The 113,981-nt window shown below is 72.5% G+C and carries 99 protein-coding genes, 7 tRNA genes and 4 pseudogenes (1 of these 110 running past the window's edge); 48 read left to right on the top strand and 62 right to left on the bottom strand.

The features are described 5' to 3' along the window. The 3 genes from EBO35_RS00540 to EBO35_RS19270 all read right to left on the bottom strand — a co-directional run. A protein-coding gene (locus EBO35_RS00540) for an ABC transporter permease (protein WP_206422624.1) crosses the window boundary here: on the bottom strand, positions 1–919 show its 5' portion. Its footprint begins 221 nt before the window's first position; only the first 919 of its 1,140 coding nucleotides appear in the window; it begins with the start codon at positions 917–919; its stop codon lies beyond the left edge, outside the window. Between the two features lie 184 nt (positions 920–1,103). Further along, a complete protein-coding gene (locus EBO35_RS00535; protein WP_164477732.1) occupies positions 1,104–1,883 on the bottom strand; it encodes an Ig-like domain repeat protein in 780 nt (259 codons plus the stop codon). A gap of 175 nt (positions 1,884–2,058) precedes the next feature. Then, positions 2,059–2,157, bottom strand: a tRNA-OTHER gene (locus EBO35_RS19270). 348 nt (positions 2,158–2,505) lie between these two features. Here EBO35_RS19270 and EBO35_RS20330 point away from each other — a divergent pair. From EBO35_RS20330 to EBO35_RS00505, 8 genes and pseudogenes are all read left to right on the top strand, one after another. Then, positions 2,506–2,775, top strand: a pseudogene (locus tag EBO35_RS20330) (DUF6228 family protein); the annotation flags it as partial. 145 nt (positions 2,776–2,920) lie between these two features. Beyond that, complete coding sequence (locus EBO35_RS00530; RefSeq protein WP_122815996.1) at positions 2,921–3,496, top strand: TetR/AcrR family transcriptional regulator; 576 nt, start codon at positions 2,921–2,923, stop codon at positions 3,494–3,496. A 108-nt stretch (positions 3,497–3,604) separates the two neighbouring features. Continuing rightward, positions 3,605–5,194: a DHA2 family efflux MFS transporter permease subunit gene (locus EBO35_RS00525; RefSeq protein WP_122815995.1), complete on the top strand. Its 1,590-nt coding sequence runs from the start codon at positions 3,605–3,607 to the stop codon at positions 5,192–5,194. Further along, positions 5,154–5,504, top strand: a pseudogene (locus tag EBO35_RS20325) (NAD(P)-binding domain-containing protein); the annotation flags it as partial. The gene EBO35_RS00525 and the pseudogene EBO35_RS20325, both read left to right, overlap by 41 nt. Beyond that, positions 5,425–6,339 carry a flavin reductase gene (locus EBO35_RS20320; RefSeq protein ID WP_396954400.1) on the top strand — a complete coding sequence of 305 codons (915 nt, stop codon included), beginning with the start codon at positions 5,425–5,427 and terminating at the stop codon, positions 6,337–6,339. The pseudogene EBO35_RS20325 and the gene EBO35_RS20320, both read left to right, overlap by 80 nt. A 169-nt stretch (positions 6,340–6,508) precedes the next feature. Then, on the top strand, positions 6,509–7,840 hold the full coding sequence (locus tag EBO35_RS00510) for an NtaA/DmoA family FMN-dependent monooxygenase (RefSeq protein WP_122815992.1): 1,332 nt from the start codon (positions 6,509–6,511) through the stop codon (positions 7,838–7,840). A 138-nt stretch (positions 7,841–7,978) separates the two neighbouring features. Beyond that, a pseudogene (locus EBO35_RS20125) lies at positions 7,979–8,125 on the top strand (cold shock domain-containing protein); the annotation flags it as partial. Between the two features lie 351 nt (positions 8,126–8,476). Further along, positions 8,477–9,463 (top strand): hypothetical protein, encoded by a 987-nt coding sequence (locus EBO35_RS00505; RefSeq protein ID WP_241154010.1) that lies wholly within the window; start codon positions 8,477–8,479, stop codon positions 9,461–9,463. 842 nt (positions 9,464–10,305) lie between these two features. On the opposite strand, the gene EBO35_RS00495 is transcribed toward EBO35_RS00505, so the two are convergent. Beyond that, positions 10,306–10,378 (bottom strand) — tRNA-Arg (locus EBO35_RS00495). Positions 10,379–10,643: 265 nt separating this feature from the next. Between EBO35_RS00495 and EBO35_RS00490 the strand changes: the two genes are divergently transcribed. Both EBO35_RS00490 and EBO35_RS00485 read left to right on the top strand, forming a co-directional pair. After that, on the top strand, positions 10,644–12,485 hold the full coding sequence (locus tag EBO35_RS00490; protein ID WP_122815990.1) for a phosphoenolpyruvate carboxykinase (GTP): 1,842 nt from the start codon (positions 10,644–10,646) through the stop codon (positions 12,483–12,485). Between the two features lie 107 nt (positions 12,486–12,592). Further along, on the top strand, positions 12,593–13,624 hold the full coding sequence (locus tag EBO35_RS00485; protein WP_122815989.1) for a LuxR family transcriptional regulator: 1,032 nt from the start codon (positions 12,593–12,595) through the stop codon (positions 13,622–13,624). 19 nt (positions 13,625–13,643) lie between these two features. On the opposite strand, the gene EBO35_RS20120 is transcribed toward EBO35_RS00485, so the two are convergent. The 3 genes from EBO35_RS20120 to EBO35_RS00475 form a co-directional block, all read right to left on the bottom strand. Further along, positions 13,644–13,772 carry a hypothetical protein gene (locus EBO35_RS20120; RefSeq protein WP_263457641.1) on the bottom strand — a complete coding sequence of 43 codons (129 nt, stop codon included), beginning with the start codon at positions 13,770–13,772 and terminating at the stop codon, positions 13,644–13,646. Between the two features lie 166 nt (positions 13,773–13,938). Beyond that, positions 13,939–14,032 (bottom strand) — tRNA-Ser (locus tag EBO35_RS00480). Between the two features lie 90 nt (positions 14,033–14,122). Further along, positions 14,123–14,620: a hypothetical protein gene (locus EBO35_RS00475; RefSeq protein WP_122815988.1), complete on the bottom strand. Its 498-nt coding sequence runs from the start codon at positions 14,618–14,620 to the stop codon at positions 14,123–14,125. Positions 14,621–14,700: 80 nt separating this feature from the next. Between EBO35_RS00475 and EBO35_RS00470 the strand changes: the two genes are divergently transcribed. Continuing rightward, positions 14,701–14,789 (top strand) — tRNA-Ser (locus EBO35_RS00470). Positions 14,790–14,800: 11 nt separating this feature from the next. Here the strand turns inward: EBO35_RS00470 and EBO35_RS00465 are convergent. From EBO35_RS00465 to EBO35_RS00455, 3 genes are all read right to left on the bottom strand, one after another. After that, entirely contained in the window at positions 14,801–15,028 is a 228-nt protein-coding gene (locus EBO35_RS00465; RefSeq protein WP_122815987.1) for a biotin/lipoyl-binding carrier protein, read from the bottom strand. A 52-nt stretch (positions 15,029–15,080) separates the two neighbouring features. Then, positions 15,081–16,088, bottom strand: coding sequence for a hypothetical protein (locus tag EBO35_RS00460; protein ID WP_241153793.1), 1,008 nt, complete (start codon positions 16,086–16,088; stop codon positions 15,081–15,083). A 170-nt stretch (positions 16,089–16,258) separates the two neighbouring features. Continuing rightward, a complete protein-coding gene (locus tag EBO35_RS00455; RefSeq protein ID WP_122815985.1) occupies positions 16,259–17,038 on the bottom strand; it encodes a carbon-nitrogen hydrolase family protein in 780 nt (259 codons plus the stop codon). A gap of 39 nt (positions 17,039–17,077) precedes the next feature. On the opposite strand from EBO35_RS00455, the gene mobA reads away from it, so the two are divergent. The 4 genes from mobA (at position 17,078) to EBO35_RS00435 (ending at position 19,739) form a co-directional block, all read left to right on the top strand. Then, positions 17,078–17,644, top strand: a complete 567-nt coding sequence (gene mobA, locus EBO35_RS00450) for a molybdenum cofactor guanylyltransferase (protein WP_122815984.1) — start codon at positions 17,078–17,080, stop codon at positions 17,642–17,644. A gap of 67 nt (positions 17,645–17,711) precedes the next feature. Further along, positions 17,712–18,041, top strand: a complete 330-nt coding sequence (locus EBO35_RS00445; RefSeq protein ID WP_122815983.1) for a DUF6457 domain-containing protein — start codon at positions 17,712–17,714, stop codon at positions 18,039–18,041. A 36-nt stretch (positions 18,042–18,077) separates the two neighbouring features. Continuing rightward, the gene (locus tag EBO35_RS00440) at positions 18,078–19,055 is read left to right on the top strand and encodes an NAD(P)H-quinone oxidoreductase (RefSeq protein ID WP_122815982.1); all 978 of its coding nucleotides are present in this window, start codon (positions 18,078–18,080) and stop codon (positions 19,053–19,055) included. 39 nt (positions 19,056–19,094) lie between these two features. Continuing rightward, on the top strand, positions 19,095–19,739 hold the full coding sequence (locus tag EBO35_RS00435) for a bacterial proteasome activator family protein (protein ID WP_122815981.1): 645 nt from the start codon (positions 19,095–19,097) through the stop codon (positions 19,737–19,739). A 60-nt stretch (positions 19,740–19,799) separates the two neighbouring features. On the opposite strand, the gene EBO35_RS00430 is transcribed toward EBO35_RS00435, so the two are convergent. The 5 genes from EBO35_RS00430 to serS form a co-directional block, all read right to left on the bottom strand. Next, the gene (locus EBO35_RS00430; protein ID WP_122815980.1) at positions 19,800–20,450 is read right to left on the bottom strand and encodes a hypothetical protein; all 651 of its coding nucleotides are present in this window, start codon (positions 20,448–20,450) and stop codon (positions 19,800–19,802) included. A 17-nt stretch (positions 20,451–20,467) separates the two neighbouring features. Beyond that, positions 20,468–21,289 (bottom strand): HAD family hydrolase, encoded by an 822-nt coding sequence (locus EBO35_RS00425; protein WP_122815979.1) that lies wholly within the window; start codon positions 21,287–21,289, stop codon positions 20,468–20,470. Further along, positions 21,286–21,777: a GNAT family N-acetyltransferase gene (locus EBO35_RS00420; RefSeq protein ID WP_241153792.1), complete on the bottom strand. Its 492-nt coding sequence runs from the start codon at positions 21,775–21,777 to the stop codon at positions 21,286–21,288. Before EBO35_RS00420 ends, EBO35_RS00425 begins: the two co-directional genes overlap by 4 nt. Before the next feature lie 188 nt (positions 21,778–21,965). Further along, entirely contained in the window at positions 21,966–22,829 is an 864-nt protein-coding gene (locus tag EBO35_RS00415) for an HAD family hydrolase (protein WP_122815978.1), read from the bottom strand. Next, positions 22,822–24,096: a serine--tRNA ligase gene (gene serS, locus EBO35_RS00410; protein ID WP_122815977.1), complete on the bottom strand. Its 1,275-nt coding sequence runs from the start codon at positions 24,094–24,096 to the stop codon at positions 22,822–22,824. The genes EBO35_RS00415 and serS overlap by 8 nt, the downstream gene beginning before the upstream one ends. A gap of 39 nt (positions 24,097–24,135) precedes the next feature. Here serS and EBO35_RS00405 point away from each other — a divergent pair, with 39 nt between their 5' ends. Beyond that, the gene (locus EBO35_RS00405; RefSeq protein ID WP_122815976.1) at positions 24,136–25,713 is read left to right on the top strand and encodes a diacylglycerol kinase family protein; all 1,578 of its coding nucleotides are present in this window, start codon (positions 24,136–24,138) and stop codon (positions 25,711–25,713) included. 24 nt (positions 25,714–25,737) lie between these two features. On the opposite strand, the gene EBO35_RS00400 is transcribed toward EBO35_RS00405, so the two are convergent. Next, positions 25,738–26,139, bottom strand: a complete 402-nt coding sequence (locus EBO35_RS00400; protein ID WP_241153791.1) for a DUF4446 family protein — start codon at positions 26,137–26,139, stop codon at positions 25,738–25,740. Positions 26,140–26,162: 23 nt separating this feature from the next. On the opposite strand from EBO35_RS00400, the gene EBO35_RS00395 reads away from it, so the two are divergent. From EBO35_RS00395 to EBO35_RS00365, 7 genes are all read left to right on the top strand, one after another. Then, complete coding sequence (locus EBO35_RS00395; protein WP_122815975.1) at positions 26,163–27,002, top strand: prephenate dehydratase; 840 nt, start codon at positions 26,163–26,165, stop codon at positions 27,000–27,002. Positions 27,003–27,010: 8 nt separating this feature from the next. Beyond that, a complete protein-coding gene (larB, locus tag EBO35_RS00390; protein ID WP_122815974.1) occupies positions 27,011–27,694 on the top strand; it encodes a nickel pincer cofactor biosynthesis protein LarB in 684 nt (227 codons plus the stop codon). Continuing rightward, on the top strand, positions 27,691–28,881 hold the full coding sequence (gene larC / locus EBO35_RS00385; protein WP_122815973.1) for a nickel pincer cofactor biosynthesis protein LarC: 1,191 nt from the start codon (positions 27,691–27,693) through the stop codon (positions 28,879–28,881). Before larB ends, larC begins: the two co-directional genes overlap by 4 nt. A gap of 12 nt (positions 28,882–28,893) precedes the next feature. Then, on the top strand, positions 28,894–29,496 hold the full coding sequence (locus EBO35_RS00380) for a TMEM165/GDT1 family protein (protein ID WP_122815972.1): 603 nt from the start codon (positions 28,894–28,896) through the stop codon (positions 29,494–29,496). A gap of 19 nt (positions 29,497–29,515) precedes the next feature. After that, positions 29,516–30,781: an arginine deiminase gene (locus EBO35_RS00375; RefSeq protein WP_122815971.1), complete on the top strand. Its 1,266-nt coding sequence runs from the start codon at positions 29,516–29,518 to the stop codon at positions 30,779–30,781. A gap of 205 nt (positions 30,782–30,986) precedes the next feature. Next, the gene (locus EBO35_RS00370) at positions 30,987–31,355 is read left to right on the top strand and encodes a Crp/Fnr family transcriptional regulator (RefSeq protein WP_122815970.1); all 369 of its coding nucleotides are present in this window, start codon (positions 30,987–30,989) and stop codon (positions 31,353–31,355) included. Next, a complete protein-coding gene (locus EBO35_RS00365; protein ID WP_241153790.1) occupies positions 31,352–32,449 on the top strand; it encodes an adenylate/guanylate cyclase domain-containing protein in 1,098 nt (365 codons plus the stop codon). Before EBO35_RS00370 ends, EBO35_RS00365 begins: the two co-directional genes overlap by 4 nt. Here the strand turns inward: EBO35_RS00365 and EBO35_RS00360 are convergent. From EBO35_RS00360 to EBO35_RS00340, 5 genes are all read right to left on the bottom strand, one after another. Beyond that, entirely contained in the window at positions 32,436–33,380 is a 945-nt protein-coding gene (locus EBO35_RS00360) for a DUF5926 family protein (protein WP_122815969.1), read from the bottom strand. The genes EBO35_RS00365 and EBO35_RS00360 overlap by 14 nt on opposite strands. A gap of 10 nt (positions 33,381–33,390) precedes the next feature. Then, positions 33,391–34,167, bottom strand: a complete 777-nt coding sequence (locus EBO35_RS00355) for a glycerophosphodiester phosphodiesterase (RefSeq protein ID WP_122815968.1) — start codon at positions 34,165–34,167, stop codon at positions 33,391–33,393. Positions 34,168–34,183: 16 nt separating this feature from the next. Then, positions 34,184–35,110, bottom strand: a complete 927-nt coding sequence (locus tag EBO35_RS00350; RefSeq protein WP_122815967.1) for a hypothetical protein — start codon at positions 35,108–35,110, stop codon at positions 34,184–34,186. A 98-nt stretch (positions 35,111–35,208) separates the two neighbouring features. Then, complete coding sequence (locus EBO35_RS00345) at positions 35,209–36,402, bottom strand: ATP-binding protein (RefSeq protein ID WP_122815966.1); 1,194 nt, start codon at positions 36,400–36,402, stop codon at positions 35,209–35,211. Positions 36,403–36,441: 39 nt separating this feature from the next. Continuing rightward, positions 36,442–36,723, bottom strand: a complete 282-nt coding sequence (locus EBO35_RS00340; RefSeq protein ID WP_122815965.1) for a hypothetical protein — start codon at positions 36,721–36,723, stop codon at positions 36,442–36,444. Between the two features lie 99 nt (positions 36,724–36,822). Between EBO35_RS00340 and EBO35_RS00335 the strand changes: the two genes are divergently transcribed. Continuing rightward, positions 36,823–37,689, top strand: a complete 867-nt coding sequence (locus EBO35_RS00335) for an Fpg/Nei family DNA glycosylase (protein ID WP_122815964.1) — start codon at positions 36,823–36,825, stop codon at positions 37,687–37,689. Between the two features lie 150 nt (positions 37,690–37,839). Then, entirely contained in the window at positions 37,840–38,169 is a 330-nt protein-coding gene (locus EBO35_RS00330; protein ID WP_122815963.1) for a rhodanese-like domain-containing protein, read from the top strand. A gap of 86 nt (positions 38,170–38,255) precedes the next feature. Here the strand turns inward: EBO35_RS00330 and EBO35_RS19665 are convergent, their stop codons facing one another. Both EBO35_RS19665 and aat read right to left on the bottom strand, forming a co-directional pair. Continuing rightward, positions 38,256–39,047 carry a hypothetical protein gene (locus tag EBO35_RS19665; protein ID WP_206422623.1) on the bottom strand — a complete coding sequence of 264 codons (792 nt, stop codon included), beginning with the start codon at positions 39,045–39,047 and terminating at the stop codon, positions 38,256–38,258. 444 nt (positions 39,048–39,491) lie between these two features. Further along, on the bottom strand, positions 39,492–40,172 hold the full coding sequence (aat, locus tag EBO35_RS00320) for a leucyl/phenylalanyl-tRNA--protein transferase (protein WP_122815962.1): 681 nt from the start codon (positions 40,170–40,172) through the stop codon (positions 39,492–39,494). A 44-nt stretch (positions 40,173–40,216) separates the two neighbouring features. Here aat and EBO35_RS00315 point away from each other — a divergent pair, with 44 nt between their 5' ends. Then, entirely contained in the window at positions 40,217–40,909 is a 693-nt protein-coding gene (locus EBO35_RS00315) for an EcsC family protein (RefSeq protein ID WP_122815961.1), read from the top strand. Here the strand turns inward: EBO35_RS00315 and EBO35_RS00310 are convergent. From EBO35_RS00310 to EBO35_RS00285, 6 genes are all read right to left on the bottom strand, one after another. Then, the gene (locus tag EBO35_RS00310) at positions 40,870–42,084 is read right to left on the bottom strand and encodes a hypothetical protein (protein ID WP_122815960.1); all 1,215 of its coding nucleotides are present in this window, start codon (positions 42,082–42,084) and stop codon (positions 40,870–40,872) included. The two genes, EBO35_RS00315 and EBO35_RS00310, sit on opposite strands and share 40 nt — an antisense overlap. Then, entirely contained in the window at positions 42,081–43,253 is a 1,173-nt protein-coding gene (locus EBO35_RS00305; RefSeq protein WP_122815959.1) for a hypothetical protein, read from the bottom strand. Before EBO35_RS00305 ends, EBO35_RS00310 begins: the two co-directional genes overlap by 4 nt. Next, positions 43,250–44,341 (bottom strand): hypothetical protein, encoded by a 1,092-nt coding sequence (locus tag EBO35_RS00300; protein ID WP_122815958.1) that lies wholly within the window; start codon positions 44,339–44,341, stop codon positions 43,250–43,252. Before EBO35_RS00300 ends, EBO35_RS00305 begins: the two co-directional genes overlap by 4 nt. 83 nt (positions 44,342–44,424) lie before the next feature. After that, a complete protein-coding gene (locus EBO35_RS00295; RefSeq protein ID WP_122815957.1) occupies positions 44,425–45,360 on the bottom strand; it encodes a hydroxymethylglutaryl-CoA lyase in 936 nt (311 codons plus the stop codon). Beyond that, on the bottom strand, positions 45,357–47,294 hold the full coding sequence (locus tag EBO35_RS00290; protein WP_122819173.1) for an acetyl/propionyl/methylcrotonyl-CoA carboxylase subunit alpha: 1,938 nt from the start codon (positions 47,292–47,294) through the stop codon (positions 45,357–45,359). The genes EBO35_RS00295 and EBO35_RS00290 overlap by 4 nt, the downstream gene beginning before the upstream one ends. An 8-nt stretch (positions 47,295–47,302) precedes the next feature. After that, positions 47,303–48,874 carry a carboxyl transferase domain-containing protein gene (locus tag EBO35_RS00285; protein WP_206422622.1) on the bottom strand — a complete coding sequence of 524 codons (1,572 nt, stop codon included), beginning with the start codon at positions 48,872–48,874 and terminating at the stop codon, positions 47,303–47,305. A gap of 60 nt (positions 48,875–48,934) precedes the next feature. Between EBO35_RS00285 and EBO35_RS00280 the strand changes: the two genes are divergently transcribed. The 5 genes from EBO35_RS00280 to EBO35_RS00260 all read left to right on the top strand — a co-directional run bounded on the left by EBO35_RS00280 (position 48,935) and on the right by EBO35_RS00260 (position 56,799). Further along, positions 48,935–49,864 (top strand): MBL fold metallo-hydrolase, encoded by a 930-nt coding sequence (locus EBO35_RS00280; protein ID WP_122815956.1) that lies wholly within the window; start codon positions 48,935–48,937, stop codon positions 49,862–49,864. A gap of 163 nt (positions 49,865–50,027) precedes the next feature. After that, entirely contained in the window at positions 50,028–51,314 is a 1,287-nt protein-coding gene (locus tag EBO35_RS00275) for an O-acetylhomoserine aminocarboxypropyltransferase/cysteine synthase family protein (protein ID WP_122815955.1), read from the top strand. 4 nt (positions 51,315–51,318) lie between these two features. Then, positions 51,319–52,461, top strand: a complete 1,143-nt coding sequence (metX, locus tag EBO35_RS00270) for a homoserine O-acetyltransferase MetX (RefSeq protein WP_122815954.1) — start codon at positions 51,319–51,321, stop codon at positions 52,459–52,461. A gap of 20 nt (positions 52,462–52,481) precedes the next feature. Beyond that, a complete protein-coding gene (locus tag EBO35_RS00265; RefSeq protein ID WP_122815953.1) occupies positions 52,482–53,057 on the top strand; it encodes an SACE_7040 family transcriptional regulator in 576 nt (191 codons plus the stop codon). A 154-nt stretch (positions 53,058–53,211) separates the two neighbouring features. Continuing rightward, positions 53,212–56,799, top strand: coding sequence for a M14 family metallopeptidase (locus EBO35_RS00260; protein WP_122815952.1), 3,588 nt, complete (start codon positions 53,212–53,214; stop codon positions 56,797–56,799). Positions 56,800–56,882: 83 nt separating this feature from the next. Here the strand turns inward: EBO35_RS00260 and EBO35_RS00255 are convergent, their stop codons facing one another. Beyond that, positions 56,883–57,578: an SWIM zinc finger family protein gene (locus EBO35_RS00255; protein ID WP_241153789.1), complete on the bottom strand. Its 696-nt coding sequence runs from the start codon at positions 57,576–57,578 to the stop codon at positions 56,883–56,885. Then, on the bottom strand, positions 57,578–60,484 hold the full coding sequence (locus tag EBO35_RS00250; RefSeq protein WP_122815951.1) for a DEAD/DEAH box helicase: 2,907 nt from the start codon (positions 60,482–60,484) through the stop codon (positions 57,578–57,580). The genes EBO35_RS00255 and EBO35_RS00250 overlap by 1 nt, the downstream gene beginning before the upstream one ends. 62 nt (positions 60,485–60,546) lie before the next feature. Between EBO35_RS00250 and EBO35_RS00245 the strand changes: the two genes are divergently transcribed. After that, positions 60,547–61,035 carry a glutathione peroxidase gene (locus tag EBO35_RS00245; RefSeq protein WP_122815950.1) on the top strand — a complete coding sequence of 163 codons (489 nt, stop codon included), beginning with the start codon at positions 60,547–60,549 and terminating at the stop codon, positions 61,033–61,035. A 133-nt stretch (positions 61,036–61,168) separates the two neighbouring features. Next, positions 61,169–62,644, top strand: a complete 1,476-nt coding sequence (locus EBO35_RS00240) for a DHA2 family efflux MFS transporter permease subunit (protein ID WP_122815949.1) — start codon at positions 61,169–61,171, stop codon at positions 62,642–62,644. Between the two features lie 69 nt (positions 62,645–62,713). On the opposite strand, the gene EBO35_RS00235 is transcribed toward EBO35_RS00240, so the two are convergent. From EBO35_RS00235 to EBO35_RS00190, 9 genes are all read right to left on the bottom strand, one after another. Continuing rightward, the gene (locus EBO35_RS00235) at positions 62,714–63,601 is read right to left on the bottom strand and encodes an LLM class flavin-dependent oxidoreductase (RefSeq protein WP_122815948.1); all 888 of its coding nucleotides are present in this window, start codon (positions 63,599–63,601) and stop codon (positions 62,714–62,716) included. 31 nt (positions 63,602–63,632) lie between these two features. Next, positions 63,633–64,661, bottom strand: coding sequence for a hypothetical protein (locus tag EBO35_RS00230; protein ID WP_122815947.1), 1,029 nt, complete (start codon positions 64,659–64,661; stop codon positions 63,633–63,635). 67 nt (positions 64,662–64,728) lie between these two features. Then, entirely contained in the window at positions 64,729–66,834 is a 2,106-nt protein-coding gene (locus EBO35_RS00225; protein WP_122815946.1) for a RecQ family ATP-dependent DNA helicase, read from the bottom strand. 38 nt (positions 66,835–66,872) lie between these two features. Further along, positions 66,873–67,406: a hypothetical protein gene (locus tag EBO35_RS00220; protein WP_164477730.1), complete on the bottom strand. Its 534-nt coding sequence runs from the start codon at positions 67,404–67,406 to the stop codon at positions 66,873–66,875. Between the two features lie 33 nt (positions 67,407–67,439). After that, positions 67,440–67,742 carry a DUF2470 domain-containing protein gene (locus EBO35_RS00215; RefSeq protein WP_122815945.1) on the bottom strand — a complete coding sequence of 101 codons (303 nt, stop codon included), beginning with the start codon at positions 67,740–67,742 and terminating at the stop codon, positions 67,440–67,442. A 241-nt stretch (positions 67,743–67,983) separates the two neighbouring features. Continuing rightward, positions 67,984–69,942 carry a M13 family metallopeptidase gene (locus EBO35_RS00205; protein ID WP_122815944.1) on the bottom strand — a complete coding sequence of 653 codons (1,959 nt, stop codon included), beginning with the start codon at positions 69,940–69,942 and terminating at the stop codon, positions 67,984–67,986. Positions 69,943–70,103: 161 nt separating this feature from the next. Beyond that, complete coding sequence (locus tag EBO35_RS00200) at positions 70,104–70,427, bottom strand: hypothetical protein (protein ID WP_122815943.1); 324 nt, start codon at positions 70,425–70,427, stop codon at positions 70,104–70,106. A 56-nt stretch (positions 70,428–70,483) separates the two neighbouring features. Next, positions 70,484–71,452, bottom strand: a complete 969-nt coding sequence (locus tag EBO35_RS00195) for an NADPH:quinone oxidoreductase family protein (RefSeq protein WP_122815942.1) — start codon at positions 71,450–71,452, stop codon at positions 70,484–70,486. A gap of 22 nt (positions 71,453–71,474) precedes the next feature. Next, on the bottom strand, positions 71,475–72,719 hold the full coding sequence (locus EBO35_RS00190) for a M15 family metallopeptidase (protein WP_122815941.1): 1,245 nt from the start codon (positions 72,717–72,719) through the stop codon (positions 71,475–71,477). A 109-nt stretch (positions 72,720–72,828) separates the two neighbouring features. Here EBO35_RS00190 and ppgK point away from each other — a divergent pair, with 109 nt between their 5' ends. Continuing rightward, complete coding sequence (gene ppgK / locus EBO35_RS00185) at positions 72,829–73,575, top strand: polyphosphate--glucose phosphotransferase (RefSeq protein WP_122815940.1); 747 nt, start codon at positions 72,829–72,831, stop codon at positions 73,573–73,575. Between the two features lie 24 nt (positions 73,576–73,599). Here ppgK and EBO35_RS00180 read toward each other — a convergent pair whose 3' ends face one another. Then, on the bottom strand, positions 73,600–74,943 hold the full coding sequence (locus tag EBO35_RS00180; RefSeq protein ID WP_122819169.1) for an NAD-dependent malic enzyme: 1,344 nt from the start codon (positions 74,941–74,943) through the stop codon (positions 73,600–73,602). A gap of 215 nt (positions 74,944–75,158) precedes the next feature. Between EBO35_RS00180 and EBO35_RS00175 the strand changes: the two genes are divergently transcribed. Together EBO35_RS00175 and EBO35_RS00170 are read left to right on the top strand one after the other, a co-directional pair. Then, complete coding sequence (locus EBO35_RS00175) at positions 75,159–75,746, top strand: TetR/AcrR family transcriptional regulator (protein WP_122815939.1); 588 nt, start codon at positions 75,159–75,161, stop codon at positions 75,744–75,746. Positions 75,747–75,783: 37 nt separating this feature from the next. Further along, entirely contained in the window at positions 75,784–78,096 is a 2,313-nt protein-coding gene (locus EBO35_RS00170) for an MMPL family transporter (RefSeq protein ID WP_122815938.1), read from the top strand. A 223-nt stretch (positions 78,097–78,319) separates the two neighbouring features. On the opposite strand, the gene EBO35_RS00160 is transcribed toward EBO35_RS00170, so the two are convergent. Together EBO35_RS00160 and EBO35_RS00155 are read right to left on the bottom strand one after the other, a co-directional pair. Beyond that, positions 78,320–79,006: a DUF3592 domain-containing protein gene (locus tag EBO35_RS00160; protein ID WP_122815937.1), complete on the bottom strand. Its 687-nt coding sequence runs from the start codon at positions 79,004–79,006 to the stop codon at positions 78,320–78,322. A gap of 107 nt (positions 79,007–79,113) precedes the next feature. Then, positions 79,114–79,200: transfer RNA gene (locus EBO35_RS00155), tRNA-Leu, on the bottom strand. A 232-nt stretch (positions 79,201–79,432) separates the two neighbouring features. On the opposite strand from EBO35_RS00155, the gene EBO35_RS00150 reads away from it, so the two are divergent. From EBO35_RS00150 to pknB, 7 genes are read left to right on the top strand one after another with little or no spacing between them, the layout of a single operon-like run. Then, positions 79,433–80,158, top strand: a complete 726-nt coding sequence (locus EBO35_RS00150; RefSeq protein WP_122815936.1) for a DUF3662 and FHA domain-containing protein — start codon at positions 79,433–79,435, stop codon at positions 80,156–80,158. Then, on the top strand, positions 80,151–80,627 hold the full coding sequence (locus EBO35_RS00145; RefSeq protein ID WP_122815935.1) for an FHA domain-containing protein FhaB/FipA: 477 nt from the start codon (positions 80,151–80,153) through the stop codon (positions 80,625–80,627). The genes EBO35_RS00150 and EBO35_RS00145 overlap by 8 nt, the downstream gene beginning before the upstream one ends. 13 nt (positions 80,628–80,640) lie before the next feature. Continuing rightward, on the top strand, positions 80,641–81,990 hold the full coding sequence (locus EBO35_RS00140; RefSeq protein WP_122815934.1) for a PP2C family protein-serine/threonine phosphatase: 1,350 nt from the start codon (positions 80,641–80,643) through the stop codon (positions 81,988–81,990). Positions 81,991–81,998: 8 nt separating this feature from the next. Continuing rightward, positions 81,999–83,396: an FtsW/RodA/SpoVE family cell cycle protein gene (locus tag EBO35_RS00135; RefSeq protein WP_122815933.1), complete on the top strand. Its 1,398-nt coding sequence runs from the start codon at positions 81,999–82,001 to the stop codon at positions 83,394–83,396. Continuing rightward, complete coding sequence (locus tag EBO35_RS00130) at positions 83,393–84,865, top strand: peptidoglycan D,D-transpeptidase FtsI family protein (RefSeq protein WP_122815932.1); 1,473 nt, start codon at positions 83,393–83,395, stop codon at positions 84,863–84,865. Before EBO35_RS00135 ends, EBO35_RS00130 begins: the two co-directional genes overlap by 4 nt. Continuing rightward, positions 84,862–86,394: a serine/threonine-protein kinase gene (locus EBO35_RS00125; RefSeq protein WP_122815931.1), complete on the top strand. Its 1,533-nt coding sequence runs from the start codon at positions 84,862–84,864 to the stop codon at positions 86,392–86,394. The genes EBO35_RS00130 and EBO35_RS00125 overlap by 4 nt, the downstream gene beginning before the upstream one ends. Then, a complete protein-coding gene (gene pknB, locus EBO35_RS00120) occupies positions 86,391–88,247 on the top strand; it encodes a Stk1 family PASTA domain-containing Ser/Thr kinase (protein ID WP_122815930.1) in 1,857 nt (618 codons plus the stop codon). The genes EBO35_RS00125 and pknB overlap by 4 nt, the downstream gene beginning before the upstream one ends. Here the strand turns inward: pknB and EBO35_RS00115 are convergent. Then, positions 88,189–89,001 (bottom strand): DUF881 domain-containing protein, encoded by an 813-nt coding sequence (locus EBO35_RS00115; RefSeq protein WP_241153788.1) that lies wholly within the window; start codon positions 88,999–89,001, stop codon positions 88,189–88,191. The genes pknB and EBO35_RS00115 overlap by 59 nt on opposite strands. A 65-nt stretch (positions 89,002–89,066) precedes the next feature. Between EBO35_RS00115 and EBO35_RS00110 the strand changes: the two genes are divergently transcribed. After that, positions 89,067–89,528, top strand: coding sequence for a cell division protein CrgA (locus tag EBO35_RS00110; protein ID WP_241153787.1), 462 nt, complete (start codon positions 89,067–89,069; stop codon positions 89,526–89,528). Positions 89,529–90,034: 506 nt separating this feature from the next. On the opposite strand, the gene EBO35_RS00105 is transcribed toward EBO35_RS00110, so the two are convergent. Together EBO35_RS00105 and EBO35_RS00100 are read right to left on the bottom strand one after the other, a co-directional pair. Next, the gene (locus EBO35_RS00105) at positions 90,035–90,850 is read right to left on the bottom strand and encodes a rhomboid family intramembrane serine protease (RefSeq protein WP_241153786.1); all 816 of its coding nucleotides are present in this window, start codon (positions 90,848–90,850) and stop codon (positions 90,035–90,037) included. Positions 90,851–90,976: 126 nt separating this feature from the next. Next, positions 90,977–91,489, bottom strand: a complete 513-nt coding sequence (locus tag EBO35_RS00100; RefSeq protein WP_122815928.1) for a peptidylprolyl isomerase — start codon at positions 91,487–91,489, stop codon at positions 90,977–90,979. Between the two features lie 223 nt (positions 91,490–91,712). Between EBO35_RS00100 and EBO35_RS00095 the strand changes: the two genes are divergently transcribed. Next, positions 91,713–92,348, top strand: a complete 636-nt coding sequence (locus EBO35_RS00095; RefSeq protein ID WP_122815927.1) for a hypothetical protein — start codon at positions 91,713–91,715, stop codon at positions 92,346–92,348. A gap of 75 nt (positions 92,349–92,423) precedes the next feature. On the opposite strand, the gene EBO35_RS00090 is transcribed toward EBO35_RS00095, so the two are convergent. Next, positions 92,424–93,680 (bottom strand): SURF1 family cytochrome oxidase biogenesis protein, encoded by a 1,257-nt coding sequence (locus tag EBO35_RS00090; protein ID WP_164477729.1) that lies wholly within the window; start codon positions 93,678–93,680, stop codon positions 92,424–92,426. Between the two features lie 328 nt (positions 93,681–94,008). Beyond that, positions 94,009–94,467: a very short patch repair endonuclease gene (locus EBO35_RS00085; RefSeq protein WP_241153785.1), complete on the bottom strand. Its 459-nt coding sequence runs from the start codon at positions 94,465–94,467 to the stop codon at positions 94,009–94,011. A 97-nt stretch (positions 94,468–94,564) separates the two neighbouring features. Here EBO35_RS00085 and EBO35_RS00080 point away from each other — a divergent pair, with 97 nt between their 5' ends. Continuing rightward, positions 94,565–95,950 carry a DNA cytosine methyltransferase gene (locus tag EBO35_RS00080; RefSeq protein WP_122815925.1) on the top strand — a complete coding sequence of 462 codons (1,386 nt, stop codon included), beginning with the start codon at positions 94,565–94,567 and terminating at the stop codon, positions 95,948–95,950. Here the strand turns inward: EBO35_RS00080 and EBO35_RS00075 are convergent. Both EBO35_RS00075 and EBO35_RS20315 read right to left on the bottom strand, forming a co-directional pair. Further along, on the bottom strand, positions 95,940–96,704 hold the full coding sequence (locus tag EBO35_RS00075; RefSeq protein WP_122815924.1) for a hypothetical protein: 765 nt from the start codon (positions 96,702–96,704) through the stop codon (positions 95,940–95,942). The genes EBO35_RS00080 and EBO35_RS00075 overlap by 11 nt on opposite strands. Before the next feature lie 209 nt (positions 96,705–96,913). Further along, complete coding sequence (locus EBO35_RS20315) at positions 96,914–97,144, bottom strand: HNH endonuclease (RefSeq protein WP_396954399.1); 231 nt, start codon at positions 97,142–97,144, stop codon at positions 96,914–96,916. A gap of 673 nt (positions 97,145–97,817) precedes the next feature. On the opposite strand from EBO35_RS20315, the gene EBO35_RS00065 reads away from it, so the two are divergent. Both EBO35_RS00065 and EBO35_RS00060 read left to right on the top strand, forming a co-directional pair. After that, entirely contained in the window at positions 97,818–99,719 is a 1,902-nt protein-coding gene (locus EBO35_RS00065) for a DUF262 domain-containing protein (RefSeq protein WP_122815922.1), read from the top strand. 244 nt (positions 99,720–99,963) lie between these two features. Beyond that, positions 99,964–101,212: pseudogene (locus EBO35_RS00060) on the top strand (IS3 family transposase). Between the two features lie 64 nt (positions 101,213–101,276). On the opposite strand, the gene EBO35_RS00055 reads toward EBO35_RS00060, so the two are convergent. The 12 genes from EBO35_RS00055 to dnaA all read right to left on the bottom strand — a co-directional run bounded on the left by EBO35_RS00055 (position 101,277) and on the right by dnaA (position 113,895). Continuing rightward, positions 101,277–101,349: transfer RNA gene (locus tag EBO35_RS00055), tRNA-Ala, on the bottom strand. 16 nt (positions 101,350–101,365) lie between these two features. Further along, positions 101,366–101,509, bottom strand: a complete 144-nt coding sequence (locus EBO35_RS19265) for a DLW-39 family protein (protein ID WP_164477727.1) — start codon at positions 101,507–101,509, stop codon at positions 101,366–101,368. Between the two features lie 41 nt (positions 101,510–101,550). Next, positions 101,551–101,627, bottom strand: a tRNA-Ile gene (locus EBO35_RS00050). Positions 101,628–101,732: 105 nt separating this feature from the next. Continuing rightward, positions 101,733–102,272: a DUF3566 domain-containing protein gene (locus EBO35_RS00045; protein WP_122815921.1), complete on the bottom strand. Its 540-nt coding sequence runs from the start codon at positions 102,270–102,272 to the stop codon at positions 101,733–101,735. Continuing rightward, a complete protein-coding gene (gene gyrA, locus EBO35_RS00040; protein WP_122815920.1) occupies positions 102,272–105,022 on the bottom strand; it encodes a DNA gyrase subunit A in 2,751 nt (916 codons plus the stop codon). Before gyrA ends, EBO35_RS00045 begins: the two co-directional genes overlap by 1 nt. Before the next feature lie 91 nt (positions 105,023–105,113). Continuing rightward, a complete protein-coding gene (gene gyrB, locus EBO35_RS00035) occupies positions 105,114–107,231 on the bottom strand; it encodes a DNA topoisomerase (ATP-hydrolyzing) subunit B (RefSeq protein ID WP_122815919.1) in 2,118 nt (705 codons plus the stop codon). A gap of 268 nt (positions 107,232–107,499) precedes the next feature. Continuing rightward, on the bottom strand, positions 107,500–108,048 hold the full coding sequence (locus EBO35_RS00030) for a DUF721 domain-containing protein (RefSeq protein ID WP_241153783.1): 549 nt from the start codon (positions 108,046–108,048) through the stop codon (positions 107,500–107,502). Positions 108,049–108,100: 52 nt separating this feature from the next. Continuing rightward, entirely contained in the window at positions 108,101–109,252 is a 1,152-nt protein-coding gene (recF, locus tag EBO35_RS00025) for a DNA replication/repair protein RecF (RefSeq protein WP_122815918.1), read from the bottom strand. A 6-nt stretch (positions 109,253–109,258) separates the two neighbouring features. Beyond that, positions 109,259–110,266: a phosphogluconate dehydrogenase (NAD(+)-dependent, decarboxylating) gene (gene gnd / locus EBO35_RS00020; protein ID WP_263457664.1), complete on the bottom strand. Its 1,008-nt coding sequence runs from the start codon at positions 110,264–110,266 to the stop codon at positions 109,259–109,261. A gap of 45 nt (positions 110,267–110,311) precedes the next feature. Then, complete coding sequence (gene dnaN, locus EBO35_RS00015) at positions 110,312–111,451, bottom strand: DNA polymerase III subunit beta (RefSeq protein ID WP_122815916.1); 1,140 nt, start codon at positions 111,449–111,451, stop codon at positions 110,312–110,314. A gap of 452 nt (positions 111,452–111,903) precedes the next feature. Beyond that, positions 111,904–112,320, bottom strand: a complete 417-nt coding sequence (locus EBO35_RS00010; RefSeq protein ID WP_122815915.1) for an organic hydroperoxide resistance protein — start codon at positions 112,318–112,320, stop codon at positions 111,904–111,906. 63 nt (positions 112,321–112,383) lie between these two features. Then, positions 112,384–113,895, bottom strand: a complete 1,512-nt coding sequence (gene dnaA / locus EBO35_RS00005; protein WP_122815914.1) for a chromosomal replication initiator protein DnaA — start codon at positions 113,893–113,895, stop codon at positions 112,384–112,386. Positions 113,896–113,981: the final 86 nt, after the last annotated feature.

Genomic DNA, 113,981 nt, shown 5'->3' with positions numbered 1-113,981 from the left:
GCAGCAGGCTCTCGCGCAGGAGGTAGCCGGTGCTGGCGCCGAGCGCCCGGAGCACCGCGATCTCCCCCTTGCGCTGCACGGTGAGAACTGTGAAGAACGCGCCGACGACCAGCGCGGAGATGACGTAGAGGAACCCCTGGATGAGCTGGAGGGTGGAGGTCTCCGCCGAGTAGCCCGGCGAGGCGTCGAAGGAGTCCTCGAGGGTCAGCGACGTCGTGCCCGCGGCCTCGTCGCCTGCGGCCAGGTCGACCTCGGCCCCGTCGGCAGCCCGGACGGCCACCGCGGTCGCCTCCTCGTAGACCCGGTCGGCGACCGCGTCGCCCGGCCGGACGCCGGCCTTCGCCTCCTGCCAGCTGCGCAGCGAGAGGTAGCCGATGTCCACGTGGCCGTAGGTGTGCTGGTCGGCCAGGATCCCCACGACCTTCAGCTCCATGCCGCTCGGCTCCAGGACCACTGTGTGCCCGAGCTCGACGCCCTCGTCGGCCGCCGAGGCGGAGATGACGACCTCGTTGTCTGCGCGCAGGCGCTCGCCCTCGGCGACGCCGGGATCCACGAAGGAGCCCAGCTCGACACCGAACAGCGCGAGGTCGATCTCGACCCCCTCGGTGGTGCGTCCGTTCGCCAGGGTGTTGCCGAAGGGCGCGGCCTCCGCGACGTCGGGCCGCTGCGCCCAGGCGTCCGCCGCCTCGGTGCTCACCACGCTGCGCGAGTACGCCGAGCTCTTCTCGACGTCTTCCTGGAACGCCAGGGACGTGACGGGCAGGCGCTGCAGGCCTGAGACACCGTCATTGACCAGGCCGACCGACAGTCCGCTGAGCAGCACCATCAGCACGGCGATGAGAGCCACCACGACGCCCATCAGCGCGAACCGGCCACGCGCGAAGGACAGCTCGCGGATCGCGAGGAAGGACGGCCTCATGGGAACAACCGGATTACCGACACCATGTCGACAACGATACCGACGCCGCGTCGGCTACATCCACGGGGTGTCCGATCCCTACGGCCGCAGTGGCGTCGATCTCACGTCGCGGGCCGGGACCAGGACCGCACACACGACGACGGCCCGCCAGCATCGCTGGCGGGCCGTCCTCAGGATCGAGACGTCAGGGCGTGACGGTCACGGTGATCGGGGTGGAGTAGATGTAGTCGGCGAACGCCGGGCCGTCGGTGTAGAAGGCCTGGTAGGTGTAGGTGCCGGGCTGCTTCTTCTCCTGCACCTCGCCGAGGAAGGTGTAGGAGGAGAACTGGAAGGTGCCGTTGCTGGCGACCGAGGCCATGCAGCAGTAGTACGGCGAGCTGCTGCCCGCCTTGTTGCGGCCGTCCTGGTAGATGTCGACGTAGCCCTTCTTCGCCGGCGTGCCCTTGAAGACGACCGAGCCGGTGAGGGCCGGCAGGTCGTAGCTGTCGGCGGACTTGGAGATCGTGAAGGACGTCGCGGACAGCTGGATCGCGGAGTTGTAGACGCGGACCTTGGTGGCCTTCTTCGCGCCCTTGTACTTCGCGGTCACCTTGTAGGTCCCGGGGGCATTGCCGCTCGGCAGCCGGAAGGAGGCCTTGCCCTTCTTGAGCTTGACCTTCCGGGCCTTCGCGCCGTTGACGCTGAACGTGACCTTGCCCTTGGCCCGCTTCTTCTTCACCACCGCGGTGACCTTCACGCCGGGCTGGCCGACGTGGGAGTAGGCGGCGGACCGCTTGAGCGAGAGCTTGCCCTTCTTGCCCTTCTTGCCCTTCTTGGGCTTCTGCCGCTCAGAGTCCTGCCCGTTCGCGGCGGCGGTGACCGAGTCGCCCGGCGCGGCCTGGGCGCTCGCGACGAAGGTACCGGTGGGGATGGCGAGCGCCAGAGCCGTGACAGCGGCGGCGGCGGTGCGACTGAACAGGTTCACGTGGTGGCTTCCTTCTCGACGCCCGAGCGGGTGGGTCGGGACCGGGGGTCCCTCGTCCCATTGCTCCCCGGGGTGCGCCCCTGCGAAACAGCGGTCCAGTCCACTCGGGTCGCCCCCGGAGCGAAATAGAGAAAGCCCCGGGCCAGCGTGCTGGCCCGGGGCTTCGGTCGATCTGTGCGCCTGTAGGGATTCGAACCCCAAACCTTCTGATCCGTAGTCAGGATCCGGACGATTAGAGGCCGCTGGTGCCGACCCGACGGCCGACGACAGACACCATTGTTTACACAAACTAGCAGGTCAGCATGGGTCCTCGCCGATCTGGCGGTCCTAGGCGCCTGCTGGCACGCCAGGTCACAGCCAGTGGTCGCAACCCCTGTTAATGAGCCGTCTTTGAGCCGATGGCAGGTCCGCTTTGCTGCGTCCGCATTCGCTCATGACGATATGCGGTCAGCCGCGATGATGTGGTCATGGAGTCGGTGATCATCGGAGACGCAGGTAAGGCGCTGACCTTCTCGGACCCCCAGTTCGCAGGGACTCCTCCCGGCTGACTACCTGTCGGTCACCGTGACCGGACCTGAGATGAGCGCCAGCCGTCAGGTGTGCAGGCTGGGACGGCGGCTTCACCGCGTTGGCAGCCTTCGTCGCTGATCTCGTTGAGCAGTGGCGTGGCTGGCCAGGTGAGCGAGTTTTCGAGTCTCTCGAGGGGGACCTCCGTATCCGAGCCACCCACGACGGGCACGTGAACCTGCGAGTCCTGCTCTGGGAGTCCACCGTTCCGGCCGGTTGGCGAGTGGAGACGGCTGATTGGTCGCTCTTCTGCCGAGGGTCGGGCGTACGTTTCGGCTCTGCTATCGGCACTTGGTCATTGCGCAGGAAGACGACGATTGCGTGAAGTTCGCAGCGACGGAGAAGGGGCCATTTTCCGTTCAGCCGCTATCGTGTGTTCCGGGGGGTTCCCCCGTTTCGCATCTCGTCGCGTCGAGTTTGGGGGCCGAGCGGTGGCCAACGGCTGACGCTGCACGAACAGGAGAGTAGCCATGCCGGCAGCCAACGGCCGCGCGCGTCGCACTCGAGCAGACTTCGAGCGCAACCGCGCCGAGATCGTCTCCCAGGCGGATCGTCATTTCACCGAGCTCGGCGTCAACGCTTCCCTCGAGGCGGTCGCGCGGGACGCAGGGCTCGGCTCAGCGACCCTGTACCGGCACTTCCCCACCCGGGAGGCGTTGCTGGCCGAGGTGCTGCAACGCCGCGTCGTGACCTTCGAGGCAGCCCGGGAACGCATCGAGCAGCTCGACGACCCTGATGCCGCCCTCGAGGCGTGGCTGGGTGCGCTCGAGGAGTTCTTCGGCGCCTTCGACGGACTACCCGGACCACTGCGCAGCGCCCTGGTCGAGGAGCACAACCCCCTGGCGCTCACCTGCGTCGGCTTCATCGACGGCACCAACCACTTCCTCGAGGCGGCGCAGCGCAACGGCACTGCTCGCAAGGACGTGCGCGGACGCGACCTGTTCCTGGCGGCGCTGGCCACGAGCTGGGTGCGCGGGTCGTCCCTCGCGGACGAGGGATCTGCGGATCGACTCCGGACCCTGGTGCGCGACGGGTACCTCCGCTGACCTCGCGCCAGCCTCGACCGCTGCTACGACATCTTGGAAAACGGGGGCGGCCCCTGTTTACTGACTCGGGGGGACCCCCCGTTTAGTGAGCCGAGAGAGAGCAGCGCCGTGCCCGACCAGCCACACCTCACCCAGGACCCCGACCGGATCGAGCGACCTGACCAGGTGGGCCCGGACTCCGCCGGCCAGACGGCGGCCGTGCGAGGTGTCGGCGATGGGCGGACCGACGCCGGTGTCGAGCGGTCGGCCAAGAGCGAGCGCCTCGCGCCGGGCGACGGCCTAGCCATCGGGCTGTTGATGACCTCGACCTTCGTGGTCCTGCTCAACGAGATGCTGCTCGGGGTGGCGCTGCCCACCCTGATCGAGGACCTGCGCATCACAGCCGCGACCGGGCAGTGGCTGACCACCGGCTACCTGCTCACGCTGGCTGTCCTCATCCCGGCCACCGGGTTCGTGATGCGCAAGTTCCACGTGCGCACGATCTTCACCACCTCGATGGGCCTGTTTGCCGCTGGCACCGCGCTCGCCGCCGTCGCTCCCGGGTTCGGGGTCCTCTTCGCGGGCCGCCTCGTCCAGGCCGCAGGCACGGCGGTGTTCTTGCCGCTGCTGATGACCACCGTGATGCGGCTGGTCCCCGAAGGCCGACGCGGCCAGATCATGGCCTTCGTCGTCGTCGTCACGGCCGCAGCCCCGGCCATGGGTCCGGCGATCTCAGGGCTTGTGCTGTCCCAGCTGAGCTGGCGCTGGCTGTTCATCGGGATGCTCCCGATCGCACTCGCCGCGCTGGCCCTCGGCGCCGCAAAGCTGCGCAACATCACCACCCCCGAGCCCGTGCGGCTCGACGCACTGTCCCTGCTTCTCTCCGCGGTCGGGTTCGGCGCCCTCGTCTACGGCCTGGCCAGCATCGGCGAGTCGCTGTCTGGACACACCCCCGTGCCGCCGTACCTGCCGATGGTCCTCGGCGTGATCGGCATTGCGGCCTTCGGGTGGCGTCAGGCCGCGCTGCAGCGCGGCGGCACACAGCTGTTGGACGTACGCATCTTCGCCGTCCGCTCCTTCACGGTGCCGCTGCTCGTGATGCTGCTCCTCACGATGACCGCGTTCGGTACCGGGGTCGTCTTCCCGCTCGTGCTGACGAACGTCAACGAGCTCAGCTCACTGCAGGTCGGCCTCTTTCTCGTCCCGGGCGGGGTGGCGATCTCGGTGGTCTCAGCCATCGGCGGGCGCATCTACGACCACGTCGGTCCGCGACCCCTCGCCATCCCCGGCGCACTGATTGTCGCGGGATCCCTGTGGTTCCTTACCCAGATCAGCGCGACCACGTCGGTGTGGACGCTGCTGACCGCCTACGTCGTGATGATCATCGGCCAGGCGCTGATGTGGAGCCCGATGACCACCGCCGCCCTCTCGGCGCTTCCCAGCGATCTGTACCCGCACGGCAGCGCCGCCTTCAGCGCCATCCAGCAGCTCGGCGGAGCCGCCGGGACCGCCATCCTGGTCTCGGCCTACACCTTCGGCGCCGACGCAGACACCTCCAAGGCCCTCGACCTCGCCCCGTCGGTCGACGCAGCGCAGGCCGCCTTCACCGCCGGCGCCCTCATCGCCTGCGTCTCGGTCGTCGTCACCCTCCTGGTGCGCCGAGCCCCGGCCGCAGCGCCTGCCGACCAGCCGGACCGCCCCCAGGTCGCCGCGCACTGAACGCGTTGCGACACCGGACGAACAGCACACGAGAACGAAGGAGAAGCTCATGACGAAGGTCGCAATCATCGGCAGCGGAGCGATCGGCGCCGCCATCGCCCGTCTCGCGGTCGCCGCAGGCCACGACGTGGTGGTGTCGAACTCACGCGGGCCCGAGTCACTGCGCGAGCTCATCGGCGAGCTGGGGGACCGCGCGCGGGCCGCCGAGACCCACGAGGCCGCAGGATTCGGTGACATCGTCGTCCTCGCGGTCCCACTGGCGGCCTACACAGCGATTCCCGCCGAGGCACTGGCCGGCAAGACGGTCCTCTCCACCGGCAACTACTACCCCTCCCGCGACGGACGGATCCCAGACCTGGACACCGGCACGCTCAACACCGCCCAGTACGAGCAGACCTTCCTCCCCGGAGTCGAGATCGCCAAGGCGTTCAACAACATCGTCGCCCACCACATCCCGTCGCTCGCGCGTCCCCACTGCGCACCGGACCGCTCCGGACTCGCCGTCGCTGCAGACGACGACGGCGCCAAGGCGGCGGTATCCGCGCTCGTCGACAGCCTCGGCTTCGACCCCGTCGACGCCGGTACCCTGGCCGAGTCGTGGCGCTTCGAACCTGAGTCCGGCGCCTACACCACCATCTACGCCGCCGACCTCGCGACCTTCGCCACCGACTACCTCGCCGACCCGGGGGCGCCGCTGCCCGCCGACCGACTCCGCGACCTCCTGGCGGCCGCCCACCGGCCCGACGTCGCCGGCCGCGAGTTCTGACCACCGCGCGGGATGTTGGAGGTGGCGTAGGGACCGCGGTGACTCCCATCGCACACGAGATGCGGAACGCCCTGGCGGGCTACCCCGCCGGGTGGTGCTCGTGGCTGCCACGCACGCCGACGAAGCCGTTGGCATGCTCGTCAACTCCTTCACCTCGGTCTCCCTCGACCTGCCGCTGGTGTCGGTGGCCTTCGCGCGGACCTCGACCACCTGGCCCCTGCTGCGAGGCGTCGAGCAATGGGGCATCAGCGTGTCCTGGCCGAGAACCAGGCCGGCTACGTCCCCTGCTGTCGCGACCTGCCGGCGTCCGCTTCGACGGCGTCGTGACTCAGGAGACGGAGGACCGGCACGGCGGCCTCGTCCTGGCCGGCTCGTCTGACCCCTCGCCGTCACCCGGCACGCGGTGGTCGAGGCCGGCGACCACGACGTCGTACTGCACCGTGGGCTGGACCTGCACCGTGACCCGGTTACACCAGCGCTGGTCATCCACGACCGCACCCCACACCGCATCGCGCACCTGCGCCCACCGACCTAGGAGACAGAAGCTGATGACTGACCGCACGATGATCCTCGGGATGCACCTGGGGACGGGCTACGGCTCCCAGGCCCTGTCCTGGCGCGCGCCCGGCGTCGATCCGGGGAACTACACCGACTTCGACGCCCAGGTGCGCTACGCCCAAGCCGCCGAACGCGGCAAGTTCGCGTTCCTCTTCCTCCCCGACTCGCTCGCGGTGACCCGCGGCATCGACCACGAGGTGCCCCAGGCGACCCTGGAACCGATGCTCACCCTCGCCGCGATTGCGCGCGCCACCGAACGCATCGGGCTGGTCGCCACCGGCTCCACGACGTTCAACGAGCCCTACAACATCGCCCGCCAGTTCAAGACGCTCGACGTCATGAGCCGCGGCCGCGCCGGCTGGAACGCCGTCACCACCAGCGATCCCGCGGCAGCTGCGAACTTCGGCCAGAGCATCGCCGATCGACCCGAGCGATACGGACGCGCCCACGAGGTCATCCAGGTCGTCCAAGCCCTCTGGGGCAGCTGGCAGGAAGACGCCTGGGTCAAGGACCCCGCCACCGGGATGTTCGTCGACACCGACAAGCTGGTGCCCGTCAACCTGCAGGGCGACCACGTCGCCTCCCGCGGGCCACTACCCATCCCGCCGTCCGAACAGGGCCAGCCCGTCATCTTCTCCGCCGGCGGCGGCGCCTACGGACTGACGATTGCCGGGCGGTACGCCAGCGGAGTCATCGGAGCCGCCTTTACCATCGACGACGCCCGCGCCCAGCGCGACGCCGTCCGCGAGGCCGCCCGCCAAGCGGGCCGGGACCCCGACGAGATCAAGTACTTCGCCGGCGTCATGCCAGCGCTCGGCAGCACCGTCGAAGACGCCCTCGAACGCCGCATCACCCTGAACGCAGACCTCTTCCCAGGTCGCGTGCCCTACCTGGGACACATGCTCGGCCTCCCGCTGACCGCCGGGGAACTCGACCAGCCCCTCACCCCCGCACAGCTCAACTCAGCGCACGCCAGCCCCGCGGACCCGCGGTCCGCCAACGCCCTGCGCGTGGCACGGGAGGGATGGACGATCCGCGAGATCCTCGCCCACGGCGTCATCGACTACCACCCCACACCCGTCGGACCGCCCTCTGCGATCGCCGACCACCTCCAGGAGTGGTTCGACGCGGACGCCGTCGACGGCTTCTGGGTCCAACCCGACGTCAACGAGACCGACATCGACACCTTCGTCAACGAAGTCGTACCCATCCTGCAACACCGCGGGCTCTACCACCACGACTACGACGGACCGACCCTGCGCGACCACCTCGGCGTCCCGCACCAGTACGGCCCCGTTGCACGCAACCGCGCGGCCGACTGACCCGCCTGGAGGAACAACCGACGCGCCGCACCGAAACGCCCGGTCATGCCGCCTTGAGGGCGGCTCCGCTCCCCCGGACCTGCCGCGACCCGCTCGCATCCCCTGCGAGCCGCCTAACCTCACGATGCGGGCGACGACTTGGGCGCGCGTCGCCCGGAGTTGCTGGGCGTCGAGCGAAGTGGCACGGTCCGCTGGTTCAAAGAAGACAAGGGCTACGGCCGCATCACTGCCGACGATGGTGAAGTGCTCTTCGTGCACTTCTCGAGCATCGTTGCTGACGGTTACCGATCACTCGCTCTCAGGCGACGTCGTCCCTCTGTCCGCCTCTGGCGCCGAGTGCGCCGTCCTGCCAAGTTCCACCACGACTTGTTGGCGCAGGTCCGCGGGATGGCCATAACCCTCCGGGATGCTCGACGCGTTGACCAGGCAAGTGCCCGTCAAGCAGAGGAGGACAAGGTGTCGAAGTCGATGCGCGGCTTAGCGTCGCTCGTCGGTGTCTTGGTCGGACTCTCGGGTTGCACGGGTGGAACTCGCCTAGACGAATCGCGTCCCTCGGACCACGAGCCAGCCGGTCATAGCGAGGAACCGACCCCTCCGGCGGCACCCACGCTCCGCCCGATACCCGACTCACTCCGCGTGAGTCTTCCACCGTCCTCCAAGCTGATTGCGGACGGCATTATCGTCGACCTGGACGACGCTCAGAGCGCGCCCAGCCTCGACGAAGCACCCGTCAGTACGGGCCTGCTGCTGGCGCAACTGAGCCTCGAGGCGGCGAACGGCCACAACGAGACGCGGGTCCCTCCCGGGCAGCCCTACCTACTGACACAACGCGGGCAGTGGCGGACGTTCGACCTTGCAGGCTACGGCTTCGCATCGCCGGTGTACGGCGAACTTTCCATGGCGATCTCATCGGATGGCTCGCATGTGGCCTTCGCCGATCCCTCCGCCCTCGTCACTGTCGACCTCGCGGACAACACCTTCAAACGGTTCGAGCTGGCAGCCCGCGAAGCCATCATGGTGACCTGGTCACCCGACGAGGCCTCTCTCCTGCTCAAGGACCGCCATGACGACCGCCGACCATGCGGACCGACGGGCTGCAGGCTCGACCTCGAGACCGGCCGACTCACCCCCGTGCCCTTCAACATGTTCCACTCCGCCTATAACGACAACGGTGCCGTGATCGAGATCCAAACCCCGAGCAGGGGACGTGTCGGGCACGTTGTCACCCACCACGCCGATGGCTCGCGGGAAGCAGTTCCGATGCCCGCCTCGACGGTTGCGTACACCGCGGGCGGCCCGGCCGCGGCACGTCACGTGGCGTACGCCCAATGCGGGGGACGGGCTGGCCGGCGCGACACCGGCGTTGCGGTTCTCAGCACAACCTCCGGAAGCGCCCTGTCGATGCTCACCGCCCCCCACCTCCGTGGATGCCGCCTCGGGGCACGGACATGGCTCGACGACCACCACCTTGTCGTGGACGACTGGATGAGCGGCGACATGTGGCTGTGGGACGCGAAGGGCAAGACCACGCACCAGCTAGTCGAGAGTCGAACACCCTCGGTGAACTACGACGTGGCAGGAACGATCATGACGAAACGTTTCCGACATCTGCTTACCCCGTAGGCGTTTCCTGCATCCGTTCGCGTCCCCGTGCAGCTCGGTCTGTCGCCCGCCCGGATCCGCCGCGATCCGCGTGCAGCTGCCGAGCGGCACACGGACTCCGACAACCCAGCGCCCCCAGATCCCATCCAACATTCCAAGTCCCACACACCTCTTGCATTCCCGGCGCGAACCCGCCTGACCCAGGGTGACGTCGTCCTGGGTCCAGACGTGGGTGCCGGCGTCGCGACGGCGCGGACCACGTCACGCGGTTCTGCTTTCGTCCCGCGCTGCACGTGCTTGCGCTCGGTGCTGCCGTCGGGGCGGCGGCCCATCGTGACCCGCGTGCCAGTGCCCGTCGGCGCCGCGGTAGAGCGTGGAGGTGGTCTGCTCGGCGGGCTTGCGTGGCCTGCTCATCGTGGACCTTTGCGTGCTGGTCTCGCATCTGGACGATGAACCGCTCGAGCTCGCGGCGCTCCACGCGCACGGAGCGCCCGAGGTGGACGACGCGCAGCCGGCGGCGGGCGACGTGGCGCTCGACGCTGCGCCGGGCGCAGCACAGCTGGCGGGCGCCCTCGTCGAGGGTGAGCAGCAGCGTGTCGGCTGCGGTCGTGGACAGGGGGCTGGGGGCTGGGGTGGGTGCTGGTCTCCTTGTGCCACCCAGGTGCGGAGACCGGCACCCGGCGATTACGAAGCCGGGGGGACGCGGGGGGACGCTGCGGGGGACGCGCCCTGAGCCGTCCCGGCGCGACGCGCGGTCTGCGAAGAGTTCTTGAGCCGGTTTCTGAGACGGAGAAGGCCCACCTCCCTGTCCGGGAAGTGGGCCTCTCAACCTGTTGCGCAGGTCATGCTGTGGATCCGATCTGTGCGCCTGTAGGGATTCGAACCCCAAACCTTCTGATCCGTAGTCAGATGCTCTATCCGTTGAGCTACAGGCGCCCTCCGCCCGGCGTGCCGAGCGACTGGACGAGGATAGCCGAACGCCTCCGCGATGCCGAATCCGGCCACCCCGAGGGCGGAACCGGGCCCGGTGGAACGATCCAATGTGCCCCGCGGCACAACGCCGATAGCCTCCGCGGCATCCGTCGCCGGCAACGATGCCGCGCAATCCATCAGCTTCACGACGACTCCGTCGACACGCTCGACGGCCGGTGGCGTCCTCGCTCGTCGCGGGCGACCGCCGCGAACGCGCGAGAGGGAACCCATGACCACCACGTCGACTCCGGAGTCCCGGACCGGCCAGCCCACGACCCACCAGGGGATCCTCGACTTCGTCGCCGAGGTCGCCGCCCTGACCCAGCCGGACCGGGTGCACTGGTGCACCGGCTCCGACGAGGAGTGGACCGAGCTCACCGACGCGCTGGTCGGCACCGGGACCTTCACGCGGCTGGACCCGGCGATCAAGCCCAACTCCTTCCACGCCGCCTCCGACCCGATCGACGTCGCGCGCGTCGAGGACCGGACCTACATCTGCTCGGTCGACGAGAAGGACTGCGGGCCCACCAACAACTGGATGGACCCCGAGCAGATGAAGGAGGTCATGCGCGGGCTCTACGCGGGCTGCATGCGGGGCCGGACGATGTACGTCATCCCGTTCGTCATGGGCCACCTCGAGGCGGAGCGCCCGATGTTCGGCGTCGAGGTCACCGACTCGGCGTACGTCACGGTCTCGATGCGGGTGATGGCCCGCATGGGCAGCAACGTGCTCGCCCGGATGGAGGAGCTCGACGCGCCGTTCGTCCGGGCCATCCACTCGGTGGGCCACCCGCTGGCCGCGGGCCAGGCCGACGTCGCGTGGCCCTGCAACGACACCAAGTACATCGTGCAGTTCCCCGAGGAGCGCGCGATCTGGTCCTTCGGCTCCGGCTACGGCGGCAACGCGCTGCTGGGCAAGAAGTGCTACGCGCTGCGGATCGCCTCGGTGATGGCGCGTGACGAGGGCTGGCTCGCCGAGCACATGCTGATCCTGAAGCTGACCAGCCCCGAGGGCACCGTCAAGTACGTCGCGGCCGCGTTCCCCAGCGCCTGCGGCAAGACCAACCTGGCGATGCTCGAGCCGACCATCCCCGGCTGGCAGGTCGAGACCCTCGGCGACGACATCGCCTGGATGCGGATCGGGGAGGACGGCCGGCTCTGGGCCGTCAACCCGGAGTACGGGTTCTTCGGCGTCGCGCCCGGCACCAACCACCACACGAACCCGAACGCGATGCGGACCATCGACAAGGGCAACTCGGTGTTCACCAACGTGGCGCTCACCGAGGACGGCGACGTGTGGTGGGAGGGCCTGGAGAACCCGCCGGCGCGGGCGACGTCCTGGAAGGGCGAGCCGTGGACCCCGGAGTCCGGCGAGCTCTCCAGCCACCCGAACAGCCGCTACTGCACCCCGATCACCCAGTGCGACATCCTCGCCCCGGAGTACGACGACCCGCGGGGCGTCCCGATCGACGCGATCCTCTTCGGCGGCCGGCGACGTACGACGGTGCCGCTGGTCTTCGAGGCCCGCGACTGGGTGCACGGCACGTTCCTGGGCGCCACCCTGTCCAGCGAGACCACTGCCGCCGCGACCGGCGCAGTCGGGGTCGTGCGCCGCGACCCGATGGCGATGCTGCCGTTCATCGGCTACAACGCCGGCGACTACTTCAGCCACTGGATCAACGTGGGCAAGGAGAACGACGCCGCCCGGCTGCCGCGGATCTTCTACGTCAACTGGTTCCGCCGCGAGCGGCTCGAGGACGGCAGCGAGGGCGGGTTCCTGTGGCCCGGCTTCGGCGAGAACAGCCGGGTGCTGAAGTGGGTCGTGGACCGCATCGAGGGCCGCGCCGCGGCGGTCGAGACCCCCATCGGCAGCGTCCCGACGCCGGAGTCGCTCGACACCGACGGCCTGGAGCTGAGCGATGAGGCGCTGCGCGCGGCGCTCGCGGTCGACCCCGAGGAGTGGCGCGCCGAGCTTCCCCAGATCCAGGAGTGGTTCGAGAAGTTCGGGGACGACCTGCCCACCGTGCTCTGGACCGAGCTCGACGCGCTCCGCGCCCGCCTGGAGGGCTGAGCGCCCGAGCGCGGCGTACCGCACGGCTCGCGGGCCCCGTCCGAACCGGGCGGGGCCGGCGTCCTTCTGTGGCAGCATCGAGCCCACACCTGGGGGAGGACGGCGCTGTGCCTGGACACGAAGCAGACGAGCGCGGACTGTTCGAGACCGAGGCGGTCCGGTTCTACGAGGACGTCCTGGCGGCCGGGCGGTTGGACCCCGACGACCCGCGGATCGCCCCCGGAGCACCGGACCGGGCGGCGTTCGACCTGCTGGTCGACCTGGGCCTGCTCCAGCCCGAGCCCGACGCCGCCGGCTGGGCCCCCGAGGACCCCGGCACCGTGCAGGCCCGCGTGGTGATCCCGCTGAGCGTGGAGGGCGCCCGCCTGCTGGAGGAGTCCTCCCGGTGGTCGCGCGCCTTCGGGCTGCTCAACCAGGCCTGGCGCCGCTCGCCGCAGTCGGCGGAGCGCCGACCGGTCACCCATGTGCGGGGCAGCGCGATCGGCACCCTGCTGACCGGGATCGTGGCCGAGGCCGAGTCCGAGATCCTCACCGCCCAGCCGCAGACCGGCCGCAGCGCGGCGGCGCTCGCCTCCGCGGCGCTGCGCGACACCGCCGCGCTGGAGCGGGGCGTCGCGCTGCGCACCCTCTACCAGCACAGCGCGCGGCGCAGCACCGTCACCCGCAAGTACGTCGCCGCGGTGACCAGCCGGGGGGCCGAGGTCCGCACCCTCGACGAGTTCTTCAACCGGCTCATCGTCGTGGACCGCCGGGTCGCGGTGATCCCGGCCGCCGACGACGCGCTGGCGGCGGTCGCCGTCCGCGAGCCCGCCGTCGTGACCTACCTCGTCGACATCTTCGAGCGTGCCTGGGAGCGCGCCCGGCCGTTCTCCAACAGCGAGCCGTCGATGCTGCGCGGCATCGCCGAGGAGCAGCGGTCGATGACGATCCGGATGCTGGTGGAGGGCCACTCGGACCCGGTGAGCGCCAAACGGCTCGGGGTCAGCCCGCGCACCTACGCCGCCTACGTCGCCGACCTGAAGGCGGAGTTCTTCGCGACCACCCGGTTCCAGCTCGGCTACACCATGGGCCGGCGCGGCGTCACCGGCAGCGAGGCGACCGACGACGAGTGCCTTCCCAGCGGCGACGAGGCGTACTGAGCGCCTGCGGCTTCTCCTGCTACTTCGAGATGCCGACGGCGCCCGGCCAGCTCGTGTCCCTGCTCTCCGGAGCGGCGACGCCCCCCACCAGGCCGACGGCGAGGGATGCTGCACCGAGCGTGAGGGCGATCTTGCGAAGGAAGCTCATGTCGTGTCCTTTGGTCCCCGGAGGGGCCCACCGATAGGCCCCTGGCCCCAGAGTGTGAGTCCTCCGGCCCGCCTCGCCCACGGTCGTGCTGCCTCAGGAACGTGCAGTGCACAAGGTTGCAACCGACGGGTCTCGGCCCCTTCCGCGAGGCGGAAGGGGCCGAGGCTGGCGGAGGCGGAGGGATTTGAACCCTCGATGGGGTTGTAGCCCCAAACCCGCTTAGCAGGCGGGCGCCATAGACCGGACTAGGCGACGCCTCCCCGACAGCGCCCACAGGCTACAAGCACCCTCGGGTTTCCGACCAATCAGGTGGGGGCGAACCGGAGAACCGGGGAGACCGGAGCCGATCCTCAGAGCGGCCGGAGGCCCTGGCCGCGCTGGAGGTGGCGCTGGAGCTCACGCACGAACTGCTCGCGGTCCAGGGCCAGGACGCCGACCGGGATCGTGGTGCTGCGGCCGTCGCGCAGCCGCAGGACGACGCAGGGCGCGCCGGCCCGGGTCGTGGTGACCGCGTCCTGGACCTCGGTCCAGCGCGCCTGGGTCGCGCCGGCGCCGCGGACCATCCGGACCCGGTAGCCGTCCTCGTCGCAGCGCACGACGTACGCCCGGGAGCGCAGCACCCAGCCGAGGCCGAAGACCGCGACGATCCCCACCACCAGCAGGAGCACCAGCAGGTCGGGGGTGAGGTTGGCGAACGCGACCACCATGGTGCCGGCGAACATCACCACCGCCAGCAGGACCAGGGCGGCGCCGACGAACCGGGCGACCACCGCGGGGTGCAGGCGGTAGACGGCCGGCAGGTCGGCCGGCTCGTCGCCCGGCTGGGGGGCGGGAGGGCTCGAGGACATGCCTCGATTGTCCCAGCGCCGCCCGAGGACGCCGGGGGTGGCCCTCCTACACTGCTGCCGTGCCTCCTCCGGGAGGGCACGGAGGGGTGCCGGAGTGGCCGATCGGAACCGCCTTGAAAGCGGTCGCTGGCAGAGATGTCAGCCGCGGGTTCGAATCCCGCCCCCTCTGCCGAATCCGCGTCAGCGCAGCTGCACCAGCACGTCGCCCTCCTGGACGACGTCGCCGGGGGCGATCTTGACCGCGATGACGGTGCCGGGGACCTCCGCGATCACCGGGATCTCCATCTTCATCGACTCCAGGAGCACGACGGCGTCTCCGGCGGCGACCCGGTCGCCCGGTCCGACACCCACGCTCATCACGTTGCCCACCATCTCGGCGAGGATCTCGATGAGCTGTTCACGGGCCATGTCCGCGAACCTAGCCGTTACCCCCGGGTACGCCGGAACCGGCGCGGCCGGCTCACAGCAGTGGGCTGGTCCGGGCCGGCTCGGGCCGCAGCGCGGAGGCCTCCTCGGCCCGGCGGGCGCGGCTGCCGCGCGGACCGGTGAACGCCAGGTCGATGCGGATCACGGCGTACCCGATCACCAGCCCGACCACGAGCCCGTAGAGCACCGAGAGCCCGGCCTCCAGGACCGTGATGGAGGGGTTCATCAGCGAGCTCGCCACCGGGGTGGTCGCGGCCACGCCGAAGGCGCAAACCCACCAGCCCTGGCGTCGCCGGGCCCGCATGTGGCAGCCCCAGGCCAGGGCGGGCACGCCGAGCAATGTCTCGATGGGGCGCGGGAACGCGCCGAGGTTGTCCCGGCTCCAGCGCACCCCGTCCAGGAGCTGCTCGACCAGCCCGGGCGTCCCGTAGCGGCGCAGCAGCTCCGCGTAGGCCAGCACCAGCGCAAGCACGCCGCAGCCGATCAGGACCGCGGCCGCGCCCCGCCGGCCGAGCCCGTGCAGACCCGCGCCGAGGCGGTAGACGACCCCGAAGCACCCGAGGAACGCCAGGACCAGCGTCACGTACTCGAAGCGCAGCAGCGTGATCGAGGGCTCGAAGCCCAGCGTCGCGACGGCGCCGACGGCGGCGACCAGGATCGCGTAGCAGCACTCCCGGGCCGCGGCCACGAACCGGACCGCCGGCACCGTCAGCATCACGCCGAGCACCGCCGCGACCGCACAGGTGACCACCGCGGCCCCGGTGCGCAGCCAGGGCTCGTCGGTGACCAGCACCGCCACCCCCACGGCGACCGCCAGCGCGGCGTAGAAGAGCGACCGGCCGCCGGTGCGCGCCGAGAGCGCCCACGTGTACGCCGCGGCGATGGCTATCGAGCCGGCGGTCCCGAGCTGGTCGGGACCGACCGGCACCAGCGCGGCCGCGAGGCAGCCCAGCCCGGCGAGCACCACCACCACGGCGAGCAGCACCGGGAGCCGTGTCGTCCCGAGGGCGGCGCGCAGCCGCCCGGGTGACCGGGCCGGCACGTCCGCTCCGAGTGGCACCCGGGGCGTGGCCGTCCGCCGGCGGACGGGTGCCGTCCGCTCCACCCGGGCCGACCGCTCCACCCGCTCCGGGCGGGGCCGCTCGGCCCGCGCACGTCGTCGCGGCCGTTCGGCGCGGCGACGGGGGGCGGCTCGGGACACGGACCGGAAGGTTACAGCCGGCGGTTGGCCAGCGACGGGTTGGTGCGGCGAGCCTCGACCAGCACGGCGTGGTCGATCTCGGCGGTCAGCACCTGGGCGTCCGGGCCGGCCTCGGCCAGGACGTCGCCGAGCGGGTCGACGACCATCGAGTGCCCGCTGTAGCGGGGGGCCGGCTGGGCCGCCGCGACCACGTGCACGGTGTTCTCGATGGCCCGCGCCCGCAGCAGCGTGCGCCAGTGGTCGACCTTCCGGGGCCCGGCGACCCAGGCGGCGGGCACCACCAGGATCTCGGCGCCGGCGTCGACCAGGGCCCGGGCCAACTCGGGGAAGCGCAGGTCGTAGCAGGTCATCAGGCCCACGGCGTGCCCGCCGACGTCGACCACGGTGGCGCCCGGCTCCCCGGCCGTGAGCCGGTCGGACTCCCGGTAGCCGAAGGAGTCGTAGAGATGCACCTTGCGGTACGCCGCGCTCGCGGCCCCCCGGACCAGCAGCGTGTTGTACGGCCGGGCCGGGTCGGGGCCGGTCTCGAACATGCCCGCCATCACCGTGGTCCGCCGCTGCGCGGCGACCTCGGCCAGCGTGGTCCCGAACGGCCCGTCCACCGGCTCGGCGAAGGCGCTGACGTCGGACCCGGCCGGACCGAAGTCGCGCGCGAAGGCCTCCGGGAAGACGACGAGGTCGGCGCCCTCGGGAGTCAGCTCGCGCAGCCGGGCGCGACCCGCCTCGGGATCGAGCCCGGCGGGCTCCTGGACCAGGGCGACACGCAGCGGGGCGGGGGTGCTGGGGCTCACGGGCACCAGCGTGCCATCCGCGGTGCCAGACTCGGTCCCGTGGACCCCGCCGGCACCCCCGAGCTGAGCGCCGTGCTGCTCGCCGGCGGCCGCGGCTCCCGGCTCGGCGGCGTCGACAAGGGTGGCCTCGAGGTCGAGGGCCGCAGCCTGCTGGAGCGCTCGCTGGCGGCGCTGGCGGACGCCGCCGAGGTGGTCGTGGTGGGCGACCCGGTCCCGACCGGCCGGCCGGTGACGTTCTGCCGCGAGTCCCCGGCGTACGGCGGGCCGGTGGCGGCGCTGCTCACCGGCGTCGACCGGCTGGCGCGGCCACCCGCGCTGCTCGCGGTGCTGGCCGTCGACATGCCCTACGTCTCGGCCGCGACCGTGGCCCGGCTGCGGTCCACGGCCGCGGGCCGTGACGGCGCCCGGCTGGTGGGCCCGGACGGGCGGGCCCAGCTGGCCCTGGTGCTCGACGCCGCGCGGCTGGCGCAGGTCCGGCCGACCCCGGCTGCCCAGGACGGGATGGCGATGCGCCGGCTGCTGGCTCCCCTGGACCTCGCGGCGGTGCCGGCCGTGGGGCCGGAGCACCGCGACGTCGACACCTGGGCGGACCTGGCCGAGCCCTGACCCGGTCGGGCGCGGACTTGGCCGAGAGGTCTTGCGGCGCGGGACCGGGTTGGCGAAGGTGGGAGTCGTGAACCTCCACGACTGGATCGACGAGCTGTGCGACGTGCTCGACCTGGACGAGGAGATCGACGAGGGGCTGGTGCTCGACCTGGCCCGCGTGGTCGCCCACAGCGTCGAACGCCCCGCCGCGCCCGTGACGGCGTACCTCCTGGGCCTGGCGGCCGGCTCGCGCGGCGCGGACCCGGAGGCCATCGAGGCGCTCGCAGCGCGGGCGCAGCTGCTGGCCGAGAACTGGCAGCGCCCGGCGGGCGCACCCGACCCGGTGGAGCTCGACGCGGTCGTCGTCGTGCCCGACGACACCGCCGTGGACCACAGCGGCGAGCGCTACGAGGCCTGAGCCGGCGACTCCCCGCCCACGCCCTAGGGTGGGCGCATGCGTGCTGTGGTGGCGAGCGGGACCGGTGGTCCCGAGGTCCTGTCCGTCGGCGAGGTCCCGGACGTCGAGCCCGGCCCCGGGGAGGTCCTGCTGACGGTGGCGGCCACGGCCGTGAACCGCGCCGACACCCTGCAGCGCCAGGGGTTCTACCCTCCGCCGCCCGGCGCCTCCGAGGTGATCGGGCTGGAGTGCAGCGGCACGGTCGCGGCCCTCGGCGCGAACGTCGAGGGCTGGCAGGTCGGCGACCAGGCCTGCGCGCTGCTCGCCGGCGGCGGGTACGCCGAGCAGGTGGTCGTCCCGGCGGGCCAGCTGATGCCGGTGCCGGCGGGGATCGACCTGGTGACCGCGGCGGCGCTGCCCGAGGTCGCCTGCACTGTGTGGTCGAACGTGTTCATGGTCGCCGGCCTCAAGCCCGGCGACTCGTTCCTGGTGCACGGCGGTGCCGGCGGCATCGGCACGTTCGCGATCCAGCTCGCCTCCCAGCTCGGCGCCCGGGTGTTCACGACCGCGGGCACCGCCGAGAAGGCCGCGCTCTGCACCTCGCTGGGCGCGGACGTGGCGATCAACTACCGCGACCAGGACTTCGTCGCGGTCGTCAAGGACGAGACGGCCGGCCGCGGCGTCGACGTCATCCTCGACAACATGGGCGCCAAGTACCTCGGACGCAACGTCGACGCCCTGGCCACCGAGGGCCGCCTGGTCGTGATCGGGATGCAGGGCGGCACCCGCGGTGAGCTCGACCTCGGCAAGCTGCTGGCCAAGCGCGGCGCCGTGGTCGCGACCTCGCTGCGCACCCGCCCTGCCCCGGACAAGGCAGCGATCTGCGCGGCGGTCGTCGAGCACGTGTGGCCGCTGGTCGCCGACGGGCTGGTCCGGCCGATCGTGCACGAGACGATGCCGTTGACCGAGGTCGCGGCCGCCCACCGGCTCATGGGCGAGGGCGGGCACACCGGCAAGATCGTGCTGGCGCTCTGAGCGGAGCGCGGCCCACCACGCAGTCGCTAGCGTGGTCCCATGAGCGAGCAGCAGGGTGCCCCGGGCGGGCAGGAGCAGCGGGTCGTGATCATCGGGCCCGACGGCCAGCCGATGGCGGCGGTGCCCGCCTCGACGTTCGACCTGGCGCAGGCCGGCGCAGCCGGCGGTCCCGGTGGTCCCGGCGGCCCGGAGGGTGAGAGCACCCCGGCCGAGCGGCCGGTCACCGACCTCGTCGAGCAGCCGGCGAAGGTGATGCGGATCGGCACGATGATCCGCCAGCTGCTGGAGGAGGTGAAGGCCGCCCCGCTCGACGAGGCCAGCCGCAACCGGCTCAAGGACATCCACCGCGCCTCGATCACCGAGCTCGAGGAGGGCCTGGCCCCCGAGCTCGTGGAGGAGCTGGACCGGCTGACGCTCCCGTTCACCGAGGAGGACACCCCGACCGAGGGGGAGCTGCGGATCGCCCAGGCGCAGCTGGTGGGCTGGCTCGAGGGCCTCTTCCACGGCATCCAGACCGCGATCTACGCCCAGCAGATGGCCGCCCGGGCCCAGTTCGAGCAGGTACGCCGCAGCCTGCCGCCCGGCGCGCTGGGCCAGCAGCCCGGCGGTCCGGGCCCGATCCCCGGCCAGCCCACCGGCGACGCCGGGGCGCGCCCGGGCGACTCCGGGGGCATGTACCTCTAGGTCCGACCCTGGGGGACGTCGGCGAGGATCGCTCGACTGACCAGTCCTGGCCAGGGCTGACTAGCGCTGGCGGCCCAGTCGACGCACCAGCGCCAGCCCGAGCAGCCCGACCAGCACCAGCGCGGCGCCCGGCGCCAGGGCACGGGTGACCGGGGTCGGCGCGCCGAGGTCCCCGACCCGCTCGAAGTCCGCCTCGACCGGCTCCTGCTCGGGGCGCGGCGGGGCGGCGTTCGGGTAGAGCCGGTCCAGCGCGGCGACCAGCCGGGCCGTGGCCGGCGCAGTGCCGCTGCAGCCGCCGGCGGTCAGGGCGCCCTCGACCTCGCGCACCATGAACACCGCCTCGGCGCCGGTGGCGAGCCGTCCCAGCCCGCAGGTGTTCGGCGTCGCCGACTCGGTGACGACCTGCACGACCTGCTGGCTCAGCCCGCCCTTGTAGACCAGCTCCACGGTGACGTCGTGGGTGATCACGGCCGGCTGCCCGGCGCCGGCGCGCTGGACGTCGACGGCGGTCACGGTGCCGGTGAAGACGTCCTGCGCCCGGCGGGCCTGGGCCTCGGTGTCGGTGCGCTGGCAGGTGCAGGCCGCCGCGGCCGGAGCCGCGGTGCCGAGCACGCCGGCGACGCTCACGGCCAGGGTCGCGACCACCAGCAGCGCGAGCACCAGGAGGGTGCCGGCCAGCCGGGCGGGTCGGGTCGGGGAGGGCGCTGGCACGCGCTCATGCAAGCAGATCACAGCCGGAACACACCAGCCAGCACCCGTGCCACCCCGTCCTCGTCGTGGCCGGGGGCGACCTGCCCGGCCGCCGCGGTGACACTCGGGTGGGCGTCGGCCATCGCGTAGGAGGTGCCGGCCCAGGTGAGCATCGGCAGGTCGTTGGGCATGTCCCCGAACGCGATCACCTCGGCGGCCGCGATCCCGAGCCGGTCGCACAGCAGCTCCAGGGTGGTGGCCTTGGTGACCCCGGGCCCGCTGATCTCCAGCAACGAGGTCGAGGAGGACCAGGTGATCACCAGCCGGCCGGTCAGCGCGTTCTCGGCGACGTCCCAGAACTCCTGGGGCGCCAGCTCCTCGTGGCGCGCCAGCAGCTTGAGCGCGGGCCGCTCGAAGAGCTCCTCCAGCGGCGCCCGCCGGGCTCCGTCCGGGACCGGGTGGCGCTCGAGGAAGGCCGGCTCCAGCGTGATGCCGGCCAGGTCCTCCACGGCGTACGTCGTGCCGGGGACCGCTGCCCGCAGCAGCCGGGCCGACTCCAGCCCCAGGGCGGGCTCGATCGGCCGCTCCAGGTGGACGGCCTTGCGGGCGACGTCCCACACCAAGGCGCCGTTGGAGACGATCGCCAGGCCGTGGCGCCCGACGTAGGAGAAGACCTCCTCGGCCCACCGCAGCGGGCGGCCGGTCACGAAGACCACCGGCACGTCGCGCCGGTCGAGCTCCGCGAGCACCTCGCGGGTGTAGTCCGAGACGGTGCCGTCGGAGCGCACCAGCGTGCCGTCGAGATCGGTCGCCACTAGGCGGGGCATTTGCGGCGCCGCGGGGCGGGGCTCCTCGCTCATCGCAGCGGCCGCACCATGACCAGCTCGCCGTCCTCGGTGCTCCCCCGCAGATCGGTGAAGCCGCTCTTGGCGAGCACCCGGATGCTGGGCCGGTTCTCCGGGTCGACGCTGGCCCGCACCCGGACCCCGACGGCGTCGGTGCCGGCGAGCAGGGCACCCAGGGCCTCGGTGGCGAACCCCCAGCCGCGCGCCTCGGCGACCAGCCCGTAGCCGACCTCGACCTCGGCCATCCCGTCGCCGGCCTCCTCGGGCGCCCCGAAGAAGCCGATCGAGCCGAGCACCGTGCGCCCGCGCACGATGCTGCGCGGTCCCCACGGGTCGCCCGCGCGCCACAGCGTCGCGGCGTCGCGGTCGTCGGGTCGCGGGAAGTCGGGGTGCCACTCCGGCCGGCGCCGGCCCGCGTGGATGTCGGCCACCTCGTCGGCCGACCACAGCGGCAGCCGCAGACGCCCGCTGGTCACCACGTCGGGGATCACGGTCACGCTCACGGCGCCAACCCTAGGCGCGGGGCGGGATCGGCCGGGTGCCACCTCCACAGCGGCGCGGTCCGGGAGCGGGGGTCGCGCCGCTTGTAACGCGCTGTTCGACGTACTGGGCGCCCACTGCAACGGGCGCCTAGTGGTGCGAACAGCGCGTTACAAGCCGGGGTACGCCGCCGCGCGGGACCGGGCGGGACTCAGGGGGAGTCCGGGAACCACCGGTTGATCTCGATCGCGGCGCCTTCGTCGTACACGCTCGCGGTGACGTCGTCGGCGACGTCGATGACCTCCTGCACCGCCTGGCCCATCGCGACGCCGCGGCCGGCCCACTGGAGCATCTCGATGTCGTTGCGGCCGTCGCCGATCGCGAGGACGTCGGCCGCGTCCACGTCGAGCGCGCGCCCGACGTGCTCGAGCCCGGAGGCCTTGGAGACTCCCACCGGCGCCAGGTCGAGCCAGGCGGTCCAGCCGACCACGTAGTTGGTCCCGTGCAGGCCAAGGTCCGCGGCGAGCGTCACGAACTCCTCGGCCGTGGCCTCGGGGTCGCGGATGATGACCCGGCTGACCGGTCCGGCCACGAGCTCGTCGAGCTCGGTGATGATCATGTCGCCGGAGAGCTCGCCCTCCGGGAAGTGTGAGGTCACCCGGTAGCCGATGCCCCGCTCCTCGACCGCCACCAGGGCCTCGGGGTGCCGCTGGAGGACCGCCTTGACGGCCGGCCCGGCGTCGAAGGTCTCCTCGTGGACGACCTCCAGGGGCGGGTAGCGGAAGACGACGGCGCCGTTGGACGCCACGATCCACAGCCGGTCGCGCTCCTCGGCGTACAGCTCGAGCAGGTCGGCGATCGCGGTCATGCCGTGCGGGGACCGGCCGCTGGCCAGGACGACGTGGGCCCCGGCGTCCAGCGCCCGGTGCACGGCCGCGAAGACCTCGGGGCTGATCTCCTCGTGGGTCATCCCGGCACCCTCGACCCACTTCAGCAGGGTGCCGTCGATGTCGAGGGCGACCAGGCGCGGCTGCCAGCCCTCCGCCGGTGGCGGGGTGGGGTGCGACTCAGGCACCGACCGGCTCCAGGACCTCGCGGCCCAGCCACGGCTGCAGGGCCTTCGGCACCCGGACCGACCCGTCCGGCTGCTGGTGGTTCTCCAGGATCGCCACGATGGCCCGCGGGATCGCGGTCAGCGTGCCGTTCAGGGTCGCCACCGGGACGGTCTGGCCCTCGACGCGGGTGCGGATGTCGAGGCGCCGGGCCTGGAAGTCGGTGCAGTTCGAGGTCGAGGTCAGCTCGCGGTACTTGCCCTGGGTCGGGATCCACGCCTCGCAGTCGAACTTGCGGATCGCGCTCAGGCCGAGGTCGCCCGCCGCGGTGTCGATGACCTGGTAGGCCAGCTCGAGCTTGTCGAGGAAGTCCTTCTCCCACTGCAGCAGCCGCTGGTGCTCGGCGGCGGCCTGGTCCAGCGTGGTGTGCACGAACATCTCGACCTTGTCGAACCAGTGCACCCGGATGATGCCCTTGGTGTCCTTGCCGTGCGAGCCGGCCTCCTTGCGGAAGCACGGGCTGAACGCCGCGTAGCGCCGCGGCAGCGTGGCCGCGTCCAGGATCTCCTCGGAGTGGTAGGCCGCCATCGCGACCTCCGAGGTGCCGACGAGGTACATCTCCTCGCCCTCGATCCGGTACACGTCGTCGGCGGCCTGGCCGAGGAAGCCGGTGCCCTCCATCGCGCGCGGCTTGACCAGGGAGGGGGCGATCACCTGGGTGAAGCCGTTGTTGCGGGCCTGCTCCATGGCGAGGTTGACCAGCGCGAACTCCAGCTCGGCCCCGACCCCGGTCAGGAAGTAGAACCGCGACCCGCTCACCTTGGCTCCGCGCTCCAGGTCGATCGCGCCGAGCATCCGGCCGAGCTCGATGTGGTCGCGGGGCTCGAAGCCCTCGGCCGCGAAGTCCCGCGGGGTGCCGATGGTCTCGAGCACCACGAAGTCGTCCTCGCCGCCGGCCGGCGCCTCGTCCGCGGCGAGGTTGGGGATGCTGCGCACCGCCTCCTGCCAGGCGGCCTCGGCGGCCACCTGCGCGGCCTCGGCCTCCTTGACCTGCGCGGACAGGGAGCGGGTCTGGGCGAGCAGCGACTGCTTCTCCTCGCCCTGCGCCTGCGGGATCAGCTTGCCGAGCTGCTTCTGCTCGGCCCGCTTCGCCTCGAAGGTCGCGATCGCCGTACGGCGCTCGGCGTCGGCGGCCAGGGCGACGTCCACGATCTCCGCGGACAGCCCGCGCTTGGCCTGGGCGGCGCGCACACGGTCAGGGTCGTCTCGCAGGGTGCGGGGGTCGATCATGGTGAGAGGTTATCCGCACCTGCCCGGCATACTGACCCGGTGCTCGATCGACCCCGCCGCGTGCTCCTGACCTGGTCCGGGCTGGTCCTCCTCCTCTTCGCGCTCGTGGCGGTCGCTGCCGTCCAGGGCTGGGGGCCGGTGGCCTCCCTGGACCACCGCGGCGACCCCGCCCAGGCCTGGGCGGTCGACACCGGCTGGCTGTGGCACCCGCTGCGCTGGGTGGAGGTCGCCTTCGGCACCGTGGGCATGGCCGTGCTCACCGTGCTGCTGGCGTTCGTGATGTTCCTCAAGGGTCACCGCCGGGCGGCGGCGTTCGTCATCGGCGTGATGGTCGCGACGTCGCTGGCCACCACCGCGCTCAAGCTGACGCTGGGCCGGGACCGGCCGGAGTGGCAGTCCACCGAGCACCTCCTGACCACCAACGCCTTCCCGTCCGGCCACGCGTCGTCGGTGGCCGCCTTCGTCGCGGTCGTGGCCGTGCTGGTCTCGATGCTGGTGCGCCGCGGGCGCGTGCGGCGCGTGGCGTACGCCGCCTGCGTGGCGCTGCTGGTGCTGGTCTGCCTGGACCGGGTGCTGCTGGGTCGGCACTACCCCACCGACGTGGTCGGCGGGACGCTGCTCGGGTTCGGGCTCGTGCTGCTCGGCCTGGCGATCCACAGCCCGCTGCCGCGCAGCATCGCCGCGGACGACCCGCCGCCGTCGGCGGAGGTGGTCGCCGCACGCACCGCCCTGCACGTGGTGCTGAACCCGATCAAGGTCGAGGACGTCGGCCAGTTCCGCGCGATCGTCGCCACGATGGCCGCCGATGCCGGCTGGTCCGAGCCGACCTGGCACTACACCACCGTGGCGGACCCGGGCCGCGGCATGGCCGAGGCGGCCTCGGTCGCGGGCGCCGACCTGGTGCTGGTCTGCGGCGGCGACGGCACCGTCCGCGAGGTGTGTGCCGAGCTGGCCGGCACCGGCATCCCGGTCGGGATCATCCCGGCCGGCACCGGCAACCTGCTGGCCCGCAACCTCGGCATCCCGCTCTACATCCGCTCGGCGATCGACATCGGCCTCAACGGCCAGGACCGGGCCATCGACCTGGTCCGGGTCGGCGGCGACGGCATCGAGGACACCCACTTCATGGTGATGGCCGGGATGGGCTTCGACGCCGCGATCATGGAGGGCGTCAACGAGGACCTGAAGAAGCGGGTCGGCTGGGTCGCCTACGTCGTGTCCGGGGCCAAGTCGCTGATGTTCCCGGCCGTGCGGGTGGAGATCTCCGTCGACGGCGGCCCGCCGACGCGGCACCGCGCCCGGACGGTCGTCGTCGGCAACGTCGGCTTCCTCCAGGCCGGGATGCCGCTGCTGCCGGACGCGGCCATCGACGACGGGCTGCTCGACGTGGTGATCCTGCACCCGAAGAACATCGTCGCCTGGCTGCCGCTGGCGTGGCGGGTGATGCTCAAGCGGCCGCACACCGACGAGCTCGTGGACCGCAAGACCGGGGCCTCGGTGGTCGTCCGGTCCAGCACCGACACCCCCCGCCAGCTCGACGGCGACTCGATCGGACTGGGCCGCGAGCTGCGGATGGAGTGCATCCCGGGCCGGCTGCTGGTGCGGGTGCCGCGCTAGGTCGTCGCGGGACCTCGCCCGGCCTCACCCCGGCCGGGCGTGCTCGATCGCCTCGAGCTCCTCGGGCGAGAGCTGCTGGTCGCAGCGCCAGTCGGCGACCGACTTGGCGTAGGTGCGCGCCTCGGCGCGGCCGTGGATCGAGGTCAGCACGACGCCGTTCCCGCCGTCGTCGAGCAGCCCCAGCGACCAGGACAGGTGCCCGCCCATGTCCCCGAAGGCGTCGTAGCGGACCACCGCGAGGTGGCGCAGCGCGTCGCTGGTCTCGGCCCGCAGCGCGGCCACCTCCTGGCGCAGCCCCTGGACGTCCTCCGGCAGCGCGTCGCCGGCCGGCACCCGAGCGGAGCCGTCGGGTCGGCGCAGCGCGAGCACCGCGACCGCGAGCGAGCAGAGGGCCACCAGCAACGAGACGAGAACGAGGGCGAGCACGAGGCGAACCCTAGACTCAGGCCGTGCCCGAACCTCGACGCATCGCCTACCAGGGCGAACCCGGCTCGAACTCCCATGCGGTGTGCGCCCAGCACTACCCCGACTGGGAGGCCGTCCCGTGCGCGTCGTTCGAGGACGTCTTCGCCGCCGTCGAGGCCGGTGACGCCGAGCTGGCGATGATCCCGATCGACAACTCGATCGCCGGCCGGGTCGCGGACATCCACCACTTCCTGCCCGGGTCGGGTCTCTACATCGTCGCCGAGCACTTCCTGCGGATCCGGTTCCACCTGATGGGGCTGCCCGGCGCCTCGCTGGACCGGGTCCGCACCGTGCACAGCCACGTGCACGCGCTCGGCCAGTGCCGCAAGGTGATCCGCGAGCACGGCCTGACCCCGATGATCTCCGGCGACACCGCGGGCGCCGCCCGCGAGGTCGTCGAGGCCGGGGACCCCACCCAGGCCGCGATCAGCCCGCCGATGGCGGCCGGGATCTACGGGCTCGACGTGCTCGCCGAGGACGTCGAGGACGAGGACCACAACACCACCCGCTTCGTGGTGCTCTCCCCCGACTTCGAGCGCGCCCCCGTCGGCCGGGGACCGGTCGTCACCAGCTTCATCTTCAACGTCCGCAACCTCCCGTCGGCCCTGTACAAGGCCCTGGGCGGGTTCGCGACCAACGGCGTGAACCTGACCAAGCTCGAGAGCTACATGGTCGGTGGCCAGTTCACCGCCACCCAGTTCCTGTGCGAGGTCGACGGCCACCCCGACGAGCCCGCGCTGAAGCGGGCCCTGGAGGAGCTGGAGTTCTTCACCACCGACGTCACAGTGCTCGGCGTCTACCCCGCCGACCCGTTCCGGGCCTGAGGCCCGCCGTGGAGCATCCCGACCCCCGCACCGCGGACCTGGGCTTCGCCCGGGTCGACCTGGACCGCGCGGCGCGCACCGGCGACCCCGAGGTCGTGTACGGCGCCGGCAAGACCCCGGAGCAGGTGGTGGAGATCCTCCGCACCCTGCACCAGCGCCACCCCGACCGCGCCGTGCTCGCCACCCGGCTGGCCCCGGAGGCGCAGGCCGCGGTCGCCGACGCGCTCGGCGCCGCGGTCGACCCGGTCTCCCGGACCGCCACCCTCGGCTCGCCGCCGACCCCGCGCGGCACGGTCGCGGTGGTCAGCGCCGGCACCTCCGACCTCCCCGTTGCCGCGGAGGCCGCCGTCGCCGTCCGGGTGCACGGCGCCGCTGTCGACCTGGTCACCGACGTGGGGGTCTCCGGGCTGCACCGGCTGCTCGGCGTCCGGGACCGGCTCGAGGCCGCGGACTGCCTGGTCGTGGTGGCCGGCATGGAGGGCGCCCTGCCGTCAGTGGTCGGCGGGCTCACGGGCGTACCCCTCGTGGCCGTGCCGACCAGCGTCGGCTACGGCGCCTCCTTCGACGGCCTCGCCGCGCTGCTGGCGATGCTCAACTCCTGCGCCCCCGGGGTGACTGTCGTCAACATCGACAACGGGTACGGCGCCGGGGTGCACGCCGCCCGGGTGGCCCGCCAGTCGGTGCCCCGGTGAGCACCACGCTCTGGATCGACGCCTCGGCCGGCGCGAGCGGCGACATGCTCCTCGGCGCGCTGGTCGGGGCGGGCGTGCCGCTCGACGTGATCGCCTCGGCCGTGGACGCCGTCGCCCCGGAGCCGGTCGGCCTGGCCGCCGAGGAGGTACGCCGCGCCGGCCTGGCCGCCACCCGCTGCCACGTCGAGGTCGCGACGTCGACCACCCACCGGTCCTGGGCGGAGGTCCGGGCGCTGCTCGAGGCCGCAGACCTCGCCGACAAGGTCCGGGCCCTGGCACTGGCAGTCTTCGGCCGGCTGGCCGCGGCCGAAGGCGCGGTCCACGGGCGCCCGGCCGACGAGGTCCACTTCCACGAGGTCGGCGCGCTGGACTCGATCGCCGACGTCGTCGGGGCCGCCGCCGGGCTGGTCCACCTCGGCGCCGCGCAGGTAGTGGTCTCCCCGGTCGCCGTGGGGTCCGGATCGGTGCGCACCGCGCACGGCGTACTGCCGGTGCCGCCGCCCGCGGTGGCCGAGCTGCTGCGCGGCGTCCCGTCGTACGCCGGGCCCGCGGGGGCCCCGGCCGCCGAGCTGTGCACGCCCACCGGGGCCGCGGTGCTGACCACGGTGGCCACCGGCTGGGGCGCGCAGCCGCCGATGACCGTCACCGCGGTCGGGAGCGGCGCCGGCGCCCGCGACCCCGAGGGACACCCGAACGTGCTGCGGCTGCTGGTGGGCTCCGCCCCCGGGTCGGCGGACGCGGCCGAGCAGCAGGTGGTGCTCGCCTGCAACGTCGACGACCTCGATCCCCGGGTCTGGCCCGCGGTCCTGGAGGCGCTGCTGGCCGCCGGCGCCGTGGACGCCTGGCTGACCCCGATCGTGATGAAGAAGGGCCGGCCCGCCCACACCCTCGCCGCACTGGTGCCGCCGGCGGCGCTCGCGGCGGTCCGGACAGCGGTCTTCACCCACACCTCCACGATCGGGGTGCGCGAGCACCCCGTGGCGAAGCACGCGCTGGAGCGCTCGAGCGCCACTGTCACCGTGGCCGGCCAGCCGGTCTCGGTGAAGCTGGCCCGGCTGGCCGGGCGCGTGGTCAACGCCCAGCCGGAGTACGACGACGTGGCGCGCGCCGCGGCGACCCTCGGCCGCCCGGTCGCCGACGTGCTGGGGCAGGCGCAGGCCGAGGCCCGGGCGCTGCTCGGACCCTGAGAGGATCCCCCGGTGGACCTCGCCGCCCTGGCCTTGACCTTCGGAACGATCTTCCTGGTCGAGCTGCCGGACAAGACCTTCCTCGCCACGCTGGTGCTCGCGACCCGCTACCGGCCGCTGCTGGTGTGGATCGGCGTCGGGCTGGCCTTCGCGGTGCAGACGACGGTCGCGGTGGTGCTCGGCAAGGCTGTGTCGTTCCTGCCGGAGACGGTCGTCCAGGTCGCGGTGGGGGCGCTGTTCCTGGTCGGGGCGTTCCTGCTGTTCAAGGAGGGCCGCGAGCACCAGCGCACCAACGAGGCCGACGACGGCGCGGAGTTCGCCGAGAAGGCCCGGCCGGCGCACGGCTGGCGGGCGGTGCTCGCCTCGTTCCTGGTGCTCTTCGCCGCCGAGTGGGGCGACCTGTCCCAGCTGCTGACCATCTCGCTGGTGGCCCGCTACGACGCGCCGTTCTCGGTGTGGCTCGGCGCCCTCGGCGCGCTGCTGACGGTCAGCGGGCTCGCCGTCCTGGCCGGTCGCTGGCTGATGCAGCGGGTCCGGCTGCACGTGCTGTTCTACCTCGGCGCCACGGTGTGCCTGGTGCTCGAGGCGCTGGTGATCTACGAGCTGCTCTCCTGAGCGCGCCTAGGCTGGCCCGATGACCCCCAGTGCGATGCACGGCGCGGACAGCGAGGTCGGTCGGCTGCGCACGGTGCTGCTGCACCGTCCCGGGCCCGAGCTGAAGCGGCTCACCCCCCGCAACAACGACCGGCTGCTCTTCGACGGGATCCCCTGGGTGGCCCGCGCCCAGGACGAGCACGACGCCTTCGCGCAGGCGCTGCGCGAGCGCGACGTCGAGGTGCTCTACCTGACCGAGCTGCTCACCGAGGCGCTGGCCAGCGAGTCGGCCCGCGAGCACGCGATCAGCACCGCCCTGGCCGGGCTGCACCTCGGCGACACCCTGCGCGACTACCTGGCCGCGTTCCTGGGCGCGGCGGCACCGGCGGAGCTGACCACCCACCTGACGGCCGGGATCCGCAACGACGAGGTCCGCGGCGGGCACGGGCTGGTGACCAGCCTGCTCGCCCACGACGACTTCCTCATCGACCCGCTGCCGAACCTGCTGTTCACCCGCGACTCCAGCGTGTGGGTCGGCCCCCGGGTGGCGATCACCTCCCTGGCCATGCCGGCGCGGGCCCGGGAGACCCAGCTGACCGGGCTGATCTACACCGAGCACCCCCGCTTCCGCGGCACCCGCACCATCCACGGCTGGCGCCACGAGCACGTCGAGGGCGGCGACGTACTGCTGCTCGCCCCCGGCGTGGTCGCCGTCGGCGTCGGCGAGCGGACCACGCCCGCCGGGGTCGAGCGGTTCGCCCGCCAGGCCTTCCAGGCCGGGCTCGCGCGCACCGTGCTGGCCGTGCCGATCGCCCAGGAGCGGGCCACGATGCACCTGGACACCGTGTGCACGATGGTCGACGTCGACAAGATCGTGATGTACCCCAACGTCGCGGACTCCCTGTTGGCGTACGCCGTGACGCCGGAGGACGCAGACAGCCCAGACAGCCCGGGCAGCCCGGACAGCTCGGATGGCTCGGACGGGGCCGGCCCGGCCCTGCGGGTGGCCGAGGCCGAGCCGTTCCTGGTCGCGGCCGCGAAGGCGATGCAGATCGACACCCTGCACCAGATCGACACCGGGCTGGACCCGGTCACCGCCGAGCGCGAGCAGTGGGACGACGGCAACAACACCCTCGCGCTGGCACCGCGGGTCGCTGTCGCCTACGAGCGCAACGTCGAGACCAACGAGCGGCTCGAGGCCGCCGGCATCGAGGTGGTCCGGATCGCCGGCTCCGAGCTCGGCTCGGGACGCGGCGGGCCGCGGTGCATGAGCTGCCCGGTCGCCCGGGACCCACTTCCCGACTGACCCTGCCCGGCTGACCCTGCCCGGCTGACCCTGCCCGGCTGACCCGACTCGGCGCACCCGGATCAGACCGCACGCGGCCCGGGACGGGCGTACGCATGCCCGCGGGTCGCTCTGGACACTGCGGTGCTCGACCGACAGGATCGCCGGGGCAGTCTCGACCGTGCCATGACCACCAGGACCACCAGGACCACCAGGAAGGCCCACGATGCCCGCCACCTTCTTCGACAGGTTCACGCCCCAGGAGGTCGCGCGGATCAGCGCGGCCGGGACGCGGCTCACGCTGCCGGAGGGCTGGTCGCCGATCTGGGAGCAGACGCCCGCCGACAAGGCCTACATCCTGCTCGACGGCCGGGTCTCGGTGCGGCGCGGCGGCCAGGAGATCGCCCAGCTCGGCGCTGGCGACATCGTCGGGGAGGCCGCGATCGTCGGCCACAAGCTGCGCACCGCCACCGTGGTGGCCCTGACCCCCCTCGAGCTCATCCACCTCTCCGCCGAGGCCGTGCGGGCGCTGTGCGATGAGATGCCGGCCTTCCGGGAGGCGCTCGACGCGGTGGCGACGGCTCGCCTGCAGTGACCGCACCCACCGACCTCACCGGTGCCGCGGACGACGTCCCGGAGCTCACCGACGCCGCGGACGCCGGCTTCCCGGAGCTGGCCGGCGCCCTGGAGACGGTCGAGGAGGTGCTGCTCGGGGAGGCGCCCACGCTGACCAAGAGCGAGGTGGCCGCCCGGGCCGGGGTCCCGCTGGCACTGGCCGAGACGCTGTGGCGGCTGCTGGGCTTCGCCCACGCCACCGACGACGACGTCGCGTTCACAGCCGCCGACGTCCGGGCCCTGGAGGAGACCGCCACCCTGGTCGGCGTCGGCGTGCTGAGCCCGGACCGCCAGGCTGCGCTGGTGCGCACCTGGGGCCGCAGCTACGCCCGGCTGGCGGAGTGGCAGACCCGGCTGCTGGCCGACCTCGCGCTGGACAGCGAGGACCCGGTCGACCAGCTCAGCGACCTCGCCGCCGAGGTGCTGCCGCTGGTGGAGTCGCTGCAGTCCTACGTCTGGCGCCGGCACCTCGCCTCGGCTGCCTCGCGGACCCTGGCCGTGGAGTCGCCGGCCTCGCCGGTGCGCAGCGCCGCGGTCTGCTTCGTCGACATCGTCGGCTACACCGCGCGCAGCAAGGAGCTCGGGGAGGCCGAGCTGGTGGCCTGGCTGGAGACCTTCGAGCAGGCCTGCGCCGACCTCGCCGTCGAGCACGGCGGCCGGGTGATCAAGAACATCGGCGACGAGGTGCTGCTGGTCGCCGACGACCCCGCCGACGCCGCGGAGATCGCGCTGGTCATGGCCGCGCGCGGTCAGGACGAGGACGACCCGTTCCCGGCCGTCCGGGCCGGGCTCGCCCACGGCGACGTGGTGAGCCGGCTCGGCGACGTCTTCGGTCCGGTGGTGAACATCGCCTCCCGGCTGACCTCGGTCGCCCGGCCGGGCACCGTGCTCCTCGACCGCGGGGCGCACGAGGCGCTGGCCGACCACCCGGCGTACACGCTGCGCCAGGTGCGGCGTACCTCGGTCAAGGGCTACGCCAAGCTGCAGCCCTGGGTGCTGCGCCGGGCCCCCGTCGACGACCGGTCCGAGGACGGCGTCGAGGAGGACGCGGACCAGGCCGTCAGCGAATCGTGACCTGGCGGTTGGCCAGGCCCTGACGGGCGGCACGCTCGGCGGCGGTGAGCTCCTCGGTGCTGGCCAGCGCCTCGGCCAGGTCGGCCGCGAACCGCGCGGCCGGCTCCTCGAGGACCTCGGCGCCGGTGCCGACGGGCAGGTCCCAGACCGGGGCCAGCAGCCCGTGCGCCCGGAACATCCCGACCAGGCGGGAGCCGGGGGCCAGGTCGTCCTTGCCGGCGGCGTGCAGGCGCGCGAGCGCGTCCAGGAGCTGGTCCTCGGGCTCCGGCATCACCCAGCGCAAGTGCTCCTTGGTCCCGACGTTCGTCCAGTACGCCGCCTCGACCGAGGCCAGCTTCACTGTCGGGTTGACCGAGGCGTTCGCCTGCTCCAGCGCGGCCGCCATCGCGTCCTTGTCCTCGACGTCCGCGATCCAGTAGTCGAAGCCCTCGTGGACTGTCACGTCCAGGCGGTCGCCGGTGACCAGGTCCTGCAGGCGCGGCCCGGGGCCGGGGTCGGCGGTCAGGCCGACGACGCCGGGCTCGCCGCGCTCGGCCTGCTCCAGCGCCGCGGTCAGCACCGCGCCGAGGTCGCGTGCCGGGTCGCCGAAGGCGTGCTGCACCTGCAGGCCCAGCCAGACCTCGCCGCTGGCGCGCACCATCGCCGGGGCCGCCATCGGCAGCAGCGAGCACAGCACGACCGAGCGGTCGGTGCCGGAGACCTGCAGCGGGGCGGTCGCCGCCGGGACCAGCTCGCGCAGCGCGATCACGTCGCACTCCGAGGGCAGCCCCTCGAAGGGCCGCTTCACGAACGGGGTGCGGGCGCCCCCGGGGGCGCCGTGGCAGGCCTTGTAGCGCTTGCCCGAGCCGCAGGGGCAGGGCTGCCGGGGGCCGACCTCGCCCTCGGCGGGAGCAGCAGCGTCGCGGGCCTTGGTGCGGGACTTCTTCGCCATGGCGGCGAACCTACCTGCCGAGCAGCTCGACGATGTACGCCGGGCGGTCGCTGATCACGGCCTCCACCCCCAGGTTGCGGCACACCTCGAGCTCGGCGCGGGTGTTGACGGTCCACACGTACATCCGGTGGCCGCTGCGCACGATGCTGGCCCCGAGCCGGGGGTGCTCCATCAGGTCCTCGACTCCCGGGCCGACGAACCAGTCCCGGCCGATGGCCCGGCGCAGCATCGGCCACAGCGGCGGATGGTCGAAGAGCATCACCAGCTCGACGCCGGCCAGCCGCTCCATCCGCTGCAGCGCGGTGTAGGAGAAGCTCATCACCCGCACCGGCGAGCCGGGGCGCTCCCAGCCGAAGTCGGTGAGCAGCTCCGCGACCCGCTTCTCCACCAGCCCGCCGTACCGCGTCGGGTGCTTGGTCTCCACGGCCAGGCTGACCGGCCGCTCGTAGTCGGCCGCGACCTCGAAGAGCTTGCGCAGGGTCAGCACCCGGCCGTGCTCCTCGTCCAGCTCGGGGGCCTCGTCGTCCAGGTCGCCCCACGGATGCTTCCAGGAGGCGAAGTCGAGCTCGTTGAGCTCGGCCAGCTCCATCGTCGAGACGATCCCGCGGTGCCGCGCGGTCCGGCGCAGGTTGCGGTCGTGGACGCAGACCAGGTGCCCGTCGGCGGTCAGCCGTACGTCGCACTCCAGACCGTCGGCGCCGGCGTCCAGCGCCGCCGTGTACGCGCCGAGCGTGTGCTCGGCGCGGTCGTGGCTGGCGCCGCGGTGGGCGACGACCTGCGGGGTCATGGCCCCCCATCCTGCCTCACCCGTCGGGGTGACCGACACCCGGCTTCGTCCCGGGGTCCGGGACCAGGTTCGCGCCGGCGGCGACCACCGCGTCCGCGAGACCGAGGGCGTGGCGCCACAGCGTCTCGTCGTCGCGCCGCCGGTGCGGGTAGTAGACGAGGAACCAGCCGTCGACGTACTCCGCGTTGCAGGAGATGGCCGGGTCGGTCAGCAGGGAGACGACCCGCTCGTCGAAGAGCACGGTGGCTCGCTCGTCGGTGCGCCACCCGGCCATCCGCAGCGAGTACCGCCGGCCCTCGAAGGCGTCCGGACCGCGCCGCAGCTCGCCGCGCAGCGGCCCGCGGCGGCCGCCGAGGAACGTCATCGCGGGCAGACCGAGGCCAAGGCGCACCGCCAGGTAGCGGCTGCTGGTCGAGTTCGACGTGGTGCCGCCGCTGGCGCGGTGGTAGGTCCCCATCTGGGCGGGGCAGCCCCCGGTCTCCCAGGACACTCGGTTCGAGGTGTTGGCGTTGGCCCCGGACCGCAGCACGCTGGGCAGCCGCGGCGCCCTGCCCTCCGGGTGGAACCCGAAGCCGTTGGCGCGGGCGAACGTGGCCAGGCGCACAGTGGTCAGCCAGGAGCGGTGCGTGGCCGCGGCCACGAGGAGGCCGACCACCAGGCCGATCCCCGCGCTCACGGCGACGGCGACCAGCCCCACCCCACGGTCGGAGCTGTCGGTCAGCACGACCATGCCGCTGACGAACACCAGCAGTCCCCCGACCAGGCCACCGATGAACGCGCCCATCCTGGCCGGCGAGGACGTGGTGCGGGCCAGCTTCCCGTGGTCGCCGCGGGCCAGCTCCTCCCGCAGCCGCTCGACCTCCTCGACGGTGGGCGTACGGCCCAGCGGCGTGTAGTCCACGGGCGCGGGGGTCCGCGCGCCGGCCTCGTCAGACGTCCCCATGGGTCGTTCCTCTTCCCCGTACGCCGCCCGGCTGGCGGCCCAGCACAACCTAGGGCGCTTCAGGCCGGCTGTCAGCGGTTGCTGGGGAACGCTGATCCTCAGCCCTGCTCGCGCAGGTAGCGCCCGAAGTGCGGGACCGTGAACGCGATCCGGCCGCGCTCCCCGGAGTAGATCAGGCCCTTCTTGAGCAGCGCGTCCCTGGCGGGCGAGAGCGACTGCGGCTTCTTGCCGAGCGCTGCGGCGACCTCCGCGGTCGCGACGCCCCCCACCGGGTCGCCGTCCTCCGAGGCGGCGTCGGCCATCGCCCGCAGGTAGTCCCGCTCGGCCGGCGTCGCCCGCTCGTAGCGGGACCCGAAGAACCCGACCGCCAGCTCGCGGTCGGCCTCGGGGGCGGCCACGGCGACGTCGTCGACGGTGATCGGGCTGCGCGGGGCGAGGTCCCAGGCGGCCTTGCCGTAGGCCTGGATGAAGTACGGGTAGCCGCCGGTGGCGGCGTACATCGCGGCGAGCGCCTCCTCGGTGTACGCCGCGTCCTCCTGCGCCGCGGGCGAGGCGAGGGCCCGGTCGGCCTCCGGCCGGGCCAGACGGTCGATGCGCTGGTAGGAGAAGAGCCGCTCGGAGTAGGACTTGCTGGCCGAGAGCACTGCCGGCAGGTGCGGCAGGCCGGCGCCGACCACGATCACCGGCAGCCCCGACTGGGACAGCTCGTGGCAGGCCGCGCACAGCGCGGAGACCTCGGCCGGCCCGAGGTCCTGCATCTCGTCGATGAAGACCGCAACGCCCTTCCCGGTGTCGGCGGCCAGCCCGCCCACGTCGGTGAGCAGCTCGACCAGGTCGATCTCGACGTCGCCGGAGTCGGCCCGGCCGCGCACCGGCGCGGCGTCGATGCCCGGGCTCCAGCGCTCGCGCAGCTTCGCGTCCGCCCCGGCCTGGCGCTCGGCGAAGGAGCGCAGCACGCCCAGGACGTGGTCGGTCTCGCCCGCCTCGGGGTGGGCGAGCTCGCGGACGGCCTGGTGCAGCGCCGAGGAGAGCGGCCGGCGCAGCGGCTGGTCCGGCCGGGCCTCGAGCTTGCCGGTGCCCCAGCCCTTGCGGACCGCCTGGGAGCGCAGCGCGTTGAGCAGCACGGTCTTGCCGACCCCGCGCAGCCCGGTCAGCACCAGCGAGCGCTCCGGGCGGCCGCGGCTGACCCGCTCCAGCACGACGTCGAAGGCGCGCAGCTGCTCGTCGCGGCCGGCGAGCTCCGGTGGGCGCTGTCCGGCGCCGGGCGCGTACGGGTTCCGGATCGGGTCCACGATCGGACCGTATCGGGATGTCTAGGGCGAACCCTAGATTCAGCCGGCCTCGGCGTGGCCGTCGGCCACCCGGAGCGGGCGGGTGTCCAGCTCCCCCGCTGCTCCGGCGTACGCCGCGTCCAGGCCGGCCCGGAGCTGATCGACGAGCGAGGGCACCTCCCCCGCGGGGAGCCGGAACGACCCGGCGCAGACGTCGTCGCGCCACAGCGAGAGCACGACCAGCCCGGACTCGGCGTGCCAGGAGACCCGCAGCGCGCGCCCGTCGCCGCGGGGGTCGACGAAGATCGACCCCGCCTGCGGAACCGGCCTGGCGGCGAGCATCCCTCATCATCACCCGCGCGGTCCCGCTTGTCACCGGCTCCCTTGTCACCGGCTCCGAACTCCCGGGCGGCGGTCCCCGCCCGTGCCTACACTCGTGGCGTGCCCGAGCTGCCCGAGGTGGAAGCCCTGGCCCTCGACCTGCGGGGCCGGCTCACCGACCGTGCCATCACCAAGGTCCACGTCGCCGCGATCAGCGCGCTGAAGACGTTCGACCCGCCGGTCTCGGCGCTGGAGGGCACCCTGGTCGACGACGTCACCCGGCACGGCAAGTTCCTCGACGTGCACGCGTCGGGGCTGCACCTGGTCCTGCACCTGGCCCGGGGCGGCTGGGTGCGCTGGCGCGCCGAGGTCCCCGACGTCCCGCCGAAGCCGTCGGTGAAGTCCCCGCTCGCGGTCCGCGTGGTGCTCGACGACGGCTCCGGGCTCGACATCACCGAGGCCGGCACCAAGAAGCGGCTCGCGCTCTACGTCGTCCGCGACCCGCAGGACGTCCCGGGCATCGCCAGCCTGGGCCCCGACCCGCTGGCCGACGACTTCACGATCGAGGCGCTCGCCGAGATCCTCCAGCGTGAGGGCCGCAAGCAGATCAAGGGCGTGCTGCGCCACCAGGGCACGATCGCCGGGGTCGGCAACGCCTACTCCGACGAGATCCTGCACGCGGCGCGGATGTCGCCGTACAAGCCGGCGAGCACGATCGTCGACGACGACCTGGAGACCCTGTACGCCGCGCTGCGCCAGACCGTCGGCGACGCCGTGGACCGCTCACGGGGCCTGGCGGCCAGCGAGCTCAAGGGCGAGAAGAAGTCCCACCTCGCCGTCCACGGCCGCACCGGGCAGCCGTGCCCGGTCTGCGGCGACATCGTGCGCGAGGTGTCCTTCGCCGACTCCTCGCTGCAGTACTGCCCCACCTGCCAGACCGGCGGCAAGCCGCTCGCGGACCGGCGGATGAGCCGGCTGCTGAAGTAGGCGGGTGGCGCGGCCGGGCGCACGGTCCGGCCCCGGCCGGAACCGGGAACCCGGGAACGTCCTGGGACCGAACCCGTGACCAACGGGGGGCTCGTACAGTTGATCGGTCATCCAGCCCCGCCCGCGAACCCTCCGAGGAAGTGTCTTCCCGTGATCCCCACCGTCTCGATCGATGCCGTTCCCGATCCCCTGCCCGAAGGACTCTCGGTCCTCGACGTCCGCGAGGACATCGAGTGGCAGCACGGCCACATCGAGGGTGCTGTGCACATCCCGATGAGCGAGCTCACCGGCCGGCTCGGTGACCTCCCGGACGGCCAGACGCTGGTCGTGTGCAAGATGGGCGGCCGGTCGGCCCAGGCCGTCGGCTGGCTGGCCCAGCAGGGCTACGACGTGGTGAACCTCGAGGGCGGGATGGTCGACTGGGCCGACGCCGGACGTCCGATGGTCAGCGAGACCGACCGACCGCCGCTGGTGGTCTGAGCCGGGTCCGACCTGGCGACCGCCCTGGCCGGCCGCTCCCGTTTCCGGCAGGACCCAGGTCCACCCCACCAATTTTCTCGCGCGGGCTACGCGCCGTTCGTCGCCGCCGGCAGTGCGACCAGCAGCGCGGCGTAGAGCTCCGCGCTGAGCCGCTCGTACTCCGCCCCGGCCGCGGGGTCGGCGAGCCCGACGTCGTTCCACGACCCCATGCCACCGAAGACCCAGCCCCGGAAGATGGCAGCGACCAGCTGGCGCCGAGCCGGTGCGGCGTCGGCCGGCAGCAGATCGCGGCGGTACGCCGGTGCGGGCGGCGGGTCGTCGAGCCGGGCCGCAGCGATGGCGAACTGGGAGGCCCACCCCCGGAGGTCGGTGCGCACCGCGAACGCGTGGATGGCGGCCAGGGCGGCACTCAGCCGCGCCCGGGCCTCGGCGACGCCGACGCGTGGCGGCGACAGTTCCTCGGCAGGTGCGCTCACCGCGGCGACCGACCAGATGCCGGCGTCCGGGGCTTCCCTCGGCACGACCTTCCACCGGAACGTCCATATCGACGAAGCGCCCCGACCGGTCGCCAGCAGAGCCCATCCTCGAGAGTTCGCGAACGCGGCCGCGAGGTGCGCCGGCAGCTCGACTCCGGCCGGCACCTGGGTGACCAGCGAGAGATCGCTAGTGCCGAGCTCCTGGAGAGCACGCAGCCATTCCTCGGGAGTGGACGTCACCCCGCTGCGCCCGAGGGGGCCTTGCGCGGGGAGGTCGGCGGTGAACCGCCCGACCTGCCGGAACGACGAGTGACCGCGCAGGTCGGGCATCGTTCCGCCGTCGCGCAGCCAGCGCCCCCCGACGGCGGCCAGCGTCGCCGCCACGACCAGCTCCCCGTTCACGAGCGCGAGCCTACGCACGCCGACGGCGACAGTGGCCGATCGGCGGAGCCTCAGTCCTCCCGCCGCCGCGGGCCCAGATCCGCCCGGCGGAACACCTCGATCGGCTGGCGGAAGCACTCCGCGACGTCGTCGCTGCCGCAGAAGGCGCACGACTGGCCGCGTCCGCTCACGGGCGCCCCGTCGACCCCTCCCGGCGGATCGGTCGGCGGCGCCGGGCCGGACACCGAGAACGTCTCCCGTCCCGGCCGACGTGCAGGTGATCGATGGCGGCACGCGGACCCTGCCCGCCCGGCCGCTGTCGAGAGAACTGGTGGTGTCGGGCCGAGATCGAGGCCCAAAATCCCCCCGACCCCACCCGTTTTCGCAGGACCCGCGCCCACCCCACCTGTTTTTCGCCCGAGCCCAGCCCAGCCCGAGCCCTACCCAGCCCGGACCACCCCGGCCTCAGCCGAAGGCGAAGACCCCCGGCAGCGGGACGTCGAGCGCGGCGGCCAGCCGGTCCAGGTAGTCGGTCCGCTCGACCTCGACCACGCCGAGCGAGGCCAGGTGCGGGGTCTGCCACTGCACGTCGAGCACCCGGCGGTCCGCGTGCTCGTCGCGGAGCAGGTCGACCAGCCCGATCAGCGCGACCTTCGAGGCGTCCCGCTCCCGGTGGAACATCGACTCCCCGGCGAACAGGCCGCCGACGGCCACGCCGTACAGGCCCCCGGCGAGCCGGCCCTCGTGCCAGGCCTCGACCGAGTGCGCCCAGCCCAGCTCGTGCAGCTGCGTGTACGCCGTGGCGATCCGGCGGTCGATCCAGCCGCCCTCGCGGCGGGGGTCGGCGCAGGCCTCGACGACCTCGGCGAACGCGGTGTCCACCCGGATCTCGAAGTCGCGCGCCGCGCGCCGCAGCGAGCGGGAGACCCGCAGCCCGTCCAGCGGCAGCACCCCGCGCCGGACCGGTGAGAACCAGGCCATCGGCGAGCGCCGTCCACCCGAGGGCATCGGGAACAGCCCCGCGCGGTACGCCGCGAGCAGGGTTCCCGGCGCCAGGTCGGCGCCCATGCCGACCAGGTCGTCGTCGGGGTCGGCGAGAGCGGGGTCCGGGAAGACCCACGGCGACGGGGGCGGCTCGAGCGGCACGAGTCGAACCTAGGCGACGACCAGCACCTTCGTAGGATCGGCCCATGGGTACCAAGGCGAACATCGCGGGCACGCTGGGTCGTCAGCTCGCGCCCCGGGCCATCGCGGCCGCCCCCGGCCTCACCTCGTCGTTCGTGCGCGAGGCGCTGCACCGCGCGATCACCGGGGTCGGACCGCTGCCCGGAGCCGCGGCCGCCGCGGAGACCCAGCTGGCCGAGCAGGGCGGCGACGTGGCCAAGGCCGTCCACGAGGTCATCGAGAACCACGTCCGGCTCGCCGGCGCCCAGGGCTTCCTCACCAACATCGGTGGCGTGGTCACCGCCGCCCTCACGATCCCGGCCAACGTGACCGGGCTGGCTCTGGTCCAGTGCCGGATGATCGCGGGCATCGCCCACCTGCGCGGCTACGACCTCGACGACCCCCGGGTCCGCAACGCCGTGCTGGTCAGCCTGCTCGGCCAGGACTCCGTCGAGACGCTGGTACGCCGCAAGAAGCTCCCGGCGCCGCCGATGGCGATCGCGACCGCGCCCGCGCACGATCCGGCCCTGGACCTGCGGATCAGTGCCGAGGTCGCCTCCGGCATCATCGCCCAGGTCGCCGGCAAGCGGCTCGCGGTGACGGTGGGCCGGCGGGTGCCGGTGATCGGCGGCCTGGTCGGGCTCGGCGCCGACGGCTACGCCACCTGGCGGATCGGGCGCTACGCCGACCGCGAGCTCCTGCCCCGCGCGCGGCGGTAGACCGCCAGCGCCGCGGAGCCGACCCGGCCCTGCTGGAGCCGGTTCACGACCTTCTCGCGCAGCCGGTACGACGGGCGCAGGTAGGAGCGCTCCAGCGCCGCCCGGGTCTCGGCGAGCTCGCCGGCGAGCCGCTCCTCGCAGTGGCGCAGCCGGGCGTTCTCCTGCAGCAGCGCGGTGATCGCATCCACCCCCGCCGCGGCGACCTTCCGGGCCGGCGGGCGGTCCGGGTCGACGTACTTCTCGGGCGGCGGCGCGGGCGCCAGCTCGTCGAGGTCGCCGACCACGTCGTACCCGCGCTCGCGCACCTCCTCCACCCAGGACCGGGCGAGCTCCTCGATCCAGGGCCGGTCCTGCGGGGGCAGCGCGATCCGGGGCGAGCCGGTGCGCCGGGAGAGGGTCCGGTGGGCGAGCAGCTCGCGGACCAGCGGCCGGTAGTCGGCGGGGGCCACGACGGCGTTCGCGGCGAGGTTGATCCGGCGCAGCAGCGCGGTCTCGGGGACGCCGAGCGAGGGGTTGGACCGCTCCGGCGTGAGGTCGAGGTCCAGGCCGTCGAGGCCCAGGACCTGGCTGAACCGCTTCCACAGCAGGTCCGGTGCGCCGCCCGGCGGCGGGACCGTGACGACGTGGACCCGCTCGGGCGGCAGCGCGGAGCCCCAGCGGTCGAGGATGTCGGGGATCTCCTGGACCCCCCAGAACCAGCTGGCGATCGCGCCCTCGCGGGCCGGGTCGCGCAGCTCCTCGAGGAAGCTGGCGTAGCTGAGCACCCGGCGGTGCTTGATGTTCTCCTGCCACTCCGCGGGCACCTGCCGGGTCAGGTCGCGCACCGAGAGCACCAGGTGGATCTCGGCCCCGGCGCCGTGGCCCAGCGAGGCCAGCGCGCGGCCCACCTGGGCGCGGGAGGCGGTGGCGAGGATCTCGTGGCTGAGGATCGCGGTCCCGGGGTGCTCCCGGACCTCCGCGGCGAGCCGTTCCCAGGCGCCGACCGCCTCGGTCTCCAGCCCGCCCCAGGGCAGCCGCATCAGGTCCAGCGCGGCCAGGAAGTGCGCGTCGAAGCGCTCGGCGGGATAGAGGATCCCGGCCTCGGCCAGCCGCTCGCGGTTGCGGTAGAGCACGTCCTGGAGGTACGACGTGCCGGTCTTCGGGGTGCCCACGTGGATCAGGACGCGGTCGCTCATCGTCCCTCCTCACGGACGTCGGTGGCCAGCAGCAGGCGGACCGCCAGGCCGAGCACGCCGGCCTCGGTGGCGGTGGCCTGGGTGGCGGCCGGGCCGTCCTCGGTGGTGGTCCGGGGCCGGGACAGCAGGGTGTCCGGCTCGCCGACCACAGGGTAGCCACCGGCCAGCAGCGCGTCGCGCGCACCCACTGCCCGCTCGCGCACCCAGCCCAGATCGCGCGCCGGGACGGCCGGCGGTGCGCCGGTCCCGCCGGCGGCGAGCAGCGCCGGCACCAGCCGCTCGCGCAGCAGCGCGGCCCGCTCTGCGGAGGAGACCAGCAGCCCGAGGGCGGGGGCGGTACGCCGGGCGAGCTCGACGGCGTCCGCGCCGAGCGCGGGTGGCGCCGGCAGCGGTCCGCGGACGCCCAGCAGGCGGGGCAGCGCGTCGGGGTCCAGCACCACCGTCACCCGGTGGGCGCCCACCCGGTCGGCCCACTCGGCCGCGACCCGGGCGGGGTCCGCGCGCCGCGGCAGTCGGCCCCGGCGTACGGCGGCGTGCACCCAGTCCGGCCACGCCGGGGCGCCACCGGCGAGCACGCGCGCCGTCCAGGACCGGGCGAGCAGGGTGGGCAGGTCGGCGCCGAGCACCAGGACCGGGGCTCCGGGGATCCCCTCGGGGCGGCCCCGGCGGGCCAGCTCCGCGCGCAGCACCGGGACCTGGGCTGGGTCGCCGGCGAGCTGCCGGATGCCCCGGCGCAGGACCGGCAGGCGGACCCGGGCGGCGGCCGCGAGCCGGGTGCCGGTGGTCGAGCCCGACCCGGCCCCCGCCCCGGGGTCGGGACGGGGTCCGGCGGCGAGGTCCTCGGCGATCAGCCCGGCGGCGACCCGGAGCAGCTCGCGGGCGGGCAGGTCGGCGGGGTCGACGGGCGCGGGACCGAAGCGGGCGGGGCCGGCCGCGCCGACCAGCCCGAGGTCGGGCCGACCGCGACCCGGGGCGCTGGCCTCGAGCACCCGCGCGGCCAGCGCGGCCGACGGCGGGCCGGCCTGGTTGAGCCGGCGCAGCAGCTCGAGCTGCTGGGCGCCGGGCAGGAACCGGCCGGCGTCCGGGCCGGTGCCGGTCCAGTCGGCCCACGCGGTGGTGCCGCCGGCCCGCAGGTGCGCGACCCACCCCCAGCCGCGGGCGGCACTCATGGCAGGCGGACCCGGCGGGCCAGCCGGGCCACCTTCTGGGACACCTGCTCGTCCGGGTCGGGGCGGCGGGCGGTCTCGGTCAGCACCGCGACCAGCGCGTCCAGCGCGGCGTCGGCGACGTCGCTGGGGCGGGGCCGGTCCGGGTCGTGCCAGGGCTCCCCCTCCTCGGGGCGCCGAGGGCGCAGCTCGTCGAGGTCGCCGACCACGTCGATCCCGGCGCCGGTGACCCAGTCCAGCCAGCTCTCGGCGATCTCGTCGGCCCAGTCCCAGGCGTCCGGGGGCAGCGTGATCCGATCCATGTCCGGCCGGTCGGCGAGGGTCTGGTGGACGACCAGCTCGCGGACCAGCGAGCGGTAGTCGGCGTGGTCGTACTCGGCCTCCTGGAGCCGGCGGTTCAGCCGCCGCACCAGGGTCGCCTCGGCGGTGCCGATGGAGGGGTTGCGGCGCTTGCTGTCCCGCGGGGCCCAGGCCGGGTCGATCCCGAGGACCCGGCAGAACCGCAGCCAGAGCTCGTCGGGGGCGGCGCCCGGCTGCGGCACCGTGACCAGGTGCACCCGCTCGGGGGCCAGTCCGGCGCTCCACCGCCCGAGCACCTCCGGCAGGCTCTGCACCTCCCAGAACCACTTGTCGCCCTTGCGGGCGTCGGAGGTGCGCAGCCGGCGCACGAAGCGCGCGTAGGAGACCCGGCGGCGGTGCTTGACGTGCTCCTGCCACTCGGCCGGCACCTGGCGGGCCACGTCGCGCGCGGTGAGCACGACGTGCACCTCGGCGGGGGCGAGGTCGGCCATCGCGCGCTCGATCTGGCTGCGGCTGGCCGCGGCGAGGATCTCGTGGCTGATCACGACGGTGCCTCGGGTCCGGCGGACCCGGCGGGCCAGGGCTGCCCACTCGCCGCGGACCTCGTCCAGGAGCCCGCCCCAGGGGCGCTCGATGAGGTCGAGCGCGGCGCCGAACATGTCCTCCTGCTGGCCGACCGGGTAGTGCACCCCGTGCCGCGCGAGCCGGGTCCGGTTCACCGACAGGCGGTCCTGGAGGTACGTCGTCCCGGTCTTCGGGGCGCCCACGTGGAGGTAGACGACGTCGGCCATGCCGCGCATTGTGCCGCAGTCGCCCCGGCCACCCCCGACCGGAGCCCTCTGCCGACCGAACCGCCGCCTGGCGTCGGGCGGCGTCAGCTGCGGGCGCGCACCACGGCCGACGGGCTGGGGCGGCCCAGGTGCCCGGCCATCCACCGGCTGGTGTCCACCAGCGCGTCGAGGTCGACCTCGTGCTCGACGCCCAGGCCGTCGAGCATCCAGACCAGGTCCTCGGTGGCCAGGTTGCCGGTCGCGCTCTCGGCGTACGGGCACCCGCCGAGGCCGCCGGCGCTCGCGTCGTACGTCGTGATGCCGGCGCGCAGCGCGGCGTAGGTGTTGGCCAGGGCCTGGCCGTAGGTGTCGTGGAAGTGCATCGCGAGCCGGTCCAGGCCCAGGCCCGCGGCCCCGAACGCGGCGACCAGCGCGCCGACGTGGCCGGCGGTGCCGACCCCGATCGTGTCGCCGAGGCTGAGCTGGCTGGCGCCGAGGTCCATCAGCCGGGTGCCGGCCGCGACCACCTGCTCGACCGGGACCGCGCCCTCCCACGGGTCGCCGAAGCACATGCTCAGGTAGGCGCGGACCTCGAGCCCGGCGTCGCGGGCGCGGCGCACGGTCGGCTCGAACATCGCGAACTGCTCGTCCAGGGAGCGGTTCAGGTTCTTGCGGGCGAAGGTCTCGGTCGCGGACCCGAAGATCGCCACGTGGCGGCAGCCCAGCTCCAGGGCGCGGTCCAGGCCACGGTCGTTCGGCACCAGCACCGGCAGGTCGCGGGCGGCCTCGCCGAGCCGGTCGCCGAGCAGCCCGAGCAGGTCGCCGGCGTCGGCCAGCTGCGGCACCCAGCGCGGGTGCACGAAGCTGGTCGCCTCGACAGTCGGCAACCCGGCCGCGACCAGCCGGGTGACGAACTCGGCCTTGACCTCGGTGGGCACCAGCGCGGCCTCGTTCTGCAGCCCGTCGCGGGGCCCGACCTCGTAGATCGTGACCCGCGCCGGCAGCCCGTCCTCGCGGACGGTCATCGGCAGGGTGGTCATGGGGTGGCCTCCGGGGCGGGCGGGGCCTCGACGCGGAACAGCGCGGCGCCGAGCGGCACCTGGCGGCCGGCGGCGGCCTCGACCAGGGTCACGGTGCCGGCGTACGGCGCGCGCAGGGTCAGCTCCATCTTCATCGCCTCCATCATGCCCAGCGCCTGGCCCTCGGTCACGACGTCACCGGCCGCGACTGCCACCTCGAGCACGGTGCCGGGCATGGGGGCGGCCACGGTGCCGTCGCCGACCACCGGGCCGTGGTCGGCGAGCACGTCGGGACGGCGGAAGACGAACCGCTGGCCGAGGTGGACGACCTCGGCGACGTGCGGCTGGACGTTGAGGACCGCCCGGTGCCGCCGCCCGTCGACGGTGAGCACCAGGACGTGGTCGGCCGCCGAGTGCTGGTGGACGGGTACGCCGTCCACGGTGCCGCGGGCCCGGTCCACGAGCACCGGCCGGTCCAGCTCGACCCGGACCGGGGCCGGGTCGCCCGCGGAGCGCCAGCCGTCGGCGCGGAACGGGTCGCCCGGGTCGCCGGCGAGCAGCATCGCTGCCACCCAGGCGGCCATCAGCCGGGGCACGTCCGCGGCGGGCTCGGGGATCTGCGCGGTGTCCAGCCAGGCGGTGTCGACGGCGGCGTCGCGGAACTCCTCGCTCGCCACCAGCGCGCGCAGGAAGCCGGTGTTGGTGGTGAGCCCCAGGATCGCTGTGCGGTCCAGGGCGTCGACCAGCGCGCGGCGGGCGGACTCGCGGTCGGGGCCGTGCACGATCACCTTGCCGAGCATCGGGTCGTACGCCGTGGAGACGACCTGCCCGTCCTCCAGGGCGTGGTGGACCCGCACGGTGGTGGCCTCGGCGGAGGTCTCCACCTCGGGCGGGCCGGGCCAGCGCACGATCGAGGCGGTGCCGGCCTGCGGCAGGAAGCCGCCGAACGCGTCCTCGGCGTACACCCGGGCCTCGATGGCGTGGCCCTGCATCCCGCGGACCAGCTCGTCCTGGGTGTAGTCCAGCTCCTCCCCGGCGGCGACCCGCAGCTGCAGCGCGACCAGGTCCGTCCCGGTGACCGCCTCGGTGACCGGGTGCTCGACCTGGAGCCGGGTGTTCATCTCCAGGAAGTAGAACTCGCCGGTGTCGGCGTCGAGGAGGAACTCCACGGTCCCGGCGCCGACGTAGCCGACCTGGCGGGCCAGCTCGACGGCCGCCGTGGTCAGCCGGTGCCGCAGGAACGCGTCGACGGTCGGTCCGGGCGCCTCCTCGAGCACCTTCTGGTGCCGGCGCTGGGCCGAGCAGTCGCGCTCCCAGAGGTGGAAGACGTTCCCGTGGGTGTCGGCGAGGACCTGCACCTCCAGGTGCCGGCCGTGCTCGACGTACTTCTCCACCAGGAGCGTGTCGTCGCCGAACGCCGCCTGCGCCTCGCGCCTCGCGGCCGCCACCGCGGCGTCGTACTCCTCCGCCGCCCGGACGATCCGCATGCCCTTGCCGCCGCCACCGGAGGCGGCCTTGACCAGGACCGGGAAGCCGCCGGGGCTGCCGGGCTCGCCCTGCGGGACCACGGGCACGCCGGCCGCCAGCGCGACCTCGCGGGCGGCGTCCTTGCGGCCCATCAGGTCGATGACCTCGGCGCTCGGGCCGACCAGCCGGATCCCCGCGGCCTGGAGGGCGCGGGCCAGTTCGGCGCGCTCGGAGAGGAACCCGTAGCCGGGGTGCACGGCGTCGGCGCCGCTGTCGCGGGCCGCGGCGACGACCGCGTCGACGTCGAGGTAGCTGGGAATCCGGACCGCCTCGGTGGCCGACCGCACGTGCGGCGCGTCCGCGTCGAGGTCGGTGAAGACGGCCACGGTGCGCATCCCGAGGCCGTGCGCGCTGCGCATCACCCGCAGCGCGATCTCGCCGCGGTTGGCGACCAGCAGGGTGTGGATGGGCTCGGGCTCGGGTCGCATGGTCGGGCTCACATCCGGAAGACGCCGTAGGAGGGCGCGGGCACCGGGGCGTTCCCGGCCACCGCGAGGGCCATGCCGAGCACCCGGCGGGTCTCGGCGGGGTCGATGATCCCGTCGTCCCAGAGCCGGGCCGTGGAGTAGTACGCCGAGCCCTGCTCGTCGTACTGCGCCCGGATCGGCGCCTTGAACGCGGCCTCCTCCTCGGCCGGCCACTCCCCGCCCCGGGCCTCGATCCCGTCGCGGCGGACCGTGGCCAGCACGGTGGCTGCCTGCTCGCCGCCCATCACCGAGATCCGCGCGTTGGGCCACATCCACAGGAACCGCGGGTCGTAGGCCCGCCCGCACATGCCGTAGTTGCCGGCCCCGAAGGAGCCGCCGATCACCACGGTCAGCTTCGGGACCACGCTGCACGCCACCGCGGTGACCAGCTTCGCGCCGTCCCGGGCGATGCCGCGGTTCTCGTACTCCCGGCCGACCATGAACCCGCTGACGTTCTGCAGGAAGACCAGCGGGATCCCGCGCTGGTTGCACAGCTCGATGAAGTGCGCGCCCTTCAGCGCCGACTCGCTGAACAGGATCCCGTTGTTCGCGACGATCCCGACCGGGTGACCCCAGATGTGCGCGAACCCGGTCACCAGCGTCTCGCCGTAGAGCTGCTTGAACTCGCCGAACCGGCTGCCGTCGACGACCCGGCGGATCACCTCGCGCACGTCGTACGGCGTGCGCGGGTCGGTCGGCACCACGTCGTAGAGGGTCTCGGGGTCCTCCACCGGCTCCTCGGGGGCGCGGACCTCCCAGGGCGCGGTGGGGGCCGGGCCGAAGGTGTCGGCGATCCCGCGCACGATCGCCAGCGCGTGCGCGTCGTCCTCGGCGAGGTGGTCCACGACCCCGGAGGTGCGCGCGTGCACCTCCCCGCCACCGAGCTCCTCGGCAGTGACGACCTCGCCGGTGGCGGCCTTCACCAGCGGCGGGCCGCCGAGGAAGATCGTGCCCTGGTCCTTGACGATGACCGTCTCGTCCGACATCGCCGGGACGTAGGCGCCGCCGGCGGTGCACGAGCCCAGCACCGCGGCCACCTGCGGGATGCCGCGCGCGGAGAGCTGCGCCTGGTTGAAGAAGATCCGCCCGAAGTGCTCGCGGTCGGGGAAGACCTCGTCCTGCATCGGCAGGAACGCGCCGCCGGAGTCCACGAGGTAGAGGCAGGGCAGGTTGTTCTCCGCGGCGATCGCCTGCGCGCGCAGGTGCTTCTTGACGGTGAGCGGGTAGTAGGTGCCGCCCTTGACAGTGGCGTCGTTGGCCACGACCACGCACTCGCGACCGCTGACCCGCCCGATGCCGGCCACCACGCCGGCCGCGGGCACCGCGTGCTCCTCGCCGGGCTCGCCGTACAGCCCGTAGGCCGCCAGCGGCGCGATCTCCAGGAACGGGCTGCCCGGGTCCAGCAGCCGGTCCACCCGGTCCCGCACCAGCAGCTTGCCGCGGCCGGTGTGCCGGGCCCGCGCGGTCTCCGAGCCGCCGAGGCGAGCGGTCGCGAGACGGTCGCGCAGCTGGGCGACCAGCGTCCTGAGGTCCTCTGTCACGATTCCGAGGTTAGCGATCGTTAACCACCGCGTCGAGGGGAAGGCCGCTACCGTCCCCCCATGCGCCTCAAGCTGGGCCGGCCCGCGCTGGGTCCGTACGCCGATCGCTTCGACGTGCCCGCGGCCAGCCCCGGACGGCTGGGCGTCACGTTCCTCGGGGTGGCCACGCTGCTGCTCGACGACGGCGAGTCCGCGGTGATGACCGACGGGTTCTTCAGCCGCCCCGGCCTGGCGCGGCTGGCCCGGGGCCGGATCGCACCGGACGCCCGGCGCATCGACGCCGCCCTCTCCCGGGTCGGGGTCGACCGGCTGCTGGCGCTCGCCCCGGTGCACACCCACTACGACCACGCCCTGGACAGCGCGGCGGTCGCCCACCGGACCGGCGCCGTCCTGGTGGGCGGCGAGTCCGCGGCGCACGTGGGGCGCGGCGGCGGCCTGCCCGAGGAGCAGGTGCAGGTCGTGGTGCCCGGCGAGCCGCGCACCTACGGTCCGTTCACGCTCACCTGGGTGGCCTCCGAGCACTGCCCCCCGGACCGGTTCCCCGGACCGATCACCGCGCCCGTGGTGCCGCCCGCGCGGCTGGGCGCCTACCGCTGCGGCGAGGCCTGGTCACTCCTGGTGGAGCACACCAGCGGCCACACCGCCCTGCTGCAGGGCAGCGCCGGCTACCTGCCGGGCGCGCTGGCCGGGCACACCGCTGAGGTCGCCTACCTCGGGGTCGGCCAGCTCGGCGTCCAGGACGAGGCGTACCTGCACGCCTACTGGCAGCACACCGTGCGCACGGTCGGCGCCCGCCGGGTGGTGCTCACCCACTGGGACGACTTCTTCCGGGGGCTGGACCGGCCGCTGCGCGCGCTGCCGTACGCCGGGGACGACCTCCGCGCCACGATGCGGGTGCTGAGCGGTCTCGCCGCCGACGACGGCGTCGCACTGCACCTGCCGCAGGTCTTCCGCCGCGAGGACCCCTGGGCGGACCTGCCCGCAGCCTGAGCGGCGACCCCGGCCCCACCTGCCGGCCGGCGCCGTTCACCCATCGGGACCCCTAAAGTCCACTGGTTTGCTCTACTTTAGGCTGGACGTCGGACGCGAGGCCCGAACCGGGTGCCGCCACCGGCACCGGAGCCCAGCCCCCAGATCAGGACCAGGAGCAGCCATGACCTACCGCCCCGAGACCCTCAACGTGCACGCCGGCCAGGAAGAGGCCGACCCGGCCACCAACGCCCGCGCGGTGCCGATCTACCAGACCACGTCCTATGTCTTCGACGACACCGAGCACGCCGCGAACCTGTTCTCGCTCGCCGAGCCCGGCAACATCTACACCCGGATCATGAACCCGACCCAGTCGGTCTTCGAGGAGCGGATGACCCGGCTCGAGGGCGGCGTCGGCGCGCTGGCCACCGCCAGCGGCTCCGCCGCGACGACGTACGCCGTGCTCAACCTGACCTATGCCGGCGACAACATCGTCGCGCTCTCCACGCTGTACGGCGGCACCTACGCGCTGTTCGCGCACACGCTGCCGCAGTTCGGCATCGAGGTCCGCTTCGTCGACCCCGAGAAGCCCGAGGACCTGGCCCAGCACGTCGACGAGCGGACCAAGCTGGTCTTCGGCGAGACCGTCGGCAACCCGAAGATCAACGTCGTCGACATCCCGGCCTGGGCCGAGGCCGCCCACGCGCTGGGGCTGCCGCTGATCATGGACAACACCGCCCCCACGCCGTACCTGGTGCGCGCCTTCGACCAGGGCGCCGACGTCGTCGTGCACGCCGCTACCAAGTACATCGGCGGCCACGGCACCTCGATCGGCGGCGTCATCGTCGACTCCGGCAAGTTCGACTGGGCCGCGCACAGCGACCGCTTCCCCGGCCTGACCAAGCCGGACCCGGCCTACCACGGCGCCGTGTGGACCGAGGCGGCCGGCGAGCTCGCCTACATCATCCGCGCCCGCACCGTGCTGCTGCGCAACACCGGCGCCGCGGTCGCGCCGCTGAACTCCTGGCTGTTCCTCCAGGGCCTGGAGACCCTGCACCTGCGCATGGAGCGGCACAGCCAGAACGCGCTCGCGATCGCGCAGTACCTCCAGGACCACGAGGCGGTCTCCTGGGTCAGCTACCCCGGCCTGCCCGACAGCCCCTACAAGGCCGTCGCGGACCGCACCTTCACCGGCAAGGGGTACGGCGGCCTGCTCAGCTTCGGCCTGCGCTCGGGCCGCGAGGGCGGCAAGAAGTTCATCGAGGCCCTGGAGCTCTTCAGCCACCTGGCCAACATCGGCGACGCCAAGTCGCTGGCGATCCACAACGCCACCACGACCCACAGCCAGCTCACCCCCGAGGAGCTCGTGGCCGCCGGCGTCCCCGAGGACATGGTCCGGCTCTCGATCGGCATCGAGCACCCGGAGGACCTGATCGCCGACCTCGAGCAGGCCCTCGCCGCCAGCAAGTGACCAGATGACCGGAGCTCTCGGGTACGTCGAGACGCAGCGGGCCGTCCTCGCCACCGAGGACGACCCGCTGCTCCTGCGTGGCGGCGGCCGGCTCGACTCCGTCGAGGTGGCCTACGAGACCTACGGCCGGCTCGCCCCGGCCCGCGACAACGTGGTCTTCGTCTGCCACGCCCTCACCGGAGACGCGCACGCCGCGGGGCTGCACCTGGGCGCCAAGCGGCGCGGCTGGTGGGACAACCTGATCGGTCCCGGCAAGGCGGTCGACACCGACCGGTTCTTCGTGGTCTCCGCGAACCTGCTCGGCGGCTGCTCGGGCACCACCGGGCCGCTGTCGACGAACCCGGCGACGGGCACGCCGTACTTCCTGGACTTCCCGATGCTGCACATGGCCGATCTGGTCGCGGTGCACCGCCGGCTGCTCGCCCACCTCGGCGTCGAGCGCCTGTACGCCGCGGTCGGGGGCTCCCTGGGCGGCATGCAGGTGCTGCAGTGGGTGATCGACGCCCCCGACGAGATCGACCGGGCGGTGCTGGTCGCCGCGTCGTCCCGGCTGACCCCGGAGAACATCGCGTTCTCCGCAGTGGCCCGCGAGGCGATCCTGAGCGACACGCAGTTCCACGGCGGGCGGTACGTCGAGCACGGCGTCGTGCCCCGGCACGGGCAGAAGATCGCCCGGATGATGGCCCACATCACCTACGTCTCGCCGCAGTCGCTGGAGGCCAAGTTCGGCCACCGCCGCGACAGCACCGGCACCGACTGGCGGATGGGGCCGGACTTCGCTGTCGAGCACTACCTCCAGCACCAGGGCGAGACGTTCCTGGACCGCTTCGACGCGCTGTCCTACCTGTACCTGACCCGGCTGCTGGACTACTTCGACCCGTTCCCCGAGGACGGCAGCGACGACGCCGCCAAGGCCGCCACCGAGGCGGCCCTGCGCCGCGCGCGCACCCGCTTCCAGGTCACCAGCTTCGACTCCGACTGGCGCTTCGACACCGGCCAGTCCCGGCGGCTGGCGGCCGAGCTCGAGCGGCTCGGGCACGAGGTGGACCTCGCCGAGCTGTCCTCGCCGTACGGCCACGACTCGTTCCTGCTCGAGCCGCCCGGCTACCACGACCGGATCCGCGAGGCCCTCCGCGCCGACCGGTGAACCACCGTTAACCTGAGCCGGTGACCGCACCGACCCGCCGGGAGCAGATCCTGGCCACCGCCGCGGGGCTGTTCGCGGCGCGCGGCTTCCACGGCGTCTCGGTCGCCGACCTGGGCGCGGCGTGCGGGATCACCGGACCGGCGCTCTACAAGCACTTCGCCTCCAAGGACGCCGTGCTCGCCGAGATGCTGGTCTCGATCAGCGAGGAGCTGCTGACGGTCGGCCGGGACCGGGTCGCCGCCGCGCCGGACCCCGCGGCCGCCGTCCGCGCCCTGGTCGACTGGCACGCCGACTTCGCGCTGGGGCACCGCCCGCTGATCGTGGTCCAGGACCGGGACTGGTCCTCGCTGCCGCACGAGGCCCGGGAGCGGGTCCGCGCCCTGCAGCGGGCCTACGTCGAGCTGTGGGCCGCCCAGCTGCGGCTGCTGCACGGCGGGCTCGACCCGGACCGGGCGCGGGCGATGGCGCACGCGGCGTTCGGGCTGCTCAACTCCACCCCGCACAGCGGCCTGCTGCCGGACCGGCCCATGCACGAGCTGCTGTGCCGGATGGCCGGCGCGGCGCTGGGCCTGCCGACGCCGGCCCCCACCCTTTAAGACTGAGTTTTAGGAATTCATTGACGGGCTGTCTGACAACTGGTTGGTTTCAAGAACCATCCTCAGACACCTCGCTCGCTCCTCTCCTTCCCCCGCGTCCGCCCCGGCGGTGCACACGGTGGTGCTCGCGACGCGTCCCTCGTGAAGGAGTCACATGTCCCTCCACCTTCGACGGCGCCGCTGGGCGGGGCGCGGACTCGCGCTGACCTGCTCGGTCGCGCTCGTCTCGGCCGCATTGGCGGTCGCCGAGAGCCCGAGCGTCACCGCAGCCCCGGCCACCCCCGGCGTCGTGCTCGACCGTCAGCCCGACGAGGAGGCGATGGTCGTCGAGGTCCTGCTCTCCGACACCGCCGAGATGGACCGCCTGGTCGCGACCGGCGTCGACCTCGAGCACGGTGTCGAGCAGACCGAGGCCGGGATCACCGTCCGCGCCGTCGTCACCGACAGCGAGATCGCGGCGCTGACCCGCGCCGGCTACACGTTCGGGGAGGTGCTCTTCACCTCCGCTGACTCCGCCCGGGCCCTCACCGAGCGCGAGTGGGCAGTCACCGCCGACAAGGCCGCGAACCGCTCGCTCGCCAAGGGCGCCACGGTGGGCGCGCGCCCGCTGCCCGGCTCCACCCCCGCTGACAGCTCCGACGTGCGGATCATCCGTGCGGACTACTACACGAGCTTCGGCACCGGCGTGCTCTCGGTCGAGGCCAAGTGGGCCGAGGGCCAGTCCGCGACCACCCCGCTGACCGTCGAGCGCGACAGCGGCCCCGGCACCGCCCTGGGCTCCGGCGGCACGCAGACCATCAACCGGTTCGTCGATGCCGGCGTGTACCTCTACCACCTCGGCGCCAGCAACGTGCAGGTCGACGTGCGCGGCGAGGCCATCCGCCCCGACCGGGTCCGGATCACCAGCCCCAGCGGCGACGTGGCGATCGTCAAGGTGAACGACTGGCTGCCGACCGGGTCGGAGTCCGACCCGTTCAAGGGCGCCGGCTACCAGGAGGACTTCATCTCGAAGTACCTCGTGCCCACCGAGCTCTACAGCCGGGTCGAGCAGCTCGCCGCGACCTACCCCCAGCTCGCCGAGGTCGTCGAGCTCCCGAACCGGTCCGCGGGCTACCGCCGCAAGGCCCAGGCGATGCTGGAGGCGTCCAACCGGATCGTCACCACCATCGACGGCCGCAACGTCGAGATCTCCTACGCCGCCGCGACCAGCGGCGACTTCGGTGCCCTGGCGCCGACCGGCGCGACCACGCCGGCCGCGGTCCCCGTGCGTCGTGTGAGCGCCGCCGCGAACACCGCCTGGCCGAACGCCACCCCCACCATGGGCTGTGGCCCGATCTCCGGGCTTCCGGCCGGCGCGATCGCGGTGATCGACCGCGGTGAGTGCAGCCTGGCCGACAAGGTCCTCAACGCCCAGAACGCCGGCGCGGGCGCGGTCGCGCTCGTGAACGCGACCACCGGCCTCGCCACCGCTCCCAGCGGCAGCGCCACGCCGACCGGGGCCACGACCCCGGTGACGATCCCGACCGTCGGGATCTCGCTCCAGGACGCCACCAAGGTCCGCAACGGTGGCAACACCGTCACCGGGCAGTTCGTCCCGGCGCCCGTCGTCGCGAACGACGCCCGGGTGGGCATCGAGTCCCGCGCCTGGGGCCACGAGGGCGGCAACGGCCTCACCGCCCAGATCGTCGACCCGGGCACGCCGAACGCGCAGCTGTCCGTCACGGTCGCCGGCACCTCGGTGACCGTGTCGGCCGCGACCGGCGCCGACGGCGCGATCACCACCACCGCGGCCGAGGTGGTGGCGGCGATCAACGCGAACGCCGCGGCCACGGCCCTGGTCGACGCCTACACCTACCGTGCGGAGACCGGGACCGGGGTCGTCCGGGCCACCCCGGTGGTCGCGCTGAGCGACAACCTCAACGCGCCGGCCTGGGTCTCCCGTGACCCGCACCCGGTCTACGCGCTGAAGATCGGCAAGACCCGCGACGGCTCCAAGCCCGGTGTCCTCGCCTACGCCCAGGAGCACGCCCGCGAGTGGGTGCCGCCGCTGGTCACCGTCGAGGTCGCGGAGCGCCTGCTGCGCAACTACGCCACGCACGCGCCGACCCGCGAGCTGGTCGACAACCTGGAGATCTGGATCGCGCCGTCCATCAACCCCGACGGTGGCCACTACTCCTTCTTCGACTTCGCCTCGCAGCGTCGCAACATGACCCGCCACTGCGCGAAGGGCGGCAACTACGACGCCACCGCTCGCAACAGCTGGGGCGTCGACCTGAACCGCAACTTCACCGAGTACAGCGCCCACGACGGGTACTCCGGCGCCTCGCCGACCAACTGCACCAGCGACACCTACGCCGGTCCCGCGGAGCTCTCGGAGCCGGAGGCGCGCAACGTCGACTGGATGATGGCGCGGCCGAACATGCGGTACTCGATGAACATGCACTCCTCGGGTGACTACTTCATGTGGGCGCCGGGCTCCTACAAGAGCGAGGGCCGGGTCACCGCTCCTCGGGCGACCGTGGGCGAGGAGGCCTACTTCTGGCAGGCCTCCGAGCGGATCCTGACCGCCATCAAGCGGGACCGCGGGATGACCGTGACCCCGGCGCGCACCGGTCCGATCGTCGACGTGCTCTACTCGGCGGCCGGCAACTCCGGCGACCTCGCCTGGTACAAGTACGGCCTGTACGGGTGGAACTTCGAGGTCGGCCGGACCTTCCAGCCGCCGTTCGAGCCGCTGGTCCCCACCGGTCCCGGCGCGCACCCGGAATCGCAGGAGTACGCCAACGGCATCATCGAGCTGCTCCGGGTGGCCCGGGCCCACGACGTCGACGTCACCGGCCCCACCTCGAAGCTGGAGTTCCTCGAGACGTCCGACCCGAGCGTCGTGGAGTTCGAGTTCAGCACCGACGAGGCGGCGGAGGTCTACTACACCACCGACGGCTCGGCCCCCACGAAGGCCAACGCCCAGCAGTGGCGGACCGCCGGTGACCGCGAGGGCGGCGAGCGGATCCGGGTGCCCGTCGGCACGAAGGTCTACTGGTACGCCGTCGACGCGTCCGGCAACGTCGAGGCGGGCTACAACCCGGCCGACGCCACGGACCAGCGCTACCGCAAGGCGATCGCCGACCCGGCCTGGCAGCTGAAGGCGGCCGTGTCGACCGTCGCCCTCAGCGTGAAGCCCACCCAGGTCAAGCAGGGCGGCAAGGCCACGGCCACGGTCTCGGTGACCGCGACCAACGAGTTCGGCCTGGCCCCCTCGGGCAAGGTCACGCTCAAGGCCGGTGGCGCCACGGTCGGGACCATCGACCTCGGTCCCGGCGGCAAGGGCAGCGGGCCGGTCGGTCCGTTCACCAAGGCCGGATCGGTGCCGGTCACCGCGACGTACTCCGGTGACGACCTGACCGCCGCGAGCTCCTCCGCGCCGGTCGTGATGCAGGTCAAGGCCGCCGCGAAGGTCACGTCGAAGGTCGCCGTGGTCAAGGTGGCTCCCGGCAGGATCACCCGCGGCACCCGGCCGCGGCTGACCGTCAAGGTCACCGCCTCCGCCGCCGTGAGCGGCAAGGTCGTCGTCCGTTCGGGCGGCAGGCTCCTCGGCACGGCGAAGGTGAACGCCAAGGGCCGGGCCGTGCTCACGCTGGCCAAGCTCGGCAAGCCCGGCCGGAAGACCCTCAAGGTCCGCTACACCGGCAGCTCGACGGTCAAGGCGTCCACGACCCGCAGGGTGGTGCGCGTGGTCCGCTGACCCGGCTCGGTTCGACCGGCGGGGCCGGCAGCACCTCGGGTGCTGCCGGCCCCGCCGCCGTTCCGGGTGGTCGTGGCGCCCGCCTAGAACAGGTGGTCGGCCGGCCCCGCGTCCTGCTCGAGCAGCTCCACGACCCGGCGGGCCCGCTCCACGGCGTCGAGCGCGACCGCGAGGTCGGGGTCGGCGGCCAGCGGGTCGGCCGCCGGAGCGGCCTGGTGATCTCCGCCCTGGCGCCCGTGCAGCCGGGCCAGCAGCTCCTCGCGCGGCAGCCCGCGCAGGTGCAGCAGCACGAACGGGTCGGCGTCGAGGAGCCAGGCGATCTGGTGCAGCACGCCGAGGGCGTGCGGGCAGGGGTCGGCCCACGCGTCGCAGGTGCAGGTGGTGCCGAGCTCGCCGCCGTAGGGCAGCAGCTCGACGCCGGCCTCCTCCGCGTGCTCGGCCAGCGAGTGCGGCAGCTCGCCGGCCAGCAGCGCCGCCACCCGCCCGGCCTCGGCCGCGACCGTCTCGACCAGCGCGTCCCGCTCCTCCTCGCCGAGCGGCGGGACGGCGCCGACCACCGTCCAGACCCCGCCGTCGTCCTCGACAGCTGCCACGAACCCGCCGGAGTCGACCTCGATCTGGCCGATCCGCCCCGAGCGGGACAGTCGGCGGCCCGCGGCCAGGTCCTCCGTGGCGTACGCCGCCTCCTCGACCGCGCGCACCCACGCCTTGCCCCACCAGGTGCCGGCCCGCGCCGCGGAGCGGCGGGCGGCGAAGCGGGGGTGCAGGACCGCGGTCATCAGTCGCCTGGACGCCCGGCGACGGAGTCGCCAGAACGCAGAGCGGCTGAGTCGCCTGGACGCCCGGCGACGGAGTCGCCAGAACGCAGAGCGACGAAGTCGCGCAGGTCGGCGTTGCTGAGCTCGGTCAGCGCGGCCTCGCCCCGGGCCAGGACCGCGTCGGCCAGGGCGCGCTTGCGGGCGAGGAGCTCGGCGATCTTCTCCTCGACCGTGCCGCGGGTGATCATCCGGTGCACCTGCACCGGGCGGGTCTGCCCGATCCGGTAGGCGCGGTCGGTGGCCTGCTCCTCCACCGCCGGGTTCCACCAGCGGTCCAGGTGGATGACGTGGTCGGCCCGGGTGAGGTTCAGGCCGGTGCCGCCGGCCTTGAGGGAGAGCAGGAAGACCGGGACGCTGTCCGGGTCCTCGGGGTCCTGGAAGCGGCGCACCATCGCCTCCCGCTCCCGCACCGGGGTGCCGCCGTGCAGGAACTGGTGGGGGACGCCGGTGTGGGTGAGGTGCGCCTGCAGCAGCCGGGCCATCTCGACGTACTGGGTGAAGATCAGCGCGGCCCCGTCCTCGGCGAGGACGGTCGCGAGCAGCTCGTCGATCAGGTCGAGCTTCTCCGAGCGGCCGGCCAGCCGGACCGCCCCGGACTGCTTGAGGAAGTGCGCGGGGTGGTTGCAGATCTGCTTCAGGCCGGTGAGCAGCATCAGCACCAGGCCGCGGCGGGTCGCCTCGTCCTCGGCCCGCTCGACCCGGGCCATGGTGTCGCGCACGAACGCCTCGTAGAGGACCACCTGCTCGCGGGTCAGCGACAGCGGGTGGTCGGTCTCGGTCTTGGCGGGCAGCTCGGGGGCGATCCCGGGGTCGGTCTTGCGCCGGCGCAGCAGGAACGGGTCGATCAGGTCGGCGAACTGGCGGGCCTTGGTGGGCTCGAGCCCGGACTCGATCGGCGCCGCCCAGACCTTGCGGAAGGCGTTGCGGCTGCCGAGCAGCCCGGGCGTGGCCCAGTCCAGGATCGCCCAGAGCTCGGAGAGGTCGTTCTCCACCGGGGTGCCGGTCAGCGCGACCCGGGCGGCCGAGGGGATCGTGCGCAGCGCCCGCGCCGTGGTGGAGCGGGGGTTCTTGACGTGCTGGGCCTCGTCGGCGACCACCAGTCCCCAGGGGACGGTCGCGAGCTCGGCGGCCGAGACCCGCATGGTGCCGTAGGTGGTGAGCACGAAGCCCGGGCCGGTCCGGGCCAGTCCGGCCAGGCTCCGCTCCCCGCCGTGGAAGCGGCGCACCGGCACGCCGGGCGCGAAGCGGTGCACCTCGGCCTCCCAGTTGCCGAGCAGGCTGGCCGGGCAGACGACCAGGGTCGGGCCGGCGCCGGCTCCCCCGGACCTCCGGGCCTGCTCGGCGCGGTGCAGGTGCAGCGCGATCAGCGTGACGGTCTTGCCCAGGCCCATGTCGTCGGCCAGACAGGCGCCGACGCCCAGGTCGGTCAGCTCGGCCAGCCAGGTGAGGCCCTGGCGCTGGTAGTCGCGCAGGGTCGCGGTCAGCCCGGCCGGGACCGGCACCGGCTCGCGTCGGGATGCCTCGACCAGCCGCTGGCGGTCGGCCAGCAGCGACGCGCCGACGACGACCTCCGCCTGCTCGCCGTCCGAGCCGGCGCCGGGCACGGGGGCGACGCCGGTGAGCGCGGCGGCGACCGCCTCCCCGGCGTGAGCGGTGCGCAGCAGCCGCTTGCGGGCCTTGCGCGCGGTGGCCGGGTCGACGACCGTCCAGCTGCCCCGCAGCCGCAGGATCGGTGAGGCGGAGCCGGCGAGCTCCTCCATCTCCTCCTCGGTCAGCGGGTCGCCGCCGACCGCCAGCTGCCAGCGGAACGCGAAGAGCGCCTCCCGGTTGAAGACCCCCTCCTGCAGCGGCTCCTCCTGCTGCTGCGGGGGGCCGGCCCGGTCGAGCACGGCGGTCGAGGTGAGGTCGCGGCCCAGGCTGCGCGGCCACAGCACGTCGACGCCGCGCTCGCGCAGCGCGCCCACGCCGTCCTGCAGGAGGCTGGCGATCTCGTCGCCGTCGAGGGTGATCTCGTCGGGGACGCGCAGCTCGAGGAGCCGGTCGAGCACCGGCCAGGCCTCCGCGGCGGCACGCAGCGCGATCGTGGCGTGGGTGCGGGCCCGGTCCCCGAACCCGTGACCGCCCTCCCCCGCGCCGTCCTCCAGCCACAGCAGCGCCGCGTCGCACACGTGCAGCGGGTTGCGCTCGTCGTGGACCTGGAGCACCAGCCGGACCGCGCCGGCGACCAGCTCCTCCTCGGCGGCCTCGACCCGCAGCGAGATCGAGACCAGCTGGGGCAGCTCGGCCCCGTCCCGGGCGCCGGGCGCGCGGTGCCGATCGATCCGGGCGCGGAGCCGGGCCCGGAAGTCGTCGGGGTCCGCCGGCTCGGAGCCGACCCCGGACCGCTCCGGCGCGGACGGGCGGGCCGGCGGCGGCACGGCCGGGCGGGTGGGGCGGCTCGGACGCAGCCGGGTGCGCGACGGCGCCACCGGGGCGCTGCGCGGCATCGCGTCGACGACCGCGTCCAGCACCCGGCGTACGACGTCGGCGGGCTCCTCGACCCCGTCGGCGAGCCGGGAGCCGGCCAGCAGGTCGATGCGCTCGCGGTCCTCGGCGGTCAGCGGGGCGACCCGCCAGCTCGGCGGGACGGTGTCGGCGGGCTCGAAGCGCCCGGCCGCCACCAGGCGCATGCCGAGCACGGCGGCCCCGGCCAGCAGCGAGACGCTCGGATGGGTGCCCTCGCGGGCCTGGGCGCGGGTGAGCACCGGCAGCGCGGAGCGCATCGGCAGCACGACCGTGCGGGCCCCGTCGCTGAACTCCACGACCCCGTCCCGGGGCGGCTCGGCCGGTCGGAAGAGCGCCGGACCGGAGACGGGGACGAAGCTCACGAGGGGTGACGGTAATCGGCGCTCCCGACATCTCCCACCGGACAGGTCACTAGGCTCCGGTCATGAGCATCCTCGAAGCCCCGATCGGCCGCCTCGACGGCACGCCCGCCACGCTCGGCGAACTCACCGGCGGCCGGCCCGCCCTCGTGGTCAACGTCGCCAGCAAGTGCGGCCTGACCCCGCAGTACGCCGGCCTGGAGAAGCTCCAGGAGCAGTACGCCGACCGCGGCTTCACGGTCGTGGGCGTCCCCTGCAACCAGTTCATGGGCCAGGAGCCGGGCAGCCCCGAGGAGATCGCCGAGTTCTGCTCGAGCACCTACGGCGTCACGTTCCCGATGACCGAGAAGGTCGAGGTGAACGGCGAGGGCCGGCACCCGCTCTACGAGACCCTGGTGACGACCCCGAACGAGGCCGGCGAGGCCGGCGACGTGCAGTGGAACTTCGAGAAGTTCCTGCTCGCCGCCGACGGCACGGTCGTCGCCCGGTTCTCCCCCCGGGTCGAGCCCGAGGACCCGGCGCTCGTCGACGCCGTCGAGCGTCTCGTCGGCTGACCCGGCGCCCGCCGGGGCATCTCCCGGCGCCCAGCACCACCGATCTATTCCCGAGCACCCCCGTGAGAGATCCCACCCCCTCACGGGGGCCTTCGGTGTGTGCGTTCGGGACCTGCGCCCCTAGCCTCATGCGGTGAGTACCGACACCGCACCCTCCCCCGCCCCGGGCGCCGACAAGCTGGACCGCGGCGTCCTCGTCGTCGCCGGCGTCGTCGTCCTCGGCGCCATCATGTCGATCCTGGACGTCACTGTCGTCTCGGTGGCCCTGGAGACCTTCCAGCGGGAGTTCGACGCCACGACCGCGCAGGTCGCCTGGACGATGACCGGCTACACGCTGGCCCTGGCCAGCGTCATCCCGCTGACCGGCTGGGCCTCCGACCGGTTCGGCACCAAGCGGCTCTACCTGATCGCGATCGTGCTGTTCGCCGCCGGCTCCGCGCTCTGCGCGCTGGCGACGTCGCTGGAGATGCTGGTCGCGTTCCGCGTCCTGCAGGGCCTCGGCGGCGGCATGCTGGTCCCGCTCGGCATGACGATCCTGACCCGGGCCGCCGGCCCGGAGCGGATCGGCCGGGTGATGGCCGTGATGGGCATCCCGATGCTGCTCGGCCCGATCTTCGGCCCGATCGTCGGCGGCGCGCTGATCGACAGCGCCAGCTGGCACTGGATCTTCCTGATCAACATCCCGATCGGCGCGATCTCGCTGGTGTACGCCGCCAAGGTGCTCCCCTCGGACGCTCCCGAGCCGTCGGAGTCCTTCGACTGGCTGGGCATGGTGCTGCTCTCCCCCGGTCTCGCCCTGTTCCTCTACGGCGTCTCCACCATCCCGGAGACCGGCACCATCCTGGACGCCGAGGTGCTGGTCCCGGCGATCATCGGCCTGCTGCTCATCGCCGCCTTCGTGCCGTGGGCGCTGGCCCGCCGCAACCAGCACCCGCTGGTCGACCTGCGGCTGTTCGAGAACCGCAACATGACAGTCGCGATCCTGGCGATGACGCTGTTCGCGATCGCGTTCTTCGGCGCCAGCCTGCTCTTCCCGCTGTACTTCCAGAACGTCCGCGGCGAGGGCGCGCTGAACGCGGGCCTGCTGCTCGCCCCGCAGGGTCTCGGCGCGATGCTCGTGATGCCGCTGGCCGGCATCCTCAGCGACAGGATCGGCCCCGGCAAGATCGTGCTGCCCGGTGTCCTCGTGATCGCGATCGGGATGGGCATGTTCGCCACCCTGGACCACGAGACGTCCTACCTGTTCCTGATGGCCGCCCTGTTCGTGATGGGCCTGGGCATGGGCGCGACGATGATGCCGATCATGTCCGCGGCGCTGCAGACCCTGCGCGGCCACACGGTCGCCCGCGGGTCGACGCTGCTGAACATCGTCCAGCAGGTCGCCGCCTCGATCGGCACCGCGATCTTCTCGGTGCTGCTCACCAACGGCATGAAGAACGACGTCGACCTGAGCTCGCCCGCGACGATCCCGGCCGACATCGCCGGCGTCTTCAGCGACACGTTCTGGATCGCGGCCGTGATGATCCTGGTCGTGCTGCTGCCGGCGTTCTTCCTGCCGCGCCAGAAGGCCGAGCGGCCGGTCGACCCGACCGTGCTGGCCGGTCACTGACCGCAGGCCGCACCTGACGACGCCCGGCGTGGCGGCTGCTCCGGCAGCCGCCGCGCCGGGCGTCCGTCGTCAGTCCCGCAGCCGGGGCAGCACGTCGCGGGCGACCGTCTCGAGCACGGCCTCGGTCCCGACGTACGCCGTGTCGGTGCGGGGCCAGTGCGTGATCAGGTCGGTGAAGCCCAGCTCGCCCACCCGGCCCGCGACCTCCTCGAAGAAGCCCACGCTCGCGAGGGCGTACCGGCCGGTGCCGGACAGGTGCGGGGTCGCGTCGGTGATGACGGCGCGCGGCACCGCGGCCGGGTCCCGGCCCGCCTCGACCAGCGCCTCGCCGAAGGTGGCCGCCGCGGCCGCGAGCCCGGCGCACCACGCGTCGAGCGAGTCCGCATCGGCCGGACCGGTCGTCACCCACGCGTCCCCGGCCCGGGCCGCGAACCGCAGCGACCGGGGACCGTTGGCGGCGATCAGGTACGGCGTACGAGCCAGGCCGCCGACGGTGCGGGCGTCCTCGGTGCCGAACCAGCGGCCGGAGCCGCTCACGTGGTCCTCCGTGCGCAGCCGGTCCAGCAGCCCGACGAACTCCTGGAACCGGTCGACCCGCTCCCGCACGGTCAGCGGGTCGCCGCCGAGCACCTGCGCATCGACGTTCCCGCCCACGCCGAGCCCGAGCACGAACCGGCCGCCGGAGATGTCCTCGAGGGCCTGCGCGTCGCGGAACAGCTGGTAGGGGTGCCGGAAGTTCGGCGCCGCCACCAGGGTGCCGAGCCGGATCCGGGAGGTCACCGCGGCCGCCGCCGCCAGGACCGGGGTGGCGCCGCCCCACGGCCGGTCCGGGAGCCCGCCCCAGACCAGGTGGTCGTAGGTCCAGGCGTGGTCGAAGCCCAGCTCCTCGGTCGCGGTCCACCGGCGCGAGGCCTCGGCCCAGGGGACGTCGGGCAGCAGGGTCAGGCCGAAGCGCATGGGTCGACCCTAGAGGTCGGCTCCGGCCGGCTCAGGCCGGCACGGGGCGCCCTCGACGGTGGGGCCACGCGACGGCGGCCAGCAGCGCGGCGCCGGCGACCGCCAGGACCGCTGCCCACCGGGCCGGGTGGTCGGACTGCAGCACGATGAGGATCAGCGGGACGATCGTCACCGCCATCGCCACCACCAGCAGGCGGAAGCCCTGGTGACCGGTGACCACCGCACACGCCGTCCAGAAGAGGACCAGCAGCACCGCCAGGGCGAGCACGGTCCAGCCGTCGGTGCTCAGGTCCCGGGTCTCCGACATCAGCCAGTCGGCACCCTCGTCGCCGGACCCGCTCGGTGCCATCGCCACTTGGAAGGCCGACTCGAAGGCGAGCGCCCCGGTGAGCGTCGCGAATCCCAGGACCGTGACGGCGCCGGCGGTCACCGCGCTCACCGCGCGGATCGGGAACCGCCAGGTGAGCGCCGCGGCCAGCACCGCGAAGGCGGTGAGCGCCAGGGTGGAGCCGATCAGGTGCGGGTCGTCGGCGTCGCCGAGCGGCAGCACGTCGTCGACCGCCTGGCCGAAGACGACACCGGCGGCCAGCACCCCGGTGACGGCGAACGGCGCCCGGCCGGTCAGGGCGAGGCCGACGCCCGAGAGCACCAGGACCACGAGGCCGCCGACGTACGCCGTGACCTGGGCGTCGTCGAGGATCACCGCGATCATCAGGCCGACCGAGGCAGCCCCGAACGCGCCGGGCCACGCCACCAGGTCGGTCGCGGGGTCGTTGGGGCGGCCGGCGGCCCGGCCGAGCAGGTGGGCGCCGGCGGCCAGCGCGAGCAGTCCGGCGGCGGCGAGCACGCCGACCGCGACCATCGACCCGACCAGACCACCGTCGTCGCGGCCGTGGAGCGTCGCGAGCACCACGGCGGTGGCCAGCAGCGCGACGCCCAGCGCGACCAGCGGACGGTCCCGGTCGCGGTGCCAATCGCGGGCGGGAGCAGCCGGGGCCGCGGGTGGGGGCTCGGGAGCGGCGGGCGAGGCGAGGTGACCGTCGGGGCCGGGATGCGTCATGCGGCAGAGGGTAGGGGCGATCCCGACCGGGCGGGCCGGAACCGCGGCCTGCGCCGGGCGGTCCGGGTCAGGAGTCCGAGGCGAGCGCGAGCGGGAGCACCGCCCCGGCCCCGGCCTGGCGCAGCGCCCGGGCCGCGACCGTGAGGGTCCAGCCGGTCACCACCCGGTCGTCGACGAGCAGCACCCGGGCGCCGTCCGGCACCTCGGCGGCGAGGTCGTAGCGGCGCCCGACCGCGGCGACCCGCTGGGCGGAGTTCATCGCGCCCTGCCCGGGGGCGACGTCGGGGTCGACGATCGCGAAGCGGCCCAGCAGCGGCACCCGCAGGTAGCGGGAGAGCCCGTCGGCGAGGTCGCTCACCAGCGTGGGCCGGGTCGCGGACTCGACGACGACGATGCCGTCGACCCGGGGCCGCCAGTCCTCCAGGACTGTCACGACCGCGCGCACCAGCGGCACCGGCACCGGGCCGTCGGGGGTCTCGGCGCGGAACAGGTCGCGCAGCGCCTGGCCGTGGCCGAGGTCGGTGAGCCGGGCGACGACCCGGCCAGGCTCGGCCCCCTCGGAGATCTTGCCCTTCCAGTCGATGCCGAGGTTGGCCAGCGCGGTCGGCCACATCTTCCGCGGCTCGAGCACGACGCCCGGCCGGGAGAGCCGGGCCCCGGCCTCCTCGACCGCGGCCTCGGAGACCGTCGCCGGCAGGTCCAGGCCGCCGCAGTTGTCGCAGCGCCCGCACGGACCGGCGCCGGGGTCGTCGAGCTGGGCCCGCAGGAACTCCATCCGGCACCGGTCGGTGGCGATGTAGTCGAGCATCGCGCGCTGCTCCCGCTCACGGGCCTCGCTGACCCGGCGGTAGCGCTCCTCGTCGTAGGACCAGGGCTGGCCGGTGGACTCCCACCCGCCGCGGACCCGGCGTACGGCGCCGTCCACGTCGAGGACCTTGAGCATCGTCTCCAGGCGGTTGCGGGTCAGCTCGACGTAGGTCTCCAGGGTGGCGGTGCTCAGCGGCTTCCCGGCGTCGGCGAGCACCGCCAGGGTCTGGCGGACCAGCTCCTCGCGGGGGAAGGCCAGCGAGGCGAAGTAAGCCCAGATGTCGCGGTCCTCGGGGGCGGGCAGCAGCACCACGACCGCCTCGTCGGTGCCGCGGCCGGCGCGGCCGACCTGCTGGTAGTAGGCCACCGGGGAGTTCGGCGCACCCATGTTGACCACGAACCCGAGCGTCGCGTCAAAACCCATCCCGAGCGCGCTGGTCGCCACCAGCGCCTTGACCCGGCCGGCGGCGAGGTCCTGCTCGAGCGCCTGCCGCTCGGTGGGGTCGGTCTGGCCGGAGTACGCCGCGACGTCGTGGCCGCGCGAACGCAGGTAGTCGGCGATCTCCTGGGTCGCCGCGACGGTGAGCGTGTAGACGATGCCGGAGCCGGGCTGCTCGGCGAGGTGGTCGGCCAGCCAGGCCAGCCGCTGCTCGGCGGTCTTGAGGCGGACCACGCCGAGCCGCAGCGACTCCCGGTCCAGGGAGCCGCGCAGCACCAGGACGTCGCGCCCCAGCTGCTCGGCCACGTCAGAGGTGACCCGCTCGTTCGCGGTGGCGGTGGTGGCGAGCACCGGGATCCCGTCGGGAAGCTCGCCCAGCAGCGTGCGGATCCGGCGGTAGTCGGGGCGGAAGTCGTGGCCCCAGTCGGAGATGCAGTGCGCCTCGTCGACCACCAGCAGGCCGCAGGTCGCGGCGAGCCGGGGCAGGACCTCGTCGCGGAAGCCGGGGTTGTTGAGCCGCTCGGGGCTGACCAGGAGCACGTCGACCTCGCCGGCGCGCACGGACTCCTGGATCGGGTCCCAGTCCTCGATGTTCGTGGAGTTGATCGTGACCGCGCGGATGCCGGCGCGCTCCGCGGCCGCGATCTGGTTGCGCATCAGCGCCAGCAGCGGCGAGACGATGACCGTCGGCCCGGCGCCCTGCTCGCGCAGCAGCAGCGTCGCCACGAAGTACACCGCCGACTTGCCCCAGCCGGTGCGCTGCACGACCAGCGCCCGGCGGCGGTCGACCGCGAGCGCCTCGATCGCCGACCACTGGTCCTCGCGCAGGACCGCCTCGCCCTGCCCGTCCCGGGGCCCGACCAGGGCGCGCAGGTGCGCCTCGGCCTGCTGGCGGACGTCGGTACGGGTGGGACTCGCGGAGGTCATCCCCCGTGTCTACCAGCGGGCGCCCCCGGGCCTCGTACTCAGGCCGCCGGTCCCCGGTCGCGTACGTCGGCCACGCTCGCCATCGCGCCGCGCAGCTCCTCGAGCCAGTCGCCCTCGTGCTGGCCCACCAGCCGCACGCACCAGGCGAGCGCGTCGGCCCGGGACCGCGCCACGCCGGCCTCGACCAGCGTGTCGAGGACCATCCGCTGCGGCTGCCGCAGCCGGGTCATCACCGGCGCCGCGACGTGGGTCCACAGCTCGGCGTGGTCGCCGACCTGGACCCCCCACGAGACCTTCGTCTCGTAGCGGTGCTCGGCCTCGCGGGCGATCTGCATCCGCTGCTCGCGGGTGTCCTCGCGGAAGGCCTTGGCGCGCCCGGCCCGGGCCTCGGCGAGGGCTGCCTCGCCGGCAGGACCGTCCCCGCCGGTGCTCAGCTCGACGTCGGGGATCGTGAGACGGACCGTGATCTCCTCACGGTCGATCGTGACGGTGGGCGGAGCGGTCTGCCACTCCTCCGGGAGGCGACCGGCGAACCAGCCGGCCACGCGCTCCCGCATCTCCTGTGTAATCATGATTACAGCGTTACACGGGAGTGGTGACGGGGCTCAGTGCTCGGGCCGGCGCGCGACTCCCAGCCGCTCGCAGGCCGCGTCGTAGAGCGCCACGACCTCGCGCCGGATCTCGGCGCGCTCGGTGATCGGGCCGCCGGGCCAGGCGACCCGGACGTCCTCGACGCCCTCGGCGGTGGTCGCCCGCCAGTGCCCCGCCTCCGCATCCGCGCCGGTCATCTCGGCGTCGGTCGCGTCGGCGCGGGCGAAGGCCCGCACGATCAGCAGGCTGTCGGCGGTGTGGTCGTCGTTCATGTGCCGGCACACGGCCGCGACGACCTCGGCGGGAAAGGTGCTCATGGCCGGCAGGCTAGCGGCGAGCCGCCGCCGGTCGACCCGCCGCCCGGGGGGCAGCGGTGAGCTGGCCACGGTTCCGGCCCCCCAAACGGTGGCAGGCTCACCGCTCCCGCCGAGCCACCCCGGGCAGCGGTGAGCTGGCCACGGTTCCGGCCCCCCAAACGGTGGCAGGCTCACCGCTCCCGCCGAGCCACCGAGCCACCGAGCCGCCGAGCCGCCGTACGCCGCCGCTACCCCCCGGCGCTCACCAGATCCGGACGCGCGCCTCGGGGTCGACCCACAGCCCGTCGCCGGGAGCGGTGCCGAAGACCTCGTGGAACTCCTCGAGGTTGCGCACGATGTTCGCCCGGAACTCCGGCGGGCTGTGCGGGTCGATGGTGAGGAACTGCCGCTCCTGCTCGGGACGCCGCTTGGTGCGCCACACGTAGGCCCAGTTCGTGAACAGCCGGCGCCGGTCCTCGATGGAGGCGTCGCCGCCCGCGGCGATCAGGTAGGCGCGGTGGGCGATGGTCAGCCCGCCGAGGTCGCCGATGTTCTCGCCGACCGTGAGCGCCCCGTTGACGTGCTCGCCGGGCAGGCTGCGCGGCTCGAACGCGTCGTACTGCTCGATCAGCGCCTTGGTCTTCACCTCGAAGGCGGCCTTGTCGGCCGGCGTCCACCAGTCCTCGAGGTTGCCGTGGGCGTCGTACTGGGCGCCCTGGTCGTCGAAGCCGTGACCGATCTCGTGGCCGATGACCGCGCCGATGCCGCCGTAGTTCTCCGCGGCGTGCGCGTCGGCGTCGAAGAACGGCTTCTGCAGGATCCCGGCCGGGAAGCAGATCTCGTTGGTCCCGGGGTTGTAGTAGGCGTTGACGGTCTGCGGGAGCATGAACCACTCGTCGCGGTCCACCGGGCTGCCGATCTTGGCCAGCTCCCGGTCGGTCTCGAAGCGGGCGGCGCTCGCGACGTTGCCGACCAGGTCGCTCGGGTCGATGCGCAGCGCGGAGTAGTCGCGGAACTTGTCCGGGTAACCGATCTTGGGCCGGAAGGTCTCGAGCTTCTCGAAGGCGCGGGCCTTGGTCTCCTCGGTCATCCAGTCCAGCGAGGTGATCGACTCGCGGTAGGCGGCGATCAGGTTCGCGACCAGGTCGTCCATCAGCGCCTTGGCGCGCGGCGGGAAGTGCCGGGCGACGTACTCGCGCCCGACGGCCTCGCCCAGCGCGCCCTCGACCAGCGAGACCCCGCGCTTCCAGCGGGCGCGCAGCTCGGGGGTGCCGTTGAGGGTGCGGCCGTAGAAGTCGAAGTTGGTCTCGACGAACTCGTCGGTGAGGTACGGCGCCGCGTGCCGCAGCACGTGGATCAGCATCCACGGCCGCCACTGCTCGATGTCGACCTCCTCGAGCACCGTCGAGAGGTGCGCGAAGAACGACGGCTGGCGCACGCAGACCTCGGCCACTGTCTCGTCGTTGCCGCCGAGGTTGGTGACGTAGGCGGCCCAGTCGAAGGCCGGGCAGAGCTCCTGCAGGTCCGCGGCGGTCAGCAGGTTGTAGGTCTTCTGCACGTCGCGGGTCTCGGCACGCTCCCAGTGCCCGGCGGCGATCCGGGTGTCGATCTCCAGGACCGTGCGGGCCGCGCCCTGGGGGTCGGGGTGCTCGCCGAGCGTGAAGAGCCGGGCGAGGTACCCGACGTACTGCTCGCGGACCTCGGCGAACTTCTCGTCGCGGTAGTAGGACTCGTCGGGCAGCCCGAGGCCGCCCTGGCCGAGGTGGAACAGGTAGCGGTCGGAGTTGCGGCTGTCGGTGTCGACGTAGGAGCCGAACAGCCCGTGCCCGCCGACCCGCTCGAACTCGCCGAGGTACGCCGCGAGGTCGCGCACGTCGCGCAGGCCCGCGACGGCGTCGATGAGCGGACGGACCGCGTCGAGGCCCTTGGCCGCGATCGCGTCGGTGTCCATGAACGAGGCGAACAGGTCACCGATCTTGCGGGCGTCCTCGGCCGCTGTCGCGTCCTGCGAGCTCGGCTCCCCGCCGTCGGCGAGGTGCTCGATGATCTCGCGGACCCGGGTCTCCGCGGCGTCGGCCAGCTGCACGAACGGGCCCCAGCTGGAGCGGTCCGCGGGGATCTCCACCTCGTCCAGCCACCGGCCGTTGACGTGGCCGAACAGGTCGTCCTGGGGGCGGATCGCGGGGTTCATGCCCGGGCGGGCGTCGTCGAGGATGCTCACGGCCACGACCCTAGTCGGTGGCCGTCAGCCGGACCGGGGGCCGGGGTGCGGCGTACCCGGGCCGCGCCGAGTCCTCGGGCACTGCCCGCGCTTGTGGGGGCTTGCAATGCCCGAGAAGCGCCGGGATCCCCGGTAGACCGGGGATCCTCGGCCCCCCAGCCTCAGCCAGCGTCGATCCGGGTCCGCACCAGCGCCAGCACGTCCTCGAAGCTGGAGCCGTCGCGGCGCACGATCTCGTCGACCAGCTGGCGCACGACCATCATCACGCCGCCCATCAGCGGGGAGATGTCGAGCTCGAGCTCGCCCTCGTCCTCGTCGAGGGTGACCTCGATGGCGTCGATCTCCAGCAGCCGGCCGAAGGCGATCTCGATGGCCTGGTCGCTCTCGACGTCGAGTGCGGTCACGCCGTCGAGGATGATGTGGCCGGCGCGACGGGCGGTGTCGTCGGGGTTCTCGGTGCCGTTCTCGGCGGGGGTCTCGGTCATGGCCCCATCCTGCCCGGTCCGACGGCGCGGGTCGCGCCGAGGCCGACCGGTCCCGGTCAGCGGACCCGGACGACCGACTTCCCGAGGGTCCGGCGCTCGGCCATGTCCTCGAGGGCGCGCCCGAACTCCGCCAGCGGGTACGTCGCGCCGACCGGCGGGCGGACCACGCCGGACTCGATCATCGGCACCAGCGCGGCCCACTGCCGCTGGAGATAGCCGGGCCGGGTCATCGTGTAGGCGCCCCACCCGACGCCGCGCACGTCGACGTTGTTGAGCAGCAGCCGGTTGACCTTGACCTGGGGGATCCCCTGGCCGGCGGCGAACCCGACCACGAGCAGCCGTCCCTGCGGTGCCAGCACCCGCAGCGAGTCGGTGAAGGCGTCGCCACCGACCACGTCGACGACGACGTCGACCCCGGCTCCGGCTCCGCCGGTGAGCGTGCCGACGGCGTCCCGGAAGCCGTCGAGCAGCACCGCCTCGTCCGCGCCGGCGTCCCGCGCGACCTTGGCCTTCTCCTCGGTGGAGACCACCGCGATCACCCGCGCGCCCATCGCGCGCGCCACCTGGATCGTCGCGGTGCCGACGCCGCCGGCCGCGCCGTGCACCAGCACGGTCTCGCCGGCCCGCAGCCCGCCGCGCTCGTCGAGCGCGAACTGCGCGGTGAGGTAGTTCATCGGCATCGCCGCGCCCTCGTCGAAGGAGAGCGCGTCGGGCAGCGCGAACGTCGAGCCGCGCGGGCTGGCGACCAGCTCGGCGGCTCCGCCGTACGCCCCGACGCCGGCGACCCGCTGGCCCGGCTCGAAGCCGGGACCCGAGACCACGGTGCCGGCGAAGTCGACGCCGAGGGTGAACGGGGGCTCGGGCTTGAGCTGGTACTCGCCCTTGCTCAGCAGCAGGTCGGGGAAGGAGATCCCGACGCTGTGCACCTCCACGAGGACGTCGTCCGGGCCCGGGGTCGGGTCGGGGACCTCGCGGACCTCGACGTCGGCGGGACCGGTGGTGGTGAGGACCTGGACAGCGCGCATATCCGGGAGGCTAGGGCACCGCTCAGCGCGGGTCGACCAACGCGTTCATCTCGAAGTGCATCGGGTCGGTCCACTTCCAGTCGCCGCCCCACCCGAAGCCCCACTTCTTGAAGATCGACACGACCGTCCGGTCGATCGCGCCGACGCTGCCCCGGCCGTTGCCGGGCACGTTGAGGTCGAGGGCCAGCCCGAAGGCGTGGTTGGACAGGGTGCTGGAGCCGGCGATGAAGCGCGGGTAGTAGCACCCGGCGTACTCGTCGGGGTGGATCCGGTCGGCCAGCCCGCGCTGCACGACCTCCTCGAGAGCGGCGCGCAGCTGCGGGAAGATCAGCCGGTTGCAGGTGACGGTGCCGAGGATCGGGACCGCCTCGGTGGTGATGTGCGCGCTGACCCAGGCCGGGTCCGGGGCGATCCGGCCGCCGGCGAGCACCGTGTAGCGGAAGGTCCCGACCGCGTCGGCGGTGGCGCCGACCACCACCGCGGTCTGGGGGGCGCCGGGGTCGAGCCCGAAGCGGGCGACGGCGTCGACGAACTGCACCGGGACGTCGGCGCCCAGCGCCGCGCGCAGCGGCTCGTCCACGGCCTGCGGCGCGGTGCCGGTGGTCGAGACCAGCAGCGCGTTGCCGGGCGTCATCGCGAGCTCCTCGATCCACTTCTCGTTGACGACGACGTCGACGGCGCCCTCGATCTGCTCCGCGAACGCGCCGACGTGGGCGCGCGGGGCGTCCCGGTCGCTGCCGAGCCGGACGTAGCCGTCCTCGTCGATCGGCAGCCGCCGCCGGATCCGGGGGTCGACGGCGATCTCGCCGCCGGCGACCCGGTCCCACACCGCCTGGGTGTCGGCGCTGCCGGCGGCCACGAAGTTGCGGTACGACGCGGGGTCGACCGCCGCCACGCTCACCAGCCGGTTGTCGAGGCTGACCTGGGCCAGCGCGATCCGCGCGACGCTGGTCACGCCCGGCACGGCGCGGACCGCCGCGACCGTGTCCTCATCGAGCTCCTCGGGACCGGCGACCAGGATGTCGGCATAGGACAGCGCCCCCTCGCGGGGGCCCGGCGCCTCCACGGCGTACGCCGCGGGCGGGGAGGGCGCACCGCTCGGGGCCGCCGCCGGCTCCGTGCGCGCCGGGGCGGTCGGCGGCGAGGACGCGCCGGCCCGCGGCGACCCGTCGGGCTCACCGCCTGGGGAGCCGCCCGCGCCGCAGGCGCTGACCAGCGCCAGCACACCGAGCAGACCGCCGGCGGCGATCCTGCGCTGCAGTCCCATGCATCCCTCCCGGCCCTCCAGCCTAGGGGCTGCCTCCCGACCGCCTCGCCGGTCGGTCCCGGGCCGGTTCGCGGCTGATCAGCCGGCCGGGTGCCCGTAGGTTGTCGTCATGACTGCGCAGGACCTCCCCTTCGGCATCGACTTCGGCGGCACCGGCATCAAGGGCGCGCCGGTCGACCTGACCACCGGCGACTTCGCCGCCGAGCGGGTGCGGGTCCGCACCCCGCGCCCCGCGACCCCCGCGGCGGTCGCCGAGGTGTTCTCGAGCCTGCTCGCCGAGTTCCCGGCCTCCTCGGCCCCGATCGGGGTCACGGTCCCGGGCGTGGTCCGCCACGGCGTGGTCCGCTCGGCCGCGAACATCGACGAGTCCTGGATCGGCACCGACGCCGACGCCCTGTTCACCGAGGCCACCGGCCGCGACGTGCACGTGGTCAACGACGCCGACGCCGCCGGCCTGGCCGAGGTCCGGTACGGCGCCGCCCGCGGCCGCGACGGTCTCGTGATCGTGACGACCCTCGGCACCGGCATCGGCTCCGCCCTGGTCCACGACGGCGTCCTGGTGCCGAACGCCGAGCTCGGCCACCTCGAGATCGACGGGTACGACGCCGAGAGCCGCGCCGCGAACAGCGCCCGCGAGGCCGAGGGGCTGTCGATGGCGCAGTGGGCCGAGCGGCTCACGACGTACTACCGGACCCTGGAGCGGCTCTTCTCCCCCGACCTGATCGTGGTCGGCGGTGGCATCAGCAAGCGCGCCGACCACTTCCTGCCGCTGGTGCGCATCGAGACCGAGATCGTCCCGGCCACGCTGCGCAACCGGGCCGGCGTCGTGGGCGCCGCGCTGTACGCGACGCTGTAGCCCGCGAGGCCCCGCGAGCCCCGGTCAGCGCGCCCCGCTGATCGCCGCCGCGACGGCCTTGGGCACGTCCGGGTCGAAGACCGTGGGGATGATGAAGCTCGGGTTGAGCTCGTCGTCGGTGACCACCAGCGCGATCGCCTCGGCCGCCCGCAGCAGCATGTCGATCCCGATCTCGGAGGCCCGGGCGTCGAGCAGGCCGCGGAACACCCCGGGGAACGCGAGCACGTTGTTGATCTGGTTCGGGTAGTCCGAACGGCCGCTGGCGACGACGGCTGCATACTTCGCGGCCTCGACGGGGTCGACCTCCGGGTCCGGGTTGGCCAGCGCGAAGACGACCGCGTCCTCGGCCATGTCCTGGATCCACGTCGCGTCGAGCACGCCGGGGCCGCTGACGCCGACGAACACGTCGGCACCGGTCAGCGCGGCGCGCAGGTCGCCGCGCACGCCGCGCGGGTTGGTGGCCTCGGCCAGCTCCCGCTGGGCCCGGGGCAGCGTGTCGTCGCCCGCGGCCAGGCACCCGGCCCGGTCGTACACGACGACGTCGCCGGCTCCGGCGGCCAGCAGCAGGGTGACGATCGCGGTGCCGGCCGCGCCCGCGCCGGAGACCACGATCCGCACGTCCGGGAGCGACTTGCCCACGACCCGCAGGGCGTTGGTCAGCGCCGCGAGCACCACGATCGCGGTGCCGTGCTGGTCGTCGTGGAAGACCGGGATGTCGAGGCTCTCGCGCAGCCGCCGCTCGATCTCGAAGCAGCGCGGGGCGGCGATGTCCTCGAGGTTGATGCCGCCGAAGCCCGGCGCGATCATCTCGACCGCGCGCACGATCTCGTCGGTGTCCTGGCTGGCCAGGCAGATCGGCCAGGCGTCGATGTCGGCGAACCGCTTGAAGAGCGCGGCCTTGCCCTCCATCACCGGCAGCGCAGCGCCGGGCCCGATGTTGCCCAGGCCGAGGACCGCGGAGCCGTCGGTCACCACCGCGACCGCGTTGCCCTTGATCGTGAGCCGGGAGACGTCCTCGGGGTTCGCCGCGATCGCCGCGCTGACCCGGCCGACGCCGGGGGTGTAGGCCATCGAGAGGTCGTCGCGGTTGCGCAGCGGCACCTTCGAGGAGACCTCGATCTTGCCGCCCAGGTGCAGCAGGAACGTGCGGTCGCTGACCTTGTAGACCTCCACGCCCTCGACCGCGCCGACGGTCTCCTGCAGCTGCGTGGCGTGGTCGGCGTCGCCGGCCGAGCAGGTCACGTCGACGACCAGGCGGGTGTGGCTGGACTCGATGACGTCGATGGCGGTCACGATGCCGCCGGCCTGGGCGATCGTCGTGGCGACCGTCCCGACCACCCCGTGGTCGGGGTCGGTGTGCAGCCGCATCGTGATCGAGTACGACGAGGTGGTGGCGGCGTTGCGGGGGGCGGCTGCCGAGGCGGAGGACTGGACGGAGGGGTTCGGGTCGGACACGCCGCCACCCTCCGCCGTGGGAACGGCTACCGGCAAGTCGGACGCCTGCCACAGGTGAGCCCGCCCACCCGGCTTGTGACACCAGTCACTGATCTGCACTTTTTGGGCCACAGTGCAAGAATCTCGTCATGCACCGATGCACCCGGGACCTCAAGCGGCAGCAGACCGCTGTGCGGATCACCCGCTGCGCCCAGGTGCTGACAGCCGAGCAGGGGCTCGACGGCTTCACGATGGACGAGCTGGCCGACGCCGCCGGGGTCTCCCGGCGCACGCTGTTCAACTACTACCCCGGCAAGCTGGACGCCGTGCTGGGGCCGGTCCCGCTGATCAGCGAGGCGGCCCGGCGGGAGTTCGTCGCCGGCGGCCCGACCGGCGACCTCATCGAGGACCTCGCTGTCCTCGCTCGCACCTTCCTCGAGGCCAACGAGCTGGGCCTGGACCGGGAGGGCCTACGCCGCGTCACCGCGCTGGTCACCTCCTCGCCCAAGCTCCTCGCCGCGGTGCACGAGCGCTTCGAGGAGGTCACCGCCGGCTTCGTCGGCCTGATCGGCGAGCGCGAGGGGAACCGGATCGACCAAGCCCGCGCCCGGCTGCTGATCCGGCTGGTCGTGACCGTCTTCGAGGCCGCCCTGACCCAGTTCCTCGACGGCGACGACCGCCCGATGCCCGACCTGTTCGACCAGACCCTGCACGACGCCCGCAGCCTGCTCGCCTGACCCGACCACCCAGCACAGCCCACTTCCAGGAGAACCCGTGGCCACCCTGTTGTACCGACTCGGCAAGACCGCCTTCCGGCGCTGGCCGATCTTCATCGCCGGATGGCTGGTGGCGATGATCGTCGTCGGCGCCTTCGCCGCGACGATGTCCAAGCCGATGAGCGACTCCTTCTCCATCCCGGGGATCCCCTCGGAGAAGGCCGCCGACATGCAGGCGGAGCTGTTCCCCGACGCCAAGGACGCCTTCGACCAGGCCACCGTCAACGTCGTCGTCGCCGCCCCCGAGGGCGAGAAGCTCAGCGACCCGGAGAACGCCAAGGAGGTCGACGCCCTGGTGGCCGACCTGGCGCAGCTGCCGCAGATGCCGGACACCCCGCTGGCGAACCCGGTCCAGGCGGCGGCGGCCCAGGAGCAGATGATCGTGGGCGCCGCCACCGAGAGCGGGCTGCCGCGCGAGCAGGCGGAGGCCAACGCCGCCGCGCTCTCCCCGCTGTCCGAGGACGGCCGGGTCGGGCAGATCACCTTCGACTTCGACGTCGAGACCATCGCCGACGTGAAGCCCGGGACCATCGACGCGCTGATGGACACGATGGCCGAGCACCGGGTCGACGGCCTCGAGGTCGAGGCCAACGGCTCCGGCTCCGCCGGAATGCTGGAGGTGAACGCGACGTCCGAGCTCATCGGCATCGGCGTGGCCCTCATCGTCCTGGTCCTGACCTTCGGCTCGCTGATCGCCGCCGGCCTCCCGATCGTCACCGCGGCCCTGGGTGTCGGCCTCGGCATCACCGGCATCACCGCGATGACGGCGTTCACCGAGATCGGCTCCACCACCCCGATGCTCGCCACGATGATCGGCCTGGCGGTCGGCATCGACTACGCGCTGTTCATCCTGGCCCGCTACCGCAACGAGCTGCACCACACCGAGGACCGCGAGGAGGCGATGGGCATCTCGGTCGGCACCGCCGGCTCCGCGGTGGTCTTCGCCGGTCTCACCGTGCTGATCGCCCTGTCCGCGCTCGCTGTCGTGCGGATCCCGTTCCTGACCTCGATGGGCATCGCCGCGGCCAGCACGGTCTTCATCTCGGTCCTGGTCGCACTCACGCTGCTGCCCGCCGTGCTTGGGATGCTGAAGTCCAAGGCGTTCGGCGGCCAGGTCCGGCGCTACGAGCCGAAGCGCGACGCCGACGGCCAGCTGCTCAACAACGGCGTGCGCTGGGCCCGGACCGTGGGCCGGTTCCCGGTCGTGGTCGCCCTGCTCGCGATCGTCCTGCTCGGCGCGCTGGCCATCCCGATGAAGGGCCTGCACTTGGCCTTCCCCTCCGACAGCACCGCGTCGGTCGACACCACCCAGCGCCAGGCCTCCGACCTGACCGCCGAGGCCTTCGGCCCGGGCCGGGACGCCCCGCTGATGGTCGTGGTCGACGCCACCGACGTCGACGCCGCCGAGCGTCCCGCCGCCTTCGGCGCCGTGGCCCAGTGGGCCGGCCAGCTCGACGACGTGCAGAACGCCCAGGTGGTCACGATGAACGAGGAGGGCACCGGCGCCCAGGTGCTGGTGACGCCGTCCTCGGGGGCCGAGGACACCGCGACCCAGGACCTGCTCACCGCGATGCGCGACGGGCAGTCCGACATCGAGGCCGAGACCGGCACCACCACCGGCGTGACCGGTCTGACCGCGATCACGACCGACGTCTCGGACCGGCTCAGCGACGCGCTGCCGATCTACCTGGCAGTGGTCGTCGGGCTGGCGTTCCTGCTGCTGATGCTGGTCTTCCGGTCGATCCTGGTCCCGCTGACCGCGACGTTCGGGTTCCTGCTCTCGGTGCTCGCGACCCTCGGCGTGACCGTGGCGGTCTTCCAGGAGGGCGCCTTCGGGATCATGGAGGGCCAGCCGATCGTCAGCTTCATGCCGATCTTCCTGATCGGCCTGGTCTTCGGGCTGGCGATGGACTACCAGGTCTTCCTGGTCACCCGGATGCGCGAGGCGCACGTGCACGGCATGAGCGCCCGCGACGCGGTGGTCGACGGCTTCCGCAACAGCGCCCGGGTCGTCACCGCGGCCGCGGCGATCATGATCTCGGTCTTCGCCGCGTTCATCCTCATCGATGAGCCGATCATCAAGTCGATGGGCTTCGCCCTGGCGATCGCCGTGCTCTTCGACGCCTTCGTCGTCCGGATGGCGCTGATCCCGGCGCTGATGTACCTGCTCGGTGAGAAGGCCTGGTACCTCCCGGCCTGGCTGGACCGGATCCTTCCGGTCGTCGACGTCGAGGGCGAGAAGCTCGAGCGCGAGCACCTGCGCCCGTCGGGTGACGAGGTCACCACCGGAGACGACGCGGTCCGCGTCTGAGCAACCCCCTCCCGGGCGGCCCGGGGTGCGCTGCGGCGCACCCCGGGCCGTTCCCGTTCCCGCCGCCCGAGTCCCGCCCGAGCCCCCGAGCCCCGCCCGAGTCCCGCCCGAGCCCCCCGAGCCCCGCCCGAGTCCCGCCCGAGCCCCCCGAGCCCCGCCCGCCGATCGAGCCGCCCGAGCCCCCGGGCGAGGGCGTGTCGAGATCCCCGCACCCGAACGCCGCTCAGCCGACCAGCCGGCCGCGGGCCTGCGCGAGCTCCTGCTCACCGACCAGGCTGGTGTGCACGCCGAGCAGCACCCGGACCCGACGGTCGGCGACCTCCAGCAGCACCTCGCCCGGCGCCGTCTCGACGACCCGGCCGCGGACCAGGTAGCAGTCGCCGGCCCGCCGCTCCAGCAGCGCCTCCGCCGGCGCCGGCTCCACGTCGGCGTCGGCCGCGAGCACCAGCACCGGGCGCAGCCGGCCCCGGAAGCGCCACAGCAGCAGCGCGCCCAGGAGGACCCCTGCGTCGATCAGCAGGGTCACGACCAGGACCGAGCTGCTGCGCACCTGACCGTCGACGGCGTACACCGACTGGTGCTCGGGCAGCACCCGCACCCGCAGCGTCCCGCCCGCGACCGCGGCGGCGTGGGCGTCCTCGTCGACCTCGACCGGCCAGGTCCGCTGGGGAGCGGGGTCGATCTCCTCGGGGTAGGTGAAGTAGACCAGGTACGTCGGCTCGCCGCCGCTGTCCCGGGCCCGCTCGGCCCGCACGTCCGCGACCACCTCGGCCCCGGACCGGTCCAGCTGCCAGCGCTCCCAGAGGCTCTGCGCCAGCGGCAGGTTCACGACCACCAGGACGACCGCGAGCAGCAGCAGCCTCGAGCGGCCCCCTCGGGCGGCCGGCGCGCGAGATCCGGACTCGGACATCTGCCCAGTATGGGTCGCCGGCCGGACCTGGAGAGCCCGGAAACGACTCGAGGCCGGGACTCCCATCTCTGGAAGGCCCCGGCCTCGGGTCCGGGATGTTCCCCGGGTGGTGCGCGAGGGGGGAGTTGAACCCCCACGTCCTTTCGGACACACGGACCTGAACCGTGCGCGTCTGCCTATTCCGCCACTCGCGCTTGAAGCGGCGTCAGGCTATCCCAGCCCGCCGGACATTCCCAAACCGGGGAGCGAGGGGCCCCGATCGGCGCGTGACGGGCGGGGTACGCCGGGGTCGCATGGATACGATCAGGGCGACCCGGCGACGAGCCGGTCACTCGGCCTGCGTGCGGTTCGTGGGAGGGTCGAGCGGGCCGCGATCGCGCGGCCCCCAGGGCGAGAGCAGAAGTCAGAACTCGGAAAGGAGGCGACGTGGGTGGTCTGCAACGGTTCGAGCAGCGGCTCGAGCAGCTGATCTCCGGCGCCTTCGCGCGCGCCTTCCGCTCGGCGGTCCAGCCGGTCGAGATCGCCGCGGCGCTGCAGCGCGAGTGCGACAACAACGCCCAGATCCTCTCCCGGGACCGCCGCCTGGTCCCCAACGACTTCCACGTGGAGCTGTCCGGCACCGACCTGGACCGGCTGGCGCCGTACGACACCGCGATGGCCGACGAGCTGGTCACCCAGCTCCGCGAGCACGCCGAGTCCCAGGGCTACTCCTTCCCCGGCCCGGTCACGCTCTCCTTCGAGCCCGCCGACGACCTGACCACCGGCCGGTTCCGGGTGCGCAGCCGCGCCCAGGCCAAGGTGACCGGCCACGCCTCCCCCGCCCAGGTACGGCGCGCCCGGGCGATGCTCGAGGTCAACGGCACCCGGCAGCCCCTCCAGCCGCCCGGCCTGGTCGTCGGCCGCGGCACCGAGGCCGACGTTCGCATCAACGACCCCGGAGTGAGCCGGCGGCACGCCGAGTTCCTCGTCGTCGAGGGCGCCCGCGGCGACCGCGACGACCTGCGCGTCGAGGTCCACGACCTGGGCTCCACCAACGGGCTGCTGGTCGACGGCCGCAAGGTCCCCCGCGCCGCGCTGCACGACGGGTCCACGGTGCGGATCGGGAACACCACGCTCACCGTGCGGGTGGTCGAGGAGGACCGCGTTGTCTGAGCTCACCCTGCTGCTGATCCGGATCGCCTACCTCGCCATCCTGTGGATCTTCGTGCTCTCGGCGGTCTCCGTGATCCGCACCGACATGTTCGGCGCCCGGGTCCCCGAGTCCGCCCGCGGCCGCGGCCAGGCGCCCACCAAGGAGCGCCGGCCCAAGACCCCCTCGAAGCGCCGCGGCACCCCCTCCCACGTCCTGGTGGTCGAGGGCGGCAACGCCGGCGAGCGGGCCGACCTCGACCGGGCACCGATCCTGATCGGCCGCGGCTCCGACGCCGCGATCCGCCTCGACGACGACTACGTCTCCACCCGGCACGCCCGGATCGCCGCCGCCGGCGACCAGTGGTACGTCGAGGACCTCGGGTCCACCAACGGCACCTACATCGGCAACGTGCGGATCACCCAGCCCACCACGATCACCCTCGGCACCCAGGTCCGCATCGGCAAGACGATCCTCGAGCTGCGGAAGTGACGGGCCCGCGCTGATGCTCCGCCTCCAGTACGCCGCGATCTCCGACGTCGGCCGGGTCCGCAAGGACAACCAGGACTCCGGGTACGCCGGGCCGTGGCTGCTGACCGTCTGCGACGGCGTGGGCGGCGCCGCGCGCGGCGACATCGCCTCCGGCACCGCGGTGCAGCAGCTGCGCCGCCTCGACGAGCGCCCCGAGGTGGCCACGCCGGACGACCTGCTCGGCCTGGTCTCCGGCGCCCTGCACCGCGCCCACGACCGGATCGGCGAGCTCGTTGACGAGGATCCCTCCCTCAACGGCACCAGCACCACCGCCACCGTCGCCCTCTTCGACGGCGACCGGATCGCGATCGGCCACGTCGGCGACAGCCGGGCCTACCTGCTGCGCCACGGCGAGCTGAGCCAGCTCACCCGCGACCACACATTCGTCCAGAGCCTCATCGACGAGGGCCGGATCACCGAGGACGACGCGCGGGTCCACCCGCACCGCAACCTGATCCTCAAGGCCCTCGACGGCATGCACGAGACCGAGCCGGACCTGTTCGTGCTCGACCTGCTGGCGGGCGACCGGCTGCTGCTGTGCAGCGACGGGGCCTCCGGGGTCCTCGACGACACCCGGCTGGCCACGATCCTCAGCGAGGGCACCCCCGACTACGCCGCGGTGGAGCTGGTGCGCGCCTCCCTGGACGCGGGGAGCTCCGACAACGTCACCTGCGTGGTCGCCGAGGTCGTCAGCGACGACACGCCGGTGCTCGACGCGGACGGCGAGGAGCTCGCCCCCCAGCTCGTCGGCGCGGCCGCCGAGCTGCGCCGCCGCCCCGGGCGGGCCCTGGGCGCGGGCCTGTTCCGTGGCCACCGCAGCGGCGACACCGGCGAGCTGGAGGCGGTCCCCGCCGACCTGCCCGCCGACGTGCCGTTCGCGATCCCGGCCGACCCGATCGACCCCGAGGCGGCCCGCTACGCCCCCCGCCCGCCGGCCCGCTTCGCCTGGCTGCGCCGGGTCCTGGCGCTCGCGGTCCTGGTCGGCCTGGTCTGGATCTCCACGGCCGCCGCGTGGTCGTGGTCCCAGCGCCAGTACTACGTCGGCGAGCAGGACGGCGTGGTCGTGATCTTCCGCGGCATCAGCGCCGACCTGCCCGGGGTCTCCCTCTCCGAGCCCTACGAGACCACCAACGTGGTCGTCGAGCGACTGCCGACGGTCCAGCAGCGCCGCCTCGAGGACGGCATGGGCGGCGGCACCCTCGACAGTGCCCGCGACACCGTCCGCAACCTCGCCGGCAAGATGGCACCCACCGAGACGACCGTGTCCACCCAGACGAGTTCCTCGAGCGCCGGCACCGCAGCGAGCGCGGGCCGGGCGGGCTGAGGCCGGCGATGGCTCCCAGCGGCTCCCTGATGGGCTTCGTGCACCGGCAGCGCCGGGGCGCGGAGCTCTTCCTGCTCATCCTCGCGCTCGCCGTCGGCATCGGCGCCTACGCCGCCGTCGGCATCGGCGTCGAGGGCCACGTCCCGGCCGACATCGTCGGGTACGGCGGCTGGCTGGCCGCCCTGGTCGTGGCCGCGCACGTCGCGGTCCGCATCGTCGCGCCGTACGCCGACCCGGTGCTGCTGCCGGTGGTGGCGGCCCTCAACGGGCTGGGCCTGGCGGTCATCCACCGCCTCGACCTCGCGTCCGGGGACCACACCTTCGCCCGACAGCAGCTGACCTGGATGACGCTGGGCGTGATCCTGTTCGTGCTCACGCTGGTGGTGGTGCGCGACCACCGCCTGCTGCAGCGGTTCACCTACACCAGCGGCCTGGGCGCCCTCGCGCTGCTGCTGCTGCCGCTGGTGCCCGGCGTCGGCAAGACCATCAACGGCGCCCGGATCTGGATCGGCATCGGGCCGTTCAGCTTCCAGCCCGGCGAGGTGGCCAAGGTGCTGCTCGTCGTCACCTTCGCCGGCTACCTGGTGCTGCACCGCGACGCGCTCGCGCTCGCCGGGCGCCGGGTGCTCTTCGTCGACCTGCCCCGCGGTCGCGACCTCGGGCCGGTGCTCGCGATGTGGGTGGTCAGCCTCGGAGTGCTGGTCTTCCAGCGCGACCTCGGCTCCAGCCTGCTGTTCTTCGGCCTGTTCCTGATCATGCTCTACGTCGCGACCGAGCGGCCCGGCTGGCTGGTCGTCGGCGGGCTGCTGTTCACGGCGGGCGCCGCCGCCGGCTACCAGCTCTTCGGCCACGTCCGGCAGCGCTTCGACATCTGGCTGGACCCGTTCGACTACTACCGCCAGGCCTCCGGCCCGCACAGCGACCAGCTGGTCGAGTCGCTGTTCGGCATGGCCTGGGGCGGGCTGCTGGGCCGCGGCTTCGGCGAGGGCAGCCCGTGGCGGATCTCCTACGCCGAGTCCGACTTCATCATCGGCGCCATCGGCGAGGAGCTCGGCCTGACCGGCGTCATCGCGGTGCTGCTGCTCTACGGCCTGATCGTCGAGCGGGCGCTGCGCGCCGCGCTGATCTCCCGCGACGGCTTCGGCAAGCTGCTGGCCACCGGGCTCGCGGCGGTCTTCGCCCTCCAGGTCTTCGTGGTCGTCGGCGGCGTCACCGGGCTGATCCCGCTGACCGGCCTGACCACCCCGTTCCTCTCCTACGGCGGCTCCTCGCTGGTCGCGAACTGGGTGATCGTCGCGCTGATGCTGCGCGTCTCCGACCAGGCCCGCCGGCCGCTGCCCGACCTATCCACCACCGACGACGAGGATCCCGACGTGGAGTCCACCCAGGTGGTCCGCCTGCCATGAACAAGCCGATCCGCACCGTCGCCATCTTCTGCCTCGTCCTGTTCGTGGCGCTGATGGCCAACGCCACCTACCTGCAGTACTTCCGCTCCGCCAGCCTCAACGACCACGCCGGCAACGCGCGGGTCTTCAACGAGGCGTACTCCACCGAGCGCGGGGCCATCGTCGCGGGCCGCAGCCCGATCGCGGAGAGCATCCCGGTCGAGGACCAGTACGAGTTCCTGCGCACCTACCCCGAGCCGTTCAAGTACTCCCCGGTCACCGGCTACTTCACCTACGAGTTCGGCGCCGGGGGCCTCGAGCGGACCCAGAACGCGGTGCTGTCCGGCGAGGACGACCGGCTGTTCGTGACCCGGCTGGTCGACCTGCTCAGCAACTCCGGCACCCAGGGCGGCAACGTGCAGGTCACCCTCGACCGCGCCGCGCAGGACGCCGCCTGGGAGGGGCTGACCGGCGTGCCCGGCGACGTCGAGGGCGCCGTGGTCGCGCTGGAGCCGAAGACCGGCAAGGTCCTGGCGATGGTCTCCTCGCCCAGCTACAACCCCAACAAGCTCGCCTCGCACGACTTCGGCGAGGTCCGCAAGGAGTGGGCGCGGCTCAACGACGACCCGGCCGAGCCGCTGCTGAACCGCGGCACCCAGAAGACCCTGCCGCCCGGGTCGACGTTCAAGCTCGTCACCGCCGCCGCGGCCCTGGAGAGCGGCAGCTACGCCTCCGCCGACGACCAGGTGCCCGGCGGCTCGACGTACCAGCTCCCGCTGACCTCGGGCGACACCGGTCTGATCGACAACGAGGGCCGCTCCTGCGGCACCGACCGGATCCCGTTCAGCCAGGCGATGGAGCAGTCCTGCAACACCACGTTCGCGCGGCTGGCCGTCGAGGTCGGCGCCGACGCGATGCGCGAGCAGGCGGAGGCCTTCGGGTTCAACAGCACCGCCCTGGAGGACCTGCCGGAGGCCGCCTCGACCTTCCCCGACGACGCCAACGAGCCGCAGCTCGGGCAGAGCGGCATCGGCCAGTTCGACGTGCGCGCGACCCCGCTGCAGATGGCGATGGTCGCCGCCGGGATCGCCAACAACGGCGTGGTGATGCGGCCCTACGTCGTCGACGAGGTGCAGTCCGCCGACCTCGACGTCGTCGAGACCACGCAGCCCGAGGAGTACTCCGAGGCCGTGAGCGGGCCCACCGCGAGCGAGCTGACCAAGATGATGGTCGCCACCGTCGAGGACGGCACCGCGAGCCCCGCGGCCATCCCCGGCGTCTCGGTGGGCGCCAAGACCGGTACGGCGCAGAGCGGGCAGGACGACGTCGCGCCGTACGCCTGGTTCGTCTCGTTCGCCCCGGCCGACGACCCGGAGGTCGCGGTCGCCGTGATGATCGAGTCCGCGGCGATCGAGCGCGGGGAGATCGGCGGTGGCCGGATCGGCGGACCGATCGCGAAGGCTGTCATGGAAGCGGTGATCAAGAAGTGAGCACGAGCTCGACCGGCGCCCCGGGCGCCTGGGCGGACGACGCCCGTCGCTACCGGCTGGAGAGCCGCATCGCCACCGGCGGGATGGGCGAGGTGTGGCGGGCGACCGACACGGTCCTGGACCGCACGGTCGCGGTGAAGCTGCTCAAGACCGAGTACGCCGACGACGCCTCGTTCCGGTCCCGCTTCGCCACCGAGGCCCGGCACGCGGCGGCGCTGCACCACGCCAACATCGCGTCGGTCTACGACTTCGGCGAGGCCTCGTCGGCGGACGGCTCGGGGGTGCCCCGGCCGTACCTGGTCATGGAGCTCGTCGACGGCCAGCCGCTGTCGAACCTGCTGACGCCCGGCCAGCCGCTGGACCCCGAGGCCACCCGCTACCTGCTCGCCCAGGCCGCCGACGGGCTCGGCGCCGCCCACGCCGCGGGGATCGTGCACCGCGACGTCAAGCCGGCGAACCTGCTGGTCACCCCGGACCGCCAGGTCAAGATCACCGACTTCGGCATCGCCCGGGCCACCGAGGGCCTGGGGCTGACCCAGACCGGCCAGGTGATGGGCACCCCGCAGTACCTCTCCCCCGAGCAGGCGCGCGGCCAGACGGCGACGCCGGCCTCGGACGTGTACTCCCTGGGTGTCGTGGCGTTCGAGTGCCTGGCGGGCCGGCGGCCCTTCCAGGCGGACACCCCGGTGGCCACGGCGCTCTCGCACCTCAACGACCCGGTGCCGGACCTGCCCGCCAGCGTGCCGGCCGACCTCGCCCGCGTGGTGTACCGCGCGCTGGCCAAGGACCCCGCCGAGCGCTACCCCGACGCGACGTCGTTCGCCGCGGCCCTGCGCAACCCGGCCGGTGCGGGCGAGGCGACGCAGGTCGTCGCGACGGCGCCCCCCACCGAGCAGACCCAGCTGCTGACCAGCGCCGCGGCCCCGCTCGCGCCACCGACCTCGGCGACCCCCGCGGTCCAGCCGGAGGAGGAGCAGCAGGGCCGCAGCCGGGCCCGCTGGCTGATCCCACTCCTGGTGCTGCTCGCCGCCATCGTCGTCGCCGCGGCCCTGCTGCTGCGCGACTCCGGGGACGACACCGACGACCCCGAGGCGCCGGAACGGCCCAGGACGTCCGCTCCGGCCTCGCCGACCGACGAGGCCACGACCGAGGAGTCCTCGCCGGACCCCACCACCGACGAGCCGGACCCGGACCCGACCACCCCGGACGACCCGACCACGGCAGCCGAGACCGTCAACGTCTCCCCCGGCAGCTACGTGGGCCGTGACGTCAGCGACGTCGAGGCCGAGCTGCGCGACCAGGGCCTGCGGGTCAGCCTGGAGCGCCTGGACAACCCGGGCGGGCGCGAGGAGGACCAGGTCGAGTCGGTCAACCCGACCGGCCAGGTCGAGGTCGGCAGCACGATCCGGGTCCGCTACTGGGGCCCCGAGCCGCAGACGCCGAGCCAGCCCCAGACCCCGAGCACTTCGACACCCACCAGTCCGACGGACGCCGAGACCAGCGGCGACGAGGGAGGCACCACCGGATGAGCGACTCGCAGCCGACCCTGGTCGGCGGCCGCTACGAGCTCGGCGAGCTGCTGGGCCGCGGTGGGATGGCGGAGGTGCGCAAGGGCGTCGACACCCGGCTGGGCCGGATCGTGGCGATCAAGCGCCTGCGCACCGACCTCGCCAGCGACGCCACCTTCCAGGCGCGCTTCCGTCGCGAGGCCCAGTCCTCGGCGTCGCTGAACCACCCCTCGATCGTCGCGGTCTACGACACCGGCGAGGAGCCCGCAGCCGACGGCTCGGGCGTCGCCCAGCCCTACATCGTCATGGAGTTCGTCGCCGGCCGCACGCTGCGCGACGTACTGCGCGAGGGCCGCAAGATCCTGCCGGAGCGGGCCCTGGAGATCACCAGCGGCGTGCTCGCGGCCCTGGACTACAGCCACCGCGCCGGGATCATCCACCGCGACATCAAGCCCGGCAACGTCATGCTGACCCCCAGCGGCGACGTGAAGGTGATGGACTTCGGCATCGCCCGGGCGATGAGCGACGCCGCGAACACGATGACCCAGACCGCGGCCGTCGTGGGCACCGCCCAGTACCTCTCCCCCGAGCAGGCGCGCGGGGAGACCGTCGACTCCCGCTCCGACGTCTACTCGGCCGGCTGCCTGCTCTACGAGCTGCTCACCGGCCGGCCCCCGTTCGTGGGCGACAGCCCGGTCTCGGTGGCCTACCAGCACGTGCGCGAGCAGCCGCAGCCGCCGTCGGACCACGACACCGACCTGCCGCCGGAGATCGACGCGATCGTGATGAAGGCGCTGACCAAGCGCCTGGAGGACCGCTACCAGTCCGCGGCAGCCATGCGCAGCGACATCGAGCGCTACCTCGCCGGCCGGCCGGTGGAGGCGAGCATGCCGCCCGCGACCGCCGCGACGCAGGTGCAGAGCGACCCGGAGCCCACTACGGTCCGGCCACCGGCCGCCGAGAACCCGCAGCGGCGCAACCGCGGGGTGATCGCGGCGGCCGTGCTGCTGGTGCTGGCGCTGATCGTGGCCGGCGTGCTGCTGTGGCCCCAGCTCTTCCCCGGCGCCGCGGAGCAGGAGCAGGTCCCCGACCTCACCGGGAAGACCGAGGCGCAGGCGCGCCAGGCCATCGGCGCCGCCGGGCTCACGGTCGGCACCATCGACCTGGCCGCCTCCGACACCGTGCGCGCGAACCGCGTCATCCCCGGCACCCAGGAGCCCGTCGCCGGCAAGTACGTCGACCCCGGCACCACTGTCACCTTCACGATCTCCACCGGGAAGCCGCAGGTGACGATCCCCGCCGACCTGGTCGGCCAGGGCCGCAACGCCGTACGCGACCGGCTCACCGGCCTGGGCCTGGTGCCCGAGCTGCGCGAGGAGGAGGCCGACGAGCCCAAGGGACAGGTGCTGAGCACCGACCCGGCGGGCGGGACGTCCGTGACGGCCGGCTCCACGGTGACGGTCCTCTACTCCGACGGTCTCGAGCAGGTCCCCGACGTCGTCGGCGACAAGCGTGGCCAGGCCGAGCAGAAGATCAAGGACCGCGGCTTCGCCCCGAAGGTCTTCGAGACCGACGACACCACGCAGCCCGCGGGCACCGTGATCGAGCAGGACCCGGCCGCTGGCACCGAGGCGGACGACGGGTCCACCGTCTACATCACCGTCTCAACCTTCGTGAAGCCGACGCCGACGCCGACCCCGACGCCGACCGTGCCGACCGACCCGCCGACCACCGACCTGCCGACCGACCCGAGCACGGTGGTCCCGCCCCCGGCCGAGCAGCGGAGGGTGCCGCCCGTCGCGCGGGCGACCCCGCTCAGCGGATCGGCTCAGCGTAGGAGAGGTCGAGCAGGCCGTCGTACGCCGGAGCGGTGACCTCGTCGTCGGTCTCCAGCTCCCAGCCGACGGCGATCTCGGGGAGTGCGGCCTGGCGGCGGTACTCCGCGACCGCGTCGTCGGCCTCGAGCGACTGCAGCATCTGCTCGGCGCTGCCGACCCCGGTGATCACGTAAGGCGGTGAGTAGGGCCGGCCCTGGAGGTTCACCGAGTTCCCGATGCACTTGATGCCGGTGGTGGAGACGATCCGCTTGCCCTGGACGGTGACCGCCTCGGCCCCGCCGGCCCACATCGCGTTGACCACCGCCTGGATGTCCTGCTGGTGGACCAGGAACAGGTTGAGATCGACGTCGGAGCCCGCCGCCTCGACCACGCCGGACTCGCTGTCGGTGAGCGTGACCGTGACGCCCTCGCCGCGCCGCGGCACCATTCCGGCCGGGTCGCGCAGCTCGGCGATCTCCCGGCGGTAGCGGTTCACGTCCCGGTCGCGGACCCGCTCGGTCAGGGCTGCGACGTCCTCGGTCAGCTCGGCGACCCGTCGCTCGAGCCGCTCGTACTCCCGCGACTCGTTGCTGACCAGGCTGGCGAGGTCGGTGTAGCGACCCGGACGCAGATCGGTGCCCTCGCTGTTCTCGGCGCTGGCCACGAACAGGCCCCCGCAGAGCAGCACCACCACGGGGGTGCCGATGGCCCAGGCGCGCCGCCGTCCGGGCCGGGGCGCGCCCGGTCCGGCGTCCGGACCCGGCTCGGGACCGGGGCCCGGGCCGGGGTTCAGGTGAGATCCGGGGGGCACGACGACTAAGGTAGCCGGGGACCCGCGACCGTCGTCGCGGCAGTGCGCCGAACCGAGGAGAACGCGTGACCAAGTCGAAGGCCGACCAGCGCTACGTCGACCCGACGGGAAGCCGGGTCTTCTCCGTCCGCTTCCTCATCTCACTGCTGATGATGGCGGCCGGCATCGCCTGGACCCTGTACTACTACGTCGCGGTGTGGGCCGACCCGACCGACCCCGAGGCCAAGGCGGGCAAGCCCGCGTTCATGGCCGACCTGGGCGACTGGAACTACCTGATCGGCTTCGGCCTGCTGATGCTCGGCCTCGCCGTCGCCGCCCACCCCTCCACCCCGCTCGGCCGCGGCCAGGGCGTCGTGGTCGGCATGCTCGGCTGCTTCCTGATCGGCCTGATCTGGATCTGCCTGTTCTACATCTTCAGCGACGACCTCTCGGCGCTGCCGGTCTTCGACGACCTCGGCCAGAAGAACCTGTTCGTCGGCATCGGATTCATGGCCGTGGGCTTCGCCTACGCCACCAAGTGGGAGTGAGCGACACCCTCCTCCGCGTGTCCACGACCGCCGGCCGTCCCTCGGGATGGCCGGCGGTTCTGTGTTTCGGGCCGCTGGTCCCGCCCGCAGCGGTGAGCTGGCCACCGTTTGCGCGCGCAGGGCGCTGGCAGCGGTGAGCTGGCCACCTTTTGCGCGCGCAGGGCGCTGGCAGCGGTGAGCTGGCCACCTTTTCCGGTCCGCAGAAGGTGGCAGGCTCACCGCTCCCCGGCGCGGTCCGGCCCGGCCCCACCCACCGCCCCGGTTGTCCACAGGCTGGGGACAACCTGTGGAGAACTACACGCGTGTAGTTCTCCACATGTCATTCCACAGCTGTGGACAGAGCCGGGTTCCCGGGGCGCGCCGAAGCCCGGACGGCGGGACGCCGATCCGGGACGCCGACCGGCGCGCGAGCCCCTCGCGGGCGGGCCACTTCTGGGGCAGTCCTCGGGCATGGCGGTGAGAGCGAGCCGGGACGGCCGGCCTCCGGTGCGCCAGGGGGGCGCGGCTCAGGACAGCGCGAGGGCGCGCAGCGTGATGGCGACCGCGACCAGGACGAGCACCACGCCGGCGCCGCCGAGCTGGTACGCCGTGCGGTGCCGGCCGCGGGGGGCGTAGGCGAACGCCAGGGCGACCAGGGCGCCGCCGACGAAGCCGCCGAGGTGGCCCTGCCAGGAGATGTTGGAGCCCACGAACGTGATCACCACGTTGATGCCGATCCACAGCATCAGCTGGGACACGTCGGCACCGGACTTGCGGCCGATGATCAGCAGGGCGGCCATCAGGCCCCACACGGCGCCGGAGGCGCCGAGAACCGGCTGGTACTCCCCACCGAACCACAGCACCGCGGCCGAGCCGGCGAGCGCCGAGAGGAGGTAGAGCGCGAGGAACCGGGCGCGGCCCAGCACGGCCTCGAGCTGCGGCCCGAGCACGTAGAGCGCGAGCATGTTGAAGGCGATGTGCAGCAGCGAGACGTGGGTGAAGGCCGACGTCAGCACCTGCCACACCGCGCCGTCGGCGACGCCGGGCAGCCACTCGCCACCACCGCCGGTGCAGGCCTCGCGCGCGACGTCGAAGCCGCCGCGGCCCTCCAGCCAGCACAGCCCGTTGGGGCGCAGCATCAGCCAGTCGAGCAGCCGGCTGTCCCGGTAGCCGCTGAGCACCACCAGCGCGAAGACCGCGACGTTCAGCCCGATCAGGGTCAGCGAGACGACCCCGGGGCGGGTGGTCGGACGACCGCCGTACGTCGTGCGCGCCTGCCGGGTGGTGCGGGCGCCCTCGGCGACGCAGTCCGGGCACTGGAAGCCCACGGCGGCGTCGCGCATGCAGTCCGGGCAGATCGGCCGGTCACAGCGCTGGCAGCGGATGTACGACTCCCGGCCGGGGTGCCGATAACAGGTCGGCACCCCGGTCTCGGGAGTCGGAGGTTGCGTCATGCGAGATGCAGTGCCTCAGGCGCCGATGATCTCGACGGACTCGATGACCACGGGCTCGACCGGGCGGTCGCCGGGGCCGGTCTTGGTCGTGCCGATCGCGTCGACCACGTCGCGCGAGGCCTGGTCGGCGACCTCACCGAAGATCGTGTGCTTGAAGTTCAGGTGCGGCGTGGGGCCGACCGTGATGAAGAACTGCGAGCCGTTGGTACCCGGGCCGGCGTTGGCCATGGCGAGCAGGTAGGGCTTGTCGAAGGTGAGCTCGGGGTGCGGCTCGTCCTTGAACGTGTAGCCGGGGCCGCCGGTGCCGGTGCCGAGGGGGCAGCCGCCCTGGATCATGAACCCGTCGATGACCCGGTGGAAGGTCAGGCCGTCGTAGAACGGGCCGGTCTTGCCGTTCCCGGCGTCGTAGGACTTCTCGCCCTTGGCGAGACCCACGAAGTTCGCGACCGTCTCCGGCGCGTGGTTCGGGAAGAGGTTCAGGACGATGTCGCCCCGGTTGGTGTGGAGGATGGCCTGCTGGTCAGCCATGTCTGCCCTTCTGCTGAGTTCGGTGGGGGTGAGGGGAGCCCGCCGTCCGCGGCCCGTCGTTGTCGAAACGCGTCGGTGGGTACTGCACCCTCGTGCGACGAACGCGTCGTCGCGCCGTCGATCCTCGCACGGGCCGCAAGTTGCCCGCCGCCCCGGTCGCTCCTGGTCCAAGCCGGGGGTGAGGTGATCGAATGGCAATGACCGAACGAGAGGAAGTGACGCAATGCGTCTCCGCAAGAAGAAGTCCCTCCTCGATCAGGCCTCCGACTACGTGGTGACGGTGCGGCCGCAGGTCGAGTCCGCCGTAGCGCAGGCCCGCGAGGCCATCGGTGAGTTCGTCGAGGACACCGCCCGCCCGGCCCTGACCGACGCCCGGGACAAGGCCGCTCCGGCGCTCGCCGACGCCCGCGTGAAGGCGGCGACGTACGCCGCCGACGCGCGCGAGAAGGCCGGCCCCGCGCTCGCCGACGCCAAGGCGAAGGCGGCCCCCGTGGTCGCCTCCGGCGTCGCGCTGGCCGCCGAGAAGGCAGTGGCCGCCAAGACCATGGCGGACGCGAAGCTCGCCGAGCTGATGGCCGAGCCCGAGCCCGAGCCGAAGAAGGGCGGGAAGGTCAAGAAGATCTTCCTGGTCGGCGTGCTCGCCGGTGCGGTCGGCTTCATCGTCAACCGGCTCCGCGGCGACTCCGGTGGCGACAACTGGCAGTCCTCGTACGTGCCGTCCCCGCCGCCGACGGCCACCGAGGACGACCACGGGGGTGCCTCGCCCGACGAGGCGATCGCCGACTCGACCGGGGGCGCTCACGCGGCCACCACGCCGGACGACCCGGCCGACGTCGTCCCGATCGACGACCGCCCGTAACACCAGCACCCGCACTGACGACGACCGGCCGGAGGCGAGCCTCCGGCCGGTCTGGTCGTTTCTAAGGGTTTGCGTCTAGGGCTGGGCGCTCGCGGCCTGGGCCTCGGCCAGGTCGGCGGCCTCGTCGGCGCGCACCCGCTGGACCGCGCGGTGCTCGGCCCAGAAGCTGAGGACCGGGATCGTGCCGCACAGCAGCGTGACGATCGTGAAGGTCGGCTCCCAGCCCTCGCGCCGGGCCAGGAAGAACGCCGAGCCGAGGAAGATCATGTAGAGCCAGCCGTGGGCGACGCCGAGGTAGCCGCTGATCGCCTCGCCGAACTCCTGCCAACCGGAGCCGGGACTGACCAGCTCGGGGGTCGAGGGGAAGATCCCCCACATCGAGCTGCCGTCGAAGTTGCCGAGCGGGACGCCGATCAGGCACAGCACGATGAGCAGGACGCCGACGATGTAGGCCATCACGCGGTAGGCGAGCAGCGGGCGGTTCACGCCACCGACGCTACCGCGCCGGCGCGCCAGGCTGCGGCGTACCTCGGCCGGGGCCAGCAGGGTCGTGGTCCCGGCCACAGCGCCGCCGGCGGCCACCGACGAGCCGTCCGCAGCGGCTCCGGCGGCGACCTCCTCGGCGACCCGCCCCTCCAGCGCCACGGTGTCGCGCGCCCAGCGCCACCACAGGAACACGACGAAGCCCCCGAACAGAAACCACTCGAGCGCGTAGAGGAAGTTGCGCAGCCCGCTGAACGCCGCGGTGGTCGGGAGCTGGTCGAGCTCGGCCGGCTCGAGACCGGCGGTGCCGTCGTTGGTCGCCGCGGCGCCGGTGGGCCAGTCCCCGGGCGCCACCTCGTCGGCGACGATCGCGTAGGCGCCGTAGAGGTCCTGGTCGACGTGCTGGATCAGGTCGGCGGTCCGCACCTGCGGGAGGATGTCGTCGGTGCGGTCCTCGTCGGCGACGTTGGTGCCCTCGGTGGGCTGCAGCCACGCCACGAGCTCGGCGCTCCCGGTCGGCGGGGCCGGCGCGGTCTCGACGTCAGCGGTCCAGCCACGCACGATCGGCAGCGCCGGACCGTCGGGCTCCCCGATCGCCAACGGGGTCACGACCCAGTAGCCGTCCCGCCCGTCGCTCTCGCGCCCGGAGACGTAGACAGTGCTCTCCGGCAGCCAGGTGCCCGCCACCACCACCGGCTGCCCGACGTCCTCGCCGGGGAACGGGTCGTCGGGGCCGATCACGGCGGCGAGCGGCTCGGGCTGCTCGCGTGTCAGGTCCGCGGCCGAGTCCTCGCGCACGGCCTGCCACGACTCGAGCTGCCAGAGGCCGAGGAGGACGGTCACGGTCACCGCCGCGAGGGCCAGGAGGTGCGCCCCCCAGTAACGCGGGGCAAGCAGCGTCGGCACGCTCTCATGGTACGAGCGGCGCCACGGCCGGCGCGCTTCCGGGGCGACGCCGTGGGAGCCGGGTCACGCAGGGCGACAGGCACCTGCACCTGTCGCCTGCCTGGGCCGACCCGGGGGTGGCGTGATCGGCCACCCATCCGATCAACTTGCTCGCGGCCCGATCCATGGCTGCGTCGTGGCTAGGAGGTGGCCGCTTCTCTTTCAGGTGTCCGATGTCAACTCCTCGTACGGACAGTCAAGGCGTCGCCCGAGCCAGGCGTTGCCATGCTGCCTAGGGGTGTCGGTGTGGACGGTGCTCGCCCGCCGGCCGCCGGCCAGCGGACATTGGATAAGTCAGTCGTGATGCAGAACAGACCCGCTCCACCACATCAGCCGCCTCCGTCACCGGGACGTGCTCCCACACCCGCACCAGGGACCAGCCGGCCTCACGAAGGGCGCTGTCGTAGAGCCGGTCTCGTTCGACGTTGCGAGCCAGTTTCGGGCCCCAGTACCCGGTGTTCTGAGTCGGCGGCCTGCCGTGGTCCGGACAGCAGTGCCAGAAGCACCCGTCCACGAACACGGCCACCTTCGCGCGGGTAAACACGATGTCCGGGCGCGGGTTGATCGTGCCAAGGTCGAGACGGAGGTCCTTGCGGAACCGGAAGCCGCGCCGGTGCAACTCGGAGCGGAGCGCCAGTTCCGGCTTCGTGTCGGTTCGGCGGTTGGCCCGTGCCCAGGCGGTGCGGCTCACGCCTGCAGTATGCCTCGACATGACATCGAACACTTGCTCGAACGACACGCCCGGGTTAATGCCTCCTGTCGATGGTCGGGACCGTAAGCTATGGGCCATGCCCGCGAGTTCGCCGACGTTCCGATTCATTGACCTGTTCGCAGGGGTGGGTGGGTTCCATGCCGCGCTCGCCTCGTATGGCGGAAAGTGCGTGTATGCGGTTGAGGTCGACAAGGCAGCCGCCTCTGTCTACGAGCGCAACTGGGGGCACCCGGCGCTCGGCGACATAACGAAGGACGCCGACAAGGACGAGGGTCTGATGAAGGTCCCCGCCCATGACGTTCTGGCCGCTGGATTCCCCTGCCAGCCGTTCAGCAAGTCAGGCGCCCAGCACGGTATGGACGAGACTCGCGGAACCCTGTTCTGGAACATCGCCTCGATCATTGAGGCACACCACCCCAAGGTGGTGCTGTTGGAGAATGTTCGGAACCTCGCGGGACCTCGTCACATCCACGAGTGGGATGTCATCATCGAGACCTTGCAGGACGAGGGTTACCGCGTGTCCGAGACTCCCGCGATCTTCTCTCCACACCTGCTCCCACCCGAGCGGGGTGGGCGCCCGCAGGTCCGCGAGCGGGTATTCATCACCGCCACTCACAACCCTGAGGGCATCGGCGAAGGCTTGCCCGTCCACCCGGTGGCACTGCCAGGCGACAGCATCGACGGGTGGGGGCCGCAGGAATGGCACCTCGAGGATCTGCTGGACGACTCACACAACATCGCCGGCTGCGACCTCACCCCCGCGGAGCAGTCGTGGATCAACGCATGGGATGAATGGGTCCAGCACTGGTACGAGGCGACCGAAGGCCGACGTCCGCCCGGGTTCCCGATCTGGGCCGACGCGTGGACTGAGCACAACCGCGTGGTCAAGCACTTCGGGTTCGTGCCCGGCTACCGCGACCTCATGGAGGACGATCCGACGCTTCCTAAGTGGAAGGCGGGTCACCTGGCCAAGAACTACGACCTGTACGCCCGACACCGCGGGTGGATCGACGTATGGGCGAGGAAGTGGAACATCTACACGGACTTCCCGCCCTCCCGCCGGAAGTTGGAGTGGCAGGCCCAGGACACCCCGCGCCTGTGGGACACCGTCATGCACTTCCGTCCGAGCGGGATTCGGGCCAAGCGGCCGACCTATCTGCCTGCCCTGGTCGCGATCACGCAGACGTCTATCATCGGTCCTCGCCGACGTCGTCTCTCCCCTCGGGAGACTGCACGGCTGCAGGGTCTACCCGACTGGTTCGACTTCGGCGACCAGCGCCCCGCCGCTTCGTACAAGCAAATGGGCAACGGTGTGAACGTCGGTGCGGTCTGGCACGTAATGCGTGAGCACGTCATGCGAGACGAGGACGTACTCAAGCACACCGCCGCGGGACGAAGGATCATCGCCGCTGTGACAGGCGCCCCGCCGAGCCCGGACGAGATCCTTGGCTCTATGAAGTGAGGCCGGTGAGTTTGCCGACGAGTGCCTCGAATTGCTCGTCGCTGAGCGTGCCGTCTGAGTGAAGTTTCTTCGCCTGCTGGATCTGAGCCACGATCGACTTGTCCTCCGCCGATGCAGCCGCGACGTCTACAAACATCGTGCGCAGGCGCGGGAAGTTGCTGTTGTCCACGATCAGGCGTACCGCCTCCAGGCCGGGGTCCTTGACCGCTGCTCCGGGGTTCTCGGGCATGGTGAACGGGATGACGCAGTCCGCGTGCAGCACCGCAAACCCGGCGACATCGGCCTTGGTAAGGCTGGTGGAGTCCTTGTGCCAGGCGACCACCTCAACCATCTCGGGATGAGCCTCGGGGTTCACGTACACGATGCCGGGGAGATCGGGCGACAAAAAGACAGTGTCAACCACCAGGCCGAGGCCAGGCCCGCCCTGACCGTTGGTGATCGTGAACTTGCCGCCTCGCCGGTACGAGGTCTTGACCGACCAGAGACCCTTGGCCTCCGCAAGCACCGAGGCAGTGTCGTGGCCGTCGGCGTTGTGACCATCGGGCATGGTGACCAGCCCTGCGCGGTAGGCCGCCAGCGTGATGATCCACTCGCCGATGCCACCGGTGATGAATCGCAGGCCGCGATCAGACGGGTTGTAACTCTCAACGGCGAGCCGGTAGGCCCACTCCAGCTCGGTCCTGAGGGACGGGTCCTTGAGGAACGCGGCGCGGAGCGCTTCGAACTCAGAGGATCCGCTGCTCGTTCCGATCACCGCCGCAGACTACTCAGCTGGTGTTCAGGCGTCCCAGAACCCAGAATTTTTACAGCCTCAAGATCCAGGTGGGCAGTAGCACCGATCATCGCGCCTGTTCTGCCGCATTGAAGTAGTCCCATACCGAGGCGAGAGCCTCGGAGGAAGCGGCGCGTGACTCATCGGACAGCTGTCGGAGTCCTTTGCCATTCAGTTTCAGATACTCGGTGTCACCCACTGTCTTCGAGAGGACAACCCTGCAGGAACCGGGTCGATCGCGAGCAGCGCAAGATCGAACAACGTGTGTGGATGTCGGCTCGCAACAGCAGGCCGTTCGTCACGACATTCGATGCCGGCACGCGATACGGACGGAGGTGAGCTGCTTCGAGCCCAGCCTCCGTCCTGGTGTCCGTAACCGCGCACTGGCCGTCATATGCGGCCAGAAGCGACGCCCGAAACACCTGCTGGCCCCTTCGAGCGACGATCTGGCGAGTCACCCGTTGTCGGGCGTCGTAGTCGTCCTGCGGAATTGGCCAGGCTCTTCGCCAAGCGTCTCCTCGGCGTCATCGGATCGAGCGGATTGGGACAAGTACGAGGTGCTCGGGCTGGCAGTTCCCACGGGCTGGTCGGATGGATACTTCAGTACACGCGCTCGCGGAGCACGCCTACGGGAACACCGTCCTCAACACAGCGTATGAGCCCGGGATTGATAAACTCACGATCGCGCTGGCCTGGATATGCATTCTCCTGGTGGTACGCGAAGTGCCAGGTCCCGTCGTCGCGCTCGTAGAGGTTACCGTCTGGATAAGGACTATCTAGGTTGATCCGAATGCTGACCGCCTACTCCACGTCCCGCGGTTTGAAGATCCCCTTCGGTCGGCTGGACAGGTGAAACATCCGCCCTGCGCGGCCGCGGAAACCCTGTTGCCTCGTCCTCCCGGTCGAGGGACCACTGGAGTCTCTCGGCATGGAGCGGCGATAGGCTGTCCAGATCTAGGTGCGGCACGCCACTGCCTATCACGCACTCCCGACGCAGACCGGCAAGACGACCCAAACCGCGTCTACATGCGACCAATGCTCAGGCGGAGACCGGCTCATGCGTCTAGGCTCCATAGAGCACCCCCAGGAGGATGAGTGAGCACCGAGCCAAAGCTCTGGAACCTTTCCACGTTGAAGTCCGCGAGATACGACGCGAGCGGGAACGTTGAAGTCGACCCAAATAACCCGGTTGTGTTCTCGATTCCACAGTTCCAGAGATCACTGGTTTGGCCCGAGAAGAAGCAGCGGGACCTCATCGCGTCCATTCTCAAGGGCTTTCCCATGGGGGCCCTGCTGCTAGTCGAACACAGGCAGAAGAAGCAGGTGACGCTGCCCAACGGCAGCACGGTCGATGCGACCGTCTACGGAATCATCGATGGCCTCCAGCGCACGAACGCGATCGTGAGCCACCTGCGCCAATCCTTGGCCTTCGCCACGGAAGAAGCAGTCGAAAGTGTCGAGTTCGACGCATTTCACGCTGATCTCAACGCCGAGGCCGGCGGCGGCATCGATGCTGACGCGCTCATGAGTGCCGTCGTGGGCTGGATGAGTGAGACCAAGGTCCCCGAGCCAGTTAGCGGATTCGACTTCGACACCTTGCTGGATAGCGTCGCCGCGGGCCTTGAGATCAAAATTTCCGCGCAGTCTAAGAAGACCCTCAAGCAAGCCGCTAGCGCGCTCATCCAGTACATCGGCAAGCGCGTCGACATCAGCAATTACCAGATCCCAGTGCTCGTCTACAAGGGCTCGCCAGCGAACCTCCCCGACATCTTCGAGAAGATCAATACCGCAGGCACCATCCTCTCGAAGTACGAGGTGTTTGCAGCCGCCTGGGTGTCGACTCAAGTCACGGTCAAGGACACCGACGTGCAAGCGGCGATCGCACGTCGCTACAAAGTGCTTGAGGACGAGGGGTTCGACGTCGACAACGGGGGCGGACAGGTCTATAGCCTGTTCGACTACCTCCATGGCCTGAGCCAGGTTCTGGGTGAGCGGTACCCGCTGCTCTTCTCGGCGGCCGACGCCAAGAGGAACAACCTCTCTGGCGCGTTTCCGCTCGCGACGCTAATGCTTGGCCGAACGCTCGACAAGATGAACGAGCTCCACACGTTCTTCCCGGTCGACAACTCCGGACACCTTGAGGTCGATGCGTTCGAGAAGGCCGTCCTCGAGTCTGCCAAGTTCGTAAGCAAGTGCCTCGAACCACACCTTGCCTTCAAGTTCGTGAGTGACACGGAGGCGCCGGCTCACAGCGAGCTGCAGATCGTCTCGATGATCGCTGCCGTGGCCGCCAACCTGTTCGACCACAAGAAGAAGTTCTCCGACCGCGGCTCGGAACCAGTGCGGACCGCCCTCAAGAAGAAGTTCCAGGAAGCACTACCCCAGCACTACATCTACGACATCATCCGTCAGTACTGGCGCGGCTCCCTCTACACCTACGCCGCAGAGCGCGTCTGGAACGGCGCGGCGCCGTCGAAGGTCTACGCGACGCCCGTCGATGCAAACTCGTTTGATGCAGCCATCAAGACCCTGGAAACCGAGCAAGCGGCGAAGGTGTCTCACCGGCGCAGCAACGTGACGTCCTTCGACCGGGTCTTCCTCAAGTTCGTCTACTCGAAGAAGGTGAGCGTCGCCGACCAGGCGGCGCACAAGTTCGACGTCGAGCACTGGCTGCCGATCAAGCGCCTCCAGGAAATCACCAAGAACTCGGACCCGTGGCCAATGGGCATGATGGGGAACCTCGGGGTGCTGACCGTCGGGTCAAACCGGCGGAAGAAGGACGAGACGGTTAGCGAGTACTTGGGCCGGAGCACCAGGAAGCCGACGCCCGCCGAGCACGCGCTGATCAAGAAGATGATGTTCGTTCCCGTCGCCGACATCAGTATCCCCAAAGGCACGGACGGCAAGGACAAGATGACGCGGGCCCAGTACGACAGCATCGTCAGGAAGAACTGGCGTGCGATGTGCAAGGACCTTAAGAAGCACATCGGGCTCTGATCGTCTCCCAGAGGAGCCCGTGCGATCGAGGGTGACCTCGACCGGGACGGGGCGCGGGAGGGACTTGTCAGGGCGTGGCTCTAAGGCTGGGGTCAAAGGCGCTCACCCGTGGTGGGGCGCCACGAGGTCGCCGTCATGCGCGTCCGGAATCGCGCCAGCCGCCGGGCGCCGGCGGGGAGCAGCGGCTAGCGTGAAGCGCCCCAGGTTTGATGCCGCATCCTTGTGAGTTGGAGGGATGCGAACCATGCCGAAGAAGATCGATCCGCAGATCAGGGAGCGGTGCGTGCGGCTGGTCCTGGAGCAACTGCCGGAGGACCCCTCACTGACTGCGGCTGCTGAGTCCGTCGCACGCCGTGAGGGCCTAGGCAAGGAGACGATGCGCCGCGCCAGGGCGCCGCGGGCGAGGAGCTCGCTGAGGTCGGGGAACTGAAGGCAAGGTCCGCCGGCTCGAGGAGGACAACGAGATCCTGCGCAGGACCTCGATTTTCTTCGCGGGGAACTCGCCCCCCGCAATCGCTGATCGTCGCGTTCGTCGACGAGCCGCGGCTGAGGACCACGCGGTCGAATCGACCTGCCGATTTCTGCGTGAGCAGGGCTGTCAGGTCGCCGCGCGGACCTACGCGGCTGGGCGCGCACCAACCGTCCGGTCGCGGACCGCACGATCAGCGATGCGCTGGTCCTCGACCAGGTCCGCGACCGGCCGTGGCGGATCGACCACGGGGGGGCGTGCGCCGGATGACACCCGAGGGTCTCTACGAGCGTCGGAAGATGACCGCGCTCGTGCGCCGCTCGGCGCCGGGGACCTCGCCCGGACGCGTCTACCGAGCGATGAGATCGTTTGGCCTACACGGAATCCGACGCTCGAAGGGGGTCCGGACCACGATCCCGGCCAAGGCGGCAACCGGGCCGACGATCTGCTCGACCGTGATTTCACCGCTGTCGCGCGAACAGGACCTGGGTCAGGACGCCACCTACGTCCGGACCTGGGCGGGGTTCGTCTACGTCGCGTTCGTCCTCGACGTATTCGCCCAGAGGATCGTCGCTTGGACATGGCACCCACCAAGGCCGTCGAGCTGGTCGACGTGCCCGTGCGGATGGCGCTGTGGCAGCGCGGGCGTGAAGGAAACCCGATCGCGCGCGGTGAACGGATCGGCCACGCCGACACCGGGTCCCAGTACACCTCCATCACGTTCACCGATCACCTCGCCTCCGAGGGCATCCGCCCGTCGATCGGGTCGGTGGCCGACGCGTATGAGAATGCGCTGGCGGGTGCGTGATTGGGCTCACAAAACCGAGTGCATCCGCACCACGGTCTTCCACACCGGTCCTTACCGGACCATCCGCGACGTCGAGGCCGCCACCGCCGGCTGGGTCGACTGGCACAACAACAGGCGCCTGCACAGCAGCCTTGGGGTGGCCTTGGGATGATGAGCCCAGTGGAGTTCGAGCAGCCCACTACGCGACTCTCTCAACCGGGGCCGCAACCCGTATAGGAGCGACGGAGAACTTGGGCCGCTTCAGTGAGCACGACCCCAGGCTGACCTGGGGTTATGTCGGTGGAGCCTAGGGGACTCGAACCCCTAACCCCCTGCTTGCAAAGCAGGTGCGCTACCAATTGCGCCAAGGCCCCCGGTGTGGGACGGGGATCAGCCCCGGGCGGAGCCGCCGTTCCGGGTGACGGAGTCGGTGGCCTCGGCCCACAGGGCCTCCTCGGCGCGACCCTCGTCGAACTTCTTCTTCGCGAAGGCGGCGCCGATGCCGGCGAGGAGCAGCCAGACGAGCTTCTTCATCGAGCCTCCTGTGCGCGGGGCGCCGACCTGGTGGTCGTGCGTGGTGGGCCTAACAGGACTTGAACCTGTGACCTCTTCCTTATCAGGGAAGCGCTCTAACCGTCTGAGCTATAGGCCCGCTACCGGCACGCGCCGGCGGTCGGCCCGAGGGGGCCGACCGAGGGGAGAGACTACCCCACCCCGGAGGAGCCGGACAAAACGGCGTCCCCGGGGAGGGGCGGTCTCAGTTGTCCTCGGAGAGGGTGACCTCGACGCCGCCCAGCAGGGCGGCCGCCATGTTGTACAGGAACGCGCCCAGGGTGGCGACCGCGGTCAGCAGTACGACGTCGACCACCGCCACCAGCATCGTGAAGCCCACGACCCGGGTGGTCCCGAGGTAGTTCTCGATGTCGAAGTCGGCGCCGTCGTCGCCGCCGACGATGTCGCGGACCGAGGCGTTGATCGACTCCCAGACGCCGGCGGCGCCGAGGACCGACCACACCATCAGGACCGCGACCACCGTGACGACGCCGAAGGCGATCGCGAGCAGGAACGAGGTCTTCATCACCGACCAGGGGTCGACCCTGGTCAGCCGCAGCCGCGCCCGGCGCGGGCGCCGCTGCTGGTCGGGCTTCGCGGTCTGGGCGTTGGAGCGGTGCTCCTCCGCGGCGCCGGCGAGCCGGCCCTGGATCCGCTGGCTCAGGGGCGGCCGGACGGCTGTGTCGTCCGGGCCCTCACCCGGGGCTGGGCGGATCGAGGTGGTCTCGGCGGAACGGTCCGGCATCAGACCTCATCCCTCGGCTCGTCGTCGGTGGTCCCATCGATTGTTGCATCCGCTTCCGCATCCGACGAAGGCGTCTGCGCTGCGGCCGCCAGCACCACGGGGTCGGTGACGGCGCCCTCGGCAGCCTCCTCGGCCGCGACCGCGGCGGCCTCCTCGACCTCGTCCTCGACCTGGGACTCCACGGATCGGGCCACGACGGCGACGCTGTCGTTCTTCTTCGGGCTCACGAACTTCACGCCCATCGTGGAGCGTCCGGTGGGCCGGAAGTCCTCGTTGATCGGGCTGCGCACGACCTGGCCGTTGGCGGTGATCGAGAGCACCTCGTCACCGTCCTCGACGATGAACGCGCCGACCAGGCCGCCGCGGTCGGTGTTGGCCAGCGACATCGCCTTGATGCCGAGCCCGCCACGCGACTGCAGGCGGTACTCGTTGATCCGGGTCCGCTTGGCGTAGCCGCCGTCGGTGATCGTGAAGACGTACTGCGGCTTCACCTCGGCGACCTGCTCGGTGCTGGCCTCGACGCCCGCAGAGTCCTCGTTCTGCTCGGCGAGGCCGGCGGCCTCCTCGGCCGCGACCTGGTGGGCGCGGATCACCGACATCGACAGCAGTGCGTCGCCGTCGCGGAACTTCATGCCGGAGACGCCCGAGGTGGCGCGGCCCATCGGGCGCAGCTGGCTGTCGTCGGCGCGGAACCGGATGGCCTGGCCCTTGCGGGAGACCAGCAGGATGTCGTCCTCGGAGCTCACCAGCTCGGCGCCGATCAGCTCGTCGTCGTCCTCGCGGAAGTTGATCGCGATGACCCCGGCCTGGCGGGGGCTGTTGTAGTCGCCGAGCCGGGTCTTCTTGACCAGCCCGTGCCGGGTGGCCAGGACGAGGTACGGCGCCTGCTCGTAGTCGCGGATCGCCAGCACCTGGGCGATGCTCTCGTCGGGCTGGAAGGACAGCAGCCCGGCCACGTGGCCGCCCTTGGCGTCGCGCGAGGCCTCGGGGAGGTTGTAGGCCTTGGTGCGGTAGACCCGGCCCGCGGTGGTGAAGAACAGCAGCCAGTGGTGGTTGGTCGTGGCGATGAAGTGCTCGACGACGTCGTCGCCGCGCAGGCTCGCGCCGCGCACGCCCTTCCCGCCGCGCTTCTGGGTGCGGTACTGGTCGGCGCGGGTCCGCTTGGCGTAGCCGCCGCGGGTGATGGAGACGACGAGGTCCTCGTCGGGGATCAGGTCCTCCATCGACAGGTCGCCGTCGGCCGCGATGATCTGGGTACGCCGCTCGTCGCCGTACTTCTCGACGATCTCGCCGAGCTCGTCGGCGATGATCTGCCGCTGCCGGGCGACGTTCGCGAGGATGTCGCGATAGTCGGCGATCTCGATCTCGATGGCGGCGAGCTGGTCGATGATCTTCTGGCGCTCCAGCGCGGCCAGGCGGCGCAGCTGCATGTCCAGGATCGCGTTCGCCTGGAGCTCGTCGATCTCCAGCAGCGCAATCAGGCCCTGGCGCGCGTCGTCGACCTCGGGAGAGCGACGGATCAGCGCGATGACCTCGTCGAGCATGTCGAGCGCCTTGACCAGGCCGCGCAGGATGTGGGCCCGGGCCTCGGCCTCGCGGAGCAGGAACTCCGTGCGCCTGCGGATGACCTCGACCTGGTGGGTGACCCAGTTGCTGATGAACTGGTCGATCGAGAGGGTGCGGGGCACCCCGTCGACCAGCGCCAGCATGTTCGCGCTGAAGTTCGTCTGCAGCTCGGTGTGCTTGAGCAGGTTGTTGAGCACCACCCGCGCGACCGCGTCGCGCTTGAGGACGACGACCAGCCGCTGGCCGGTCCGGTCCGAGGTGTCGTCGCGGACGTCGGAGATGCCCTGCACCCGGCCGGAGTCGGCGAGCTCGGCGATCTTCACGGCCAGGTTGTCCGGGTTGACCATGTAGGGCAGCTCGGTGATCACCAGGCAGGTGCGGCCGCGGGAGTCCTCGTCGACCTCGATCACGGCGCGCTGGGTGACCGAGCCGCGACCGGTGCGGTAGGCCTGCTCGATGCCCTGGCGGCCGACGATCAGGGCGCCGTTGGGGAAGTCGGGGCCCTTGATCCGCTCGATCAGCGCGTCCTGGAGCTCCTCGCGGGTCGCGTCCGGGTGCTCCAGCGCCCAGCGGGCGCCCTCGGCGACCTCGCGCAGGTTGTGCGGCGGGATGTTGGTGGCCATGCCCACCGCGATGCCGGCCGAGCCGTTGACGAGCAGGTTCGGGATCCGGGAGGGCAGGACGACCGGCTCCTGCGAGCGACCGTCGTAGTTCGGCTGGAAGTCGACGGTCTCCTTCTCGATGTCGCGGACCATCTCCAGCGCCAGCGGCGCCATCCGGCACTCGGTGTACCGCATGGCCGCGGCGGAGTCGTTGCCCGGCGAGCCGAAGTTGCCCTGGCCCTGGATCATCGGGGCGCGCATCACCCACGGCTGCGCGAGCCGGACCAGGGTGTCGTAGATCGCGGTGTCGCCGTGCGGGTGGTACTGACCCATCACGTCGCCGACGACGCGGCTGCACTTGGAGAAGCCCCGGTCCGGCCGGTAGCCCCCGTCGTACATCGCGTAGAGCACCCGGCGGTGCACCGGCTTCAGGCCATCGCGTACGTCGGGCAGCGCGCGCCCGACGATGACTGCCATCGCGTAGTCGATGTAGGCGCGCTGCATGGACGTCTGCAGCTCGACCGGCTCGATCCGGCCGCCCGGGCCCTGGGGCGCGCCGCCGTCGGTGGGCGTCTGGGTCACGATTGCTCTCTCTCGGTGCTTCTAGCGGTTTCTAGTTCTCGTCTTAGAGAGTCGAATAGCTCCGTAGGAACTGCTCGCCATCCTGCGGACCTCAGATGTCGAGGAATCGGACGTCCTTGGCGTTGCGCTGGATGAACGAGCGCCGCTGCTCGACGTCCTCGCCCATCAGGATCGAGAAGATCTCGTCGGCCTGGGCGGCGTCCTCGAGCGTGACCTGCAGCATCAGCCGCTGGTCGGGGTCCATCGTGGTCTCCCACAGCTCCTTGGCGTTCATCTCGCCCAGACCCTTGTAGCGCTGGACCGGGTTCTCCTTGGGCAGCTTCTTGCCGGCCTCGAGGCCCGCGGCCATCAGCGCGTCGCGCTCGGCGTCGGAGTAGACGAACTCGTGCTCGTGGGGCTTGTTCCAGCGCAGCCGGTACAGCGGCGGCTGGGCCATGTAGACGTGGCCGTGGTCGATCAGCGGCTTCATGAAGCGGAACAGCAGCGTCAGCAGCAGCGTGTTGATGTGGTGGCCGTCGACGTCGGCGTCGGCCATCAGCACGACCTTGTGGTAGCGCAGCTTGTCGATGTCGAAGTCTTCCTGGATCCCGGTGCCCATCGCGGAGACGATCGACTGGACCTCCTGGTTGCCCAGGATCCGGTCCAGGCGGGCCTTCTCGACGTTGAGGATCTTTCCGCGGATCGGCAGGATCGCCTGGATCCGGGGGTCGCGGCCCTGGCGGGCCGAGCCACCGGCGGAGTCGCCCTCGACGATGAAGACCTCGCACTCGGCCGGGTTCGTGGACTGGCAGTCCGAGAGCTTGCCCGGCAGGCCGCCGCCGCCGAGGATCCCCTTGCGGTTGCGCGCCAGGTCGCGGGCCTTGCGGGCCGCGATCCGCGCCTGCGCGGCGGCCTGGGCCTTGCGAACGATGTCGCGGCCCTCGGCGGGGTTCTGCTCCAGCCAGGCGCCGAGCTGGTCGTTCATCAGGCGCTGGACGAAGCCCTTGGCCTCGGTGTTGCCGAGCTTGGTCTTGGTCTGGCCCTCGAACTGCGGCTCGCCGAGCTTGACCGAGATGATCGCGGTCAGGCCCTCGCGGATGTCGTCGCCCTTCACCCGGTCCTCGGGCTTCTTGATCAGGCCCCACTCCTCGCCCCAGTTGTTGACCAGGGAGGTGAGCGCGGCCCGGAAGCCCTCCTCGTGGGTGCCGCCCTCGTGGGTGTTGATCGTGTTCGCGAAGGTGTGGACCGACTCGTTGAACGTCGTGTTCCACTGCATCGCGACCTCGAGCGACATGTGGTTCTCGACGTGCTCGGGGGTCTCGGCCTCGAAGGAGATGATCGTCGGGTTGGCCTTGTCCTTGCGCCGGTTGAGGTACTCGACGTAGTCGACCAGGCCGCGGTCGTACTTGAAGACCTGCTCGATGCCGCCGGCCTCGCCGCGGCGCGGGCCGTCGGCGACGCTGGCCTCGGACGGGGTGGCGACGGTGTCGCCCTCGATCGCGTCGATGACCTCCTCGGCCGCGGGGCGCTCGTCGCGCACGACGATCTCCAGCCCCTTGTTGAGGAAGGCCATCTCGCGGATCCGGTTGGTGATCGTCTCCAGGGAGTACGTCGTGGTCTCGAAGATCTCCTCCGAGGCCCAGTAGGTGACGGTGGTGCCGGTGCCCTCGCCCGGCTCGAGCGCGCGGACCTGCTCCAGCGGGCCGTCCGGCTCGCCGATCGTGAAGGACTGGCGCCACAGGTGGCCGCGGTTGCGCACGTCCACGATCAGGTGCGAGGAGAGCGCGTTGACGACCGAGACGCCGACGCCGTGCAGACCGCCGGAGACCTTGTAGCCGCCACCGCCGAACTTGCCGCCGGCGTGCAGCATCGTCAGCGCCATCGTGACCGCTGGCATGTCCTGGCCGGGCGCGGTGTCGGTGGGGATGCCGCGGCCGTTGTCCTCGACCTTGACCGCGCCGTCCGCGCACAGGGTCAGCACGATCCGGTCGCAGTGCCCGGCGAGCGCCTCGTCGACCGCGTTGTCGACGATCTCCCAGATCAGGTGGTGCAGGCCGCGCTCACCGGTCGAGCCGATGTACATGCCGGGACGCTTGCGGACCGCCTCCAGGCCCTCGAGGACCTGGATCGCCGACGCGTCGTACGCCGTGTCGACGTTGTTGCTGCGCAGTGGGGCACTCTTCTCCGGGGTCTCGGCAGGATCCTGCTCGACAGACTGGTCCCCAGGCATGGCCACCTCTTCTTGAACGTTCTTGAGCGTGCTCGAGACGAGCGCGACATGAGTCGGGTCGCGCACGGCGACCCAACCGACCATGTTACCCGCCGGCGGGCCCGAATCCACGCATCCACCCGCCGGCTGGGGATGATCGGGGCCGGAACTGGCCGCTGGGGAGCCCGTGAAGGCGGACCAGAGCGTCCCGCAGGGTGCCAGTGAGGGGCCGGTACGTCGGAGGGGCCGCGAGAACGCCTGCGTGGCGGCTCCTGTCGCCGACCGACGCTCAGCCGTAGGTGTCGCGCGGACCGCGGCCGTCACGGGAGGAGCGCAGGCCCTTCTTCCACGTCGGCAGGTGCGGACCGAGGACCTCGATCAGCACCACGACGCCGTGCCCGAGCTCCTCGTTGAGGCGGCGCACGACCGTGGGCGCCAGCAGCCGCAGCTGGGTCGCCCAGGCGGTGGAGTCGGTGCGCACCACGAGCTTGCCGTCCTCGAAGGTCTCCGGCGTGCAGTGCTGGGCGACCTCCGCGCCGACCAGCTCCTCCCACCGGCCGAAGACGCCCTGGACCCGCAGGTCCAGCTCCCAGCCGCGGTCGCCGACCAGGCGCGCCAGCGTGACGTCGAGCAGCTGGGGATCGCGGTCGTCGGGATGCGCGCCGCTGACCCGGCCCCGGCCCGGACCGCCGTCCCGGTTCCCCCGGCGCGGCTTGCGGCGGGCGGCCGGCGAGGAGGACGCCGTCGCCCGCGCGATCGACCGGGCCAGGTCCAGGCCGTCGTCGTCGTGCGCCGGGTCGGCTCCGGCGTCCGGCTCCGGGGTGGCGGGGCCGCTCACGATGCCCTCAGTGTCCTCGCCGGGCTCACCGGGTTCCTCCGGGCGGACCGGGTCAGGACTCACGGGTGATCTCCCCGCCGGCCACGGCGTACCTCGTCCCGGCGAGGGCGGGCGGGACGTCGGCGCCGACCGCGGCGGTGACCAGCACCTGCTCCGCGCCGGCCACCAGCTCGGCCAGCTGCGCGCGCCGCTCGGTGTCGAGCTCGGCGAAGACGTCGTCGAGGATCAGGATCGGGTCGTCGCCGTCGGAGCGCAGCAGGTCGTAGGAGGCCAGCCGCAGCGCCAGCGCGAAGGACCAGGACTCCCCGTGCGAGGCGTAGCCCTTGACCGGGAGGCTCTCCCCGGCGCCGTGGCCCAGGGTCAGCACCAGCTCGTCGCGGTGCGGGCCGACCAGCGAGATCCCGCGGTCCAGCTCGTCGTTGCGGCGCCGCTCGACCTCGGCGAGCAGCAGCCGGGCCAGGTCGTCCCGGTCGGTGGCGCCGGCCAGGTCCAGCGACGCGCGGTAGCCGATCTCGGCGTCGTCCCGGGTCGCGCCCCGGGCGACTGTCTCGTAGGCCTTCCCGACGTACGGCGCCAGCGCGTCGACCAGTGCCAGGCGCTGGGCCAGCAGCTCGGCGCCGGTGCGGGCCAGGTGGTCGTCCCAGACGCCGAGCGTGGACAGCGCCGCCTCCTGCGAGGAGCTGCCGCGGCGCGCGGCCCCGGCGGTCTTGAGCAGCGAGTTGCGCTGCTTGAGGATCCGGTCGTAGTCCGAGCGCACCCCCGCGAGGCGGGGGGCGCGCAGCACCAGCAGGTCGTCGAGGAACCGCCGGCGGTCCGACGGGTCTCCCTTGACCAGTGTCAGGTCCTCGGGGGAGAACAGCACGGTCCGGACCAGGCCGACGATGTCGCGGGCCCGGGGCAGCGCGGCCCGGTTCACCCGCGCCCGGTTGGCCTTCCCGGGGACCAGCTCGACCTCGAGGATCGCGGTCCGCCCGTCGCGGACCACTGCCGCGCGGACCACGGCGCGCTCCGCACCGGATCGGATCAGCGGCGCGTCGGCCGCGACCCGGTGCGAGGAGAGCCGGGAGAGGTAGTCGATCGCCTCGACCAGGTTCGTCTTGCCCTGCCCGTTGCGGCCGACGAACGCGGTGACGCCGGGCTCCAGCGGGACCTCCGCGGTCGCGTAGGAGCGGAAGTCGTGCAGGGTCAGGTGCGAGACGTACAACGGCGGCTAGCTCTCCGCAGGGCTCGACTCGGCGCCGGACCCCGCCTGCCGGGCCGTCTCGGACTGCTCCGGGTCGGTCCGCCCCGCGGACGGGGCGTCGCCGCCCTTGGGGGCGGAGGTCTGCATCGCGTGCCCGCCGAACTGGTTGCGCATGGCGGCCACCGCCTTCATGGCCGGCGAGTCGTCCTGGCGGGAGACGAAGCGTGCGTACAGCGCGGCGGTGATCGCCGGCGTCGCCACCGCGTGCTCGATGCCGGCCTCCACGGTCCAGCGGCCCTCGCCGGAGTCCTCGGCGTACCCGCGGATCCCCTCGAGGTTGGGCTGGTCGTCGAGCGCCGCGACCAGCAGGTCCAGCAGCCAGGAGCGGATCACCGTGCCCTCGCGCCAGGAGCGCAGCACCTCGGTGACGTTCTCGACCATGTCGACCTTCTCGAGCAGCTCCCAGCCCTCGGCGTAGGACTGCATGATCGCGTACTCGATGCCGTTGTGGACCATCTTCGAGAAGTGGCCGGCGCCGACCTTCCCGGCGTGCACGGAGCCGAAGTCGCCCTCCGGCTTGAGGGTGTCGAAGACCGGTTGGACCTTCGCGACGTGCTCCGGGTCGCCGCCGTACATCAGGGCGTAGCCGTTCTCGAGGCCCCAGACGCCGCCGGAGACGCCGCAGTCGACGAAGCCGATGCCGCGGGCGGCCAGCTGCTCGGCGTGCTCGAGGTCGTCGGTCCAGCGCGAGTTGCCGCCGTCGACGACCACGTCGCCCTCGCCCAGGAGGTCGCCGAGCTCGTTGATCGTCTGCTGGGTCGCGGCCCCGGCCGGGACCATCACCCACACGACCTTGGGCGACGGCAGCGCCGCCACCAGGTCGGCGAGCGAGTCGACGTCGGCCAGGTCCGGGTTGCGGTCGTACCCGACGACCGTGTGGCCGCCGCGGCGCAACCGCTCGCGCATGTTGCCGCCCATCTTGCCCAGGCCGATGAGTCCGATGTCCATCTCACGTCTCCTCGTCGTCGCGCACAGGTCCGCTCCCACGCTAGTCCGCCAGGCGTGAGCCGGCCCCGAGGGTCAGGACAGCAGCCGGCGCGGCATCAGGAGGTAGCGGAAGCCCGGGTCCTTGCCGTCCTCGGTGACCGAGCCGCTGATCACCACCGGCTTGGACGCCTGGGTGAAGGCCAGCTCGACAACGGCCTCGTCGATCGCGGTCAGGCCGTCGAGCAGGAACTGCGGGTTGAACCCGGTCACGATGTCCTCGCCCTCGATGTCGGCGGGGATCGACTCCGAGGCCTGCGCCTCGTCGCCGGAGCCGGCGTCGAGGGTGAGCACGCCGTCGCTGAACTTCAGCTGGACGGCGGTGTTGCGCTCGGCCACCAGGGCGACGCGCTTGACCGACTCGACCAGCGCGGCCTTGTCGACCTTCGCGACCGTGAGGTGCTCGTTGGGGAACAGGCTGCGGACCTTGGGGAACTCGCCGTCGAGCAGGCGGGTGGTGGTCCGGCGTACGCCGCCGGCGGCCGCGCCCTCGAAGCCGATGATGCCCTCGCCGGTCCCGCTGGTGGCGAGCGCGATCGTGACCTCGCTGCCGGCGGTCAGGGACTTCGCGGTCTCGCCGAGAACCTTGGCGGGCACCAGCGCGGCCACCGACTCGTCGGGGGTGCGGGGGTCCCAGCCGAGCTCGCGCTGGGAGAGCCGGAACCGGTCGGTGGCCAGCAGCGAGATCGTCGAGCCGTCGATCTCGACGCGGACGCCGGTCAGCACCGGGAGCATGTCGTCGCGCCCGGCGGCGGTCACGGCCTGGGAGACGGCGTGCGCGAACAGGTCGCTCTGCACGGTGCCGGTCGCGGCCGGCATCTCGGGCAGCGCCGGGTAGTCGTCGACCGGCATGGTCTGGAGGCTGAAGCGGGCCGAGCCGCAGGTCAGCGAGACCCGGGTGCCGTCGAGGACCATCTCCACCGGCTTGGCCGGGAGGCTGCGGCAGATGTCGGCGAGCAGCCGACCGCTGACCAGGGCCCGGCCGTCGTCGCTGACGTCGGCCTTCAGCGTCGCCCGAGCGGAGGTCTCGTAGTCGAAGGTGGAGAGCACCAGGCCCTCCTCGGTCGCATCGATCAGCAGCCCGGCCAGGACGGGGACGCTGGGACGGACCGGGAGGCTGCGGGCAGCCCAGGCGACGGCGTCCGCGAGCACGTCGCGCTCGACGCGGAACTTCACGATGTGGTCCTTCAGGGGTCGGCTCTTGGGATCCGCATCCTGCCATGAGGTCGCCCTCGGCGGCAGCAGTGGGCGTTCTTGGCCCAGTTCGCGCGGATCGGTTCGGTTCGGTGCGGGCCGGGCCGCACCGGGTTATCCCCAGGAGGTCGGCAAGTTTGACGTTTCCTGGTCATCGACTGATCTAGAGGTACGTGGGAGTCATAGGGTCGGTGGACTCTGTGGATAACTCGGGTTCGTGCTGGTCAGCGCGGCGAGTCGGGTGCACAGGGGCTGTGCAGGAACTCGTGAACACTCGGACGGCGATGTGGACCCGGCCCCCGGGGGACGTGGTAGTTACCGGTTCGTCCACAGGGTGTCCCCGTGGGTGGTCGTCCCGAATAACAGGTAATCCACATCGACCGGGGGCCGGATCGGCCGGCGCCCACCGCGCGTCAGGCGCGGATCAGGCGTGATCAGGCGAGGGTGAGGGTGACCTCGATGTTGCCGCGGGTCGCGTTGGAGTAGGGGCAGACCTGGTGCGCCTGCTCGGCCAGGGCCCGGGCGTCGTCCGCGCCGAGGCCGGGCAGGGTCACCTCCAGCTGCACGGCCAGCTCGAAGCCGCCCTCACCGTTGTCACCGACCGAGACGTCCGCGACGACCTCGGAGTCGGTGGTGTCGGCGCCGCTCTTGCGAGCGACCGCCTTGAGCGCGGAGTGGAAGCACGCGGCGTACCCGGCGGCGAACAGCTGCTCGGGGTTGGTCGCGCCGCCGGGGCCGCCCATCTCGCTCGGAACCCGGACGTCGAGGTCGAGGAGCCCGTCGGTGGACTGGACGTGGCCGTTGCGGCCGTCGCCGGTGGACGCTGCAGAGGCGGTGTAGGCAGGTTTCATGGGCCCAACCTAGGTCGGGAGCCCTGGCCGGGCCCCCGCCCGCGGGCGGGATCGAGCCGGGTCTCAGGACTGGCGAGCCTGCATCTTGACGCGATTGGTGAGCTCGCTGACCTGGTTGAACACGGCCCGGCGCTCGGCCAGGAGCTGGTTGATCTTCCGGTCGGCGTACATCACGGTCGTGTGGTCGCGGTTGCCGAACTGGGCGCCGATCTTCGGCAGCGACAGCGCGGTGAGCTCGCGGCACAGGTACATCGCGATCTGGCGGGCCATCACCAGGTGCCGCCCGCGGCTGGGACCGGTGAGCTCCTCGATGGACAGGCCGAAGTACGCGGCGGTCTGGGCGATGATCAGCGCGGCGGTGATCTCCGGCTCACCGCCCTCGGGGATCAGGTCCTTGAGCACGATCTCGGCCAGGGTCATGTCGACCTCCTGGCGGTTGAGGTTCGCGAAGGCGGTGACCCGGATCAGGGCACCCTCGAGCTCGCGGATGTTGGTCTGGATCTTCGAGGCGATGAACTCGAGCACGTCCGGCGGCGCCGTGAGCCGGTCCATCGCGGCCTTCTTGCGCAGGATCGCGATCCGGGTCTCCAGGTCCGGCGGCTGGACGTCGGTGATCAGACCCCACTCGAAGCGGTTGCGGAGTCGGTCCTCGAGCGCCTCGAGCCGCTTGGGCGGCCGGTCGGAGGTGAGGACGATCTGCTTGTTGGCGTTGTGGAGCGTGTTGAAGGTGTGGAAGAACTCCTCCTGGGTCTGGGTCTTCCCCTCCAGGAACTGGATGTCGTCGATGAGGAGCACGTCGACGTCCCGGTAGCGGCGCTTGAACCGGTCCTGCCGGTCGTCGCGGATCGCGTTGATGAACTCGTTGGTGAACTCCTCGCTGGACACGTAGCGCACCTTCGCGCCGGTGTAGAGCGAGCGCACGTAGTGGCCGATCGCGTGCAGCAGGTGGGTCTTGCCCAGACCGGAGTCGCCGTAGACCAGGAGCGGGTTGTACGCCTTGCCCGGCGCCTCGGCCACCGCGACGGCCGCGGCGTGCGGGAACCGGTTCGACGACCCGATCACGAAGGTCTCGAAGGTGTACTTGGGGTTGAGCCGGGTCTCGAGCGCGTTCGGCTTCTGGGCCGCCGGGGCCATCGGGGGCGGCAGCAGGTGGCCGTCGCTGGGGACGTGCGCCGGGCGGCGGCTGCCGAGGCCGCCGACAGTCGACATGTCGACATCTCGATAATCTGCCGGCGCCTCGTGCTCGGGCTCGGCGGGGGGAGCCGGCTCGATGATCTGCTCCTCCAGGACCGGGTTCACCGTGACCGCGATCCGGATCTCCCGCCCGAAGGCGATGGTGAGCGCATCCTCGAGCTGGGCGCGCAGGCGCCCCTCGAGCTGGTCGCGGGTGAAGTCGTTGGGCACCGCGATGATCGCGGTGTTGCCGTGCAGGGTGACCGGCTCGCTGGCCCGCAGCCAGGCGCGCTGGTTCGGCTGGAGGTCGCCGACGACGCCCTGCCAGGCAGTGCTGAGCTCGGAGGAGTCCTGGTCCACGGTGCGGGTCCTTCGTCTCGGTGCTGGTCTGGTGCTGGTCAGAGCGTCGGGGTCGAGGGTCTGGGTCGGACGTCTGGGTCGGTGTGGCGTGGAACCGGTCGAGCGTGATCCACATCGCGACCGAGGCG

It is taken from the genome of Nocardioides pantholopis (assembly GCF_003710085.1).
GTDB classification, from domain to species: Bacteria; Actinomycetota; Actinomycetes; order Propionibacteriales; family Nocardioidaceae; genus Nocardioides; species Nocardioides pantholopis.
The sequence above is the reverse complement of the archived record's forward strand: the minus strand, read 5'-3'. Positions and strand labels throughout refer to the sequence as shown.

Excerpts from the sequence above, each read along its gene's own strand:
- EBO35_RS00530 (WP_122815996.1), top strand. The coding sequence starts at position 2,921 with ATGCCGGCAGCCAACGGCCGCGCGCGTCGCACTCGAGCAGACTTCGAG.
- EBO35_RS00510 (WP_122815992.1), top strand. The coding sequence starts at position 6,509 with ATGACTGACCGCACGATGATCCTCGGGATGCACCTGGGGACGGGCTAC.
- EBO35_RS00490 (WP_122815990.1), top strand. The coding sequence starts at position 10,644 with ATGACCACCACGTCGACTCCGGAGTCCCGGACCGGCCAGCCCACGACC.
- EBO35_RS20120 (WP_263457641.1), bottom strand. The coding sequence starts at position 13,772 with ATGAGCTTCCTTCGCAAGATCGCCCTCACGCTCGGTGCAGCATCCCTC.
- EBO35_RS00475 (WP_122815988.1), bottom strand. The coding sequence starts at position 14,620 with ATGTCCTCGAGCCCTCCCGCCCCCCAGCCGGGCGACGAGCCGGCCGAC.
- EBO35_RS00465 (WP_122815987.1), bottom strand. The coding sequence starts at position 15,028 with ATGGCCCGTGAACAGCTCATCGAGATCCTCGCCGAGATGGTGGGCAAC.
- EBO35_RS00440 (WP_122815982.1), top strand. The coding sequence starts at position 18,078 with ATGCGTGCTGTGGTGGCGAGCGGGACCGGTGGTCCCGAGGTCCTGTCC.
- EBO35_RS00435 (WP_122815981.1), top strand. The coding sequence starts at position 19,095 with ATGAGCGAGCAGCAGGGTGCCCCGGGCGGGCAGGAGCAGCGGGTCGTG.
- EBO35_RS00425 (WP_122815979.1), bottom strand. The coding sequence starts at position 21,289 with ATGAGCGAGGAGCCCCGCCCCGCGGCGCCGCAAATGCCCCGCCTAGTG.
- serS (WP_122815977.1), bottom strand. The coding sequence starts at position 24,096 with ATGATCGACCCCCGCACCCTGCGAGACGACCCTGACCGTGTGCGCGCC.
- EBO35_RS00375 (WP_122815971.1), top strand. The coding sequence starts at position 29,516 with ATGACCCCCAGTGCGATGCACGGCGCGGACAGCGAGGTCGGTCGGCTG.
- EBO35_RS00370 (WP_122815970.1), top strand. The coding sequence starts at position 30,987 with ATGCCCGCCACCTTCTTCGACAGGTTCACGCCCCAGGAGGTCGCGCGG.
- EBO35_RS00360 (WP_122815969.1), bottom strand. The coding sequence starts at position 33,380 with ATGGCGAAGAAGTCCCGCACCAAGGCCCGCGACGCTGCTGCTCCCGCC.
- EBO35_RS00355 (WP_122815968.1), bottom strand. The coding sequence starts at position 34,167 with ATGACCCCGCAGGTCGTCGCCCACCGCGGCGCCAGCCACGACCGCGCC.
- EBO35_RS00350 (WP_122815967.1), bottom strand. The coding sequence starts at position 35,110 with ATGGGGACGTCTGACGAGGCCGGCGCGCGGACCCCCGCGCCCGTGGAC.
- EBO35_RS00340 (WP_122815965.1), bottom strand. The coding sequence starts at position 36,723 with ATGCTCGCCGCCAGGCCGGTTCCGCAGGCGGGGTCGATCTTCGTCGAC.
- EBO35_RS00315 (WP_122815961.1), top strand. The coding sequence starts at position 40,217 with ATGGGTACCAAGGCGAACATCGCGGGCACGCTGGGTCGTCAGCTCGCG.
- EBO35_RS00310 (WP_122815960.1), bottom strand. The coding sequence starts at position 42,084 with ATGAGCGACCGCGTCCTGATCCACGTGGGCACCCCGAAGACCGGCACG.
- EBO35_RS00305 (WP_122815959.1), bottom strand. The coding sequence starts at position 43,253 with ATGAGTGCCGCCCGCGGCTGGGGGTGGGTCGCGCACCTGCGGGCCGGC.
- EBO35_RS00300 (WP_122815958.1), bottom strand. The coding sequence starts at position 44,341 with ATGGCCGACGTCGTCTACCTCCACGTGGGCGCCCCGAAGACCGGGACG.
- EBO35_RS00295 (WP_122815957.1), bottom strand. The coding sequence starts at position 45,360 with ATGACCACCCTGCCGATGACCGTCCGCGAGGACGGGCTGCCGGCGCGG.
- EBO35_RS00290 (WP_122819173.1), bottom strand. The coding sequence starts at position 47,294 with ATGCGACCCGAGCCCGAGCCCATCCACACCCTGCTGGTCGCCAACCGC.
- EBO35_RS00280 (WP_122815956.1), top strand. The coding sequence starts at position 48,935 with ATGCGCCTCAAGCTGGGCCGGCCCGCGCTGGGTCCGTACGCCGATCGC.
- EBO35_RS00275 (WP_122815955.1), top strand. The coding sequence starts at position 50,028 with ATGACCTACCGCCCCGAGACCCTCAACGTGCACGCCGGCCAGGAAGAG.
- metX (WP_122815954.1), top strand. The coding sequence starts at position 51,319 with ATGACCGGAGCTCTCGGGTACGTCGAGACGCAGCGGGCCGTCCTCGCC.
- EBO35_RS00260 (WP_122815952.1), top strand. The coding sequence starts at position 53,212 with ATGTCCCTCCACCTTCGACGGCGCCGCTGGGCGGGGCGCGGACTCGCG.
- EBO35_RS00255 (WP_241153789.1), bottom strand. The coding sequence starts at position 57,578 with ATGACCGCGGTCCTGCACCCCCGCTTCGCCGCCCGCCGCTCCGCGGCG.
- EBO35_RS00245 (WP_122815950.1), top strand. The coding sequence starts at position 60,547 with ATGAGCATCCTCGAAGCCCCGATCGGCCGCCTCGACGGCACGCCCGCC.
- EBO35_RS00235 (WP_122815948.1), bottom strand. The coding sequence starts at position 63,601 with ATGCGCTTCGGCCTGACCCTGCTGCCCGACGTCCCCTGGGCCGAGGCC.
- EBO35_RS00230 (WP_122815947.1), bottom strand. The coding sequence starts at position 64,661 with ATGACGCATCCCGGCCCCGACGGTCACCTCGCCTCGCCCGCCGCTCCC.
- EBO35_RS00225 (WP_122815946.1), bottom strand. The coding sequence starts at position 66,834 with ATGACCTCCGCGAGTCCCACCCGTACCGACGTCCGCCAGCAGGCCGAG.
- EBO35_RS00220 (WP_164477730.1), bottom strand. The coding sequence starts at position 67,406 with ATGATTACACAGGAGATGCGGGAGCGCGTGGCCGGCTGGTTCGCCGGT.
- EBO35_RS00215 (WP_122815945.1), bottom strand. The coding sequence starts at position 67,742 with ATGAGCACCTTTCCCGCCGAGGTCGTCGCGGCCGTGTGCCGGCACATG.
- EBO35_RS00200 (WP_122815943.1), bottom strand. The coding sequence starts at position 70,427 with ATGACCGAGACCCCCGCCGAGAACGGCACCGAGAACCCCGACGACACC.
- EBO35_RS00195 (WP_122815942.1), bottom strand. The coding sequence starts at position 71,452 with ATGCGCGCTGTCCAGGTCCTCACCACCACCGGTCCCGCCGACGTCGAG.
- EBO35_RS00190 (WP_122815941.1), bottom strand. The coding sequence starts at position 72,719 with ATGGGACTGCAGCGCAGGATCGCCGCCGGCGGTCTGCTCGGTGTGCTG.
- ppgK (WP_122815940.1), top strand. The coding sequence starts at position 72,829 with ATGACTGCGCAGGACCTCCCCTTCGGCATCGACTTCGGCGGCACCGGC.
- EBO35_RS00180 (WP_122819169.1), bottom strand. The coding sequence starts at position 74,943 with ATGCGGCTGCACACCGACCCCGACCACGGGGTGGTCGGGACGGTCGCC.
- EBO35_RS00175 (WP_122815939.1), top strand. The coding sequence starts at position 75,159 with ATGCACCGATGCACCCGGGACCTCAAGCGGCAGCAGACCGCTGTGCGG.
- EBO35_RS00160 (WP_122815937.1), bottom strand. The coding sequence starts at position 79,006 with ATGTCCGAGTCCGGATCTCGCGCGCCGGCCGCCCGAGGGGGCCGCTCG.
- EBO35_RS00140 (WP_122815934.1), top strand. The coding sequence starts at position 80,641 with ATGCTCCGCCTCCAGTACGCCGCGATCTCCGACGTCGGCCGGGTCCGC.
- EBO35_RS00135 (WP_122815933.1), top strand. The coding sequence starts at position 81,999 with ATGGCTCCCAGCGGCTCCCTGATGGGCTTCGTGCACCGGCAGCGCCGG.
- EBO35_RS00130 (WP_122815932.1), top strand. The coding sequence starts at position 83,393 with ATGAACAAGCCGATCCGCACCGTCGCCATCTTCTGCCTCGTCCTGTTC.
- pknB (WP_122815930.1), top strand. The coding sequence starts at position 86,391 with ATGAGCGACTCGCAGCCGACCCTGGTCGGCGGCCGCTACGAGCTCGGC.
- EBO35_RS00105 (WP_241153786.1), bottom strand. The coding sequence starts at position 90,850 with ATGCGCGACGCCGCCGTGGGCTTCCAGTGCCCGGACTGCGTCGCCGAG.
- EBO35_RS00100 (WP_122815928.1), bottom strand. The coding sequence starts at position 91,489 with ATGGCTGACCAGCAGGCCATCCTCCACACCAACCGGGGCGACATCGTC.
- EBO35_RS00095 (WP_122815927.1), top strand. The coding sequence starts at position 91,713 with ATGCGTCTCCGCAAGAAGAAGTCCCTCCTCGATCAGGCCTCCGACTAC.
- EBO35_RS00080 (WP_122815925.1), top strand. The coding sequence starts at position 94,565 with ATGCCCGCGAGTTCGCCGACGTTCCGATTCATTGACCTGTTCGCAGGG.
- EBO35_RS19265 (WP_164477727.1), bottom strand. The coding sequence starts at position 101,509 with ATGAAGAAGCTCGTCTGGCTGCTCCTCGCCGGCATCGGCGCCGCCTTC.
- EBO35_RS00045 (WP_122815921.1), bottom strand. The coding sequence starts at position 102,272 with ATGCCGGACCGTTCCGCCGAGACCACCTCGATCCGCCCAGCCCCGGGT.
- gyrB (WP_122815919.1), bottom strand. The coding sequence starts at position 107,231 with ATGCCTGGGGACCAGTCTGTCGAGCAGGATCCTGCCGAGACCCCGGAG.
- EBO35_RS00010 (WP_122815915.1), bottom strand. The coding sequence starts at position 112,320 with ATGAAACCTGCCTACACCGCCTCTGCAGCGTCCACCGGCGACGGCCGC.